We start from the raw sequence: 113847 nt of genomic DNA on the forward strand, positions 1-113847 counted from the left end.
CCCTGGCGACGAAGGCTACATCGACTACTTCGCGCCAATCGTGGCTGACGCTGAAGCCGGTTTCGGCGGCGTACTGAACGCCTACGAGTTGATGAAGAGCATGATCGAAGCAGGCGCCGCCGGCGTTCACTTCGAAGACCAACTGGCTTCCGTGAAGAAATGCGGCCACATGGGCGGCAAGGTTCTGGTTCCAACCCAGGAAGCCGTGCAGAAGCTGACCGCTGCTCGTCTGGCTGCCGACGTTGCCGGTGTACCGACCATCATTCTGGCCCGTACCGACGCCAACGCCGCCGACCTGCTGACTTCCGACTGCGACCCTTACGACCAGCCCTTCGTGACGGGTACCCGTACCCAGGAAGGCTTCTACAAGGTTCGTGCCGGCCTGGACCAGGCAATCGCCCGTGGCCTGGCTTACGCGCCGTACGCCGACCTGATCTGGTGCGAAACCGCCAAGCCGGACCTGGAAGAAGCCCGTCGTTTCGCTGAAGCGATCAAAAAGGAATACCCGGACCAGATCCTGTCGTACAACTGCTCGCCTTCCTTCAACTGGAAGAAAAACCTGGACGACGCGACCATCGCCAAGTTCCAGCGCGAACTGTCCGCCATGGGTTACAAGCACCAGTTCATCACCCTGGCCGGCATTCACAACATGTGGCACAGCATGTTCAACCTGGCGCACGACTACGCCCGCAACGACATGACTGCCTACGTGAAGCTGCAAGAGCAGGAATTCGCTGACGCCGCCAAGGGTTACACCTTCGTGGCTCACCAGCAGGAAGTGGGCACCGGCTACTTCGACGACATGACCACCGTGATCCAGGGCGGCACGTCCTCGGTGACCGCGCTGACCGGTTCGACCGAAGAAGAACAGTTCCACTGATCGACTTCGCCTGAGCGAACGGCCTTTGCGGATCGTATAGAAAGCTAACCGCATTGCCGAAAAACTGACGCCCCGACTGGTTCGGGGCGTTTTTTTTTGCCTGAGCCTTTCCGGACTCCTCAGCAATTGGCAAAGCCTGTCAGGCAAAACATTGATCCAGAGCGGTATCCGCATCGCAAAAATCGGCTAAAACGGGCGCCGCCGCTACTTGCAGTAACGCGCATATAAGACAACTTCCCAACTACCGACCCGTTAAACAGTTACGAAACCGCTGCAAACGATATCAATTATCATTTAGCGATAACTATGTTCGTTACATTTCCCACAAAACATAATTCGTGAAATCCCGGCTAATGCCCGCAACGCATGGGCTGCGGGACCTTCGAGGTGCGCTATGTCCTTATTCCAATAAATAATTTCGCTATAGGAATTTTACTTGCAGGGTGTTTAGCCATAAAATCAGCGCGATTGATTGCTGCGACATATCGTCACTGCCTTATTTCTTTATCAAGCTCAGAGACCTTTGCTCTCTGTTAAGGATTTCCAGCATGCCCGAAGCGACAGGACTCATGGCCCACAACTGGGGCTTTGCCATTTTCCTTCTGGGTGTAGTCGGCCTGTGCGCCTTCATGCTCGGCGTCTCCAGCCTCCTCGGGTCAAAAGCCTGGGGCCGCAGCAAAAACGAACCGTTCGAGTCCGGCATGCTACCTACCGGTGGCGCCCGCTTGCGGCTCTCAGCCAAATTCTATCTGGTCGCGATGCTGTTCGTGATCTTCGATATCGAAGCCCTCTTTCTCTTTGCATGGTCTGTGTCCGTCCGCGAAAGCGGCTGGACCGGATTCGTCGAAGCTCTCGTTTTCATAGCAATTCTGTTGGCAGGTCTTGTCTACCTGTTCCGAGTGGGCGCCCTTGACTGGGCTCCGGAAGCTCGTCGCAAGCGGCAGGCGAAGCTGAAACAATGAGGCTTTGGCAATGCAATACAATCTCACCAGAATCGACCCCGATGCTCCTAACGAGCAGTATCCGATCGGCCAGCGGGAAACCGTTTCCGATCCGTTAGAGGATCAAGTCCACAAAAACATTTTCATGGGCAAGCTGGAAGACGTGCTGAGTGGCGCGGTCAACTGGGGACGTAAGAACTCCCTGTGGCCGTACAACTTCGGCCTGTCGTGCTGCTACGTGGAAATGACCACTGCCTTCACGGCGCCCCACGACATCGCGCGCTTCGGCGCCGAAGTTATCCGGGCATCACCGCGTCAGGCTGACTTCATGGTTATCGCCGGGACCTGCTTCATCAAGATGGCGCCGATCATTCAGCGCCTGTACGAGCAGATGCTCGAGCCCAAGTGGGTAATCTCGATGGGTTCGTGCGCCAACTCCGGCGGCATGTACGACATCTACTCCGTGGTTCAGGGGGTGGACAAGTTCCTGCCCGTTGACGTCTACGTACCTGGCTGCCCGCCCCGTCCGGAAGCATTTCTGCAAGGCTTGATGCTGTTGCAGGAATCCATTGGCCAGGAGCGTCGCCCACTGTCCTGGGTCGTTGGCGATCAAGGCGTTTATCGCGCCGACATGCCTTCGCAGAAGGAACAGCGCCGCGAACAGCGAATCGCAGTCACCAACCTGCGCAGCCCTGACGAAGTCTGATCCAGATCTGTTTCAAAGAAACGAGAAGCTGGCTTCATTCTTTACGTTGACCGAAAGCGAAAAAATAACCATGACTACAGGCAGTGCTCTGTACATCCCGCCTTATAAGGCAGACGACCAGGATGTGGTCGTCGAACTGAACAACCGTTTTGGCGCCGAAGCGTTCACCGCTCAGCCGACCCGCACCGGCATGCCGGTGCTGTGGGTGGCCCGCGCCAAACTCGTCGAAGTCCTGACCTTCCTGCGCAACCTGCCCAAGCCGTACGTCATGCTCTATGACCTGCACGGCGTGGACGAGCGTCTGCGCACCAAGCGTCAAGGACTGCCGGGCGGTGCCGATTTCACCGTGTTCTATCACCTCATGTCGCTGGAACGTAATAGTGACGTGATGATCAAGGTCGCCTTGTCCGAGAGCGACCTCAGCTTGCCGACCGTCACCAGCATCTGGCCAAACGCCAACTGGTACGAGCGTGAAGTCTGGGACATGTACGGCATCGACTTCAAAGGTCACCCGCACCTGTCGCGCATCATGATGCCGCCGACCTGGGAAGGTCACCCGCTGCGCAAGGACTTCCCGGCGCGCGCCACCGAATTCGATCCGTTCAGCCTGAACCTGGCCAAGCAACAGCTCGAAGAAGAAGCCGCGCGCTTCCGCCCTGAAGACTGGGGCATGAAGCGTTCCGGCCCGAACGAGGACTACATGTTCCTCAACCTGGGGCCGAACCACCCTTCGGCGCACGGTGCGTTCCGCATCATCCTGCAACTGGACGGCGAAGAGATCGTCGATTGCGTTCCGGACATCGGTTACCACCACCGTGGCGCCGAGAAGATGGCCGAGCGTCAGTCCTGGCACAGCTTCATTCCGTACACCGACCGTATCGACTACCTCGGCGGCGTGATGAACAACCTGCCGTACGTGCTCTCGGTCGAGAAGCTGGCCGGCATCAAGGTGCCCGAGAAGGTCGACGTCATCCGCATCATGATGGCCGAGTTCTTCCGGATCACCAGTCACCTGCTGTTCCTGGGTACCTACATCCAGGACGTCGGCGCGATGACCCCGGTGTTCTTCACCTTCACCGACCGCCAGAAGGCGTACACGGTGATCGAAGCCATCACCGGTTTCCGTCTGCACCCGGCCTGGTACCGTATCGGCGGCGTCGCTCACGACCTGCCGCGCGGCTGGGAAAAACTGGTGAAAGACTTCGTTGAATGGCTGCCAAAGCGCCTCGACGAATACACCAAGGCCGCCCTGCAGAACAGCATCCTCAAGGGTCGTACCATCGGCGTTGCCCAGTACAACACCAAAGAGGCCCTGGAATGGGGCGTCACCGGTGCCGGCCTGCGTTCCACCGGTTGCGACTTCGACCTGCGTAAAGCGCGCCCATACTCCGGCTACGAGAACTTCGAGTTCGAAGTGCCGCTGGCCGCCAACGGCGATGCCTACGACCGCTGCATGGTTCGCGTCGAAGAGATGCGCCAGAGCGTCAAAATCATCGACCAGTGCCTGCGCAACATGCCGGAAGGCCCGTACAAGGCGGATCACCCGCTGACCACGCCGCCGCCGAAAGAGCGCACGCTGCAGCACATCGAAACCCTGATCACGCACTTCCTGCAGGTTTCGTGGGGCCCGGTCATGCCGGCCAACGAATCCTTCCAGATGATCGAAGCGACCAAGGGCATCAACAGTTATTACCTGACGAGCGACGGCGGCACCATGAGCTACCGTACCCGGATCCGTACTCCGAGCTTCGCCCACCTGCAGCAGATCCCTTCGGTGATCAAAGGCAGCATGGTCGCGGACCTGATTGCGTACCTGGGTAGTATCGATTTCGTTATGGCCGACGTGGACCGCTAAGCATGAACAGCACGCTTATCCAGACAGACCGTTTCACCCTGAGTGAAACCGAGCGCTCGGCCATCGAGCATGAGCTGCATCACTACGAAGACCCGCGCGCGGCGTCGATCGAAGCCCTGAAGATCGTCCAGAAGGAACGTGGCTGGGTGCCGGACGGCGCGCTGTACGCCATCGGCGAAATCCTCGGCATCCCGGCCAGCGATGTTGAAGGCGTGGCCACGTTCTACAGCCAGATCTTCCGTCAGCCGGTCGGCCGTCACATCATTCGCGTCTGCGACAGCATGGTCTGCTACATCGGCGGCCACGAGTCGGTCGTCAGCGAAATCCAGAACAACCTGGGTATCGGCCTGGGTCAGACCACTGCCGACGGTCGCTTCACCCTGCTGCCGGTCTGCTGCCTCGGCAATTGCGACAAGGCACCGGCGCTGATGATCGATGACGACACCTTTGGCGATGTCCAGCCTGCCGGCGTCGCCAAACTGCTCGAGGGCTACGTATGACCCTGACTTCTTTCGGTCCCGCCAACCGCATCCAGCGTTCGGCCGAGACTCACCCACTGACCTGGCGCCTGCGTGACGACGGCGAAGCCGTGTGGCTCGACGAGTACCAGGCCAAGAACGGTTACGCTGCTGCGCGCAAAGCCTTCGCCGACATGGATCAGGACGCCATCGTCCAGACCGTGAAAGACGCCGGCCTCAAGGGTCGCGGCGGTGCAGGCTTCCCCACTGGCGTGAAGTGGGGCCTGATGCCAAAGGACGAATCCATCAACATCCGCTACCTGCTGTGCAACGCGGATGAAATGGAGCCGAACACCTGGAAAGACCGCATGCTGATGGAGCAACTGCCCCATCTGCTGATCGAAGGCATGCTGATCAGCGCCCGCGCGCTGAAAACCTACCGGGGCTACATCTTCCTGCGTGGCGAGTACACCACCGCCGCCAAGCACCTGAACCGTGCCGTGGAAGAAGCCAAGGCAGCGGGCCTGCTGGGCAAGAACATCCTGGGCAGCGGCTTCGATTTCGAGCTGTTCGTCCACACCGGCGCCGGGCGTTACATCTGCGGTGAAGAAACCGCACTGATCAACTCCCTCGAAGGTCGCCGCGCCAACCCGCGCTCCAAGCCACCCTTCCCTGCCGCCGTTGGCGTGTGGGGCAAACCGACCTGCGTGAACAACGTTGAAACCCTGTGCAACGTGCCGGCGATCATTGCCGACGGCGTGGACTGGTACAAATCGTTGGCCCGCGACGGCAGCGAAGACATGGGCACCAAGCTCATGGGCTTCTCCGGCAAGGTCAAGAACCCTGGCCTGTGGGAACTGCCATTCGGCGTGACCGGTCGCGAGCTGTTCGAAGACTACGCCGGCGGCATGCGCGACGGTTACAAGCTCAAGGCCTGGCAGCCAGGTGGCGCCGGTACCGGTTTCCTGTTGCCGGAACACCTCGATGCACAAATGTACGCCGGCGGCATCGCCAAGGTGGGCACCCGTATGGGTACCGGCCTGGCCATGGCGGTGGACGACAGCGTCAACATGGTGTCCCTGCTGCGCAACATGGAGCAGTTCTTCGCCCGCGAATCCTGTGGTTTCTGCACCCCTTGCCGTGATGGCCTGCCATGGAGCGTCAAGCTGCTGATGGCCATCGAACAAGGCCGCGGCCAGCCGGGTGACATCGAGACCCTGCTGGGCCTGGTCAACTTCCTCGGCCCGGGCAAGACCTTCTGTGCTCACGCACCGGGTGCCGTGGAACCGTTGGGCAGTGCCATCAAATACTTCCGTCCAGAGTTCGAAGCCGGTATCGCGCCCGCAAGCGCCGCCGTCCCGCCTCTGGCGAAGCCGATCACAGTCGGCGCGTAAACGCTTAGAAAAGGCGAAGGGTCCGTGCCCTTCGCCTTTCGTCCGATGACGCCTTTCGGGGCTGACTGGATTCGGACGGATAACAAGATTCCATTAGCCACGCCCGCTGACACCGGGCCAACGAAGACCTTTGAACCATGGCCACTATCCACGTAGACGGCAAAGCGCTCGAAGTCGACGGGGCAGACAACCTGTTACAGGCATGTCTGTCGCTGGGCCTCGACATCCCTTATTTCTGCTGGCACCCCGCGCTTGGTAGCGTCGGGGCCTGCCGCCAGTGCGCGGTCAAGCAGTACACCGACGAGAACGACACCCGTGGTCGCATCGTCATGTCCTGCATGACCCCTGCCACCGACAACACCTGGATCTCCATCGACGATGAAGAATCCAAGGCGTTCCGCGCCAGTGTCGTCGAATGGCTGATGACCAACCACCCGCACGACTGCCCTGTGTGCGAGGAAGGCGGTCACTGCCACCTGCAAGACATGACCGTGATGACCGGCCACAACGAGCGCCGTTATCGCTTCACCAAACGCACCCACCAGAACCAGCAACTGGGCCCGTTCATTTCCCACGAGATGAACCGCTGCATCGCCTGCTACCGCTGCGTGCGTTTCTACAAGGATTACGCTGGCGGCACCGACCTCGGTGTATTCGGCGCCCACGACAACGTATACTTCGGTCGCGTTGAAGACGGCACCCTCGAAAGCGAGTTCTCCGGCAACCTCACCGAGGTCTGCCCGACCGGTGTGTTCACCGACAAGACTCACTCTGAGCGCTACAACCGCAAGTGGGACATGCAGTTCTCGCCGAGCATCTGCCATGGCTGCTCGAGCGGTTGCAACATTTCCCCGGGCGAGCGTTACGGCGAACTGCGTCGCATCGAAAACCGTTACAACGGTTCGGTGAACCAGTACTTCCTGTGCGACCGTGGCCGTTTCGGTTATGGCTACGTCAACCGCACCGACCGTCCACGTCAGCCGCTGCTGGCCGACGGCACCAGGCTTGGCCTGGATGCTGCGCTGGACAAAGCCGCCGACCTGCTGCGCGGTCGCAACATCGTCGGTATCGGTTCGCCGCGTGCCAGCCTCGAAAGCAACTACGCGTTGCGTGAACTGGTAGGCGCCGAGCACTTCTACTCCGGTATCGAAGCCTCCGAGCTGGAACGCATCCGTCTGGTCCTGCAAGTGCTGAAAGACAGCCCGTTGCCCGTGCCGAACATGCGTGACATCGAAGACCACGACGCCGTGTTCGTCCTCGGTGAAGACCTGACCCAGACCGCCGCCCGCATGGCCCTGGCCCTGCGTCAGTCGGTCAAAGGCAAGGCCGAAGACATGGCCGAAGCCATGCGCGTCCAGCCTTGGCTCGACGCGGCGGTGAAGAACATCGGTCAGCACGAACTGAACCCGCTGTTCATCGCCAGCCTGGCTGAAACCAAGCTCGACGACATCGCCGAAGAATGCGTACACGCCGCTCCCGACGACCTGGCGCGCATCGGTTTCGCCGTGGCTCACGCCCTGGACGCCAGCGCACCCGCCGTAGAAGGTCTGGACGCCGAAGCCCTGGAACTGGCCAAGCGTATCGCCGACGCCCTGATCAAAGCCAAGCGTCCGCTGATCATCGCCGGTACTTCGCTGGGTTCCAAAGCCTTGATCGAAGCCGCTGCGAACATCGCCAAGGCCCTGAAGCTGCGCGAGAAGAACGGTTCGATCAGCCTGATCGTGCCGGAAGCCAACAGCCTCGGTCTGGCCATGCTCGGTGGCGAATCGGTCGACGCTGCGCTGCAAGCAGTGATTGACGGCAAGGCCGACGCCATCGTCGTGCTGGAAAACGATCTGTACACCCGCACCGCCAAGGCCAAGGTCGATGCGGCACTGAACGCTGCGCAAGTGGTGATCGTTGCCGATCATCAGAAGACCGCCACCAGCGACCGCGCGCATCTGGTGCTGCCAGCCGCCAGCTTCGCTGAAGGCGACGGTACCCTGGTCAGCCAGGAAGGTCGCGCCCAGCGCTTCTTCCAGGTTTTCGACCCGCAATACATGGACGCGAGCATTCTGGTCCACGAAGGCTGGCGCTGGCTGCATGCCCTGCGCGCCACCCTGCTGAACCAGCCGATCGACTGGACGCAACTCGACCACGTGACCGCTGCGGTTGCTTCGAGCACCCCGCAACTGGCCCGTATCGTCGACGCCGCGCCGTCCGCCTCGTTCCGCATCAAGGGTCTGAAACTGGCCCGTGAGCCGCTGCGTTATTCCGGTCGCACCGCAATGCGCGCCGACATCAGCGTTCACGAACCACGCACCCCGCAAGACAAGGACACCGCGTTCGCCTTCTCGATGGAAGGTTACTCGGGCTCTGCCGAACCGCGTCAGCAGGTGCCGTTCGCCTGGTCACCGGGCTGGAACTCGCCGCAAGCCTGGAACAAGTTCCAGGACGAAGTCGGTGGTCACCTGCGCGCTGGCGATCCGGGCACCCGCCTGATCGAAAGCACTGGTGATTCGCTGAACTGGTTCGCCAGTGTTCCGCGCGCGTTCAACCCGGCCCAGGGCACCTGGCAAGCCGTGCCGTTCTACCACCTGTTCGGCAGCGACGAGAACTCGTCGAAAGCCGCACCGGTCCAGGAACGTATCCCGGCCGCCTACGTTGCACTGGCCAAGTCCGAAGCGGATCGCCTGGGCGTCAACGACGGCGCACTGCTGAGCCTCAACGTTGCCGGCCAGACCCTGCGTCTGCCGCTGCGCATCAATGAAGAGCTGGGCGCTGGCCTGGTTGCACTGCCGGCCGGTCTGGCAGGCATTCCGCCGGCGATTTTCGGCCAAACCGTTGATGGTCTGCAGGAGGCAGCGCAATGACCTGGTTCACCCCTGAAGTGATCGATGTGATCCTGACGGTCATCAAGGCCATCGTGATCCTGCTGGCCGTGGTGGTCGCAGGCGCGTTGCTCAGCTTTGTCGAGCGTCGCCTGCTGGGCTGGTGGCAGGACCGTTACGGTCCGAACCGCGTCGGCCCGTTCGGCATGTTCCAGATCGCCGCCGACATGCTGAAGATGTTCTTCAAGGAAGACTGGACTCCGCCGTTTGCCGACAAGGTGATCTTCACCCTGGCACCGGTGGTGGCCATGTCCGCCCTGCTGATCGCGTTCGCGATCATCCCGATCACCCCGACCTGGGGCGTGGCGGATCTGAACATCGGCCTGCTGTTCTTCTTCGCCATGGCCGGTCTGTCGGTCTACGCGGTGCTGTTCGCCGGCTGGTCCAGTAACAACAAGTTCGCCCTGCTCGGCAGCTTGCGTGCCTCGGCGCAGACCGTGTCCTACGAAGTGTTCATGGGCCTGGCCCTGATGGGCATCGTGGTGCAGGTCGGCTCGTTCAACATGCGCGACATCGTCGAGTACCAGGCGCAGAACCTGTGGTTCATCATTCCGCAGTTCTTCGGCTTCTGTACCTTCTTCATCGCTGGCGTGGCCGTGACTCACCGTCACCCGTTCGACCAGCCGGAAGCGGAACAGGAACTGGCCGACGGCTACCACATTGAATACGCCGGTATGAAATGGGGCATGTTCTTCGTCGGTGAATACATCGGCATCATCCTGATCTCGGCGTTGCTGGTCACCCTGTTCTTCGGTGGCTGGCACGGTCCGTTCGGCATCCTGCCGCAACTGTCCTTCGTCTGGTTCGCACTGAAAACCGCGTTCTTCATCATGCTGTTCATCCTGCTGCGCGCTTCCATCCCGCGTCCGCGCTATGACCAGGTGATGGATTTCAGCTGGAAATTCTGCCTGCCACTGACCCTGATCAATTTGCTGGTGACCGCTGCAATCGTGTTGTGGAACACGCCTGCAGTTGCGGTTCAGTGAGGATTTGACCCATGTTCAAATATATTGGCGACATCATTAAGGGTACCGGTACCCAGTTGCGCAGCCTGGTCATGATCTTCGGTCATGGCTTTCGCAAGCGCGACACCCTGCAATACCCGGAAGAGCCGGTCTACCTGCCGCCACGCTACCGTGGCCGTATCGTCCTGACCCGCGACCCCGATGGCGAAGAACGCTGCGTAGCCTGCAACCTGTGCGCCGTGGCGTGCCCGGTGGGTTGCATCTCGCTGCAGAAAGCTGAAACCGAAGACGGTCGCTGGTACCCGGACTTCTTCCGTATCAACTTCTCGCGCTGCATTTTCTGCGGTCTCTGCGAGGAAGCCTGCCCGACCACCGCGATCCAGCTGACGCCGGATTTCGAGATGGCCGAGTTCAAACGTCAGGACCTGGTGTACGAGAAAGAAGATCTTTTGATCTCCGGCCCCGGCAAAAACCCTGATTACAACTTCTATCGTGTTGCAGGTATGGCCGTTGCGGGCAAGCCGAAAGGCGCCGCACAAAACGAAGCCGAGCCGATCAACGTGAAGAGCTTGCTGCCTTAAGGAAGAACGATGGAATTCGCTTTCTATTTCGCATCGGGTATCGCTGTTGTGTCCACACTGCGTGTGGTCACCAACACCAATCCTGTGCACGCCCTGCTCTACCTGATCATTTCGTTGATCGCCGTGGCCATGACCTTCTTCGCACTCGGCGCGCCGTTCGCCGGCGTGCTGGAAGTGATCGCCTACGCTGGCGCCATCATGGTGCTGTTCGTGTTTGTGGTGATGATGCTGAACCTGGGTCCCGCCTCGGTTCAGCAGGAACGCAGCTGGCTCAAGCCCGGCATCTGGGCGGGGCCGGTGATTCTCGCCGCCCTGCTGCTGGCCGAACTGCTGTATGTGCTGTTCGCTCACCAGAGCGGTCAGGCCATCGGCCACACCACCGTCGATGCAAAAGCCGTGGGCATCAGCCTGTTCGGTCCGTATCTGCTGGTGGTCGAACTCGCCTCGATGCTGCTGCTCGCCGCAGCCGTCACGGCGTTCCATTTGGGCCGTAACGAGGCGAAGGAGTAAGACATGCCTGCTATCCCTCTCGAACATGGATTGGCCGTCGCCGGCATCCTGTTCTGCCTTGGTCTGGTCGGCCTGATGGTCCGCCGCAACATTTTGTTCGTGTTGATGAGTCTGGAAGTGATGATGAACGCCTCTGCCCTGGCCTTCATCGTTGCGGGCGCCCGCTGGGCGCAACCGGATGGACAGATCATGTTCATTCTGGTGATCAGCCTTGCAGCCGCCGAAGCCAGTATTGGCCTGGCGATCCTGCTGCAACTGTATCGCCGCTTCCACACGCTCGATATCGACGCTGCCAGTGAGATGCGCGGATGAACCTACTCTTTCTGACTTTCGTATTCCCTCTGATCGGGTTCCTGTTGCTGTCGTTCTCCCGCGGCCGCTTCTCGGAAAACCTGTCGGCGCTGATCGGTGTCGGCTCCATCGGCCTGTCTGCCATCGTCGCGACCTACGTGATCTGGCAGTTCAACGTCGCGCCACCGGAAGGTGGCGTCTACACCCAGGTGCTGTGGCGCTGGATGTCGGTGGAAGGTTTCCAGCCCAACTTCGCGCTGTACCTGGATGGTCTGTCCGTGACCATGCTCGGTGTGGTGGTTGGCGTAGGCTTCCTGATCCACCTGTTTGCCTCCTGGTACATGCGTGGCGAAGCCGGTTACTCGCGCTTCTTCTCGTACACCAACCTGTTTATCGCCAGCATGCTGTTCCTGATCCTGGGCGATAACCTGCTGTTCATCTACTTCGGTTGGGAAGGCGTGGGCCTGTGCTCATACCTGTTGATCGGTTTCTACTACAGCAACCGCAACAACGGTAACGCCGCACTCAAAGCCTTCATCGTCACCCGCATCGGCGACGTGTTCATGGCGATCGGCCTGTTCATCCTGTTCCAGCAACTGGGCACGCTGAACGTCCAGGAACTGCTGGTGAAGGCGCCTGAGCACTTCAAGGTCGGCGATTTCTGGATCGTGCTGGCCACCCTGATGCTGCTGGGTGGTGCGGTCGGTAAATCGGCGCAACTGCCGCTGCAGACCTGGCTGGCGGACGCAATGGCCGGTCCTACCCCGGTTTCGGCACTGATCCACGCCGCAACGATGGTGACTGCTGGTGTTTACCTGATTGCCCGTACCCACGGTCTGTTCGCCCTGGCGCCGGATATCCTGCACCTGGTCGGCATCGTCGGTGGTGTGACCCTGGTGCTGGCCGGTTTCGCCGCGCTGGTGCAAACCGACATCAAACGTATCCTCGCCTACTCGACCATGAGCCAGATCGGCTACATGTTCCTGGCGCTGGGCGTTGGCGCCTGGGAAGGCGCGATCTTCCACCTGATGACCCACGCCTTCTTCAAGGCCCTGCTGTTCCTTGCTTCCGGTGCGGTGATCGTTGCCTGCCACCACGAGCAGAACATTTTCAAGATGGGCGGCCTGTGGAAGAAACTGCCGCTGGCCTACGCCAGCTTCATCGTCGGTGGTGCCGCTCTGGCCGCCCTGCCGCTGGTGACCGCCGGTTTCTACTCCAAGGACGAAATCCTCTGGGAAGCGTTCGCCAGCGGCAACCACGGTCTGCTGTACGCAGGTCTGGTCGGTGCATTCATGACGTCGCTGTACACCTTCCGCCTGATCTTCATCGCGTTCCACGGTGAAGCCAAGACCGAAGCCCATGCCGGTCACGGCATCGCTCACTGGCTGCCGCTGTCGGTGCTGATCGTGCTGTCGACTTTCGTCGGCGCCATGATCGTTCCACCGCTGCACGGCGTACTGCCTGAGAGCGTTGGCCATGCCGGTGGCGAAGCCAAGCACAGTCTGGAAATCGCCTCGGGCGCCATCGCCCTGGCCGGTATCCTGCTGGCGGCCCTGCTGTTCCTCGGCAAGCGTCGCTTCGTGACCGCGATCGCCAACAGCGGCATCGGCCGTCTCCTTTCGGCCTGGTGGTTCGCTGCCTGGGGCTTCGACTGGATCTACGACAAACTGTTCGTCAAGCCGTACCTTGCGATCAGCCACATGCTGCGCAAAGACCCGCTCGACCAGACCATCGGTCTGATCCCGCGCATGGCCAAGGGGGGTCACACCGCCCTGAGCCGTACCGAAACCGGTCAATTGCGTTGGTACGCCGCCTCGATGGCTGCTGGTGCCGTGTTGGTCATCGGCGCTGTCGTGCTGGTAGCGGTCTGATATGAACCTTGCGAATTTGCGAAAGGAAACGAGCCCGTCATGATTCTGCCTTGGCTAATCCTGATCCCCTTCATCGGCGGCCTGCTGTGCTGGATGGGTGAGCGCTTCGGCGCTACCCTCCCCCGCTGGATTGCGCTGTTGACCATGACCCTGGAACTCGCCCTCGGCCTCTGGCTGTGGGCCCACGGTGACTATTCATTTGCACCGGCGCCTGGCGCCGATCCGACCTGGGCGCTTGAGTTCAAGCACGTCTGGATCCAGCGCTTCGGCATCAACGTGCACCTGGCCCTCGACGGCCTGTCGCTGCTGATGATCCTGCTGACCGGTCTGCTGGGTATTCTGTCGGTACTCTGCTCGTGGAAAGAGATTCAACGTCACGTTGGCTTCTTCCACCTGAACCTGATGTGGATCCTGGGCGGCGTTGTCGGCGTGTTCCTCGCCCTCGACCTGTTCATGTTCTTCTTCTTCTGGGAAATGATGCTGGTGCCGATGTACTTCCTCATCGCGCTCTGGGGTCACAGTTCTTCGGACGGCAAGAAAACCCGGATCTACGCCGCGACCAAGTTCTTCATCTTCACTCAGGCTTCCGGCCTGATCATGCTGGTGGCGATCCTCGGTCTGGTCCTGGTCAACTACAACAGCACCGGCGTAATCACCTTCAACTACGCCGATCTGTTGAAGACCAAGATGTCGATGACCACCGAGTACATCCTGATGCTCGGCTTCTTCATCGCCTTCGCGGTCAAGCTGCCAGTGGTTCCGTTCCACTCCTGGCTGCCTGACGCTCACGCCCAGGCGCCGACTGCCGGTTCCGTCGACCTCGCCGGTATCTTGCTGAAAACCGCGGCCTACGGTCTGCTGCGTTTCGCCCTGCCGCTGTTCCCGAACGCCTCGGCCGAGTTCGCGCCGATCGCCATGACCCTCGGTCTGATCGGGATTTTCTACGGAGCATTCCTGGCGTTCGCACAAACCGACATCAAACGTCTGATCGCCTTCTCGTCCGTTTCCCACATGGGCTTCGTACTGATCGGCATCTACTCCGGCAGCCAACTGGCCCTGCAAGGTGCAGTGATCCAGATGCTGGCGCACGGTCTGTCGGCCGCGGCACTGTTTATCCTCAGCGGTCAGCTTTACGAGCGCCTGCATACTCGTGACATGCGTGAGATGGGCGGTCTGTGGTCGCGTATCGCTTACCTGCCGGCGATCAGCCTGTTCTTCGCAGCCGCCTCCCTGGGTCTGCCGGGCACCGGTAACTTCGTCGGCGAGTTCCTGATCCTGATCGGTACGTTCGCCAGTGCACCATGGATCACCGCGATTGCCACCTCCGGTCTGGTGTTCGGTTCGGTCTACTCGCTGATCATGATCCACCGCGCTTACTTCGGTCCGTCGAAATCGGATTCGATCCTGCACGGCATGGACGGTCGCGAACTGATCATGGTGCTGGGCCTTGCGGTACTGCTGATTTACCTCGGCGTCTACCCGCAACCGTTCCTCGACACTTCCGCCGCCACGATGCATGGCGTGCAGCAGTGGCTCGGCACCGCCTTCACTCAACTCGCTTCGGCCCGGTAAGAGCGCTATGGAATTCACGATTCAACACTTTATTGCGCTAGCGCCACTGTTGATCACCAGCCTCACCATTATCGTGGTGATGCTGGCAATCGCCTGGCGCCGCAACCACTCGCAGACCTTCCTGATTTCGGTGGCGGGTCTGAACCTGGCCTTGCTGTCGATCCTGCCAGCCCTGAAAGTCGCGCCTCTGGCCGTGACCCCGTTGCTGCAGATCGACACCTTTGCCTGCCTGTACATGGCGCTGATCCTGGTCGCCACCCTCGCCTGTGTAACCCTCGCCCACGCCTACCTCGGCGACGGCGGTTCGGGTTACCCGGGCAACCGTGAAGAACTGTACCTGCTGATCCTGATGGCCGCCGCCGGCGGCCTGGTTCTGGTCAGCGCGCAGCACCTGGCCGGCTTGTTCATCGGTCTGGAACTGCTGTCGGTGCCGGTCTACGGTCTGGTGGCCTACGCCTTCTTCAACAAGCGTTCGCTGGAAGCCGGCATCAAGTACATGGTGCTGTCGGCCGCCGGTTCCGCGTTCCTGCTGTTCGGTATGGCGCTGCTGTACGCCGACTCGGGCTCGCTGAGCTTCGTCGGCATCGGTCAGGCCCTGGCCGCGACCGGCCTGCCAAGCTCGCTGGCGCAACTGGGCCTGGGCATGATGCTGATCGGTCTGGCGTTCAAGCTGTCGCTGGTACCGTTCCACCTGTGGACGCCGGACGTGTACGAAGGTGCTCCGGCACCGGTGGCCGCGTTCCTCGCCACCGCTTCGAAAGTGGCCGTGTTCGCCGTGATGGTTCGTCTGTTCCAGATCTCCCCTGCCGCCAGCAGTGGCGTACTGAGCAACGTGCTGACCATCATCGCCATCGCCTCGATCCTGTTCGGTAACCTGCTGGCCCTGACCCAGAGCAACCTCAAGCGTCTGCTCGGTTACTCGTCCATCGCGCACTTCGGCTACCTGCTGATCGCACTGGTGGCGAGCAAGGGTCTGGCGGTGGAAGCCATCGGCGTGTACCTGGTCACCTACGTGATCACCAGCCTCGGCGCCTTCGGCGTGATCACCCTGATGTCCTCGCCGTACAACGGCCGTGACGCAGACGCGCTGTACGAGTACCGCGGCCTGTTCTGGCGCCGTCCGTACCTGACCGCCGTCCTGACCGTGATGATGCTGTCCCTGGCCGGTATCCCGCTGACTGCAGGCTTCATCGGCAAGTTCTACATCATCGCCACCGGTGTCGAGTCGCACCAATGGTGGCTGGTCGGTTCGCTGGTTCTGGGCAGCGCCATCGGCGTGTTCTACTACCTGCGCGTGATGGTCACCCTGTACCTGATCGAACCCAACCTGCGCCGCCACGACGCCCAACTGCACTGGGAACAGAAAGCAGGCGGCGTGATGCTGCTGGCGATCGCTGTGGTTGCGTTCTTCCTGGGTGTTTACCCGCAGCCGTTGCTGACCCTGGTTCAGCAATCGGGCCTGGCGGGCTGATCGCTCAGCGATAGTTGGCTACAAACAGAAACGGCACCTTCGGGTGCCGTTTTTGCGTCTAGACCGTCTTTAATTTTTTCACCATCGGCACGCACACCAGTTGCAGACCTGAAGGCGATTGATAGATCGCACTCCCCTCTCCGACGTAACCGCAACGCCGATAAAAGTCAGCGGCATTCAACGTCGCATCCAGACAAACCTCTGCCAGTCCCAGATCCTGTGCCAGCGCTTCCAGAAACTGCAGCACTCGCTTACCCAGCCCGCGCTGCATGAAATCCGGATGAATGAAGATTGCGCCGATCTCGCAGTGCTCCAGATCGAGCATGCCGGTTGCCACGGGCTCACCCTCAACGCAACTCAGATAGAAATGCTTTTGCATGAGCGTGTCATAACCGTCTGCCGCCGAGCCCTTTGTCCAGTCGAGCATTTGCTGCTCGCTGTAGGCACCGATGCATTGATGCCGGATCGCCAGTCGCCGAATCTCGAACGCTATTCCGGCATCGTCCGGGTTGGCTCTTTTCATTTCGAACATTTCTCTCTCCTTGAGCCATGTGCGGACGGGCAATGAAAAAGCCCCGTCCATTTCTGGCGGGGCTTTGGGTTACACGTCATTGACCAGACATGCATGACCTTATGGCCCGCCGGAAGCGGTCATAGAGGAGCACATCATGGTCTTTTGAAGTTGGGCAGTCATGGGCAGATAGTGCTGCGGATTGTTCCGGCGCGTCAATCGCAAGGCTCTTCCCTAAACAGTCGAACGTTCCCACCACAGTGGCCGACTCGTCCTACAGGTGTTTTTACTATTGGTGACTACCGTTGAAAAGGGGGCGAAAAGGATGGCCTGGAGGCCTTGACCAATTCGATCATCGGGACAAAACTATACGCAGGTAACGTACAGAACATGGATGCTCTTTTTATCGAATTACCCGCGTTCCAGAAGCACCGGGACGACTACTTGGATGATGATCTGTTCCGCAGCTTTCAGTTGGAGCTGCTGAAAAATCCTGAAGCGGGCGATCTCATCGAAGGCACGGGCGGGCTGCGTAAAATTCGCTTCTGCGACCAACGACGCGGTAAGGGCAAGCGCAGCGGATTACGAGTGTTTTATTACTGGTGGTCTGGTTTCGACCAGTTCTGGTTGTTCACCGTGTACAGCAAAAACGAGCAAGACGATCTGTTGCCTTCCCAGAAAAGAGTCTTCAAACAGGCGCTGGATACAGAAATCAACACGAGAACCCAAATATGAAACGTGACATTTTTTCCGAACTGATGGAGGGCCTTGAGGCTTTGGCCGACGAGCGCCAAGGCAAGGTCACCCTTCGCACCCACAAAGTCCAGTTACCCAAACTATTGCCGATCACTGCCGAGGAAGTTGTTGCGATCCGCCAGCAACTCAACCTCTCCCGGTCAGTTTTCGCCATGTACCTGCGAACCAACACTCGAACCCTCGAAAACTGGGAACAAGGTCGAGCAACGCCAAATGCCCAAGCGACGACACTCATTCGACTGGTCGAGCGTTTTCCACAAACGATCGACCACCTTGCGGCACTGACCTGACTTCCGGGATCTAACAAAATTGTAATTCCCCCATCACCTCCGCGTTATCCGCAGCCTGCAACGATGTCATCCGGCGACCATGCCGGCGGGCCCTTGCCCGTCGAACAATAAAACCCACGCCGACGCACGTTCCCGTTCTGCCGAACCCAAGGAGTGATTGATGGTTAACAACACAAAAATATCGATGGCCGCTCTGGCAGTGGTTGTCGGTGCCGGGCCGTCCACGGTGTTTGCAGAAGAAAAACCCGAAGGGTTTATCGAAGGCAGCAGCCTGACGGTGCTCAACCGTAACCTTTACTTCAACCGTGACCACCGCGACGGCCAGTCCAGCCCCACCGGCAATGGATATTCCGAAGCCTGGGCCCACGGCATCATCGGCAAGTTCGAATCCGGCTTCACCCAGGGCACCGTCGGGGTCGGGGTGGATGCGTTTGCGATGATCGGCCTGAAGCTCGACACCGGCGACGGCCGCAACGGTGGCCGCAGTTCGTTCGATGTACTGCCGGTCAACAGCGACGGTAAAGCGCGGGACGAATACACCAAGGTCGGTGGCGCCGCCAAAGTGCGCGCTTTCGATACCGTGGTGAAGGTCGGCGATGTGTTCCCGGCCAACCCGGTGGTCGCGGCGGGCGATTCGCGATTGCTGCCGGAAAGCTTTCGCGGTGTGACGGCGTCCAACACCAGCATCGAAGGTCTGTCGATTCAGGGCGGGCGGTTGCATGCGATGAGCCAACCGGTGTACAGCGACCTGCGCGAGAACTTCGCGACCTTCTATGCCGGCCCGGTCAACTCGCCGTGGATCGCTTACGGCGGCGGCGATTACGCGCTGAACAAAAACCTCAGTTTCAGCCTGTACTCCAGCCGCCTCAAAGATGCCTGGAACCAGTATTACGCCGGCACCGCCTGGACGTATCCGCTGTCGGATGACCTGTCGCTGTTCGGCGGCCTGAATTACTACAAGGCGGTCGACGAAGGTAAACGGTTGCTCGGCGAGTTCGACAACAACATCTGGAGCGGCCGCGTTGGCGTGAAGCTCGGCGCCCACTCCGTCGCCCTCTCCCACCAGCGCAACAACGGCAATGACGACTTCGATTATCTGCGCCAGTCCGACTCGATCTTCCTCGACAACTCGATCCAGTACAGCGACTTCAACTCGCCGAAAGAGCGTTCGTGGATGGCGCGCTACGACCTCGACATGACCCCCTATGGCGTGCCAGGCCTGTCGTTCATGACCCGTTACGCACGCGGCACCGACGCCGATTACTCCAACGCCAACGCCGTATACATGCGCCGCGATGCCGACGGCAATCCGCTGACCGACCAAAAGCGCTGGGAGCGTGATATCGAAGTCAAATACGTGGTGCAAAGCGGTTCGATGAAAGACCTGTCGCTGCGTCTGCGCCAGGCCACGACCCGGGCCACCGCATTCGAGTCGGATCTGGATGAAGTGCGGGTAATCGTCGAATACCCGCTGGCGATTCTCTGAGTTTCACGAGCAATGCTCATTCACCTTTAGAAGCTCCTTGCTCCTTTGGTAAGAGGTGAATCTTTGGCGTCCTTCGGGACGCCTTTTTTATGGATGAAAAAAAGCCCGACTCACTGAACATGAACCGGGCGCTTCAGCCGGAATGAGCGTCAGCCACCCTGCTGACGACAATTGCCCATTACGTTGTAAATGACCGTATTGAGCTCGCCCTTCGAGTCTTCATAAGTCATTGCAGCCGGCACGACCGCGCATTCATTTTTCGGCCGGACAACACTCACCACCTTCTTCACATCCAGCTTCATTCCATACTCGTATTCCTTGACCACCGGCGCCGCTTTGCCCTGACTGGCCGCGTACTGCTCCATGGCTTTGGTGCTGGCGCTGAGCGCCCGGTCGAACGTTCTGTCGCCACCGCCTTCGGCCAACACATTCAAGGACATCGCCATGACAGCGGTGAACGCCAACAGCTTTAGAGTTTTCATATTCGTTTCCTTCAAAACACGACTCATAAAAAAACCCATCATCGATGCGCGATGACGGGCTCATTCATTGGCGACACGCTTACAGGTCTTGGGTCTTGTCGTCCTTCTTGTCGTTCACGACGACCGGATCACGGGCCTTTACCTTTGCAGCAAACACCTCCATCGAGCGGTCACTGGCAGCCATCATTCTGTCGAAAGTGCGGTCGCCGCCGCCTTCGGCCAACACCAGGGAAGACATCATCAGAGCCATGGCAAACGCGCCAATCTGTGCAAGTTTCATCGTTGATTCCTCATTCAAGTCACTGACGGGATCAAGATAACAATCCGAACCTTTCGTGACGGTGGCGCTGAAATTACATATCCGTCATGTAGAAAGGCCCGCAATCGCGGGCCTGTTGTCAGGGCCAAAAGTGCCTAGCCAGCAGTGGGCAATTCCTCGTCCCGGCGATGCGCCAGCTGATACAGCGCCGGCAGGATCAGCAACGTGAGAATGGTCGAGGACAGGATCCCGCCAATCACCACCGTCGCCAACGGTCGCTGCACCTCGGCCCCGGTGCCGGTCGCCAGAGCCATTGGAATGAAGCCCAGGGACGCCACCAACGCCGTCATCAGCACCGGGCGCAATCGCGTCAGCGCACCTTCGTGAATCGCTTCGGACAGCGAACGCCCCTGCTCCCGCAGGTTGCGAATGAACGCGATCATCACCAGCCCGTTGAGCACCGCCACACCGGACAACGCGATAAACCCGACACCCGCCGAGATCGACAACGGGATGTCCCTTAACCACAACGCCATAACCCCGCCGGTCAGCGCAAACGGAATCCCGGTGAACACCAGCAAGCCGTCCTTGAGGTTGTTGAACATCATGAACAGCAATCCGAACACCAGCAGCAACGCCACCGGCACCACGATCTGCAAGCGCTTGGCCGCCGATTGCAGTTGCTCGAACTGCCCGCCCCAGGTGGTCCAGTAACCCGCCGGCACCTGCACGTCACGCTCGATCGCTTCGCCCGCCTCGGCGACAAAAGAACCGATGTCGCGCCCACGCACGTTGGCGCTGACGATCACCAGCCGTTTGCCGTTTTCGCGGCTGACCTGATTCGGCCCCAGCACCAGATCGAGGCTGGCAACGTCCTTCAGTGCAATGAAACCGATCTGACTGGCTGCGTCACCGGCAGCCGCCGGCACTGGAATCAGCAGCGCCGACAGCCCTTCAATGTCCTTGCGCATGGCGTCGGACAACCGCACCACCATGTCGAATCGACGGTCACCTTCATACAGCGTCCCGGCCTTTTGCCCACCGACGGCCACGGCGATGGTGTCCTGCACATCGCCAACGTTGAGCCCGTAACGCGCGGCTTTGTCGCGGTCGATGTTGATGGTCAGCACCGGCAGACCGGTGGTTTGCTCGACCTTGACCTCAGACGCACCGTTAACCTTCTGCATCGCGGCGGCAATCTTCGCTGCCGTGGCGTTGAGCACGTCCATGTCATCGCCGAACACCTTGACCGCCACGTCGCTGCGCACGCCGGAAATCAGTTCGTTGAAGCGCAACTGGATCGGCTGCGACAGTTCATGGTTGCTGCCCGGCAGCGTTGCCGCGGCTTGTTGCAGCTCGGCCATCAGGGTATCGCGGGACTTGCCCGGGTCCGGCCATTGCTCTTTCGGTTTGAGCATCACGTAGCTGTCGGAGATGTTGGGCGGCATCGGGTCGGAGGCGATTTCCGCAGTACCGGTGCGGGCGAAGACGCGCTCGACCTCCGGCACTTTATTCAGGATCAACGTTTCCAGCCGCTGCTGCATGTCCACCGATTGCGTCAGGCTGGTACCCGGCACGCGCAATGCCTGCAAGGCGAAATCACCTTCGCTGAGGCTCGGCACAAACTCGCTGCCCATACGACCGGTAACCACGCCACTGAGCACGATCACCCCCAACGCCGCGCCGACCGCCATCGTCCGATGGCACATGACCCAGTGCAGCGCCGGTGCATAAACGCGACGCGCGCCGCGCATCACCACGCCCTCTTCTTCCTTGACCTTGCCGGTCACGAACAGCGCAATCGCCGCCGGCACAAAGGTCACGGACAACAACATGGCGCCGAGCAACGCGATGACCACGGTGAACGCCATCGGGTGGAACATTTTCCCTTCGACACCGCTCAGGGCGAAAATCGGCAGGTACACGACCATGATGATCAGCTGGCCGAAAATCAGCGGTCGCCGCGCTTCTTTTGCCGCCGCAAACACTTCATGGAAACGCTCGGATCGCGTCAGCAGGCGCCCGTGATGCTGCTGCGCATGGGCCAGCCGGCGCAGGGTGTTTTCGACGATCACCACCGCGCCGTCGACAATGATCCCGAAGTCCAGCGCGCCGAGGCTCATCAGGTTGGCGCTGACCTTGTTGCTGAACATGCCGGTGAAGGTGAACAGCATCGACAGCGGAATCACCATCGCCGTGATCAGCGCAGCGCGGATGTTGCCGAGGAACAGAAACAGGATCGCGATCACCAGAATCGCGCCTTCGACGAGGTTCTTCTTCACCGTGGCGATGGCTTTGTCGACCAGATGCGTGCGGTCGTACACCGGCACCGCGATCACGCCCGCGGGCAAGGATTTGTTGATCTGTTCAAGCTTCGTGGCGACGGCCTGGGAAACTGTGCGACTGTTTTCGCCGATCAGCATGAACACCGTGCCGAGCACCACCTCGCGGCCATTTTCCGTGGCGGCGCCGCTGCGCAGTTCGCGGCCGATGTCCACGGTGGCGACGTTCTTGATGCGGATCGGCGTGCCGTCGACATTGGCCATGACGATGTTGGCGATGTCCTCGGTGCTCGCCACTTGCCCTGGCGCGCGGATCAGCCATTGCTCGCCGCTGCGCTCAATGTACCCGGCGCCGACGTTGGCGTTGTTGCGCTCCAGCGCCGTCACCAGATCGGTGAGGGTCAGCTTGTAGGCCGCGAGTTTTTTCGGATCGGGGGCGATCTGATATTCCTTGGCAAAACCGCCGATGGTGTTGATCTCGGCCACGCCGGGGACGTTGCGCAGTTGCGGCTTGATGATCCAGTCCTGAATCACCCGCAAGTCGGTCGGCGTGTAGAGCGTACCGTCGTCCTTCAGAGCGCCTTCCGTGGTCTCGACCGTCCACAAAAAGATCTCGCCGAGCCCGGTGGAAATCGGCCCCATCACCGCTTCCACGCCTTCGGGCAATTGCGCCTTGGCCGACTGCAACCGCTCGTTGACCAGTTGCCGGGCAAAGAACAGGTCGGTGCCGTCCTTGAAGATCACCGTGACCTGGGACAACCCCGAGCGCGACAGCGAGCGGGTCTGCTCCAGCGCCGGCAAACCGGCCATCGCGGTTTCAATCGGAAAGGTGATGCGCTGCTCGGTTTCCAGCGGCGAGAACCCGGCCGCGCCGGTGTTGATCTGCACCTGGACGTTGGTGATATCGGGCACGGCGTCGATCGGCAGTTTCTGATAACTGGCGATGCCGAGGCCGGCCATGAGCAGAACGGCGAGCAGCACGATGATGCGCTGCTCGATGGCAAACTGGATCAGGCGTTCGAACATGGGCGTCTTCCGCGATTAATGACTGTGCTCGGCCGAGGCTTTGCCCAGCTCCGATTTGAGGACGAAGCTGCCGGCGCTGGCCACTTGCACGCCCGGCTCCAGTCCTTGGGTGATTTCCACATGGCCGGCCGCGCGACTGCCCAGCTCCACCGCTTGCGCCTTGAAGCCGTCGTCGGTGCGGATGAACACCGTGGGTTTGTCCTCGACGGTCTGAATCGCGGTTTCCGGTACCGCAACTTGGGCCTGACGGCTGTCGGTCGCGACCCGCGCCGTGACGAACAGGCCTGGCCGCCAGGAACCCTGCGGGTTTTCCAGGGTGACGCGTACGGTCGCGGTGCGGGTCTGTTCGCCGAGCAGGCTGCCGACGTAGGCCACGGTGCCGCTGACTTCGGCGTTCAACTCTGCCGCGCTGACGGTGACGGGTTTGCCCACTTGCACCTTGTTCAGGTCCTTCGGTGAAACACCGAACGTGACCCACACCCGCGACAGATCCGAGAGCGTGAACGCCGCCGTGGTTTCATCGACCACCTCCCCTGGCGTCAGGTGTTTTTCCACCACCACACCGTCAAAAGGCGCCCGCAGTTCATAGCGATTGCCACCGGTGGCGACCACGCTGCCGCTGAGCACGCTGATCTTTTGCCGGGCATTGCTCACGGCGATTTCGGCTTCTTCCAGAGCCTGACGTGCCTGAAGGAAATCCTGCTCGGCGGAGATCTTGTCCTGCCACAGTTTCTGCTCGCGCTCAAACGTCGTACGGGCCAGGGCCAGACGACGTTGCGCGGCTGCCTGCTCGCTGCGCTGATCGGAGATCTGCTGACTGGCGATCACGGCCAGCAACTGGCCCTTCTTCACCGACTGCCCGAGATTGACCGACACCGACTCGACCACGCCCGGCACACGCGGCACCACGTGCGCGGTCCGGTCCTCGTCGAAGCGCACCTCGCCGGGGAACGACAGACCGAGGCTGAAGTTCTGCGCCTGGGCGGCGGCCAGTTGAATCCCCGCCGCCGCGATCTGCTCGGCAGTCAATTCGATGTGCCCTTCTTCGTCGTGCTCGCCGTCAGCAGCGGCGCCTTCTTCGGCGTGATCGGCGTGTTCCGCCGCTTCATCGGCATGGGCGTCGATAGACCCGTTACCGCCCCACATCGAGCCGATACCAATGCCCAACGCCAAGGTCGCCGCAGCGACCACGATCAGTTTTTTATCCATGGAAACTCCTCTGCGCCAAACCATCGCGCAGTCATCAGAACGTTGAAATTCAAGGGTGGGCGCTGAGGTCGCCGAAGATGCGTTCGATACGGACCCGGGCGTCGGTCGCCTCGCTCACCGCCTGGAGGTATTGGCTGCGAGCAGCGATCAATGTGCGCTGGGCATCGAGCACGTCGAGGAAGCCGAACTTGCCCATTTCGAAACCACGAGTGGCACTGTCGACCGCACGTTGCGCGGCGGGCAGGATGGTCTGGTCGAACGCCTGGATTTCGCCGTTGGCGGTCTGCCATTGCGCCAGCGTGGTCTGGATTTCGGTGCGCAAGCGCAGTTCGGTGGCATTGCGCAGGTCCCGCGCCTGATCGGTACGCCGCGCCGCCGCCAGCACGTTGCCCTGATTGCGGTTGAACAGCGGAATCGGCATCGACAGCCCGACCACGTTGACCCGCTCGCGCTCGGTTTCGCTGTACTGGCTGCCGATGCTGACGGTGAGATCGGGAATCCGCTGGGACTTTTCCAGCCCCAGCGAGGCTTCGCGCTGGTTGATCTGCAAACTGGCCAGGCGCAGCTCCGCCGTCTCGTTGAGGCGCTCAAGCAAACCGGTGAGGGGCGGCACGCCGCGCAGGCCCTGAGCCGCGGTCTGCACCGTGGTCGAGGTTGGCAACGGTGTGCCCATGACCTGGGCCAATTGCTGGTAGGCATTGGCCTGATCGCGCTCGGCGCGGCTCAATTCCAGGCGCACTTGCGAAAGCTGCACTTGCGCCCGCGTGCCTTCCACCGGCGACGACTTGCCCGCCTCGATCCGCCCCTGCGCCACACGCAAACCGTGCTCGGCGAGTTGCAGCGACTGCCGGGCCAATTGCAAACGTTGCTGCGCGGTCTGCGCACCGTTGAACGCTTGAAGCACGTCGGCGCGCAGGGCGTTGCGCTTGCGCTCCAGTTCAATGCCGGCGGCATCCTGCGCACGGCTCGCCACCTCGATCCGCGCGCCACGCTTGCCGCCCAGCTCGATCGGCTGGCTGAGCATCACCGTAGTGGTGCGCGATTCGCGCCGGGTGTCTTCAGCCTCCCACGACAGCTCGGGGTTGGGGATCAGGCCAGCCTGTTTGCGGTCACCCTCGGCAATGCCGATTTCCCACTGCGCGGCGGCCAGCTCCGGGTTGCCGGCGAAAGCGGCTTGCAGGGCCTGATCAAGGGTCAAAGTCGATGCGTTGGCCAAGCTGGCACAGGCCAGCAACAAGAGGCCGCTGGCGGTTTTTTTCAGGCGTGATCGCGCCGTCAGTTCTATTAAACCGGACAATGAAAGGCTTCCTTCAATCAAGAATCGTTGATGGCGCCACGGTAGGGTTTTGAACTTATCGACAAGGTGACGTGAACATTACAAATCCGTTATCCACGGTATACCGAAGTTGTTTTGCTCTAGGATTCGAAGTTCGAATGGCTTGGTTGCAATAGATAGAAACAAATGCACGTTAGTTATCCGCCGGACAGCACTTGCCGAAATGGACGTCATGGAAAACTCAACATCCCCCTGCGACAGGCTGTCGCAGATGGCCGTTTTAAAGGGCTCAGCCGTTGACTCTGTAGCCACTACAGCCTTTACCGTGCACCCCACTCAGTTCCAAAGTTTGTCAGGAAGTCCCTACACAACTACAACTTCCGCGACCCGCTTACTTAATTAACCATTCATTAAAAGTGGTGAAACATCATGCGAATCCTTGTCATCGAGGACGAGCTTAAAGCTGCCGAATACTTGCATCAGGGGCTGACCGAAAGTGGTTATATCGTTGATCACGCCGTCAATGGCGCTGACGGCCTGCACCTGGCGCAACAACAGGTTTATGACCTGATCATTCTCGATGTGAACCTGCCGGAACTCGACGGCTGGAGCGTGCTGGAACAACTGCGTCGGACCCACTCCACCCGGGTGATGATGCTCACCGCGCGCGGGCGGCGGGCGGACAAGATCCGGGGGCTGGATCTGGGCGCCGACGATTATCTGGTCAAGCCGTTCGAATTCCCCGAATTGTTGGCCCGGGTGCGCACCTTGATGCGTCGCAGCGAGAACATCCCGGTGCCGCAGGTGCTCAAGGTCGCCGATCTGGAACTCGATCCGGGCCGTCATCGGGCCTTCCGAGGGACACAGCGCATCGACCTCACCACCAAGGAGTTTGCCCTGCTGCACCTGCTGATGCGCCATTGCGGCGAAGTGCTGACCCGCACCCAGATCATCTCGCTGGTGTGGGACATGAATTTCGACTGCGACACCAATGTGGTCGAAGTCTCGATCCGCCGCTTGCGGGCGAAGATCGACGACCCGTTCGACAACAAACTGATCCACACCCTGCGCGGTGTCGGCTATGCGCTGGAGGCGCGGGAATGAAGCCGGCCAGTCTGTCGCTGCGGCTGGGGCTGACGGTCAGCATTCTGGGTGCATTGCTGGTGGTGTTCCTGGCGATTCTTGCCTACTTCGCACTCACACATGAACTCAATGCGTTGTCCCGGGACAGTCTGGAAAAGAAGATGGAACAGGTCGAGCACAGCCTGACGCTGTACTTCGACACCGCGCAGATCAGCGCCAAGCCGCACATTCTGCTCGATCAGGTCATGGGGCATGACAACCTCACGCTGACCCTTTACGACCTGAACAACCTGCGCACTCCACTGCTTAAATCCGGTTCGGGCCTGACCGATCCACGGGTCGAATTGAAGGCGATACGGGCGACGACCGACCAGTTGACCCACACCGACAGCGTCGATGCCGAAGGTGCGAAGTTTCTCACCGTCTCCAGGCTGATTCGCCTCAAGGACGGCAGCAACGTACCGGTGCTGCTGTCGATGGATAACGCCCACGATCAGGCGCTGCTCAGCGCTTATTTACGCTCGACGCTGGTGGCCTTGCCGTTGCTGCTGGTATTCATCGGTCTGACCGCTTGGGGCGCCGTACAGCGAGGGCTGGCCCCGCTGCGCGAGTTTCGCAAAGTGGCGGCGCGAGTGACGACGCAGGATCTCGATCATCGGTTGTCGGTGCTGAACATGCCCCAGGAACTCAGCGAACTGGCGCAGGGCATCAACGTCATGCTTGATCGCCTGGACAGCGGCGTGCAGCAACTGTCGCAATTCTCCGATGACCTGGCCCACGAGCTGCGCACGCCGATCAACAACCTGATGGGCAAGGCCCAGGTGACGCTGTCGCGGGAGCGCTCGGTCGAGGAATACACCAACGTTCTGGTGTCCTGCACCGAAGAGCTGGAGCGGGTCGCGCGGATGGTCTCGGACATGTTGTTCCTGGCCCAGGCCAGCCAGCCTGCGGCGCACGCCTCGTTCGAGCCGATTGCACTGGAAGAAGAGGCGTTAAGAGTGGTCGAACTGTTTTCTCTGACGGCGCAGGACAAACAGATCGATCTGAAAGTCATCGGCAGCGCTCAGGTGTCGGGGGACCGGCTGATGATTCAGCGAGCGATATCGAATCTGCTGTCCAATGCCCTGCGCCACTGCCCGTGCGGCAAGACCGTTTCGCTGTTCATCGAACAGGCGCCGAACGAGGTGTCATTGCGGGTGAGCAATCCCGGTGCGGGCATCGAAGCCCAGCACCTGCCGTATCTGTTCGACCGTTTTTACCGGGTCGACAGCAGCCGCACCCGCTCACAGGGCAGTACCGGTCTGGGACTGGCTATCGTGCATTCGATCATGACGCTGCATCAGGGCTCTGCCCAGGTTCAAAGCCGTCCGGGGGCGATGACGGTATTCAGTCTGGTGTTTCCCGTGATGCGCCGGGAACGGCATTAAACCTTCAAGCCGTTTTGTGCGGTGTTTTCTCAAACCTCATGGGAAAAATCGCCGCACAAGTGCTCCATAGATCCACGCAACCCCTTCAGTACGAATTTGCGTCGCCCCTGCGCCGAAACGTCTGACAGAGGCTGAAGACAGAACGCCTCAAACCGCTGATTTTTTTCCCGTGGCTCGCCCGTTGCCACGCAGTACAGCCCCCTCAGAAACAAGCCCGCCCGATGACTCCGGCACGTCAATTCACGTTTTATCAGTACGTATTTCGACATCGCTGAAACCCGCGACTGGAAACGTCTGGACATTTTTGACCCCACCCTCAAGGCCCTTTTAGATTCGGCTCGTGCTTGCAACAGCACTCCCAAACAACAACCAAGGAGCAACATCATGGGCTACATCGGCAGCTGGAACGCCAACCAGATCGATGAACTGGAAGAGCAGGAAGTGCCCTCGGCAGAGCAGGTCGAAGCACTGCAACTGACCGAGGAAGAACAGGCGGAACTCAACGCCGAGTGACAGAACCCGCGGGGGCCTTGTGCCCCTGCGGGCTTTCCAGGAAGGGAATCATGAACAAGACAACGTTGGCCGAGCGTGAGCTCACGGCCGATCAGGCAGAACGACGTATTCATGCCGAACTTTCTCGCCTGGGCCTCACAACCCACACCCGCACCCTCGGCAGCAAAGTGGTTGCCGTTCAGGCGAGTCTTCATGGCTGCGGCAACCGTCATGCCCGTGGCTCCGGCAAGGGCTATGCGGATCAGGCGCACCTGGGCGCGCTCTATGAAGCGCTCGAGCACTATTGGACGGATGAGCTCTGTACCACCGATGTTCACCACGAAACGGAACACTATTTCAAAGACACTCCGGTGTTTGCCGATGACTCGCTACTGCACAGGCTCACTTGCCAGCAAAACGTGCGCATCACCTGCCGGACCTATGTCTGTCCGCCGTGGCATGACCGGTTTTCCTATCCGCTGGCGCTGACTGCGCCGCACGGCTCACGTTTGCCCTCGTCACCGGGCATGGCGGACTACCGCGCCGTGCAGCGCTACGCCAGCAACAGCGGCACCGCCATTGGCGCCACGTACGACGAAGCGATGCTGCACGCCGCCAACGAATGCATCGAACGCGACGCCGTGTCGTTGTTTCTGCTCGATCATTTTTACTACCAGAACCATCCGCCACTGCGACGGGTGAGGCGTCTCTCTGAAAACGACGAACTCGGTCGCCTATGGAACGATGCCGAACAGGAAATCGACGGCGAAATCGTGCTGGTGGATATCAGCACCGAGTTCAAGACGCGAACCTTTCTGGCGTTCACGACCAAGCCAGGCCCTCATCCTCAGGTGTTCGGCAGCGGCAGCTCCCTCGACCCGCGCCACGCGGCGCGGCGGGCGCTCACTGAACTGGTGCAATTGCAACTCAGTGCCGCCGAACCCGAGTACCACCAGACGCTGACCAATGCACTGCGCAACCTGCAACCCTTCCCGCGTCTGCTGCGCTGTGCGCAGTTCGATACGCAGACGCTGTTGCATCGCTGCGTTCAACACAAGGTGAGACTGCCGGATTCCAGTCACGACCTGTCGGTGGCAAATCAACTTCACTTGCTGACTCAAGATCTGCGCATTCATGGCCGTACGCTGGGTGCAGCCGTCCTGCAGCGAACCGAGCTCGGCACGACCCTGCTCAACGTGGTGATCCCCGGACTGGAACGTTTCTTCGTGGTCTCCAGCGGTAACGTCGTCATCCCGCAAGCCCGGGGCCGTACCCTGGAGAGGCCAGTCGCATGAACCGACTCGATCGCAACCGGGAACTGACATTGGCCCGATCCATGCGCCATCACCTCAACGAGAATGGCGCTGTTGGCCACTTCCTCGAACCGCGTGGCAGCGGACTGCATCACGTTTTTTTCCTGCGGGTGAACGATGAACTCTGGGTTGGCCGCAAGCGCCTGCAACGTGACCGGCATTTCCGATGGCAGGCCAGCAGCGCGCTAAAGCCCGACATGTTGTTTGGCCCGCATTGCCATTCATTGTGGGGTGATGACGGCTTGTCGATCGGCTATCGGGCGGCCTCCCCCGCGGACAAAGCGCAGTTCTTCGAGCACGCCTTGCATCAGGCTGACAGCGAGATCCTGTTTCCCTTTCCACTGCTCGATGAGACAGGCCGGGAAGCGGTCTGCCCGCAAGGCTTCTGGCAATGCAACGAGTCACTGGCCAAACAGCTGAACACGGACGAACTCCACTTGCGCGAATACTGCGCCGGGCTGCTCCAGGCCATCACTGAAAAAGCCGCACTGATTTACGACCCGGCCTGTTCGACCGGCGCGTTCATCGCCCATCTGGCCCGCGCCTTGCCGGACTGTCTGTGCCTGGGCAGTGACCGTTCGGCCTCGATGATCGAACACGCCAGGCGATGGCACAGCGGAACATCCGTCGAGTTCGATGTGCTGGAGGCGAGTGAGGCCTTCGATGCCGGCATCCGCTGCGATGTCTTGATCCTGCGGTTCCTCAACGCCGAAGTCATGACCCGCCGTGAGGCCCAGGCCGCCTTCGAATCGCTGATCCGTTGCGTCAAGCCCGGCGGCACGATCCTCGTCTTCGGTCACACCCCGGTGTTGATCCCGGTGACCTGGCTTGCCTCCATCCACAACCTGAAACTTGAATCCAGCGTCGCGGCGCGGCCGGGTCAAATCGAGCTGTTCCAGTTCTATCGTCTGACGGTTCAGGCGTCATGACCTTCTCCCTGCACAGCCGAGGTTATTACCCGACCGGCGACGGCCATCAACTTTATTGGGAACGCCATGGTGTTCCGGGACACGAACCGGTGTTTTTCCTCCATGGCGGCCCCGGCGGGCGTATCAGCCGTCACCACCTGCAATTCTTTGACCCGGGGCGGTTCGACATCATCCTGTTCGACCAACGGGGTTGCGGGCGCTCGACACCCTATGGCGAACTGCGGGACAACACCACCGGGCTGTGTGTCGAAGACATCGACGCCCTGCGCCAGCATTTCGGTTTCGAAAAGATCAGTGTGCTGGGGGTGTCATGGGGCAGTTGGCTGGCGATTCAGTACCAGCAGCGTTACCCGCAGCACCTGCTGAAAACCACACTGGTTTCGGTGTTCGTACCTTTCGCCGCCAATGTCAGGGCCTACGATCAGGCACTCAATGACGGGTTGGCGCAGTCGCCTCAAATATCGCCCGGCCAACGCGCCAGGGACCTCTACCGGATCCTCGGCGAAGGCCGCCCATCGCAGCAACACCGCGCCGCCATCGAATGGCTGAATGCCGTTTTACGTCGCACAGGGCAGACCATCTGCCCCGACACCCTGGAGCGTTTCGTCGATCAGGAAGCGGTACTCGCGATCCGCCTCGAACTGCATTACCACCTGCAACACTATTTCTTCACGCCCCAGGATGAAGGCCTGACCCTCCACGACAACACCCTGCTGATCCAGGGCATCCACGACACCCATGGCATGGCCAGCGTGCGCTGGCTCAGGCAACGCATGAACATCCACTGCCGTCTGTTGCACGCCGGGCACAACGCCTTTGAAAACGCCCTCCTCAAAGCGGTGCGCCGAGCGGTGAAACGTGAAATCGAGGACTAAAAAAAACGGCACCCGAAGGTGCCGTTCCGTCCCGCAAAAGCGCTTACTTGCGTGCCGCCTCCCACGATTTGAGCAGTTCGTTGTAGCTCACGGTTTCGCCTTTCGGTTTCTCGTTGGCCAGTTTCGGTTTTGGTGCGCCCGGCTGGTCGAACCAGTATTGCGCGTCGCGCTCGGGGTTCATTTTCGGTGCGCACACCGCTTGGGCCTTGGAGCGTTCCAGACGGGTCATGATCGCGTCCTGATCCTTGGCCAGACCGTCGAGGGCCTGTTGCGGGGTCTTCTCGCCGCTGGCGGCTTCGGCGATGTGGCTCCACCACAGTTGCGCCAGGCGTGGGTAGTCCGGCACGTTGGTGCCGGTCGGAGTCCATTGCACGCGGGCCGGGCTGCGGTAGAACTCGACCAGACCACCGAGTTTAGGCGCCAGATCGGTCATCGCTTGCGAGTTGATGTCCGACTCGCGAATCGGCGTCAGGCCGACGATGGTTTTCTTCAGCGACACGGTTTTCGAAGTCACGAACTGCGCGTACAGCCAGGCTGCGAGTTTCTGTTTCTCAGGCGTGGATTTCATGAAGGTCCACGAGCCCACGTCCTGATAACCGAGTTTCATCCCCTCTTCCCAATACGGCCCACGCGGCGACGGCGCCATGCGCCATTTCGGCGTGCCGTCGGCGTTGACCACCGGCAGGCCCGGTTTGGTCATGTCGGCGGTGAACGCGGTGTACCAGAAGATCTGCTGGGCGATGTTGCCCTGGGACGGCACCGGGCCGGATTCGGAGAAGGTCATGCCCGCCGCTTCCGGTGGCGCGTATTTCTTCAGCCAGTCGACGTATTTGGTGGTGGCGAACACTGCCGCCGGACCGTTGGTGTCGCCGCCGCGGGTCACGCTGGAGCCGACCGGGTGGCAATCCTCGACACGAATCCCCCACTCGTCCACCGGCAAACCGTTGGGAATGCCCTTGTCGCCGCCACCGGCCATGGAGAACCAGGCATCGGTGAAGCGCCAGCCCAGGGACGGGTCTTTCTTGCCGTAGTCCATGTGCCCGTAGATGCGCTTGCCGTCGATTTCCTTGACGTCTTCACTGAAGAATTTGGCAATGTCTTCATAGGCCGACCAGTTCACCGGCACGCCCAGTTCATAGCCGTACTTTTCCTTGAACTTGGCTTTCAGATCGGCGCGTTCGAACCAGTCGGCGCGGAACCAGTACAGGTTGGCAAACTGCTGGTCGGGCAATTGATAGATCTTGCCGTCCGGCGCGGTGGTGAAGGAGATGCCGATGAAGTCCTTGATGTCGAGGGTCGGCGAGGTGAAGTTCTTGCCTTCGTTGGCCATCAGGTCGGTGATCGATTCGGTCTTGCCGTAGCGAAAGTGTGTACCGATCAGGTCCGAGTCGTTGACCCAGCCGTCGTAGATGTTTTTGTCCGACTGCATCACCGTCTGCATTTTTTCCACGACGTCGCCTTCCTGCAGCAGGTCGTGGGTCAGCTTGATGCCGGTGATTTCGCTGAAGGCCTTGGCCAGCACCTTGGACTCATATTCGTGGGTGGTCAGGGTTTCCGAGACGACCTTGATGTCCATCCCGCGAAACGGCTCGGCGGCCTTGATGAACCATTTCAGTTCCTCAAGCTGCTGCTCAGGCGTCAGAGTCGACGGCTTGAATTCGCTGCCGATCCACTTTTTCGCGGCATCTTCGTAGGCGTCGGCCCAGGCGGACGCGCTCAAACCGCTGAGTGCCAGCATGGCTGCCAATGAAATGCTATGTCGCAGCTTATTTTTCTTATCGAACATAGAGACCTCCTGTTAGGTTTTCGGAGCACGATTGCCGAGCGATTCGACTAGCCCCAACGCATCACAGCCAACAGCCACACCAGGGACAACGCGGACGCTACCCAGATGCTCCAGTCGGTCACGCCGATTACCAGCAGATGCAGGTAGGCGCTGCCGAGAAGACCGATGAACAAGCGATCGCCACGGGTGGTGGCAATCGGCAGAAACCCTCGCCGCAAGATGCTCGGCGAGCGCAATTCCCAGGTGGTCATGCCCACCAGGATCAAACCAATCACGATGAAAAACGCCGCCGTCGGGACGGTCCAGCTCATCCATTCCATCATCAGTTCCTCAGACCCGGCCCAGGGCAAAGCCCTTGGCCACGTGGTTGCGAACGAACCAGATCACCAGCATGCCGGGGAGAATAGTCAACACCCCCGCCGCCGCCAGTACGCCCCAGTCAATCCCGGATGCCGACACCGTGCGCGTCATCACCGCCGCGATCGGTTTGGCGTTCACCGAGGTCAGCGTGCGTGCCAGCAGTAGCTCGACCCAGGAAAACATGAAGCAGAAAAACGCCGTCACTCCGATGCCGGAGCCGATCAACGGAATGAAGATCTTCACGAAGAACTTGGGAAAACTGTAGCCGTCGATGTAGGCAGTTTCGTCGATCTCCTTCGGCACCCCGGACATGAACCCTTCAAGAATCCAAACCGCCAGCGGCACGTTGAACAGGCAGTGCGCCAGCGCCACGGCGATGTGGGTGTCGAACAGCCCGATCGATGAATACAGCTGGAAGAACGGCAGCAGGAATACTGCCGGCGGCGCCATGCGGTTGGTCAGCAGCCAGAAGAACAGGTGCTTGTCGCCGAGAAAACGGTAGCGCGAAAACGCATAGGCCGCCGGCAGCGCCACGGTCAGAGAGATGATCGTGTTCAGACTGACGTAGTACAGCGAGTTGATATAGCCGGTGTACCAGCTCGGATCAGTGAAGATCACCTTGTAGTTCGCCAGCGTGAAATCCTGTGGGAAAAGGGTCAGTCCACCGAGGATTTCGGTGTTGCTCTTGAACGACATGTTCAGCAGCCAGTAGATCGGCACCAGCAGGAACAGGATGTAGAGCAGCAGTGGAATCAGCTTTCTTTTGCTCATGGCCGGGCCTCAGCGGTTGGCATCGTTGTGGGTCATGGCGGTGTAGAACAGCCAGGACACCAGCAGGATGATCAGGAAGTACACCAGCGAGAATGCCGCCGCCGGCCCCAGGTCGAATTGGCCTACGGCCATCTGGGTCAGGGTCTGACTCAGGAAGGTCGTCGAGTTACCCGGCCCGCCGCCGGTGAGCACGAACGGCTCGGTGTAGATCATGAAGCTGTCCATGAAGCGCAGCATCACCGCGATCAGCAGCACGCTCTTCAACTTCGGTAACTGAATGTGCCGGAAAACTGCCCACGCCGATGCCCGGTCGATCCGTGCGGCCTGGTAATACACGTCGGGAATCGCCCGCAACCCGGAGAAACACAACAGCGCGACCAGCGAAGTCCAGTGCCAGACGTCCATCACCAGCACGGTGACCCAGGCGTCCATGGTGTTGGCCGCGTAGTTGTAGCTGATGCCCATGGCGTTGAGGCTTGAGCCGAGCAGGCCAATGTCGGCGCGGCCGAAAATCTGCCAGATGGTGCCGACCACGTTCCATGGAATCAGCAGCGGGATCGCCAGCACGATCAGCACCAGCGACGACCAGCGACCCTTGGTCGGCATGGTCAGCGCGATGGCGATGCCGAGCGGGATTTCGATCAGCAGCACACACGCCGAGTAGATGAACTGGCGCAGCAACGAGTCATGCAGACGCGGATCGAGCAGCACCTGCTTGTACCAGTCGGCGCCGACGAAGTAGCGGCTGGACTGGTCGAAGATGTCCTGCACCGAGTAATTGACCACGGTCATCATCGGGATGACCGCACTGAACGCCACCAGCAGAAACACCGGCAACACCAGCCACCAGGCCTTGTTGTTCTGCACTTTGTTCATGGCTGTACCTCGCTGTCGGTGGCATCCAGCAGAAATTCGTCGGCATAGACCATCAGCCACTGCGCCGGGAAACTGATGTACGCCGTGCCCTGGGGCACCGGTTTGTCCTCGGCCAGACGCACTTTCAGCGGTACGCCATCGAGATCCAGGGTCATGATCTTGTAGGTGCCGAGGTCTTCGACGTGTACAACCCGCGCCTGCATCGCGTCATCAAAGGGCTCGTCCCACACATGGATGAACTCGGGACGGATACCGACCTTCAGATTTTTCCACTGACCGTGTTCGATATGGCGCTGCAAGGCGTCGGACAGCGGCAGGTGGGTCGAATTGAAACCGACCCCGCCCGGTTGCGGCTGCACTTCGATCAGGTTCATCCCCGGGCTGCCGATGAAGTAGCCGACAAAGGTATGGCTCGGCCGCTCGAACAACTCCCGTGGGGTGCCGAACTGGACGATCTGCCCGCCGTACATCACCGCGATCTTGTCGGCGAAGGTCGAAGCCTCCAGTTGATCGTGGGTGACGTAGACCATGGTGATGTTGAACTGCTCGTGGATCTGCTTGAGCTTGCGCCGCAGTTTCCATTTCAGGTGCGGGTCGATCACCGTCAGCGGTTCGTCGAACAGGATCGCCGACACGTCATCGCGCACCAGGCCCCGGCCCATGGAGACTTTCTGTTTTTCGTCGGCGGTGAGGTTGCGCGCCTTCTTGCTCAGCAGGTTTTGCAGGTCGAGGACTTCGGCGATTTCCTGCACCTTGCTGTGCACTTTCGCCTCGGCCAGGCCCTGATTTCTCAGGGGAAAAGCGAGGTTGTCGAACACGGTCATGGTGTCGTACACCACCGGGAACTGGAACACCTGAGCGATGTTGCGCTTCTCCGGGGTCAGATCGTTGACCGCTTTGCCGTCGAACAGCACATGCCCCTGGGACGGGCTGAGCAGGCCGGAAATGATGTTGAGCAAGGTCGATTTGCCGCAGCCCGAAGGGCCGAGCAAGGCATAGGCACCGCCCTGCTCCCAGATGTGATCCATCTCGCGGATCGCATAATCCTCGGGCCCGCTCGGGGTTTTGCTGTAGCTGTGGGCGAGGTGCTGCAAACGGATTTCGGCCATCAGGCAACCCTCGCGACGCGCCGGCCCGGTGCCTGCACCAGACGGCCCTGCGCATCGAACACAAACAGTTTATGGGTCGGGATATAAATGCGGATCGGCGCATCGACGTCGTATTCGTGAACCCCCGGCAGATGCAGCACCAGCAGGAAATGCTCGTTGCGCACGTGCAGGAAGGTTTCCGAACCGCTGATCTCCGCCACCTCGACGGTCACCGCCAGTTCCAGGTCGTCGTCATTGCTCGGCACCAGCGAGATGTGGCTCGGGCGCACGCCAAAGCGGAACTCGCCCTCGCCCACCGGCCGCAGGTCGACGTTCAACGGGAAGTGCACGAAGTTGGCGAAGCTCACTTCGTTGCCCGCAATACGCCCCGGCATCAGGTTGATCGGTGGCTCGGAGAACAATTCAGCCGCCAGCACGGTTTTGGGCTGGTGATAGACCTCGGTCGAAGGGCCACTCTGGATCACCCGGCCCTCATGAAGAATCGTGGTGGTGCCGCCCAGCGCCAGCGCTTCGTTGGGTTCGGTGGTGGCGTAGATGGCAATGGTGTGGCGCGCCTTGAACAGCTCGCGCATTTCCTGGCGCAGTTCTTCGCGCAGTTTGTAGTCGAGGTTGACCAGCGGCTCGTCGAACAGGATCAGCTCGGCATCCTTGACCAGCGCCCGGGCCATGGCGGTGCGCTGTTGCTGGCCGCCGGAGAGTTCCAGCGGATAGCGCTTCAGGAATTTTTCGATGCGCAGCATCTTCGCGGTTTCCTGCACCTTGCTCTGGATCTGCTCATTGGAGATCCCGGCCTGGCGCAGCGGCGAGGCGATGTTCTCGAACACCGTCATGGTCGGGTAATTGATGAACTGCTGATAAACCATCGATACGTTGCGCAAACGCACCGGACGCTGGGTGACGTCGACGCCGTTCATCAGGATCCGACCGCTGTCGGGCTTGTCCAGACCGGCCATCAAGCGCATCAGACTGGTCTTGCCGGACAGCGTGCGCCCGAGCAAAACGTTGAAGGATCCAGGTTCGAATTTCAGGCTCGCATCGTCGATCCAGGTCTGGCCTTCGACGGTGCGGCTGACGTGCTCCAGGGTGAGTGACATGGCTCGGCCTTTTTATTATTGGAATCAAGCGACCTGTCCTGTAGAGCGACATTCGTGCCAGAAACGGCAAGCTGTTGATTTACTGCCAAATTCGCTGCGAGCCAGGCAAACCGTGGTTCGTAGCTGAACACAAATGAACAGTTGCGACTGAACAATTGAACAGTCGGGCGATTGACAATGAACAATAGTGAACAACACTCTATGGATGCTTTTTGCTCGTCGAACGAGCCATAACAAAAACAACAAAGCACCCTTCAGAGACTGCCAATCATGGCCGCACCTGCCCCGCCGCTTTCCCACGATGCGATCGTCCAGGACTCCTGGTCCCGTTGCCGCGCCTTCGGTCTCAATCATCAAAGCGCCCCGGCCTTCGATCAGTTGCCCGCTGCCGGCATCGCGCAGTTGCTCGAGCGCCATCAATCGCTGGTGCAGACCACCCATCAGGAAGTACTGCCGTATTACGAAAACATCCTGAGCAATTCCAACTGCCTGATCATGCTGGCCGACAATCAGGGCCAGGTGCTGACGTCCTGGGGCACCCAGCGCTTCATCGAGCCGAACCTGGCGCGCGGTTTTCAGGCCGGCGCCAGTTGGATCGAACGCGCCAGCGGCACCAATGCCATCGGGACTGCGCTGGCCTGTGAGCAGGCGGTGCACATCGAACACGATGAGCACTTTCTCAAGGCCAACCGCTTCATGACCGGTTCCGCCGCGCCGATTTTCGATGCCGAGCGCAAGGTCATCGCCGTGCTCGATGTGTCCAGTGACAGCTACCTGCCGCCCTCGCACACCCTCGGTATGGTCAAGATGATGAGCCAGACCGTGGAGAACCGGCTGATCCTCAACCTGTTCCATGGCCAGCATTTTCAACTGACCTTCAACACCGGGTTGAACAACCTCGACAGCCAGTGGGCCGGGCTGCTGATCTTTGATGAAAGCGGTCAGGTGCTGTCGGCCAACCGCCGGGCCGACAATCTGCTGGGTGTGCGGTTGTCGCGGGTCAGTGTTGAAAGTCTGTTCAAGGTGTCGTTGCTGGAGTTGATCAATCAGCCGGACGGTTTGCCGTTTGCCTTGCAGACTTCCGGGCGCAATCGGTTCCAGTGTTTGTTGAAGCGACCTAAACAGGCGCCGGTTCAGGCGCGAGTCTTCACTGAAACCAGAGCCGCCGAAACCAGAACCATCGAACCGAAAGTCGCCGCACCCACGGCCATCAGCCTGAGCACTTTGCACTTCGGCGACAGCCGTGTGGAAAAAGCCGTGCGCCAGGCCGAACGCCTGCTGGAAAAGGACATTCCGTTGCTGATTCACGGCGAAACCGGGGTTGGCAAGGAGGTCTTCGTCAAGGCCCTGCACCAGGCCAGCTCCCGCAGCAAACAGGCGTTCATCGCCGTCAACTGCGCGGCGATCCCCGCCGAACTGGTGGAGTCCGAGCTGTTCGGCTATGAGAAAGGCGCGTTCACCGGCGCCAACCAGAAAGGCAGCATCGGTCTGATCCGCAAGGCCGACAAAGGCACCCTGTTCCTCGACGAGATCGGCGACATGCCGCTGCCAACCCAGGCACGCCTGTTGCGCGTGTTGCAGGAGCGCTGCGTGCAACCGGTGGGCAGCAGCGAGCTGTTCCCGGTAGACCTGCGGATCATCTCCGCCACCAACCGCTCGCTCCGGGAACAGGTGCAACTGGGGCGCTTTCGCGAAGATTTGTACTACCGCATCGGTGGCCTGACGCTCGAATTACCCCCCCTTCGCGAGCGCAGCGACAAGCAGGCGCTGTTCAAACGCCTGTGGGAACAACATCGCGAGCCGTCGCAGTGGGCGGGATTGAGTCGTGAAGTGCTGGAGCTGTTCGAACGGCATCCGTGGCCGGGCAATCTGCGTCAGGTCAGCAGCGTGATGCAGGTAGCGCTGGCGATGGCCGAGGAACAACCGATTCGGCCCGAGCATTTGCCGGACGATTTCTTCGTCGATCTGGAGATGGAGCCGGTGGAAGTGGCCGAGCCGTTGGGCATCGACCTGAACGATGCCGAGGCGTTGAACCGGGAGTTGCAGTTGGCCGGGGGCAATATTTCCCACCTGGCGCGACGGCTGGGGGTAAGCCGCAATACCCTCTACAAGCGGTTGCGGCAACTTGAGAACTGAGCGCCCCCCTAGCGGGTCAGGTCGAAAAAAGAGGCCTGCATATTAGATCGTTCCCACGTCGAGGCGTCGAACCGTCTGCGTGGGAATGATCCAACCAGCAGAAAAACAAAAACCCGCACAGGGCGGGTTTTGTTTGCAACAGGCGCAGCGATCAGTCAGCCAGACGCCAGGTCGTACCGCCCTTGCCGTCTTCCAGCACCACGCCCATGGCGGTGAGCTGGTCGCGGATGCGATCGGATTCGGCCCAGTCCTTGCCGGCACGTGCCGCCAGACGTGCAGCAATCAGCGCCTCGACTTCGGCGGCATCGACACGCCCTTCGGCGCCGGCCTGCAGGAAATCGTCGGCTTCGAGCTGCAACACACCGAGCACGCTGGCCAGTTCTTTCAGGCGCGCCGCCAGACCGGCCGCGGCATCGAGATCGCTCTCGCGCAGACGGTTGATCTCACGGACCATCTCAAACAGCACCGCGCAGGCTTCCGGCGTGCCGAAGTCGTCGTTCATCACCGTGGTGAAACGCTCGACGAACGCTTCGCCGCCCGCCGGTGCCACGTTCGGCAGGCCTTTCAACGCGTGGTAGAAACGCTCCAGTGCGCCCTTGGCGTCCTTGAGGTTGTCTTCCGAATAGTTGATCGCGCTGCGGTAGTGGCTCGACACCAGCAGGTAACGCACGACTTCCGGGTGGTACTTGTCGAGCACGTCGCGAATGGTGAAGAAGTTGTTCAAGGACTTGGACATCTTCTCGCCATTGATACGGATCATGCCGCAATGCATCCACGCGTTGGCGTAGGTCTTGCCGGTGGCCGCTTCGCTCTGGGCGATTTCGTTTTCGTGGTGCGGGAACTCGAGGTCGCTGCCGCCGCCATGAATGTCGAACGTCTCACCCAGGCAGCAGGTGGACATCACCGAGCACTCGATGTGCCAGCCCGGACGCCCGGCGCCCCACGGCGATTCCCAGCTCGGCTCGCCCGGCTTGACGCCTTTCCAGAGCACGAAGTCCAGCGGATCTTCCTTGGCTTCGTCGACCTCGATCCGCGCACCGATGCGCAGGTCTTCGATCTTCTTGCGCGACAGCTTGCCGTAGCCCATGAACTTGCCGACGCGGTAGTACACGTCGCCATTGCCCGGGGCGTAGGCGTAACCCTTGTCGATCAGGGTCTGGATCATCGCGTGCATGCCAGGGATGTGATCCGTGGCGCGCGGCTCCATGTCCGGCTTCTGGATGTTCAGGCGCGCTTCGTCTTCGTGCATCGCGGCGATCATGCGCTCGGTCAACGCTTCGAACGACTCGCCGTTCTCGTTGGCCCGGTTGATGATCTTGTCGTCGATGTCGGTGATGTTGCGCACGTAGGTCAGGTCATAACCGCTGAACCGCAACCAGCGGGTCACCAGGTCGAACGCGACCATGCTGCGGCCATGGCCCAGGTGGCAGTAGTCGTACACGGTCATCCCGCAGACGTACATGCGCACCTTGTTGCCATCCAGCGGCTTGAAGACTTCTTTGCTCTTGGTGAGCGTGTTGTAGATCGTAAGCACGGTGTTTCCTTGAGACTTGATCACTGGCCCCACGAATCGCGCAGGGTCACGGTACGGTTGAATACCGGCTGGCCTGGTTTCGAGTCCTTGATATCCGCGACGAAGTAGCCTTCGCGCTCGAACTGGAAACGGTCTTCCGGCTGTGCGTTGCCCAGCGAGGGTTCAGCACGACAACCGGTCAGCACTTGCAGTGAGTCAGGGTTGATGTTGTCCAGGAAACTCGCGCTGTCTTCGGCCTTCTCCGGGTTCGGAGAACGGAACAGGCGATCGTACAGACGCACTTCGCACTCGACGCTGGCAGCGGCCGGCACCCAGTGGATCACGCCCTTGACCTTGCGGCCTTCAGGGTTCTTGCCCAGGGTGTCCGGATCGTACGAGCAACGCAGCTCGACGATGTTGCCGTCGGCGTCCTTGATCGCTTCGTCGGCGCGGATCACGTAGCTGCCGCGCAGACGCACTTCGCCATTCGGCTCCAGGCGCTTGTAGCCTTTTGGCGGCTCTTCCATGAAGTCATCGCGGTCGATATAGATTTCACGGGCGAATGGCAGCTTGCGCACGCCGAGTTCTTCTTTCTGCGGATGACGCGGCAGTTCGAGGTTGTCGACCTGGTCTTGCGGGTAGTTAGTGATCACGACTTTCAACGGACGCAGCACGCACATGGCGCGCGGAGCGTTGGCGTCGAGGTCCTGACGGATGCTGAACTCGAGCATGCCGAAATCGACCACGCCGTCGGAACGGTTGGTGCCGATCATCTCGCAGAAGTTGCGGATCGATGCCGGGGTGTAGCCACGGCGGCGGAAGCCCGACAGCGTGGACATGCGCGGATCGTCCCAGCCGTTGACGTGTTTCTCGTCAACCAGTTGCTTGAGCTTGCGCTTGCTGGTGATGGTGTAGTTGAGGTTCAGACGGCTGAACTCGTACTGACGCGGGTGCGCCGGCACCGGCAGTGCGTCGAGGAACCACTCGTACAGCGGACGATGGCTTTCGAACTCCAGGGTGCAGATCGAGTGGGTGATGCCTTCGATGGCGTCCGACTGACCGTGGGTGAAATCGTAGTTCGGGTAGATGCACCACTTGTCACCGGTCTGGTGGTGGTGGGCGTGGCGGATGCGGTACATGATCGGGTCGCGCAGGTTCATGTTCGGCGAGGCCATGTCGATCTTGGCGCGCAGTACGCGGGCGCCGTCCGGGAACTCACCGGCGCGCATGCGGGCGAACCAGTCCAGGTTCTCTTCCACCGAACGGTCGCGGAACGGGCTGTTCTTGCCCGGCTCGGTCAGGCTGCCACGGTACTCCCTGGCTTGTTCAGGCGTCAGGTCGTCGACGTAGGCCTTGCCGGCCTTGATCAGTTCGACGGCCCAGTCGTGCAACTGGTCGAAGTACTGCGAGGCGTAGCGCACTTCGCCGGACCATTCGAAGCCCAGCCATTTGACGTCGCTTTCGATCGCGTCGATGTATTCCTGGTCTTCCTTGGCCGGGTTGGTGTCGTCGAAACGCAGGTGAGTGACGCCGCCGAACTCCTGGGCCAGGCCGAAGTTCACACAGATCGACTTGGCGTGGCCGATGTGCAGGTAGCCGTTGGGCTCAGGCGGGAAACGGGTGACGATCTGCGTGTGCTTACCCGAGTCCAGGTCCGCCTGGATGATCGGGCGCAGGAAATTGACCGGCGTGACAGGGCCGGTCTTGGAATTCGAGGTAGGGTCGACAGTGGGCTTGCTCATAGGATCCTTGAACGTACAGTGCGCGGCCGGGACACGGGCCTGACAAAACAAAGCCGCTATCATAGCCGATGCTGTCAAGCCCCTGACAGAGCAGGGCTTAAAAGGAATGCATTTAATCGCCGGGTTTTGAAAAACAGCCTCGAAATTCGCGCCTGTCACGCTAAACTGCGCACCTTGGCCCTCACGGGCTGAACCGGTACGGGGCCGAAATGTCCCAATACCCACGAATTCCTTATAAAGAGCATCGATCATGACTCAAGTTAAATTGACCACCAACTTCGGTGACATCGTCATCGAACTGAACGCTGAAAAGGCGCCTGTCACCACTGCCAACTTCATCGAATACGTCAAGAAAGGTCACTACGAGAACGTCGTGTTCCACCGCGTCATCAAAGGCTTCATGATCCAGGGCGGCGGTTTCGAGCCAGGCATGAAAGAAAAGAAAGACAAGAGCCCAAGCATCCAGAACGAAGCCGACAACGGTCTGAAAAACGACAAGTACACCATCGCCATGGCCCGTACCATGGACCCGCATTCGGCTTCGGCGCAGTTCTTCATCAACGCCTCCGACAACAGCTTCCTGAACCACACCGCCAAGACCGCTCAGGGCTGGGGTTATGCCGTGTTCGGTAAAGTGGTTTCGGGCACCGACGTTGTCGACAAGATCGAAGGCGTTTCCACCACGTCCAAGGCAGGCCACCAGGACGTACCCGCAGACGACGTGATCATCGAGAAAGCCGAGATCATCGAAGCGTGATATTGCTGATTTCAGACTTGCATCTGGAAGAGGAGCGCCCGGACATTACCCGGGCGTTTCTGGATTTGCTCGCCGGACGCGCCCGCTCGGCGAGTGCGTTGTACATTCTGGGCGACTTCTTCGAGGCGTGGATTGGCGACGACGCCATGACTCCCTTCCAGCGTTCCATCTGCCAGGCCCTGCGCGAACTCAGCGACAGCGGCACGGCCATTTTTCTGATGCACGGCAATCGCGACTTCATGCTCGGCAAGGCCTTCTGCAAGCAGGCCGGCTGCACGCTGTTGAAGGACCCGAGTGTCGTGCAGTTTTACAACGAACCGGTATTGCTGATGCACGGCGACAGCCTGTGCACCCGCGACGAATCCTACATGAAGCTGCGCCGCTATCTGCGCAACCCGCTCAGCCTGTTCATCCTGCGCAACCTGCCCTTGCGCACCCGGTACAAGCTTGCGCGCAAGCTGCGCAGCGAAAGCCGGGCGCAGACGCGGATGAAGGCCAATGACATCGTTGATGTCACGCCAGAGGAAATCCCGCGGATCATGCAGGAATACCGGGTGAAAACCCTGGTTCACGGGCACACCCATCGCCCGGCCATCCACAAGTTGCAGATCGGCGATCAGGCAGCGAAGCGGATTGTGCTGGGGGATTGGGATCGTCAGGGTTGGGCGTTGCAGGTGGATGAGAACGGGTTTGCGTTGGCGCCGTTTGACTTTGCCCCGCCGCCGGCACTGCCCGCCCCCGCCACCGCCTGATCGTTCCCTGACTTAGGTGATCGTTCCCGCGCTCTGCGTGGGAACGACCTGGCAAAGTTAGTGACCGCTGGCGGCCGGGCCTGCCTTGGCAGCAAACGGCGGTTTCGCCAGCCACACAATCAGAATCAACCCCATGAACCCCCAGCCCAACAGCGTGAAGTAATCCACGGTGGAGAGCATGTACGCCTGACTGGTGAGGATCTGATCCATCTGCGCATAGGCCGATTGGCTCGCGCCACCCAGCGAATGCAAGGTCTCGCGAGTCGCTGGCTCGAAGGTGCTGATGCTCTCGCTCATATAGGCATGATGCTGATCCGCCCGGCGAATCCAGATCCACGTAGTCAACGACGCCGCAAAACTGCCGCCCAATGTCCGCAAGAAAGTCGCCAGACCGGCGCCATCGGCAATCTGGCTCGGCGGCAAGTCCGACATCAGAATGCTCAGGGTCGGCATGAAGAACAGCGCCACCCCAATCCCCATGAACAGCTGCACCAGGGCGATGTGCTGGAAGTCCACTTCGTTGGTGAACTCGGCGCGCATGAAGCAGCTCAGGCCGATTGCCAGAAACGCCAGCCCGGCCAGCAGGCGCAGGTCGAACTTGTGCGCGTACTTGCCGACAAACGGCGACAGCAACACCGGCAGAATGCCGATCGGCGCCACCGCCAGCCCGGCCCAGGTCGCGGTGTAACCCATCTGGGTCTGCAGCCATTGCGGCAGGATCAGGTTGATGCCGAAGAACCCGGCGTACCCCAACACCAGCACCAGCGTGCCGATGCGGAAGTTGCGATAGGCAAACAGCCGCAGGTTGACCACCGGATGTTGGTCGGTCATTTCCCAGATCACGAACACTGCCAGCGCGATTACCGAAATCGCCGCGCCGATGATGATGAAGTTCGACTCGAACCAGTCCAGGTCATTGCCCTTGTCGAGGATCACCTGCAATGCGCCCACGCCGATGATCAGCGTGATCAGCCCGACGTAATCCATCGGCTGATGACTGGTGACCACCGGGCGCTTGGCCAGTTGCTGGCGCACCACCATCACCGCGAAAATCCCGATCGGCACGTTGATGAAGAAGATCCACGGCCAGCTGTAACTGTCAGTGATCCAGCCGCCGAGGATCGGCCCGGCAATCGGCGCCACCACCGTGACCATCGCCAGCAACGCCAGGGCCATGCCCCGCCTCGCCGGCGGATACACCGCGATCAGCAGCGTCTGGGTCATCGGGTACAACGGCCCGGCCACCAGACCTTGCAGCACGCGGAAACCGATCAGTTCCGGCATCGACGTGGAAATACCGCAGAGAAACGAAGCCAGGACAAACAGGATGGTCGCCCACAGAAACAGCTTTACCTCGCCGAAGCGACGGCTCAGCCAGCCGGTGAGCGGCAGCGCAATAGCATTGCTCACGGCAAACGAGGTGATGACCCAGGTGCCCTGCTCCGAACTCACGCCGAGGTTGCCGGAAATGGTCGGCAACGCCACGTTGGCGATCGTGGTGTCGAGCACCTGCATGAAGGTCGCCAGCGACAGGCCGATGGTGCTGAGCAACAGGCTGGGCGGCGAAAAAGAGGCGTTATTGCTCATCGCGAATCCTTTGGAGCCGATTTTTTTACAGCGGGGACGAGCGCCGCACCCCTTAAGGGGCGCGGCGAAGGGATTGGCGAATCAGCGTTGCGCGGTCTTGCTGACCGCCGCGCTGTTGTCGTGGATCAACTGGGTGATCATCGCGTCGGCTTCGGCCAATTGGGGGTCGTAGACGTTGGTGCTGAACGAGGCCTTCTGCGGCGGTTGCTGGGCCAGTACCGGGCCGCTCTGGTCGTGCAGGTTGACCTCGACATTGGTCGACAGACCGACGCGCAGCGGGTGTTTGGCCAGTTCTTCGGCATTGACGTGAATCCGTACCGGCACACGCTGCACGATCTTGATCCAGTTACCGGTGGCGTTCTGCGCCGGCAACAGGGCGAACGCGCTGCCGGTGCCCGCGCCGAGGCTGTCGACGGTGCCGTTGAACTTGACGTCGCTGCCGTAGATGTCCGACTCGATCTCCACCGGTTGGCCGATGCGCATGTCACGCAGCTGGGTTTCCTTGAAGTTGGCGTCGATCCACAGCTGATCCAGCGGAATCACCGCCATCAGCGCGGTGCCCGGCTGCACACGCTGGCCGAGTTGCACGGTGCGTTTGGCGACGTAACCGGTGACCGGCGCAATCAAGGTGCTGCGCGCGTTGGTCAGGTAGGCCTGACGCAGTTGCGCGGCGGCGGCCATCACGTCCGGGTGCGAGGAGACCACGGTGTCATCGACCAGCGCGCTGGTGGTTTTCAGCTGCTGCCGGGCGCTGGCCAGGGCGTTCTGTGCCGAGGTCAGGTCATCGCGGGCGTGGGACAGTTCTTCCTGGGAAATCGCCCCGCCGGCCGCGAGATTTTTCCGTCGATTGAAGTTTTCCTGGGCTTTCTGCACTTCGGCCTGTTGCGCATTGACCTGGGCCTTCATGCCGTCGACGTTGCTGTACAAACCGCGAACTTGACGCACGGTGCGGGCCAGATTGGCCTTGGCACTTTGCAGGCCGACTTCGGCGTCGTTCGGGTCGAAGTTGATCAGCACCTGGCCTTCATGCACCAGATCGCCATCATCGGCGCCGATGCTGACCACGGTGCCGGTCACCAGCGGGGTGATTTCCACCACGTTGCCGTTGACGTAGGCGTCGTCGGTGCTTTCGCTCCAGCGCCCTATGAATTCGTGATACGCCCAGACACCGGCACCGGCGAGGGCAACCACAACGGCCAGCACCAGCAGCATCATCTTGCGTTTGCGCGGATTGCCAGTGTCCTGGGCGTTGTCTTGAGCTTGTGTGTTTTCGGCAGTGGCCATGACAAGTACCTTGAATTAGTTGTGCGGCGTGGCTGGGGTGGCGTTGGCTGCGGTCAGGGTTTGCCCCTGGAAGCCGCCGCCCAGCGCTTGCATCAGTTGAATCGACAGGTCGATCTGCTCGGCATTCAGGTTGGCCAACTGACGCTGGGCCTGCAGCAATTGCTGCTCGATGCTGAGCACGTCCAGGTAGTTGCCGATGCCGGAACCGTAACGCTGGACGACGGTGTTGTAAGAGTCCTGGGCAATCTCGGTCGCGTGCTGCTGGGCGCCGATCTGCCGGCCGATGTCACGCAACTGGTTGATCGTGTCGCTGACATCGCCCAGGGCTTTCACCAGGCTTTTGTTGTACTGCGCCACGGCGAGGTCGTAATCGGCGTCGCGGGCATCGAGGTTGGCGCGCAGGCGTCCGCCATCGAAGATCGGCACCGAAATCGTCGGGGCAATGCTGAAGAAGCGACTGGCGGAACCGAACATCGCGTCTCCCAACAGGGATTCGGCACCGGCGGAGGCCGACAGGTTCAGGTTGGGATAGAAGCGGGTCTTGGCCGAATCGATGTCCTTGCTCGCCGCCTCGACACGCCAGCGCGCGGCGACCAGATCCGGGCGACGGCCCAACAGTTCGGCCGGCAGCACCGAGGGCAATGCCACGGCGCTGGCTTGCAGGACTTTCGGTCGGGCGATTTCGTTGCCGCGATCCGGGCCCTTGCCGAGCAACACGGCCAAAGCAATTTTTGCGCTGTTCAGGCGTTTTTCGGCGTCGATCAGGCTGGCTTCGGAGCTGGCTTCCAGACTTTGGGTCTGCTGGAACTGGTACTGGCTGTCAATCCCCGAGCTCAAACGACGCTGGCTCAGGTCGAGCATCTGCTGGGTGCGTTTGAGGTCTTCGCTGGCCAGGTCATAGATGATGTGCGCCTGACCCAGATCGCTGTAGGCCCGTGCCACATCGGCGGCGAGGGTCAGTTGCGCGGCCTGACGGTCGACTTCGGCGGCGCGAGCCTGACCGAGTGCGGCTTCCCAGGCGTCACGCTGACCACCCCACAGGTCGAAGTTGTAATTGAAACCGGCGCTGATGTTGCGCACGGTGGCGTAGGCATCGCCCTGCCCTCGCGGGTCCTGATCCTTGGCCAGGCGCGAACGGCTGATGCCGGCGCTGGCGTCGAGGGTCGGATAACGCTCGGCATCGGCGGCATACGCGGCGGCGCTGGCCTGATGGGCGCGGGCGTCGGCGATCTGCATGTCCGGGCTGTCTTTCAGGGCTTCGCGGATCAGGCCGTCGAGCTGCGGATCGCCGAGGCTGGTCCACCAGTCGCTCTTCGGCCACGCGGCCTGGGACAGGGTGACGCCGTTGAGCGATTGCCCGGTCTCGAGGGTTTTCGCATCGAGGCTGGCGCCCTGGGTATCGAGGCCACTGTAGTTGGCGCAACCGGCGAGGATCATCGCCGACAGCAGCAGTGTCAGGCTGCTGCGCAAGGTTTTACCGCTCATTGTGTTCACCTAACCGCTGGAGGGTGATCGGGTCACCGGCTGCCAGCAAAATTTTCTTGAGGATGTATTCCAGGGTTTTCAACTCGTCCGGGGTTACGGCGCCGGCCAGTTCATTCATGGCGTCGGCACCGATGTGCGGCAGGCGATCGGCCAGTTGCTGGCCCTGCTCGGTGAGTTTGAGTTGCACCTGACGGCGATCGCCTTCGCTGCGTTGGCGAACCAGAAAACCTTTCTGCTCCAGACGGTCGAGCATGCGAGTCATCGAACCGCTGTCCAGCGACAGGTGCCGGCACAGCTCGGCCGGGGTGTCGACGCCGAACTGGGCCATGATGATCAACACCTTGAACTGCGCGGCGGTGATGCCGTGGGGTTCCATGTGGGTGTCGATGATCTTGTCCTTGAGTAAGGCGGCGCGGCCGAGCAACAGGCCGAGATGGCAATGCTTGAATTCGTCAGGGGTGAAATGTTTCATTTGCTCACCTAATAACTGCCTAGGCAGTGAATGTATGTCGAGATGTTACTGCCTAGGCAGCGAATGTCAACGTAATAGTTAGGTTGCTTTGTAATTAGCCGATCACCTGACCACGCAAGATCGTTCTCACGTCGAGGCATTGAACCGTCTGCGCGGGAATGCCTGAATGGACGCTCTGCGTCCGCTGTTGAATGGGACGCGGAGCGTCCCGGGCTGCATGCCCACGCGGAGCGTGGGAATGATCAGGATCAGGGAGGGAAGACGCGGGCTAGAAATCCCGCTTGTAGAAGATGTCCAGCGAACTGGCCACGCCGCTGGCGGCTTCGAGGTAGACCTTTTTGCTCAGTTTGTAGCGCAGAGCGATGGTGTTGGCCGGTTCGAACACACCCACGCCGTAACGCAGGCTGAGTTTTTCGGAGATGTTGCCGCTGGCCACCACGCTGGTGGTGTTGCCGCTGCCCTGGGTGTCGAGCTGAAAGTCCTGAATGCCCAGGTCACTGGCCAGACTGCTGGTGACCCCGGAACTGCCCATCAGGCCCAAACCGAGCGCCGCCTGCGCGAGCATGTTGTTGTCCTCGCCGGTGGTGCTCAGCGGACGCCCCAGCACCAGATAGGACAGCGCCTGCTCCTGGCTCATGGCCGGTTCCGAGAAAATCTGCGTGGTCGGCTGCTCGGCGCTGCCGCTCAGGCGAATACCGGCGATCACGTCGTCGGTCTGGCGAATCGCTTCGATGTCGAGATACGGCTGATCGATCGGCCCGGCAAACAGCAGACGCGCGCGACGCACCGTGAGGCGCTGGCCGTAGGCGCGGTAGCGTCCGTCGTTGAGCCACAGCTCGCCACGGGTATCCATGTTGTCGCCGATGTGCACCTGACCTTGCAGGTTGGCGGTCAGGCCGAATCCGGCGAAGCTCAGCTTGTCCTGGCCGACCACCACGTCGATGTCCATTTTCATCGCCAGCGGCGGTTTGCCCTCTTCGGTCTGCGCGCCGACGATGATCGTGTCATCGGAGACTTTCACCGTCGATGGCGGCAGTTCGCGCACGGTGATTTCGCCTTTCGGTACCAACACCTTGCCGGCTATCGCCAGCTCATCGCCGGCCATGGAAATCTTCAGATCCGGTGCCACTTCCAGTTTGGCGTAGGGCTCGACCGTCACCGGCAGTTGCGTACCCTTGAGCGCCAGATCCACCACCAGCGCCTGACCCCAGGCAACGTTGCCGTTCAGACTGCCCTGCCCGCTCTTGCCGCTTTTCCAGCCGCCATCGAGGCGCACCGACTCACCGGCAATCACAGCGGTGAGTTGCAGGTTCTGCAACTCCATCGGCAACTCCGGCCCAGACACTTCGCCGTCGCTAAGCTGCACCGTGCCATTGACCAGCGGCGCGAGCAGCCCGCCGGAAATCGTGCCGTTGCCATTCAGACGCCCGGTGAGTTTCTCGACCATCGGCACAAACGGCCGCGCCACCGACAGGTCAAGCCCGCTGAGGCGGAACGAGCCGCTGAGTGGCTTGTTCTTCGGCAGCGGATTGATCTGCGCCTGCACCATCAACTCACCGAGCTTGCCGCCGACGAAGTTGAGGTCGGTGTCGATGCGCTTGGGCGTGAGTTTGCTGTTGAGCTTGAGGGTCTGATACGGGAAGTCGAGCCACTGATCCTTTTCCTTCATGCGCAAGGTGCCGCCGCTGGCATCCACGCTGATCCGGCCGTTCGGGCCGCTGGCCGGCAGGTCCAGTTGCAGGTCGGCGTTGAGCTTGCCCTGCCAGGCGAAATCCTTGGGCAGCCACTGCGCCAGGCTTTCGATCGGGAATTGCTTGAGGTGATAACGCAGCTTCGGCTCCGGCATCAGGCGCTGATCTTCACCGCACAGACTGGCATTGCCGGACAGCCAGCAATGGGCGCCGAAGGTGATCTTGCCGTCAGCCAGACGCTCGAGCCTGGCCGGGTTCTGCAGCTTCCAGTCCTGGCCGCCGGCCTGAATGTCACCACTGGCCAGACGCCCGCGCCAGTTGCCTTTGTCCAGAGTGCCGTCCAGACCCAACGCCAGTTTCAGCTTCGGCCCGAGCAGATCGAGGTTGAGTTTCTGGTTTTTGATATCGCCCTGAGCGCTGGCGGTCAGGGTGCCCAGCGACGTGTCGCCGGCCTGGATGCCGCTGCCCTTGAGGTCGATCTTCGCCCGTTGCGCGCTGTCGAGGGTGGCATTGAGGTTGAGGCTTTGCAGGCGATTGTCCTGGAACGCCAGTTGCGAACCTTGCAGGCCGAGCTTGCCCTGCGGCGCCTTGAGCGTGCCGGCGACATCGACCCGACCGTTGATCTGTCCACGCAGCTGCGGCCAGAGCTGGGCGAGACGCGGCAGTTTGATGTCGATCTGGCCGGTGAGCTTCTGTTGCAGGCTGCCCTTGCCGTTGATGCTGTTGTCGCCGAGGCGGATTTGCAGGGCATTGAGATTCCACTGCTCGCCGGCGCCGTCAGCCTTGGCTTGCAGGATCGCCGGTTGGCCGCGCAGCTTGCCCTTCAGATCGAGGTCGGCATTCAGGCTCAGGCGCTCGTTCTTCATTTCGCCTTGGCTCTTCAACGGACCGGCCAGCGTGCCCGGCAACTCCGCAACCCAGTACGCCGGGTTAAGCGCCGACAGTTCCAGCGCGGTGTCCCAGGCAATGCCATCGGCGAATTGCACGTTCACATGGCCTTCGGCCTTGCCCTGCCCGGCTTCAAGTTTCAATTGGGGCAGGAAGATCTGCTTGAGGTTGCCGCTGAACGGACTGTTCAGGCTGAACGCCCCCGCCGGCCCGTCTGCGGCGGCGGCAAAGTTACCGATGTACTGACCGTCGGTGTAGGAGACTTCGCCCGTGAAGGTGCGCAATGTGACCTGCGGCTCGTCGATCTCCGGATAGAGCCGATGCCAGGGAAAGTCCAGCCAGTTGATATTGGCTTGGGCGCTGAGGCCTTTGCTCCAGTCGACGTTGCCGGTGAGCTTCAGGCTTTGCTTGTCATTGGCCGTCAGGTCGAGGCCGGCAATCTGCGCACCCTTGGCGTCAACCTTGCCTTTAAGCAACAGCGCCACCGGGGCTTTATCGGCAGGCAACGTGGCATTGCCGATGAGTTGGTAACCGTTTTTCAGGTCGCCTTCGCCGGTCAATACCAGTTGATTGAATTGCAGGGTGTCCGGCAGATCGGCGCTCGGCTTGAACGCCTCCGAGGTGATCCGCACCTTGGCCGGCAGGTTTTCCGCTAACGGTTGCAGTTCGCCGCTCAACTGGCCGTCGAGGTAGCCACGGCTGTCGGCGTGCAGGTTCAGGGTTTTCAGCAGATCGCCTTCGACCTTCAGCGCCAGCGTCCAGGGCTCGGGAGCCGGCGACGGCAAGGTCAGATCACCGGCGATGTTCAGCGGCCAGTTGCCGGTCGGTTGCAACAGGCCGGACAGATTCAGACTCAACTCATCGCGTTGCAGCTTCACGCTGTCGATCTGCAGGCCCTTGGCGGTCCAATGCGCCGCCAGTTGCAGGCCTTTCAATGCTTCGCTGCCGTTGAACAACAGGCTGCCGACCTGCACGTCGCCCAGCTCGATGGCCACGGGCAATTGCAGATCTGGAAGCTTGATTGGGCCGCTTTCCGTGGTGTCCTCGCTCGGCGGGAATTGCAGGCTGACGGTATCGGCCTTGAGCTGTTGGATGCACAGGGTCATGCGCGTCAGACACAGCGGCGACCATTCGAAGATCGGTTTGTCCAGCTCGACGCGGCTGCTGTCCTGCTGCCACAGCAGGTGATCGGCACTCCACTGCCCGCCGAGGCGGCCCTGGAAATTGTCGACGCTCAAGCCCGGCACCCGCCCCAGCACCCAACGGCTGCCAGCCTGCGTTCCAAGCACAGCGGTGATGCTCAATACGATCAGCAGCACCAGCGACAACAGCGCCAGTGCCGATATTTTCAAACCACGCTTCACAGCTCAGGCCCCATGGAAAAGTGCAGCCGGATGCCGCCATCGTCGTCCAGCGCGTGGGCCAGGTCGAGGCGGATCGGCCCCACCGGCGAGACCCAGCGCACACCGATACCGACCCCGGTCTTGAGGTTAGGCAGTTCGAGTTTGTTGAAGGAGTTGCCCTGATCGACGAAGGTCGCGACACGCCACTTTTCGGCAATCGAATATTGATATTCGACGCTGCCGGCCACCATGTAACGCCCGCCGATGCGGTCGCCTTCGGAGTTCTCCGGGGACAGGCTCTGATAGTCGTAGCCGCGCACGCTCTGATCGCCACCGGCGAAGAAGCGCAGCGACGGCGGCACCGATTTGTAACCGTTGGTGGCGCTGCCGCCAACCTGCACCCGGCCGAGCAGGCGGTGCTTGTCGAACACGGTGGTCAAGCCCTTGATCAGCGCCGTGCCATAAAGCAGGTTGTTGTCCGAGCCGAGGCCTTCTTTCGCCACTTTGCTTTCGAAGGTCAGGCGATAGCCATTGCGCGGATCGATGCGGTTGTCGCTCTTGAGGTAGGAATAGCTGACGCCGGGCATCAGCAAGGTGCTCAGACCGGAGTCGTCGCCGAGCTGGTATTCCTCGCGCTGCCATTTCAGTGAGATCACCCGCTGCCAGCCGCTGGGCAATTTGCTGTGCCATTCAGGGCCGAAGGTCAGCAGCTTGCTCAAGGTGTCGGAGCCGTCGATGTCCTCGTATTGATAACCGCCGGCCCAGCGCAGTTTGTCGGTCAGCGGCGGGTCCAGCGGGATGTCGTAGAACAGGCCGACGTTCTGCCGTGGCGCCGACAACTCCGCCTCCCAGCCGTAGCTGTCGCCCTGCGGGTTGACCCAGTGGCGGGTCCAGTTGGCCTTGATTCGTGGGCCGACGTCGGTGGAATAACCGAGACCCAGGCCCATGGTGCGCGGCTTGCGGGTGTCGAGTTTGACGTCCACCGGGATCACGTCATTTATCGCGGCGGTCGGCGCAGCGTCGACCCGCACACCTTCGAAGTAACCGCTTGATTGCAGGTCGCGGTTGAGTTCGGCGATCAGCTCGGAGTCATACGGCGCACCAGCCTTGAACGGCACCATGCGCTGCAGCAAGTCTTCGTCGAACGGGGTGTCGCCTTCAAAACTGACTTTGCCCAGCGCATAACGCGGGCCGCTTTCGTAGATCAATTCGACGTCGGCAACCCCGGCGCGGGGATCGACCAGCAATTTCTGGCTGGTGAAACGGCCACTGAAGAAGCCATAGCGCGAGGCCTGGTTCTGAATCAAGCGTTTGGCGTCTTCGTAACGCCCATGGTTGAGCACCGCGCCGGGTTTGAGCACGTCACTTTTCGGGACTCGAAAGGACTTGAGGGAGGCCGCCGGGCCGTCGACGCGCACGGTCACGTTGCGCAGGCGGATAGGCTCGCCGGGATCGATGTTCAGCACCAGACGCGGTTTTTCACCGCCCTTGACGTCACTTTCGATCTGCGGCTGGTAATAACCCAAGGCCTGAGCGGCCTTGCGCGCCTGCTCTTCGGCGCCACGACTGAAGCGCTGCAAGGCTTCTTCGTCACGATCGCCGAGGCTGCCGATATAGCCTTCTATATTGGCTTTGAGTTCATCGTTGGACGGTTTGATCCGCACATCCAATTCACTTTGCGCCAGCGCCGCGCAGCTGCTTAACAGCATGAGCACGCCACTGGTAAATCTTCCTGGAAACTTCATAGGCGCGGATGCTATCACGGGCTTGGGAGCGTGATAGAACAGGAAATTCCCCCAAAAGTTCGACGGTCATCCCGTTGCTGTTTGTAACACCTGCGGGTTGGCATGGAAAAACACGTGCTCGCGCACCGGGCCCACGGCGACTTCACCGATTTCCTCGTAACCCTGACGCTTGTAGAACTCAAGGTAACGCGGGTTGCCGGTGTCGAGGATGACGCCTTGGGAGCTTTCGTCCACCGCGCACCAGTTGTGTACCGCTTGCAGCAGTTGCTCGCCGAAATGCTTGCCCTGAAATTGTGGATGCACGCCGAGCAGCGGCAGCATGTGCACCGAGTCGGTCGGCACGCAGGCTTCAACGGCGGCGTGGTATTCCAGATAACGCCGGGTGCAGCGGAAACCGGTGCTCAGCACCATGCGCAAACGCCAGGCCCAACTCTCGGTAACGCCCAGACGCCGCTGCGGCGGCGCGATCAGGGCGATGCCGATCAGGCGATCGTTGACCAACAGGCCGATGGCCGGCAGATCCTGCAGGAAATGCTGTTTGACCAACTCCCGCACCGTGGCCCGCACCCGTTGTTCGTAGCCAGGACGCTCGGCTTCGAACAGGTAGGCGAAGGTCGGCTCGTGACGGTAAGCCTGATACAGCAGGGATCGCGCTTCACGGGAATAGCCGCGGTCGAGCATATGAATGTCGGCAATGGCGGTTTGGGTTTCAGGCATGACGGTGATTCTCCCTGGACGGGACTCAAGAGGCCCCGTTCTTGTTATACGAGCCTTGGGCAGAAGGGATCGTTCCCACACCCGAAAGACATTAGCAGCGCATATGGACTACCGCCACGCTGGCCCAGATCCTACATGTCAGCTAGCATCGCCCTTTTGCCAGGACTGCCGACCATGAAGATCGTTTCCTTCAACATCAACGGACTGCGGGCCCGTCCGCATCAGCTGGCGGCGCTGATCGAAAAGCATCAGCCGGACGTCATCGGCCTGCAGGAAACCAAGGTCCACGACGACCAGTTCCCGCTGGAAGAAGTGCGGGCCCTGGGGTATCACGTGTATTTCCACGGCCAGAAAGGCCATTACGGCGTTGCCCTGCTCTCGCGCCAGGAACCGATTGCCGTGCACAAAGGCTTCGCCACCGATGAAGAAGACGCGCAGCGGCGCTTTATCTGGGGCACGTTCGCCGACGCCAATGGCGTACCGGTGACGATCATGAACGGCTATTTCCCACAGGGCGAAAGCCGCGACCATCCGACCAAATTCCCGGCCAAGCAGCGTTTCTACAGCGATTTGCAGGCGTTGCTGGAAAGCCAGTTCCACAACGAGCAACCGCTGGTGGTGATGGGTGACGTCAACATCTCGCCGGAAGACAGCGACATCGGCATCGGCCCGGACAACATGAAGCGCTGGCTGAAAACCGGTAAATGCAGCTTCCTGCCGGAAGAGCGCGAGTGGATGGCCCGCCTGAAAAACTGGGGCCTGACCGACAGTTTCCGTCACCTGAACCCGGACGTGACCGACATGTTCAGCTGGTTCGACTACCGCAGCCGCGGGTTTGAGGACGAGCCGAAACGCGGTCTGCGCATTGATGTGATTCTGGCGTCGCATGGCTTGCTGCCACGGGTGAAAGCCGCCGGTGTCGACTATGAGCTGCGCGGGATGGAAAAGCCTTCGGACCATGCGCCGATCTGGCTGGAATTGAGCTGATACCGCAATCCCCTCAAATCGCTGTGGGAGTTCGCTCCCACAGCTTGAGCGCTGTCATTTTTCAGAAACGTCTTTGACTTAATCTCCCCGGCAATCCCCTTGGCTGCAAGCGGTGCCGGCATGACCCTGCGTGTTCTGTTCGTCTTTCTCCTGAGCGCCTGGCTGCAGGTTGCGGCCGCGGCGTTGCCCATTCCCGAGAACGGCCCGGTATTGCGCATCCAGGGTTCCAACACCATTGGCGCAGCGCTCGGCCCGGCATTGGTTGAAGGCCTGTTGCACGATCAGGGGCTGTTGAAAGTCCACAGCGAAACCCCGGACACCGCCAACGAACAACGGGTCGTCGGCCAGACGGCCCAAGGCCAAAGGGTCGTCGTGGAGATCGCCGCCCACGGTTCGAGCACCGGTTTCACCGCACTCAAGACCGCCAGCGCCGATCTGGTCGCCTCGTCGCGTCCGATCAAGGACAGTGAACTGCTGAGTCTGCAATCACTGGGCGATCTGAAAAGCCCAGGCGCCGAGCAAGTGATCGCCATTGATGGTCTGGCGATCATCCTTCATCCCGACAATCCGCTGAATCAATTGAACACCGAACAACTGGCGCGAATCTTCAGCGGCGAGGCGAAGACGTGGGAAAACGTCGGCGGCAAGGGTGGGACGATTCATTTATATGCGCGGGATGATCAGTCCGGCACCTACGACACGTTTAAGGAACTTGTCCTCAGCCGTCGTGGGAAATCCCTGAGCAATGCCGCGAAACGGTTTGAATCCAGCGAGCAGTTGTCCGATGCCGTCAGTGCCGATCCGCAAGCCATCGGTTTCATCGGCCTGCCCTATGTGCGCCAGGCCAAGGCCGTGGCGATTGTCGACGGGCAATCCCAGGCGATGCTGCCGCTCGCCAGCCTGATCGCCACCGAAGACTATCCGCTGTCGCGGCGGCTGTTCTTCTATCTACCGCCCGACAGCAATAATCCGTGGGCCAGGGCCTTGGTGGAGTTTGCGCAAAGTCCCCGGGGTCAGGCGATTGTCGCGGCCAACGGTTTTATCGCCCAGACCGTGCAGGCCATTGCGGTGACGCCGAATGCGCTGATGCCCGAGGGTTATCAATCCCTCAGCCGCCACGCCCAGCGTCTGACCGTGAACTTCCGCTTCGAAGAAGGCAGCGCCAGCCTCGACAACAAGGCCCGCCAGGATCTGGCCCGGGTGTTCGACTATATAAAGCACCACGACAAGACCGACCGCGCGGTCACACTGGTGGGATTCGGTGACGCCAAGGACGACCCGGCACGGGCGGATTTGCTGTCGAAGCTGCGGGCGATGGCGGTACGCCGGGAGCTGGTGAAAAACGGTGTGGTGCTCCGCGAGGTGCGCGGGTTTGGCGCGCTGATGCCGGTGGCAACCAACAGCGGGGATGAAGGCCGGATCAAGAATCGGCGGGTTGAGGTGTGGGTTTACTGAATCTGGTGTTGATGATCGTTCCCACGCTCTGCGTGGGAACGATCACCGATAACGCGCTTTTGGATCAGCGCTCGCTACGCAGCATTTCCTTCGGTACGTACTTGCCGATTTCGAACTTGCCGATCGCCGCGCGGTGCACTTCGTCCGGGCCGTCGGCCAGACGCAGGGTGCGTTGCATGGCGTACATGTAGGCCAGCGGGAAGTCGTTCGACACCCCAGCCCCGCCGTGAATCTGGATCGCCCGGTCAATCACCCGCAACGCGACGTTCGGCGCGACGACCTTGATCTGCGCGATCTCGCTCTTGGCGACCTTGTTACCCACGGTGTCCATCATGTACGCCGCTTTCAGGGTCAGCAGGCGTGCCATGTCGATTTCCATGCGCGAGTCGGCGATCTTGTCGACGTTACCGCCCAGACGCGCCAGCGGTTTACCGAACGCGGTACGGCTCACCGAGCGTTTGCACATCAGTTCCAGCGCACGCTCGGCCATGCCGATCGAGCGCATGCAGTGGTGAATCCGGCCCGGGCCAAGGCGCCCCTGAGCGATTTCGAAGCCGCGTCCTTCACCGAGCAGGACGTTTTCGTACGGCACTCGCACGTTGTCAAACAGCACTTCGGCGTGACCGTGAGGCGCGTCGTCGTAACCGAACACCGGCAGCGGACGGATAATTTTTACGCCGGGGGTGTCGACCGGCACCAGGATCATCGAGTGCTGGGCGTGGCGTGGCGCATCGGGGTTGCTCAGGCCCATGAAGATCAGGATCTTGCAGCGCGGATCGCAGGCGCCAGAGGTCCACCACTTTTTGCCGTTGATGACCCACTCATCGCCATCACGCACGGCACGGGCGGCCATGTTAGTGGCGTCGGAGGATGCGACGTCGGGCTCGGTCATGGCGAACGCCGAACGGATCTCGCCGCGCAGCAGCGGCTCGAGCCAGCGCTGTTTCTGTTCTTCGTTGGCGTAACGCACCAGCACTTCCATGTTGCCGGTGTCCGGCGCCGAGCAGTTGAACGGCTCGGGGCCCAGCAGCGAACGGCCCATGATTTCCGCCAATGGTGCGTATTCGAGGTTGGTCAGGCCGGCGCCGAGTTCCGACTCAGGCAGAAACAAATTCCACAGCCCTTCAGCTTTTGCCTTGGCCTTGAGTTCTTCCATGATCGCCGTCGGCTGCCAGCGATCGCCTTCGGCAACCTGACGCTCGAACACGGCTTCGGCCGGGTAAACGTAAGTGTCCATGAACGCGGTCACGCGCTCACGCAGTTCTTGCACCTTGGGCGAATAAGCGAAATCCATGAGCAATTACCTTCTTGGGCAGAGGTTGTTTAAGTCATGCAATCGATGCTAGAACAGCGTTGATAATTTACCTAGCCTATTCTCGGCGTGTATAAACATTCATCACCGATATATGATTGGTTGATTTTCCAGGCCGCCCTGACCTGTACCCTCCACCTATAACAAGAGAGCCGCGTAATGAATCTGAGCAAGGTCGACCTCAACCTTTTCATCGTCTTCGACGCGATCTACACCGAAGCCAACCTGACCCGCGCCGGGCAGATTGTCGGCATTACCCAGCCAGCGGTGTCCAACGCCTTGGCGCGGTTGCGCGAGACCTTCAACGACCCGCTCTTCGTACGCACCGCCCAGGGCATGGTGCCCACGCCCATGGCGCAGAACATCATCGGCCCGGTGCGCAATGCGCTGTCGCTGCTGCGGGTATCGGTTCAGGAAAGCCGGATTTTCAACCCCTCGCAAGCGGTCAAGACCTACCGCATCAGCATGACCGACCTGACCGAAGCGGTGATTTTGCCACCGCTGTTCCAGCGCCTGCGTCGTCTGGCGCCGACGGTGATCATCGAAAGCTTCCTGTCCAAGCGCCGGGAAACCACCAAGGAGCTGGCCGCCGGACGCCTGGATTTTGCCGTGGATGCACCGCTCAACACCGATCCGCAGGTGCGCCACGTCAAGCTGATGGAAGACCGCTACGTCTGCGCGATGCGCAAGGGCCATCCGCTGGCGACCAAGGAAAAATTCACCCTCGACGATTACCTGTCGCTGACCCACATTCATATTTCCAGCCGCCGCAGTGGCCTGGGCCATGTCGATCTGGCGTTGGGCAAAATGGGTATCCAGCGCAAGATTGCCCTGCGTTCGCAGCATTACCTGATGGCTTCCCAGGTGTTGCAGCAGACCGACATGGTGATGACCGTGCCGGAGCGTTTCGCCCGCCGCCATGACCTGCATGCGTTCAATCTGCCGGTCAACGATGTGCCGCCGGTGGAAACCCATTTGTACTGGCACGAAAGCACCGATCAGGACCCGGCCAACCGCTGGATGCGCGAGCAGATGATCGAGTTGTGCCAACAAGTGACAGCCCACGAGAAGAAGCTCGATAAGGCGCAGGTGTCCGCGACTTGACGTAAACGTCAACCTGCCATTAGCTTAGCGCCAAGACCTTATTGCGAGCGCTTTCATGAGCAGCCAGACCTACAGCATTTCCGATCTCGCCCGCGAGCTGGACATCACCACCCGGGCGATCCGCTTCTATGAAGAACAAGGCCTGCTCAGCCCCGAGCGCCGAGGCCAGGAACGCATCTATTCGCCGCGCGACAAGGTCAGCCTGAAGCTGATCCTGCGGGGCAAGCGCATCGGTTTTTCCCTGGCCGAGTGCCGCGAGCTGATCGAGCTCTACGACCCCTCCAGCGGTAACACCAAACAACTCAACAGCATGCTGGCGAAAATCAGCGAACGTCGGGCACAGCTTGAACAGCAACTGCTGGACATCGAACAGATGAAGCTGGAACTCGACACTGCCGAAGAGCGCTGCGTGCAGGCGCTGGAGCAGACGCTCAAGAGTCAGCAAGTCGCGCAGTAGCCTCCCGATAATTACAACAGGTCAACGCCATGTCCCTCCCCTCCCAAGTACGCCTGATCGAAGTCGGCCCGCGTGACGGCCTGCAGAACGAAGCCCGGCCCATCAGCGTCGCCGACAAGGTGCAACTGGTCGATGCGCTGAGCGCCGCCGGCCTCGGCTATATAGAAGTCGGCAGTTTCGTTTCGCCCAAGTGGGTACCGCAGATGGCCGGTTCCGCCGAAGTGTTCGCGCAGATCCAGCGCAAACCCGGCGTGACCTACGGCGCGCTGGCGCCGAACCTGCGCGGTTTTGAAGATGCGCTGGCCGCCGGGGTCAAGGAAGTCGCGGTGTTTGCCGCCGCGTCCGAAGCGTTTTCGCAACGCAACATCAATTGCTCGATCAGCGAAAGCCTGGCGCGGTTCGCACCGATCATGGAATCGGCGAAACAGCACGGCGTTACCGTGCGCGGTTACGTCTCCTGCGTGCTCGGCTGTCCTTATGAAGGCGAGGTCGCGCCGGAGCAAGTGGCGATGGTGGCCCGTGAGTTGTACGCGATGGGCTGCTACGAAGTGTCGCTGGGCGACACCATTGGCACCGGCACCGCTGGCGCCACTCGCCGGCTGTTCGAAGTAGTGTCGAAGCAAGTGCCGCGAGAGAAACTCGCCGGCCACTTCCACGACACCTACGGCCAGGCCATGGCCAACATCTACGCCAGCCTGCTGGAAGGCATTGCAGTGTTCGACAGCTCGATCGCCGGCCTTGGCGGCTGCCCGTACGCCAAGGGCGCCAGCGGTAACGTCGCCACCGAAGACGTGGTGTACCTGCTCAACGGCCTGGGCATCGAGACCGGTATCAACCTCGACGCCTTGATTGCCGCCGGCCAGCAGATCAGCGCCGTGCTGGGTCGCCCGACCGGTTCGCGCGTGGCCAAGGCCCGTAGCGCACAGTGAGGGGGACGGTGTTACCGCTGAGTTCGAAACGTGGGCACAAGCGAGTAACACGGAAACAAATTGTCTGGTTTGAGCTGAAGGAAAAATCCCTCAAAAAACTCAAGTCATTGATTTACAAGGATTTTTAAAAGTTGGCACGGCTTCTGCTATCTCTATGGCATAACAAGAATAAAAAGCAGCAAACCAATAAAAATAAGACGTACCGACTCTGACATAACAAAAACAACACGGCAGAGACGCAGCTAACAGATTTTTTTGGAGAAGGTGTGCTTTTCAGGGTATTCCTCGGAATGACCCGCAACCGGGCAGAGAACAATAAAACTACCCTCAGGTAGCTCCCGAATCGGTTGGATCGCTAGACGAGAAAGCAGATCAGCGCTCAAAAAAATACGTTTGCTCTTGACCCCGGATGGGGGTCGCCAAAAACAGCGGTAAAGGGCCACGGTTGCCAAAAACAACAACAGACCGACCCTCAATAATAAAAAGAGCACGCGACGACAAAATTAAAGGGGAGCTTCGGCTCCCCTTTGTGCTGTCTGCCCTTGCGAAATCCTGCTGGACACTGTGGGAGCCAAGCCCCCACAGGCCTAATCGTCAGCCCTCGTTACTGCGCAACTCCTCGATACTGATCTCGCGCATCCGGAATTTCTGGATCTTGCCCGTTACCGTCATCGGAAATTCCTCCACAAACTTGAAGTACCGCGGCGTCTTGAAGTGGGCGATGCGCTCCTTGCACCACGCTTGCAGCGCTTGTTCGGTGGCGCTGTGGCCGGGATGGAATTTGATCCAGGCGACGATTTCCTCGCCGTAACGCGAGCAGGGAATGCCGATCACCTGCACGTCAGCCACCGCTGGGTGGGTGAAAAAGAACTCTTCCAGTTCACGCGGGTAAATGTTCTCGCCGCCACGGATGATCATGTCCTTGTTGCGGCCGGCGATGCACACATAACCCTCGTCATTCATGCTCGCCAGGTCGCCGGTGTGCATCCAGCCCGCCGCGTCGATGGCTTCGGCGGTGGCATTCGGGTTGTTCCAGTAGCCGAGCATCACGCTGTAGCCACGGGTGCACAGCTCGCCGATGGTGCCACGTGGCACCGGATTGCCGGCCTCGTCGATGATCTTGCTTTCGAGTTGCGGCTGAGTGCGGCCGACGGTGGTGACGCGCAGTTCCAGTTCGTCGGATGGTCCGGTCTGCAGCGACACGGGGCTGGTTTCGGTCATGCCGTAGGCGATCTGCACTTCGCTCATGTGCATTTCGTTGATGACCCGGCGCATCACTTCGATCGGGCAAGTGGCGCCGGCCATGATCCCGGTGCGCAAGGTCGACAGATCGAATTCGGCACGTTGTGGCTGATCGAGCATGGCGATGAACATGGTTGGCACGCCGTACAGCGCGGTGGCCTGCTCTTCGGCGACGGTGCTCAGGGTCAGCAACGGATCGAAGGCATCGCTGGGATAAATCATGGTACTGCCGTGGGTCATGCAGCCGAGGTTACCCATGACCATGCCGAAGCAGTGATACAGCGGCACCGGGATCACCAGGCGATCAGCAGCCGTCAGGCCGAGGCTTTCGCCGACCATGTAACCGTTGTTGAGGATGTTGTAGTGACTGAGGGTCGCGCCCTTGGGGAAACCGGTGGTGCCGGAGGTGTACTGGATGTTGACCGGTTGATCGAAGTGCAGGCTGTCGCTGCGTTCACGCAATTGTACTGGCGAGACACTGGCGGCCAGATCGGCCAGTTGCGACCACGGGAGAAAACCCGAGGGCGGCCGTGGATCGAGGCTGATCAACCCGCGCAGTTCCGGCAGGCGCTCGCTGCGCAGTTCGCCGATGGATTGCTCGGCCAGTTCCGGCAGCAAGCCTTGCAACATGCCGTGGTAGTCGGAGCTCTTGAACGCACCCGCGCAGACCAGCCATTGGCAACCGGATTGCTTGAGCACGTATTCGAGTTCGGAGCTGCGGTAGGCCGGGTTGATGTTGACCAGGATCACGCCGATCTTCGCGGTGGCGAACTGCGTGATGCACCACTGCGCGCAGTTCGGCGCCCAGATGCCGAGCCGGTCGCCGGCCTGCAAACCCAACGCCAGCAGCGCTCTGGCATGCACGTCCACCGCCTCGGCCAGTTGCCGCCAGGTGTAACGCAGCTGCTGATGGCGCACCACCAGCGCCTCGCCGTGCGGGTACTGCGCGACGGTCTCGTCGAACTTCTGCCCGATGGTCATCGCCAGCAAGGCTTTGTCCTGGGAACCGCGGGTATAACTGCGTTGCGGGTTTGCACTGGGTTGATCCATGACGACCCCTATTGTCTTTATTAGTGGGTGTTGGACCGGAGCCATGTCAGCTCCGACCACTCAGAACTGGCTCTACTCTCGCTCAAGTTGACGTTAACGTAAAGGGTGATTGACAGCCATTCGTCACAGGCTTACGTTAACGTAAAGGTGAGAGCCGAACCGCCGCCCTCCCCACCCTACAAAAAAGTCAAAAGGTGACCCATGAGCTACCCATCCCTGAACTTTGCCCTCGGTGAAACCATCGACATGCTGCGCGATCAGGTTCAGTCCTTTGTCGCCAAAGAGATCGCCCCGCGTGCCGCGCAGATCGACAGCGACAACCTGTTCCCGGCCGATCTGTGGCGCAAGTTCGGCGACATGGGCCTGCTCGGCATCACCGTGCCGGAAGAGTACGGCGGCGCTGGCCTGGGTTACCTGGCGCACGTCGTGGCGATGGAAGAAATCAGCCGTGGCTCGGCTTCCGTGGCGTTGTCCTACGGCGCCCACTCCAACCTCTGTGTCAACCAGATCAACCGCAACGGCAACCACGAACAGAAAGCCAAATACCTGCCGAAACTGATCAGCGGCGAACACGTCGGCGCTCTGGCGATGAGCGAACCGAACGCCGGTTCCGACGTGGTCTCGATGAAGCTGCGCGCCGATAAACGCGGCGACCGTTTCGTGCTCAACGGCAGCAAGACCTGGATCACCAACGGCCCCGACGCCAACACCTATGTGATCTACGCCAAGACCGACCTGGAAAAAGGCCCGCACGGCATCACCGCCTTCATCGTCGAACGTGACTGGAAAGGCTTCAGCCGCAGCAACAAGTTCGACAAGCTCGGCATGCGCGGCTCCAACACTTGCGAGCTGTTCTTCGATGACGTCGAAGTCCCGGAGGAGAACATCCTCGGCGTGCTCAATGGCGGCGTGAAAGTGCTGATGAGCGGCCTCGATTACGAACGCGTCGTGCTGTCCGGCGGCCCGACCGGGATCATGCAGTCGTGCATGGACCTGATTGTGCCGTACATCCACGACCGCAAGCAGTTCGGCCAGAGCATCGGCGAATTCCAGCTGATTCAGGGCAAAGTCGCCGACATGTACACCCAGCTCAACGCCAGCCGCGCCTACCTCTACGCCGTGGCCCAGGCCTGCGAGCGCAACGAAACCACGCGCAAGGACGCCGCTGGCGTGATCCTCTACACCGCCGAGCGCGCCACGCAAATGGCCCTCGACGCGATCCAGATTCTCGGCGGCAACGGTTACATCAACGAATTCCCCGCCGGCCGTCTGCTGCGTGACGCCAAGCTGTACGAAATCGGCGCCGGCACCAGTGAGATCCGTCGCATGCTGATCGGTCGCGAACTGTTCAACGAAACCCGCTAAACGGAGCTGTCCATGGCTATCCTGCATACCCAGCTCAACCCCCGTTCAGCGGAGTTCGCCGCCAACAGCGCGGCGATGCGCAAACAGGTCGACGCCCTGCACACCCTGCTCGCCCAAGTGGCCCAGGGCGGCGGCGCGAAAGCTCAGGAACGGCACACCTCGCGCGGCAAACTGCTACCGCGTGAGCGGATCAACCGCCTGCTCGATCCGGGCTCGCCGTTTCTGGAAATCAGCCAGTTGGCCGCCCACGCCGTGTATGGCGAAGACGTGCCGGCCGCCGGCGTGATTGCCGGGATCGGTCGTGTGGAAGACGTCGAATGCATGATCGTCGCCAACGACGCGACGGTGAAAGGTGGCTCGTATTACCCGCTGACCGTAAAGAAACACCTGCGCGCCCAGACCATCGCCCAGCAAAACCGACTGCCGTGCATTTATCTGGTGGACTCGGGTGGCGCCAACCTGCCGCGTCAGGACGAAGTGTTCCCGGACCGCGAGCACTTCGGGCGGATTTTCTTCAACCAGGCCAACATGAGCGCCATGGGCATTGCGCAGATTGCGGTGGTCATGGGTTCCTGCACCGCCGGCGGCGCTTACGTGCCGGCGATGGCTGACGAAGCGATCATGGTGCGCAATCAGGCGACCATCTTCCTCGCCGGCCCGCCGCTGGTGAAAGCCGCAACCGGCGAAGTGGTCAGCGCCGAAGACCTCGGCGGGGCCGATGTGCACTGCAAGACGTCCGGGGTCGCCGACCATTACGCCGAAAGCGATGAACACGCTCTCGCCCTCGCCCGCCGCAGCGTCGCGAATCTCAACTGGCGCAAGCTCGGCGAAGTACAGCAGCGCACGCCGATTGCGCCGCTGTACGCCAGCGACGAGTTGTACGGCGTGGTTTCGGCCGACGCCAAACAGCCGTTCGACGTGCGTGAAGTGATTGCGCGGCTGGTCGACGGTTCGGTGTTCGATGAATTCAAAGCGCTGTTCGGGACGACGCTGGTGTGCGGTTTCGCTCACTTGCACGGCTACCCGATCGCGATCCTTGCCAACAACGGCATCCTGTTCGCCGAAGCCGCGCAAAAAGGCGCGCACTTCATCGAACTGGCCTGCCAGCGCGGCATCCCGCTGCTGTTCCTGCAGAACATCACCGGCTTCATGGTCGGCCAGAAGTACGAGGCTGGCGGCATCGCCAAGCACGGCGCAAAACTGGTGACCGCGGTGGCGTGCGCCAAGGTGCCGAAATTCACCGTGATCATCGGCGGCAGCTTCGGCGCCGGTAACTACGGCATGTGCGGGCGGGCCTACGATCCGCGCTTCCTGTGGATGTGGCCAAACGCGCGGATCGGCGTGATGGGCGCCGAACAGGCGGCCGGCGTGCTGGTTCAGGTCAAGCGCGAGCAGGCCGAACGCAGCGGCCAAGCGTTCAGCGCCGAGCAGGAAAGCGAGATCAAGCAACCGATTCTCGACCAGTACGAAGAGCAGGGTCACCCCTACTACTCCAGCGCACGGCTGTGGGACGACGGCGTCATCGACCCGGCGCAAACCCGCGATGTGCTGGCCCTGGCCTTGTCCGCGTCGTTGAACGCGCCTATCGAACCGAGCCGCTTCGGCGTGTTCCGGATGTGATCGGGAGAACCTCATGAGCGACTTCAACACCCTCGAATTGCAGAGCGATCCACGGGGTTTCGCGACCCTGTGGCTGAGCCGCGAAGAAAAGAACAACGCGTTCAACGCCGAGATGATCCGCGAACTGATCCTGGCGCTGGACAAGGTCGCCAGCGACGCCAGCCTGCGCTTTCTGCTGGTACGCGGACGTGGCAAGCATTTCAGCGCCGGCGCGGATCTGGCCTGGATGCAGCAATCGGCCGAACTCGATTACCACACCAACCTCGACGACGCCCGGGAACTGGCGGAGCTGATGTACAACCTCGCCAAACTGAAAATCCCGACCGTGGCCGTGGTGCAAGGCGCGGCGTTCGGCGGCGCGCTGGGCCTGATCAGTTGCTGCGACATGGCGATTGGCGCCGATGACGCGCAGTTCTGCCTGTCGGAGGTGCGCATTGGCTTGGCGCCGGCGGTGATCAGCCCGTTCGTCGTGCAAGCCATCGGCGAGCGCGCGGCGCGGCGTTATGCGCTGACGGCCGAGCGTTTTGGCGGGCAACGGGCGCGGGAAATCGGCTTGTTGGCGGAAAGCTACCCGGCGACCGAACTTGAGCAGAAAGTCGAACAATGGATCGACAATCTGTTGCTCAACAGCCCCGCCGCCATGCGCGCCAGCAAGGACCTGTTGCGTGAAGTCGGCAACGGCGCGCTGACCCCGGCCCTGCGTCGCTACACCGAAAACGCCATCGCCCGTATCCGCGTCAGCCCGGAAGGCCAGGAAGGCTTACGGGCCTTTCTGCAGAAGCGTCCGCCGAACTGGCTAGCCGCAACCACCACCAAGGAGCCGCGTTGATGAGCGCACCTGTTCTCACCACCCTGCTGGTGGCCAACCGTGGCGAAATCGCGTGCCGGGTCATGCGCACCGCCAAGGCCCTGGGCCTCACCACCGTCGCCGTGCACAGCGCCACCGACCGCGAAGCGCGGCACAGCCGTGAAGCGGATATCCGCGTGGATCTGGGCGGCAGCAAAGCGGCCGACAGTTACCTGCAAATCGACAAACTGATCGCAGCGGCCAAGACCAGCGGCGCTCAGGCGATTCATCCGGGGTATGGCTTTCTGTCGGAAAATGCCGGTTTTGCCCGCGCGATCGAAGCGGCCGGCCTGATTTTTCTCGGCCCACCCGCCTCGGCCATCGACGCGATGGGCAGCAAGTCCGCCGCCAAAGCGCTGATGGAAACCGCTGGCGTGCCGCTGGTGCCGGGTTATCACGGCGAAGCTCAGGATCTGGACACCTTCCGCGATGCTTGCGAGCGTATCGGCTATCCGGTGCTGCTCAAGGCCACCGCTGGCGGTGGTGGCAAGGGCATGAAGGTCGTTGAAGACGTCAGCCAGTTGGCTGAAGCGTTGGCCTCGGCCCAGCGTGAAGCGCAGTCGTCGTTCGGCGACTCGCGGATGCTGGTGGAGAAATACCTGCTCAAGCCGCGCCATGTGGAAATCCAGGTGTTTGCCGATCAGCATGGCAATTGCCTGTACCTGAACGAGCGCGACTGCTCGATCCAGCGTCGGCACCAGAAGGTCGTCGAAGAGGCGCCGGCACCGGGTCTGAGCCCGGAGCTGCGTCGCGCGATGGGCGAAGCGGCTGTGCGTTCGGCGCAGGCCATCGGTTACGTCGGTGCCGGCACGGTGGAGTTTCTGCTGGATGCTCGCGGCGAGTTCTTCTTCATGGAAATGAACACGCGGCTGCAGGTCGAACACCCGGTCACCGAAGCCATCACCGGGCTCGATCTGGTGGCCTGGCAGATTCGCGTCGCTCGCGGCGAAGCGCTGCCGATCACCCAGGATCAGGTGCCGCTCAACGGGCATGCGATTGAGGTTCGGTTGTATGCGGAAGATCCGTCGAATGATTTCCTGCCGGCGACCGGGCGCCTGGATCTGTACCGCGAATCCGCCGCAGGCCCGGGGCGCCGAGTGGACAGCGGCGTTGAGGAAGGCGACGAGATTTCGCCGTTCTACGATCCGATGCTCGGCAAGCTGATTGCGTGGGGCGAGGATCGTGAACAGGCGCGTTTGCGGCTGTTGAGCATGCTCGATGAATTTGCGATTGGCGGGCTGAAGACCAACATCAACTTCCTGCGGCGGATCATCGGTCATCCGGCGTTTGCGGCGGCCGAGCTGGATACCGGGTTCATTCCGCGCTATCAGGAGCAACTGTTGCCAGCGCCCGCTGCGCTGAGCGATGAGTTCTGGCAGGCGGCGGCGCAGGCTGTTGCGCAGAGTCTGCCGGGGATGGCTCGGGCGGATGATCCGGCTTCGCCTTGGGCGCTTCACAGCGGTTTGCGCGCGGGTCTGCCAAGTGAAGTCACTCTGCATTTGAGTTGCGAGGGGCAGGATCAGGCCTTGACCCTCGGTGCTGGCGGCAATGCAAAACTGATCGGCGAGCAACTGGTGGTCGAGCACGACGGGCTGCGTCGACAGCGGCGGGCGATTCGTCGTGGAGAGGTTGTGTATCTTCAATGGGACGGCGAACTGCGACGCGTTGAAACGTACGACCCGATCAGCGCAGTCGAAGCCAGTCACAGCCATCAGGGCGGTCTGACAGCGCCGATGAACGGCAGCATCGTGCGGGTGCTGGTGGAGGCCGGGCAATCGGTTGAGGCCGGTGCGCAATTGGTGGTGCTCGAGGCGATGAAGATGGAGCACAGCATCCGCGCGCCCCATGCTGGCGTGATCAAGGCGCTGTATTGCCAGGAAGGCGAAATGGTCAGTGAAGGCAGCGCTCTGGTCGAGCTGGAAGAGGTTTGAAAGGAGGATCGATCCTACGACTGGCGAGGATCGATCTGACTAGTATTTGGCGGTTGCCTGAACCACAACACCGATGATTCGGCACTCGTCGGTGAACAAGGCTTTCGGCCAGGTCGGATTGAGCGGCACCAGGTAACGCTGGCCGCCCTCTTCGATCAGCTTGCGGAAAATCGCCTCGTCGCTGTCCGACCACTGGGCAATCACCAGTTTGCCGGGCTCGGCCTCCAGTGCCGGATCCACCAGGATCATCATCCCCTCGCCGATGCTCTGCCCGGTGGGCGCGGTCATCGCGTTGCCCCTCACCGTGAGCCAGAACGCCGGGCCACGGGCGTGGTAATCCGTCAGTTCGAAACGTCGCTTGTCCTTGGCACTCGAATACGCTGGCTGGCTTTCGCGGGCCTCGATCGGCGCATTCCACTCGCTGACCGGATAGCGAAAGTAAGGGTTGTACTTCTGCGCCAGGGGCATTTCGTCATCCGCATCGACCTGCGGCTCGCGAATCACCACCGCGACTTCGAGATACTCCATGCCCAGCGCTTTGAGCACGCGGTTCATCTGCGTGATGCCGGGCTCGCGGCGCTTGTTCAGCCAATGGCCGATACCGCCCTGAGACATGCCGACGCGCTCGCCGAGTTCGACTTGAGTGACGTTGAGTTCACTCATTTTGGCCTTGACCAACTCAATCCATTTATCCATGTGCGGCACCATACGTGGACGCCTGCGGCCGGCAAAACACATATTGTAGTATTTAAATTCTGGTCACAAATACTGATAGTACTATTCTTGGGTCACGGATTTGAATCGACCAAGGAGTGACCTTTCACCATGAATATCACCAGCAAAGACATGCCCGACCTGCAAATGGACACCACCTTCACGTCCCCGCAAGGGTGCGCCGCTGCACAACGGGCGTTGGACTATTACTTGAAACCAGCTGTGTCAGAACCGGATGTAGAGGAACGCTTCTTCGGCGTGAACAGCAACCTGAGTGGCGAAGAATCCCTGGTCCACGCCTCAGACCTGCTGCGATGTGCAGCAGCCACGGCATTCAAGGCGGCGGACAGCTTGCAGGGCGTCAATCGAGATCTGGCATTTTCGGTCGTGCACATGGTGGACATGGCGCGGGCGATGGTTGATCACTCGCTCGATGGCGCAGTTCGCTGAAGACAGGCGTACGGACGGGATAGAATTTTCCAATCGCGCAGATAAAAACATTTGACTTGCAAATGATAATGATTACTATTGCAAGCAACTGATCGCGAGATCAGTCGATGGACCAGAGACCTTAGGTCGGTCTTCTGGACTATCTCCTCATCAGGCTAATCACGGTTTTTGACCCGGCTTTTTGCCGGGTCTTTTTTTTGCCAGTTTTCTGGCTTGTAGCTTCAGGCTAATGAAGTCTTTGGGTGCTGCAAATTCGATGGCGCGGATAATATCAAAAGAATATTGCTTGGCAAGCGAACCCCGGCCACATTGGGGCGAAGTAATGCCAATTAGCACTTGAGAATCAATCGCACAGCTACTAAGCTGCATCCGCGTCACGGAAGACGCCCCCCGCCACAACCCGCAATTTCCCTCGGTTTCACCCCTGTCTTGCGTGTAAAGTAGCCGCCATAAAAATCATATTCAGGAACCGATTATGACCGTGGCCAAATCTTCGTTCGACATCAGCGCCAACTTCGACAGCGGCAACATCCAAGTCATCGACATCAGCAATCCACTCAACCCGGTGCTGGCAATTCGGCCAGATACCCGCAGCGCCCATTTCCAGTGGTTCCACTTCAAGGCCAGCGGTCTGCACGTCCATCAGGAACACTGGTTTCGCCTGGTCAATGCCAGCCAGTCCTCCTATAACAAAGCCTGGACCGGCTATCAGGCGGTCGCTTCCTACGACCACGTCAACTGGTTCCGCATTCCGACCCAATTCGAAGGCGACAGCCTGCGCTTCTGCCTCGAGGCCGAGCAGACCCACGCCTGGTTCGCCTACTTCGAACCTTACAGCCGCGGCCGTCATGACTGGCTGATCGAGCAAGCGCTGACCAAGGCCGGAACCGAACTGCTGGCCACCGGCAAAAGCGTCGAAGGCCGCGACATCCAGCTCCTGCGCAAAGGCACCGGCGCCGAAGGTCGACGCAAGATCTGGATCATCGCCCAGCAGCATCCGGGCGAACACATGGCCGAATGGTTCATGGAAGGCGTGATCGAACGCCTGGAACATCATGACGATCCAGTGCTGAACAAACTGCTGGCCGGCGCCGATCTGTACCTGGTGCCGAACATGAACCCGGACGGCGCCTTCCACGGTCACCTGCGCACCAATGCCATGGGCCAGGACCTGAACCGCGCCTGGCAGAACGCCAGTCAGGAAGTCAGTCCGGAAGTTCTTTTCGTACAACAGCAAATGGAAAAGTACGGCGTCGATCTGTTCCTCGACGTACACGGCGACGAAGAAATCCCCCACGTATTCACCGCTGGCTGCGAAGGCAACCCCGGTTACACCCCGCGGATCGAAAAACTCGAAGAGCACTTCCGCAGCCATCTGAAGCACACCACCAAGGACTTCCAGACCCAATACGGCTACACCCGTGACGAACCGGGCCAGGCCAACATGACCCTGGCCTGCAACAGCGTCGGACAGAAATTCGACTGCCTGTCACTGACCCTGGAAATGCCGTTCAAGGATCACGACGACGCGCCGAACCCGCTCACCGGCTGGTCGGGCAAACGCTCGAAGCAACTGGGCAAGGACGTGCTGACCACCATCGCGGACATGGTCGACACCCTGCGCTGATCGCCCCTGATATGCGCTTCACGAAAGATCGCAGCCTGTCTGCGATCTTTTTTTTGCGCCGACGTTTATTCAATCAGGTTGCAAATCAAAACCGGATTATCTACCGTCATTCAAGTTTCAACTTGAAACCTGAAAGGAACCGGGACATGAAAAATGCAACGCTCGATAAAGGTGTCGTGCTGCTTTCCGCCATCGCCTGCGGCCTCGCGGTGGGCAACGTGTATTACGCCCAGCCGCTGCTGGATGCGATGGCCGAAGCCTTCGAGATGTCGCCGGGCAGTATCGGCATCGTCATGACCTTGACCCAGGTCGGCTACGGCATCGGTCTGTTATTGCTGGTGCCCCTTGGCGACCTGCTCAACCGCCGACGGCTGATCGTCATGCAAACGCTGTTGTCCGCCGCTGTCGCTTTCCCACAGTGAGATCGGATTGTTCGGACTCGCCGGCGCGGCAGGCGCACTGGCCGCTGCCAGAGCCGGACACCTCGCGGATCGAGGATTGGGGCAATGGGTCAGCGGTCTGTCGCTGCTGCTGATGCTGATGCTCGTTTCGTGGCTGCCGATCGCACTGACCCAGTCTTCGTTGTGGGCGTTGCTGCTTGGCGTCATCACCCTGGATCTGGGCTTGCAGGCCGTGCACGTCACCAGTCAGAGCATGATCTACAGCGTTCGCCCGCAGGCGCAAAGCCGACTGACTGCCGGCTACATGCTGTTTTATTCAATCGGCAGCGCGCTGGGTGCGATCGCCTCGACGGTCATGTACGCCTGGGCAGGATGGCCGGGTGTCTGCTGGCTGGGTGCCGGAATCAACATCGTCGCGTTGCTGTACTGGTGGCGAACGCTGGCACCGCAACAGCGTGGCGAGCAGACCTGCGCGCTCGCCACGTCGGATTAACGTCCACGGTCAGTTGCGATTGCGTCCCCGCAACATGCTGTCGAGCACCTCGTCACGACGCACCCAGCCATGGAACAACGCCGCCGCCAGGTGCAGCAGCACGGTCAGGAACAACAAATACGCCAGATACCCGTGAGCCTTGCGCAGCAACGCAAACACCTGCGCATCCGCCGGCACGATCGACGGCAATTGCAGGGATGTGCCGAGCATCACCGGATCCCCTGCCGCGCTGATCATCGCCCAGCCCAGCAGCGGCAACACCAGCATCAGCGCATACAGCAACAGATGAGAGGCCTTGGCCGCCATCACCTGCCAGCCCGGCAGATCCGCCGGCAGCGGTGGTTGACGGGTGCCCAGTCGCACCACAATGCGCACGATCACCAGCAGCAGAATCGCGATACCCAACGGTTTGTGCAGATTGATCAACCATTCATGCCGCGCCGACACGGAGGTCACCATGCCGGCACCGATGAACAACATCGCGATGATCATCAGCGCCATCAACCAGTGCAGCAAGCGCGCCAGCGGGTTGAAATGAGTCGGTTGCGTGCTCATGGGCGAGCCTCCTTTTTGCCGGTGGGCAGTTGGCTGACTTCGCTGGTGCGACGCAGGTAGGAATCGGCGTAACCGGCCGAGCGCGCGGCCAGCAGCGGGTCGTCGGAACCCTGGATGCCGGCGGGCAGCACCAGCGGGTCGTAGTTGATATCACGGCATTCGCCGCTGAGCTGCGGCTGGGTCTTTTCCAGCACCAGAGTGCCCGCGTTCAACACCTTGCGGTCGGCGGGCCAGGCCTTGCTCGCATCGTTCACCGGATCGTCCGCGTTGGCCAAGGTGATGTTCAACTGAAAGCGCAGCGGCCCTTCAGCCAGACGTTGCACCAGGTCTTTCTCAAGAAAATCGCTGCCTTCAGGCGCAGTCGCACCGGCAGCGTCCTGGGCCAGAGGTGTCATGCCCCAACGCACCGCTTGCTTCTTGCCGCTGGCATCCACCAGATAGAACGCATTGACGCTGTTGTAGGTTTCGGTCGCGTAACTGGCCGAGGGCTTGGCCGTTTTTATCCAGGTCAGAAACGGCACGGCTTCCGGGTGTGCGGCAAAAAATGCCGGCACCTTGGTCGGATCCGGCTTGCCTGTCGCCGGATCCGGCGATTGCGCCTGCTGCAACTGATAGAACGCCTCGGGCGTGCCGACCGGGAACACCGGCATGCTGTTCATCCCGGTGCGCCACTGCTGACCGTTGGCCTGAGTGAAACGCAGCGCCAGACTGCGGATCGGTACGGCGCTGTCTGGCGCATACGGGCTGCCGGCCGGCAGCGCAAAGCGCCCGACCACCGGCGTGCGCGGCTCGTTGAACACTTGCGCGACGGAATACGGGCGAGCCTCGCCGCTGCTCTCGAAATACCCAATCACGCAAACGCCTTTGGCGTGATTGCGGCGAAAGCCGGGATGCACGCCGTTGTTCTTTTCCAGCACGTCGACCAACGCTTTCGGCGTCAGGCGTTGTGGGTCAAATGAACCATGTACGTAGGCAAAAGCCCCGGCCAGGGCGGCGACCACTACGGCGATTCCGCCAAGTCGCAATACCAGGCTCGGGGCACTCAGTGACGGGTGTTGAGGCCCGCCGGGCGGTGAGCTGCGATCAACCATGAAAGACTCCAGGGCCATCGGCCATAGGGAAAGGTGCTATGAGACGCACGTCTCGTAGGATTATTCCCTCTGAACTGTAGTTTCTTTCATGCAGTGGCGTCGGAGTCCAATCGCGGCGGGCTAAATCTGATCGAAACGCGGCTCGCGCTTCTCCAGAAACGCCTGCATGCCCTCTTTCTGCCCGGGTGTCGCGAACAGGCCGTGAAACGAGCGTCGTTCAAACAGAATGCCTTCACGCAATCCCGACTCGGACGCTCGGTCAACAGCCTCCCGGGCGGCCCGTGTCGCCGTGCGGGGAAAACCGCCGATGCGCTGCGCAATGTCCATGGCCTGCGTCAGCACTTGATCGGCTTCTGTCACCCTCGACACCAACCCCGCCTGCTCCGCTTCCCGGGCGGACATCGTGCGACCGGTCAGTATCATGTCCATGGCTTTGGCACGGCCAATCAATCGGGTCAGGCGTTGCGTACCACCCATGCCCGGCATCACCCCCAACGTGATTTCCGGCAGTGCGAATTTCGCAGATTCGGCCGCCACGATCACGTCGCACATCATTGCCAATTCGCATCCTCCACCGAGCGCGAATCCCGCCACTGCGGCGACTTTTGGCGTGCGCAGAGCGGCAAACGCATCCCATCCGGCGAAATGATCTTCCTCGATCATTTCCCGACAGGATTTTTCGTACATCTCCTTGATATCGGCTCCGGCAGCAAAATAATCCTGGGTACCGGTGATGAGGAAACATCCGATACCCGGTTCACTGTCCAGCGGTTGCAAGGTCCCCAGCAGTTCGCGCATCAGTGATGAGTCGAGCGCATTCCGTGCCTGCGGGCGGTTGAGGCGGATCAGTACCACGGGGCCGTGCCGTTCAATCAATAGGTTCATTCGCAATCTCTTTGAAAAATGAAGTGAGTGGAAAAACACCGACGCGCTGTCAGGAATCCCAGATCGCGCCGTAGGCCGGAATACCTCGGGATTCCATTTCCTCGACCACGCGTTCGGTCAACTTCTGGTTGGAAATACAGATCACCGCCTCCGCACCGTGGGCACGAACGGCGGCATACGCCAGCGCCACCAGATCCGGTTTGCCCAACCGGTCGGTGTCCCAGATATGGGCATCGGGTTGTGCCTGCAGGATTTCCTCCACCAGCGCATCACCATAGGTCGCGCGCGGGCTGCGGGTAGACCAGATCAGGTGGATCGGCACTTGCCGCGCCAACAGATGCGGCAGCACAGGGCCAATGCCACTGCCGGTGGCGACATACACCACTGACTTGAACAGGGTTTCGATATGGGCGACGCCTGCCGTGGTGATGCCCTTGACCCAGACATGGGTCGGCGGCTGCTCGATCAACTGCCCGGTCCAGTCGCCGGCCCGGGAAATGATCAGGCGAAAACCCTGTTCGTCAGGTGCAGGAATGTTGGCAAACGAGTGCCATTCCCACAGCGGATGGCGACTGATGGCGGTGGAAGATCCGGCGAACGGCGTGAGGTGATTGAACCGGGCAATCACTGCATGCGATGACGGTTTGACCAGCGTCACTGGCACCTTGCGCAGACGCAACCAAGGCAAGGCAATGCTGAGTGTCAGGATCGGCAGCATCCAGAACGAAACGGATGTCAACAGGACCTGCGCCAGGTCTGCCGAAGGATTACTGTCCCGCGCAAACACCAGCGTCATGACCCAGAACAGCAGCAGCGCCGCCCAACCGGCGAACCGGTGGGTGCGCTCGAAAGCGTTGTGAAACCGTGAACGAATTCCCGGCAACGCCATGATCGCCATCAGCAGCAACAATCCCAGCAGCCCGGCGCTGATGGTCAGCAACGTCAGCGAAACCCCATCCACCCCTTGGGTCCTTTGCCAGATCATCGAGCCGAGCAGTGCCACGAACCAGGCAATCGCAGCCATCGCCCCGCCACTGTGCAGCCCACCGAAATGGTAGACCTTGGCCAGCGAACGACGAATCGCCAACGGCCAGCTCGTCGGGGCCCGGGTCGCCAGCCAGAACAACAGATTGATCACATATTGCTGACGAATCAGGATCGCCATCGACAGGTTCGCCAACACCAGCTGCGACAATGCCTCCAACGCAATCCCCGAGGCCGGCCACCACTGACCGACGGTCACTCCGTACACCAGCGCCCCGACGTTAGCCAGCAGCACCAGCGCTACCAGGCGGTTGTAGTGCGAAAACAAGGGCATCGTTCCCAGACGCCGCCAAAGCGGCCTTCGAGGTGGCAGGGCAAAAGCGTCATCGACCTGAGTCATTGCCCTGCCTCCTCAGTGGTGGCAACGAGCTGTGCCTGATACGCCTGAGCCCGCTCAAGCAGCAAGCGTTTATCGACCTTGCCCCTTGAGGTCAGCGGGATGTCGTCCACCGGCAGAATCATCGAAGGCACGCAGTAATAGGCCAGACGCTCCTCGCAACGGCGTCGCGCCTCGTCGGTATCCGTTGAAGCGGGATAGACGAACGCCACCAGATGACGGTTATCGAACTTCAAGGTCACCGCGCGCTCGCAGCCCGGTGCAGACTCCAGCGCCGCCGATACCGAGTCCAGTTCAACGCGAAAGCCCCGAACCTTCACCTGATCGTCCACTCGGCCCAAGTGTTCCAGTTCGCCGTCAGTGGTCCAGCGTCCCAGATCACGGGTACGAAACATCATGCGTCCCTGCCCCAGAAACGGATCGAGCCGATAACGTTCGGCAGTCAGCGCTGGATTGCCCAGATACCCGGCCGTCACACAATCGCCGCCGGCCCACATTTCGCCCTGTTCACCCGGCGCGCACAGTTGGCCCGATTCATCCAGCACGTACACGGTGTTGTTGGGCGTTGGCTTGCCGATCGTCAACGGGCCCACGCCTCGGTAGTGCTGCATGGTATTGACGATGGTGGTTTCTGTAGGGCCGCAAGCACTGTAGAAATCGCAAAAGGACGCCCAGCGATCGGCCAGGGGCTGCGGGCACGGTTCGCCGGCCAGCGCCACCACTTTCACTTGGCTGCAGCGCGCCGGATCCAGCGTGGCGAGAATCGATGGCGTCGCGATCAGCACGTCACACTGCTCGGCGGTTTCGGCAATGTCCTTGCCCCGGATCAGCAGCGTCGCGCCATGGGCCAGACAGCCGAGGATTTCCCAGGCAGCCATGTCAAAGGCGATATTGAGGATCTGCCCGACGTTCATGCCCGGCCCCATGCCGAGATTGCCGGGGCCGGTCAGCAGAATGTTGCAGACATTGCGTTGGGTCACCCTGACACCATTGGGCTGACCGGTCGTACCGGACGTAAACAACACAAAACACAAGGCATCCGGTGACGAAATATCCTTTCCCACATTGACGTCATCGACAGCCGAGCCCGGCGAGTCGATGAACGTATCCAGATGAATGCAATGCTGCCCGGCCGTCAGGGGAATCGCATGGGCCAGCGTTGAAAGCGTCAACACCACCTGCGTCGAAGCAACCGACATGATGTGGCTCAACTGCGGGGTCGGGGTAATGCCGACATGCTGTGGAATATAAGCGGCCCCCACCTTCAAGGTCGCAAGCATGCCCACCAGCATCGGGATCGAGCGTTCGACGAAAAGTGCCACGTGATCGCCCGGTGCTACGCCATGGCTCGACAACAATCTGGCCAACCGGTTGGCCTGGCGATTCAACTCGCCGTACGTCAGGCTCCGTCCCTGAAAGCGTGCGGCCACCTGCTGCGGGTGTGTCGCTGCCCGCGCCTCGATCGCACGGTGGATCAACGAGAACTCAGGCTCGGCCACCGGGCCGCAGCCGAATGTCCGCCAGGCCTCAGGGCCGGCACTCGGTGCGGGGGGATTCATTACGATTGCGTGCATTTAAAACATCCCTTTTTTGCTCAAGTCATCGTTTCAGCCGCTTCGGCCACCGATTGCCTGCTGGCGACATCGGTGGCTGCCTGCGCTTGTCGGACAGGTTGAGCCGGGGGATTTGAATCCATTACACGCACTACAGAACGCGGCGAACTTTCCTACGTCGCTAGTAATGAAATCTTTCAGCTTCTGGAATGGAATAAGCTGTGTCGAGAGGCGTCTTTCCTACCACTACCGCGCTTGTGGCCCAGAGCATGTCCCTGTCATGAATACACTCGACGAGCAATTACGCGATCTGATCCCCAGATTGCGCCGCTTCGCACTGTCGTTGACACGCAACAGCAGCAGCGCCGACGACCTGGTACAGGCCAGCCTCGAGCGGGCGCTGTCGGGGTGGGGCGATAAACGCGCCGATGGCGATCTGCGCGCCTGGCTGTTTTCGATCCTGTACCGGCAGTTTCTCGATGCGCATCGGCGTTCGCGGCGCTATGCGCGGATGCTCGAATTCTTCACCGGCCGCGATGACGCCGAGCCTTCGGTGGAACGCACCGTCATTGCCCAATCGACCTTGAAGGCCTTCGACCGACTGCCCACCGAACAGCGCGCGCTGCTGCTGATGGTGTCGGTGGAAGGCCTGACCTATAAGGAGGTCGCCGAGATTCTTGGCGTCCCCTCCGGCACCGTGATGTCGCGCCTGTCCCGTGCTCGCCAGGCCCTGCGCCAGCTCAGCGACGGGGAAATCAGCAGCCCTTCCTTGCGGATACTCAAATGATCAGTCTGCCCCCCAACGAACGTGACCTGCACGCCTACGTCGACCATCAGCTCAGCGAGGCCGACCGGCATGTGCTGGAAACCTGGCTCGCCAGTCACCCGGACGAAGCGGCGCAGGTTCGCGCCTGGCAACAGGACGCCCAGCACCTGCGCGCCGCCCTCGGCGGTGCCTTGCAGCAACCGGCCAATCCGGACCTCGATCCGGCGCTGATTCGCCAGCGACTCAAGCGCCAGTCGCGTCGCCAGTGGGCCAGCGCGGCAGTGCTGTTGATTGCCGTCAGCCTCGGCGGTGTCGGTGGCTGGAAAGCCCGGGACATGACCGTGTTTCATCCTCCGGCACCGATGACGGATGCTTTGCAAGCGTACCGTTTGATTGCTCAGCAAGGGCTTCTGCCGGCGGACTACAAGGTCGAGGGCGACGGCAATATCCAGCGCTGGCTCGATCGTTATTTCACTCAGGCCAATCGCCTGCCGGATCTGACGGCGGCCGGGTTTGCACCGGTCAGCGGCCGTCTGCTGAGCACCGATGAAGGCCCGGCGGCGATGGTGATGTATGAAGACCAGAGCGGGCACAAGGTCAGTTTCTACGTGCGTCCGCCGGGACCGAAAAATACCTTTCTGCCCCGGGGCAGCCGCCAGGACGGGGATCTGCAGGCCGAGTACTGGTCCGGCAAGGGTTACAACTACGCGATGGTCAGCCCGACCGATACCCCGGCGGCGAAAATGCTCAAGCAATCTCTGAGCTTCTAGCCGGTTCAGAACCCTACATCCAGCACCACATTGTCCAGGTAGGTTCCGGCGGGCGGTGTGGTCTGGTCAGTGTAGATTTTCGCGTTGTAATTGAAGATCTGGCTGCCGGTGCCCAGACCGTTGCCGGGGTTGACCTCGGCATCGCTGCTGGCCCGGCGGGCCGCGCCGACACTGCCCCAACGGGTGGTCCCGGCACTCTTGAAAATGTCGTAGGCCAGATAGTTGCTACCGGAAATCATCCGCCGCCGTCCGCCGACACTCAGCGCATTCTGCCCGTCGTTCAGACCCACGGTGTAGGCACTGCCCTTGGTGCAGGCGAGGTTGATGGTCTGCCCGGTCACCGGGGTGAACGCACTGACCACCGGCGCGCTGCCGAAAGCGATGTTCGGCGCGGTAATGGTGCAGTCGTTGGCCACTGTCAGGTTGACCGTCAGCGTCGTGGTGCCGCTGTTGATGTCGCGACCCAGGCAAAGCCCGCCGACACCTATGCCCGAGCAGTAATTCCAGCTCCAGAAGATGCTCAGGGTCTCGCTGTACACCCCCGCCGCCACATTGCTGCCGACGGTGGTGCCGAAATAGAGCGGAACGGTTTTCGGCACGGTGCCGGCCAGCAATCCCAAGGCATCGATGATGCCGTTGCGGGCGAAGTCATAGGCGGTGCCGCGCGTCAGCGGATAACTGGTGCTGTTGTTGGCGTAGATCGTGTAACCGATCACATCGCCCGAGGGCCCGAGCAAACCACCCTGGGTCGAAGTGACGGTGGCCCAGAAATGGTCATTGTTGGTCAACAGCGACAGCAGCGAACCGGTGCAACTCAGCCCCCCGTTCAAGGTGGAACTGGGTTGCGAGGTGGTGCGCACGGCGATCGAACTGATCGTCCCGAACCCGGCCGGCGTAGTGGGGACCACCGAACACAGCGCCTGCGCCAGCCCCGGCAGTAGCAACAGCAGCCACAGAACACGCCGCGCCCGGATCATTGGCACACCAGCGGGCCGATCAGCGGCACTTCGTTCTGCTGCAGATCGACGCTGAATTGCGCCTGGCAGAGCTTGCCGTCCGCAAGTGTCACTCGCAGCGAGTTTTGTGCCTGGAGATTTTCCAGATAGACCAGCCCGTCCCAGCCGACCACTGTCCGAGTGCCGCTCTGCTCGTGTAACACGCCACTGCCCAGCGGTAATTGCTTTTGCTGCGCATCCACCAGCACGATGCTCGCGGCAATCACCCGGCTCAGCGGAAACTCCAGCAGATAGCCGCTGCCCCGGCGCACGGCAACACGTTGCTCGACATTCGGACTGCGCACGTTGGCCGGCAGGTTCAGCGGATCGATTTCGTACTTGCCGCGGTAATAGGCACTGCTCCACGGCACCAGCAAGTGGCCATTGCGGTCGGTCTGGCCGACCTGCTGGTTCTCGTAACGCACCGGAATGTCCGCGTAGCCGTCGGTGCTGACCACCACGAACGCATCGTCGATACGGTTGGCGGCGAACACTTGATCATCCATCCACACCAGCGAACCGCTGGCATCGGCCCAACGGGTTTCGGCGTCGGACGTCCCGTAGACGCCGGCCTGCAACTGCACCGATTGCAGGCGCCAGGTCACGTCTGCCTGGCGGTAATCGGCGCCGTCGCCCTTGGCATAGCCGAGATTGAAGCCCACCCCGCCCTCGGACGGCACGGCGCGGCTGTAGTTGACCCGTTGCTGCGTCTGCCCGGTCTTGCTGCGTTCGCTGCTGATGGCCAGGCTGCCGCGCAGGTCGAACGGAATCACCCATTGCGCCTGCACCGCCCAGTGGCTGTCACCGATTTCGCGGTTGGCCGACAGGTAGAAACTGCTGTTGCGCCACAGCGGTTTGCTCCAGCTCAGGTTGAGCAGCCGCGTACGGGTTGCGTCCGCCGCGCGGATGTCGAAATAACCGACGCCGAGACTGCCCCAGCGTTCGAGGTTGAGGCTCAGGGTCGCCTGCTCACTGCGCCGACTGAGCGTGGTGTAGGAACTGTCCACAACCGTCAGGTCGGCATACCGGTCGCGACGTTGCAGACGCTGGTAGGAAAAGCTGTAACGCTGACCGCTGTATTGATAACCGAGGCTCAGTTGCTGACCAGCGTCGCCGTCGAAGCGACTCTGGCTGATCGCACCGTTGAGCACCCCGAAATTACCCAGTCGCAAGTTACCGCCCAACCCTCCGAGAGTCAGGGTATCCGCCGCTTCGGCATGACTCTCCAGAGTCAAGATGTCGCTGACGCCATAGCGCAGACTGCCCGAGGTCACGCCCGGCCCGTAGCTGAAATCCTTCAGGCCGTAATCGCGGCGCAGCGTGCCGGCGGCCACCGAAAAATCGCTCAGGCCTTTTTGCAACAGGCTGCTGGTGACGTAGAACGGCACCGTGGTCGACACCTGCCGGCCCAACGCATCGGTGGTCACCACCACCGCTTCGCCCGCGCCGTTGATGAACGGAATATTGGTCAGGGTGTACGGCCCCGGTTGCAGATCGGTGCTGCTCGATTTGTAGCCGTTGATGAACAGATCCACCGAGGACGGCACGGCCGCTTCCCCGGCAAACTGCGGCAGCGGGTAGGTCACCAGATCCGGGCGCACTGCAAAATCCCGTGAGAACTGCACGCCGCCCAGCCGTACCGAACTGCTCCAGGGCAAGGCGCCGCTGACCACGTCCCCGGCCTCGTAGGTCAGCATCCGCTCGTCATCGGAGTAGCGCCAAGTGGTGTCGTAACGCAGATAGCCGTTGTCCAGTGTGCTGACAGCATCCCCTGACAACGTGCGGCGATATTGCCCGGTGTTCGACAACGTGCCCCAACTGTCGAACAGCCGCACCTCGTTCCATGCCGCCAGATAAGTGCCGGCATCGTCGGTGTCATTGAGGTACAGGTCATAGTTGAACAAGGCGCCGAAACTGCTCAGCGCCGGGGTGCGCGGATAGACTTCGCGATTGCCGATGAACTGCTCCGGCAGCCAGTCCGGCGGCACGTCGAGCAGCAAGCGCTGGCTGACACTGTCGTAATCGCTGTGCAGGCCCGGCAGGCCGTCGAGATCGACTTCGGCACCGGCCTCTTCCGGCAACTTCATGCCGGTGTCGCGCAATACGCTGGCCGGCAGGAACAACCGCCCGCCGCGCTGCTCCACCGCCACCACCCGACCGGTATTCATCTGGTTGACCACCAGTTCCAGAAACAACTGTGCATCACTCACGGCCTCCATGCCGCTGGGAGGCGGCGGCAGTTCGCCGGCCCCGGATGGATGAATGAACATCAGGCACCACGCGCCGGTCATGAGCCACAACGGACGCTGAATACGTCGAGCCCATCCTGGACTCATTAGCGTGTTACGTCCGTCAATGGACTGCTTCCTCCTGATACCGCTGGCGCCGAAGCCTGATCACTTCGACATGACTCGCTACGGCTATCGCGCCGGCGGAATGCTCTGCGCCTTGGCCGCGCCATTGACCCGTCCCGCCAGCTCTGCAGCCCCCGGCCCCGGTGCCGGCCAGCGCATCACTGCACCGGGCAACACGTAACCGAGCAGGCCTTCGGCCAAAGGTTTGCTTTGGCCACCCTGCATGATGGCGACATCGGTCAGCCGCGCATGCACCGCGCCCTGATTGCGCACTTCCACATAAGGACGGCCCTCCACCACCACCGTGCGCCAGCTCAATTGCGGCAGGCCGATACCCTTGGGGTCACGCTGACGGGCGCTGTCCTCCTTGCTCCACAGGCCCGCGCCATAGGCGAACAGCGGCACCGAATAGCGCATCTGGAAGCGGATCGCCGCAGCGGTCTTGCCGTCTTCGGCGACGGGCGGCTGGGCCGAGGGGATTTCATCGATGATGATCCGGTATGCCAGTTCCTGGCCTGGCGGCACGTCCCTGGTGCGGGTCAGGCGCACCAGTTGCTTCTGTCCCGGCTCGATCTTCGCCACCGGCGGACTGCCGATCACCTCGCGCTGATTACGGTACTGCTCTTCGAAACCGCTCTGGCTCCAGCCGAACACGCGGATCTGCAGGTTGGCGGTTTCAGTACCGCGATTTTCCAGCCACAGCGCACTGGCCTGCTGATCGGCCTCCAGCACCGGATCGATCGGCCAGATCAGCACCGAACTGGCAGCCTGGGCCTTGAGCATCCCGAACATGAGCAGCACCAGCACGGCCCGACACACGGACGAATGGCGTGACGTGAAAAACCCCATAAACCTGCTCCTTGTCATGTCACATCACCACGACAGCTGCACCTGCAACACATCGCTGTATGTCCCCCCGGGCAGATTGCCCGGCAATAGCACCTGCCCGTAGATCGGCAGACTGATGTTGTTCGCATCGCTGTAGGCCACCGCCACGCTCTGGCCGATGCCCAGGCTCTGGCTGTACGCCGCGTCGCGAAACAGCGCATACGCGACCTTCGCACTGCCCCCGTTGATCTGCATGCGTCGCCCGCCGCTGTTGTATTGACCGCCATCGACCGTCATGTTCAGCGCCACCCCCGGCGTGCATTGCAGCGAGACGCCGCCGGTCAGCGCGACCTGCACCGTATCGGTGGCCAGCGCCGATCGCGAACCGAAATTCAGCCCGCCATAGTTCGATACGCCCCCCACCACCAGACAGCCCGGCGTCACCGTGGCACTGACCTGGAAGCTCTGACTGGTCACCGCCGCCAACGGCAGCGGCAAGCTGCACGCACACAGCAGAAGCAGCGCCGCACAGCCATGCCGGCCCATGGCACTAGAACGTCAGTTCAACGGAAATCGTGTCGGTGTACGTACCCGCCGGCAGCCCGGCCTTGCCCACCGCCTGACCGTAGATGTTCACGGTCTGCGCCACGCCGGTGCTGGCCGCGAGGTTGATCACCCCGTCGATGGCCAGCAATTGCGAGTGTCCGGCGTCGGTGTACAGGTCATACGGCACATAGTTGGCAACCCCGTCGTACAGCGCGCGCGTGCCGCCCGGCGAGAGACCGTCATGGGCACCGGCCCGGACCTTGACCGTTGGCGTGGTGCCGGCCGAGCACAGGATCGACAGCGCCCCGCCCCCGCCACCCAGCACCTGCCCGGTGGCCGTGGTGAACAGGCTGTTGGCGGTGCCGAAGTTCAACGCACCGAAGTTCAGCCCGGTAGAACCGCCGGAACCGTTGACCTGGCAACTGCTGATCAGGATCAGGCTGGAGGTGATCTGGCCGGTGACCGTGGTGGCGGCATTGACGCTCGAAGCGAGCGTCAGGCCAAGCAACGACAAACCTATCCTTGATGCAATCGTATGCATGATGTCCGTCCTCTGCGGGGTTACCAGTCGAGCGTCACCGTCAGGGTGTCGGTGTAGACACCGGCCGGTACCGCACGGGTGTTCGCCACCACCGAGCCAAATACCGGGATGGGTATCTGTGCGCCGCTGGTGACAGCGAAATTGTGTTGTTGACCGATGCGGTAGCTCTGGCTGCCGGAGGCATCGAGAAACAGCTGATAGGGAAGTGTCTGGCGCCCGTTGCTCAGCCGGCGAGTCGTGCCGTCGCCATGGGTGCCGCCGTCGATAGTCACGGTGAACCCGGTGACCGAAGGGTTGCAGGCGACATTGAGCTGGCCGCTACCTGCTTCGCTGAGGCTGGCCTTGATCGGCGCGTTCCAGGTCGGGCCCTGCAGGCCGAAATCGAGAGCGCCCAGCCCATCCACCGGACTGGCGGGGCTGGTCGCGTTGGTCACCTCGCAACCGGCAATCAGCGTCAGCCGCGCAAGGATCTGCCCACTGACCGCCGCTGATGCGAACTCGGTGAACATCAGCAGCGTGGCTGCGGCGATGACCCGCCCGTGTCTGCCCATCATTGAGCCCCTACTCCCTCAGGATCACTCGACCACTGCGCTCATCATTGAACGCCCGTCCCTGCGCCACCCGGTTCCACCGAATGGCTGAAAAACTCCGCGATCACCAGGTGACCGTTACTTTCACCAGATCCGAATACCGGCTGACCCGTGGCACCTCGGCCATCCGCTCGATCCGCCCGTATAACGGCAAGTCCACCGTGCCGCTGTCCGGCACCCGGCCACTGACCGGCACATCCACCACCAACGGCACCCGCCGCGCGGCGTCCTGATACAGGCGATAAGGAATAGGCTTGCCGCCGGCCTCCCCCGCCATATAGCGCACCTCGCCAACGCCACCGTGCAGGCCGCCATCGACGCGCAGCTGATACGGGGTGTCCGGGTTGCATTCCAGACGTGGCAGACGCGGATTGATCAGCGCCGCACCGAGAGGCCCGTCCCGGTCGCCGAGCCGTGACGTAGTGCCGAAATCGAGCACGCCCGGCTGCTCAATGCCGGCTTCGCGTTGCTGGCCGATCAACTGGCAACCGCGCTGCACCTCGACCCGCACCTCGACCTGAAGGTCGGCAGCGTGGACCGGTGCCGCGAGCCCGCCCAGCAATGCCCAGACCATCCCTGCATTCACCGCCTGTTCCTTGATCGCGACGGCGTCGGTGCCGTTACAGTGTTTCAGGTTAGCAACGGACGCCAATTGCGCCAGTCGATTGGATCCAGTCACCGGCCGGACTTGTTTCAAAAGGTTGGCAACAGGTCGATTCATAATGTTGAAAAAACCTGTACACGCCGCAGATTACTGTGCGGAAAAACGATAAAGCGCAGTGGAAGCAAAACTACCCGTCTGGTTACACTACGCCGCCGCGCTCGGGGTGAGCCGGCCCGATGATGACGGAGTGACTGCAGTGCCCGCCCGACCGCCCGAACGTCCGCGTCTGACCCATCGCTGGTCAGCCCTGCGCCGCCTCTTCGGCAAACGCTCCACTTCTGCTGCCGGCCAGTGCGCTGCCAGCGCGCAATCGGTCCGCGACTACTTCCAGCAAAAGGCCCGGGGCCAGGGCTACACCCTCAGCCACAGCCAGCAGCGGGTCATCGACTGCATGGCGCAGCAGGCCGGTCTGTTGTTCGGCACCCCTGCGCGAACTCCGCCCAGCCTGTATCTGCACGGGGCGGTCGGGCGCGGCAAGAGCTGGCTGCTGGACGGATTCTTCCAGGCGTTGCCAATCCAGCAAAAGCGCCGCCTGCATTTCCATGGATTCTTCGCCCAACTGCACCAAGGCATGTTCGAGCATCGTGCTTGCGACGACGCCCTTGCCGTCACCCTCGACGCACTGCTGCAGGACTGTCGGGTGCTGTGTTTCGACGAGTTTCATGTGCATGACATCGGCGATGCGATGCTCATCAGCCGCTTGTTCAAGGCCCTGTTCAAGCGCGGGATCCTGCTGCTGGTGACCTCCAACTACCCACCGGAAGGCTTGTTGCCCAACCCGCTGTACCACGCGCGGTTCAAACCGGTGATCGACCTGATCAATGCGCGCATGCAGGTCATGGAGGTCGGCGGCCCCCACGACTACCGCAGCCAGGCGCGCCGTCACGCGCATCAGCTGTTTACCCAGGGCCATTACGTCTGGCCGGCCACCCCGGCGCAACGCCAGACCTTGAACCTGCCGCCACTCGACGCCACGCCGTTGCCTCTGACGGTCGGCAGCCGGCATTTGCAGGCGCGCCTGTGCGAAGACCGGCGCGTGGGGTTCACCTTCAACGACCTCTGCGAACAGCCCACGGCGGTGATGGATTATCTGGAACTGTGCCGGCGTTTCGACCACTGGATCATTGATGATCTGCCGGAGCTGGGCGAATGTTCGATCGCCGCCCAGCAGCGTTTCATCAACCTGATCGACGTGCTCTACGACCAGGACAAACACCTGACCCTGCTCGGCCAGCTCCCGCTGCGCGAAAGCCTCGGCGGCCAGGCGATCGATCTGGCCCGCACCCGCAGCCGGCTCGGGCAATTGCGCGAAGTGCACGAACCGGGCTGATTTGCCGTTATCATGCGGCCCATTTCCGGCGCCCGTGCGCCTTCTCGATAGCGATCCTTTTCATGCACACCCTTGCACAACTGCGCGCCGGCGAACTGTCAGGCATCACCCGGCTCGATCTGGCGGAAGGCCTGACTGAATTTCCGTCAGAGATTTTCAACCTGGCCGACTCGCTGGAAGTGCTCAATCTCAGCGGCAATGCCCTGAGCAGCCTGCCGGATGACCTGCACCGTCTGACACGCCTGCGCGTGCTGTTCTGCTCGGACAATCAGTTCACGCAATTGCCGGCGTGCCTGGGCCAGTGCCAGGCGCTGACGATGATCGGCTTCAAGGCCAACCGCATCACTCAGGTGCCGGGCGCGGCGCTGCCGCCGCATTTGCGCTGGCTGATCCTGACCGACAACGCCATCGAAACCCTGCCCACGGAGCTGGGCGAACGACCGATGCTGCAGAAACTCATGCTCGCCGGCAATCGCCTGCGCTGCCTGCCGCCGTCACTGAGCCAGTGCCATCGGCTGGAGCTGATCCGCATCGCCGCCAACCAGTTGACCGAGTTACCGCGATGGCTGCTGACCCTGCCGAGCCTGACCTGGCTGGCCTACGCCGGCAATCCGCTGGAAACCGAAGCCGATGCCGCCGCACTCGGCGCCGCGCCCCTGATCGACTGGTCGGCGCTGCAGCTGGAACAACGGCTGGGCGAAGGCGCTTCCGGGGTCATCTACCGGGCGCAGTGGCAGCCTGCGGATCAGCCGGCCACGCCCGTGGCAGTCAAGTTGTACAAGGGCGAAATGACCAGCGACGGCTCGCCGCTGCATGAAATGAACGCGTGCATCACTGCCGGGCTGCACCCCAACCTGATCCGCGTCGAAGGCCGCATCGGTCAACATCCCGATGGTCAGCAAGGCCTGGTGATGCAGTTGATCGATCCGAGTTACCGCAACCTGGCCGGGTTGCCGAGCCTGGCGTCCTGTTCACGGGATGTGTATGCCGAAGATTGCCGTTTCAGTGCCGAGGTCGCCCTGCGCATCGCCCGGGGCATCGCCTCGGTCGCCGGGCATCTGCACGGTCACGGCATCACCCACGGCGATCTTTACGGACACAACATTCTGTTGAACGATCAGGGCGATTGTCTGCTGGGGGATTTTGGTGCGGCGTCATTCCATGCCACGGCGGACACGCCTGAAACCCGCGCCTTGCAACGCCTCGAAGTGCGGGCGTTCGGGATTTTGCTGGGGGAACTGCTGGCGCGCATCGACTCGGGGTTGAGCGATGAACAGCGTCAGGCGCTGGAAGCCCTGGAACAGCGCTGCTGTCAGTCGGATGTGCTGGCGCGGCCGGGGTTCGGCGAGATCAGCCAGGCGTTGCAACACGGCTGAAAAAAATCGCAGCCCGAAGGCTGCGATGTTCTAGTTTGTCAGCCGGCCAGACCGACGAACATGTCCTGCACGTCGTCATGGTTGTCCAGGCCTTCGAGGAAGGCCTCGACTTCAGCCATCTGCTCGTCGCTCAGGCCACTGACCGGGTTCTTCGGCTGGTAGCCCAGCTTGGCCGACAGCACGGTGAAGCCTTGTCCCGGCAGAGCTTTCTGCACGGCATCAAGGTCGGTCGGGTCGGTCAGGAACAGGGTCGCGCCGTCTTCGCCCGGCTCGAAATCCTGAGCACCGGCTTCGATCGCGGCCATTTCCGGGTCGGCGTCCGGGGTGTCCGGCGATGCTTCGATCATGCCGACATGGTTGAAGTCCCAGGCAACGGAACCGGAAGCCCCCAGTTGCCCCTTGCGGAATGCCACGCGGATTTCCGCCACGGTGCGGTTGATATTGTCGGTTACGCACTCGACGATCAGCGGCACCTGATGCGGTGCAAAACCTTCGTAGGTCACGCGATGGTATTGAACGGTTTCGCCCAGCAGGCCTGCGCCCTTCTTGATGGCGCGATCCAGGGTTTCCTTGGGCATCGAAGCTTTCTTGGCCTGTTCGACCACCAGACGCAGGTGTGCGTTGGTGGCGGTATCGGCACCGTTACGTGCAGCAATGGTGATTTCCTTCACCAGTTTGCCGAAGATCTTGCCCTTGGCGTTGGCTGCCGCTTCTTTGTGTTTAACCTTCCACTGTGCGCCCATTACTCACTCTCTTGATCTGTGGCGCCGAGACATCTATTGGCCGACGCATGGCGCCAAGTTTATACGGCCTAAAGTCGGCAATCGACCAAAAATTCCGATGCGCATCGACATCTTCTACGCGCCTTGTAGGGCGATTCTGAAAAACCGGTTTGCCACGTCCATTCAGCGCCGCGTTTTCGTACCCTCATTCGCCCGTATTGCCTGACAGAGCCCGCCCCCCATGCTCAATGACAAGGAAAGTCCGTTTTCGCTGACCCTGGCCGATGGCGGGATCCGCCTGCCGGTTCTGCGCTTCAGCGGTCATGAGGCGCTGAATCAGCCTTATCGGTTCGACGTCGAGGTCATGGGCCTGGCGCCCGCCTGGTCACCCGGCACACTGCTGCATCAGGCGGCGTTTCTGCATCTGGGCGACGACCACGGGATTCACGGCATCATTCAAAGTGCCAGCTGCGAACACCGGGCAACGCACCGGATCGCCTACCAACTGGTGCTGATGCCGCATCTGCAAGCGCTGGAGCAACATCCCGTACGCCGGGTCTTCACGCAATTGAGCGTGCCGGCCATCCTTGAGCAATTGCTCAGTGAACATCACCTGCCTGCTCACAGTTACCGGATCGAGATGACCGTCGGCCACTACCCGCCGCGCCCGTTCTGCATTCAGTACGAAGAAACCGATCTGGCGTTTTTGCAACGGCTGTGTGAGGAGGAAGGCATCCACTATCACTTCGAACATCAGCCGGACGGCCATGTGGTGGTGTTCGCCGATGACAGCCTGAGCCTGCCGCAACAACCGACGGCGATTCCTTTCAACACGCAGATCGATGCGCCAGCAACCGGCCTCAGCAGCCTTTTCCAGCGCCATGAGGCAGTGCTACCTCAGATGCCCGCCGGCGTGCATGAGCGAGGGCAAGCGATTGCGGGCCAGGAGGCCGCCAATCACACGCTGGGCAGTGCCATCGCCCCAGCGGGATTTCTACCGACTGCGCAACGTCACGCGGCCCAGCGCAGTCGTCGCCTGCTGGAGCGCCAACGCTGTCGATCGCGCTCGATTCAGGGCCGCAGCGATTGTCCGCGATTGCTCAGCGGACGCCTGTTGCAAGTGATGGATCACCCGGTAAGCGCGTTCAACGAGCAGTGGCTGATTACCGACTTGCGTCATCAGGGCCAGCAACCTTCGATTCTCGATCCGGTGCCGACGGTTCGCCGCTATCACAACGATTTCACGGCGCTGCCGTGGTCGACCCCGTTTCGCCCGCCGCCGAAACAACCGCGTCCGGGCATTCCGGGGTATCACCCGGCGCAATTGCTCGGTGCGCCGGGGCAACCGGCGCAAGTGGACGATCAGGGACGCATTGCCGTCCGGTTGTGGCCGGAACACTCACTTGACGGCGCAAGCGAAGGGCTGTGGCTGCCGGTGGTCATGCCCCATGCCGGCGCCGGCCTGCCTCGGGAACATCTGCCCTGTGCCGGCAGTGAGGTCTGGGTGAGTTTTCTCGACAGCGATCCCGACCGGCCGGTCCTCTGCCTCGACGCCTGCCGGCCTCAACCGGCACAACCGAAAGAAACCGAGCCCGACGATGACCTCCTGCTCGACTGGCTGCTCAACCGCTCCGCCCCGCCGCGCTGACGATCAAGCCTTGTCGGCCTTGCCCGCCGCCGCCGCGAGTTTCGCCAGACGCACGTCAAGGTGCCGGGGCCGTCGTCCGTGATCCTCGGCGCGCTCCTTGCGGCGAATGGCGTTGCGCACTATCAGCGAGCCGAGGTAGCGGATCGGCTCCGGCGGAAAGTAACCCAGCGGCCCGTTGACCAGCGGCGAACGCGTCCACGGGTTGTCGAGGCCCTGCACCAGCGAAGCGAGGATCTGCCCGCCCATGTGGCACGGCCCGACACCGCTGCCGGAATAACCGAAACCGTAGAACACATTACCGCTGGCACTCATCTGGCCGAAGAACGGCAGGCCGGTGACCGAGCGATCCGAAGGACCGTTCCAGGTGGCGTCAACCTTCACATTGGCGAACGCCGGGAAGAAGTCGTCGAGGCTGCGCTTGAGCAAACCGGTATAAGGCGATGGCTGGTCGAACACCGGCAGCATCCGCCCGCCGAAAGCGAAGGTGTTGCCGCCCTTGCCGAGCATGATTCGGCCGTCCGGGGTGTTGTGGTAGTAGTGCACGAAAATCCGCGAATCAAGCACGGTCACGCCGCTGGTCAAACCGATTTCCTGCAACAGGTCCGGACGCGGTTCGGTGATCAACATGTCACTGGAGACGATCGCCACGCTGCGCTCGAACTGCGGAAAGGCGCGGGCCATCCACGCGTTCATCGCCAGTACCACGCGATCGGCGGCCACCCGCCCGTTCGCCGTGTGAAGGCGCGCCGGGCGGCCCTCCTCCAGCCCGGTCATCGCCGTGCTTTCGTGAATCCGCACGCCCAGTTGCAACGCCACCCGGCGCAAGCCACGCACCAGTTTGCCCGGCTGCACACTGGCGGCGGCCGGCGAGAACCAACCCTCCAGGTGTTTTGCCGAACCGGCCATGCGCTGTACATCGGCGACCGGCCGTTGGGTAAACGAGTTGATGCCATTGCGTTCCAGCGCCGCGATCACCGCATCGGTGGCGCCGCATTGCGCGCGGTTGGTGGCGGTGTAAAGCGTGCCGTCGAGCCGGTAATCGGCATCCACGCCGTACTGTTCGCAGAATTCGCCGATGGCATGGATGCTGCGCTCGGACTCCTTGACCAGCCGCACCGCTTCTTCAACGCCGAACAGCCGCTCGAGGGTGAAGTACTTCGCCGACCACGACAGCGCACAACCGCCGTTGCGCCCACTGGCGCCGGCACCGCAGATGTCGGCTTCGATCAGCAACACATCGAGTTCGGGGTTCTGCTGTTTGAGCATGATCGCCGTCCACAACCCGGTATAACCGCCGCCAACGATGCACACGTCAGTGCGCACGTCGCCTTGCAGCGGCGGGCAAGGTTGGGACGTGTCGAGCTGCAAAGCCTGCTCCAGCCAAAACGGTCTCATGGGATTCTCCAGTCAGTCAGCCACGGCACTGCCTGCCGCGAGCGCCGCAGCAGGCCGCGAGGCAAGGGTTTTCAGTTACGCAGGGGTTTGATGCTCAGGGCGCGATTGGGCACGCAGGCACGCGGTTCCATGACGCCGACCGGACGGCTGTTCCAGTGCGGAATCAGCACCAGCGCCGAGAACAGCGCGCAACCGGCGAACACGATGAACACCGTCACCGAGTCGAAGTAGCCCGGCAGCAAACCACCGAGCACCGCACCGACCGAGCCGCAGCCGTTGACGAATCCTGCCGCCGTGGCGCCGGCCTTGGCCTTGCCGAAATCGATCGCAGCCGCGCCGCTGATCATCGAATCCGGGCCGTACAGGGTCAGGCCCATCACAAACAGCAGTGCCACCACCAGCATCACGCTGCCGGTTTGCAAGGCGCCCATGAACAGCGCGAGGGTCACGGTCAATGCCAGCAGGCTCAGCACGCAGGCCGGCATGCGGCGGGCACCGAACAGTCTGTCCGAGGCCAGGCCGATCATGATCGGCCCCAACAGCCCGGCCAGCTCGAACGCCGTGGGAATGATCGCCGCACCGACCTTGCCGACCGAAGGCATCTGCTCGAACACAATCACCGGGCCCCACAGCAGAATCGCGTATCGCGCCGGTTTCAACAGGAAATACGCCAGACCCAGCACCAGCACCGTGCGGTTGCGCAGGATTTCCTTGAGCGGTTCCCACACGCTGAGTTTGCTGTTGGCTTCGGCTTCCTCGGCGCTGATGACCGGCTCCGGCTCCACAGCGGGCAGGCCTACATCTTCCGGTTTATTGCGCTGAAAGATGAAGAACAACACCGCCACCACCGCCACCACCGCCGCACTGGAAATGAACGCCGCGTGCCACGAACCGATTAGCGTGTACGCCCACCAACCGGCGAACGGCGAGGCCACCAGACCGCCGAATGCATAACAGGAACTCCACAAACCGAGCACGCGCCCGCGCTGTTCGGAAGGGAAGAAACTGCCGAGGTTCTTGCACAACCCCGACCAGCCAGTGGACTGCGCCAGCCCCTGAATCAGCATGCAGGTGGCGAAGATCGGCAAGGTTGCGAAGCTGCCCATCACCAGCGCTGCAGCGGCGGAAATCAGCAAACCACCGAGCACCACGACCCGCGGGCCGAAGCGATCGGCGAGCATGCCCCAGGTGAACTGGCCGATGGCGTAGGCCGCCAGGTAAATCGCGTCGAGGTTGGCCATGGCCATTTTGTCGAGGGTGAAGCTTGGGTCTTCGGCGATGCCCAGTTTGGCCACCGAAAAGGCTTTGCGGGTGAAATAGAACGCGGCGTAAGCGAGCCAGGTAATAGCGAAGATCTGCATGCGCCAACGCGCAAGGGTGCCGATGTGCTTGTTCATTGTGGTTCTGACCTCAGGGTGTGAGTGTGCCGGCAGAATCGTTAAGTAAACGCCTGTGTTTTTTATTGTTGAGCACTGCGATATCACCCCGTCCCTTCGGCGATACCGGTCAGATGAGTCCTGGTGTTGCACGCACAGGCTCATGGCCAGCGTCGCTGCCCGACCGGACAGTCAGCGTTGGCGTGAGCCGATCAAAGCAATTACTGTTTAATAAATAAAATCGATTTATCGTATTTCACACATAAGCTCAGCTTGTTAATGGAGTCAGCCATGTCGGTTTCACACGCCCAGCTCAAAGCCTTTCACGCCGTGGCCGTGCACGGAAGCTTCACCAAGGCCGCCGAGCGGCTTTATCTGACGCAACCGGCGATTTCCGACCAGGTGCGCAAACTCGAAGAACGCTTCGGTGTGTTGCTGTTTCATCGCAACAAACGCTCGGTGCGCCTGACGGATCTGGGCGAACGCTTGCTGGCTATCACCCAGCGTCTGTTCGTGGTTGAGGCCGAAGCCCAGGAGTTGTTGCAAGAGTCTCAGGCCTTGCAGACCGGCAGCCTGATTCTGGCGGTGGATGCGCCGGTGCATGTGTTGCCGCAGATCGCTCGGTTCTGCGAATGCTATCCGGGGATCAGCGTGAAGATCGAGACCGGTAACACCGATGAATCGCTGTTTCGCCTGTTCAACTATCAGGCCGATCTGGCGTTGCTGGGGCGCGATGTCAGCGATGAACGCCTGCTGTGCGTACCGCTGCGCAACGACCCGATGGTGGCGTTTGTCTCCCGCCATCATCCGTGGGCCGAGCGTGAATCGATCTGCCTGGAAGATCTGGACGACACGCCGCTGGTGCTGCGCGAACACGGCTCGGTGACCCGCCAGACCCTGGAAGAGGAAATGGCCCGCGCCGGTTTCCGCATCCGCCCGGCGATTCAGGTCGAAGGCCGGGAAGCCGCGCGCGAGGCGGTGGTGGTGGGGATTGGCGTGGGGGTGGTGTCGGCGGCGGAGTTTGGTGCGGACTCGCGGGTCTGCGCGCTGCCGATCACCGATTGCACCCGGCGCCTGACCGAAACATTGGTGTGCCTGCGCGAGCAGAGTTCGCGGCGAGTGGTGGCGACGTTTCTCGAGATGGTGCGCGAAAGCTTGATATAGATCGTTCCCACGCTCTGGTGGGTATCAGGTGGGGGCCAATCCGAAAAACGCCTGAATCAAACGCAACTCCCGCCGTCGCTCCACGCAGCCGATCATGTGCCGGTTCACCAGCCCTTCTCCCGCAATGGGAATCGCGACAACGCGCGGATCGTGGCTGACCTCCACCGATGACACCACCCCAACCCCCAGCTCAACCGCCACCGCCTCCGTTACGGCCTCGCGGCTGTCCAGTTCCAGCAACACCCGTGGGCTGACCGACGCCTGGGCGCAGGCCTGATCAAACGTGCGCCGGGTAATCGAACTCGGCTCGCGCAACACCATGATCACCTGATCCAGCGCCTCGAGCCTGACCTCGCCGCTGCGTGTCGCCCACGGATGCCCTGCCGGCACCAGCGCGCAAATGCGCGATTCGCTCAGTGCTTGCAGATGCAGCCCTTTGCGCGGCTCGACCTCGGTCAGCACCGCCACATCAGCATGTTCGGACAACAACGCAGCCAAGGTTTCCTGAGCATTGCCCAACCGCAGATTCACGGTGATTCCCGGATAGCGCGCCCGCAGGCTGGCGAGCATCGGCATGACCAGGTGCGGGCCGTCCGCCGCCACCTCAAGACGTCCGGTCAGCAACTGCCGGTTGGCCTCCAGCAGCGCCTGGGCCTCTTCGGCCATGCCGAACATCGCCCGGGTGATCGCTGCCAGTTTGGTGCCGTCCTCCGTCAGCTCGACCCGGCGTGCCGTGCGTCGCAACAGGGTGATCTGGTAATGCTCCTCCAGCGCCTTGATGTGCCCGGTGACCGCCGGCTGGCTGATGAACAGGCGTGCGGCGGCCCGGGTGAAGCTGCCTTCCCGGGCCACGGCATCGAAGGCGCGAAGCTGGAACAGGTTCATGAATAACCCTCACTGATGGCTGGCATAACAATAAACAATTTGATTGATGATCCGCCGAATTGCAACGTAGGCCCCGTAGCTTCATCCCACAGCGCAATCGCGAGGACACACGAATGAGTACTGCCGCACCCATCCTGCTCACTCCCGGCCCGTTGACCACCTCGGCCCGCACCCGCCAGGCGATGATGGTCGACTGGGGTTCATGGGATGACCGCTTCAACCAACTGACCGCCAGCCTGTGCGAACAACTGCTGGCCATCCTCAACGGCGCCGCCACCCACCACTGCGTGCCTTTGCAGGGCAGCGGCACCTTCGCCGTCGAAGCCGCGATCGGCACCCTCGTCCCTCGCGACGGCAAGGTGCTGGTACTGATCAACGGTGCCTACGGCAAGCGTCTGGCGAAAATCTGCGAAGTGCTGGGCCGCTCGTTCAGTACCTTTGAAACCGCTGAAGACGAACCAACCACCGCCGCCGACGTCGACCGCCTGCTGCGCGCCGACGGCGACATTACTCACGTTGCGCTGATCCACTGCGAAACCAGCACCGGCATCCTCAATCCGCTGCCGGAAATCGCTCAGGTCGTCGAGCAACACGGCAAACGTCTGATCATCGACGCGATGAGCGCCTTCGGCGCACTGCCGGTGGATGCACAGCAAATCCCGTTCGACGCATTGATTGCTGCCTCCGGCAAATGCCTGGAAGGCGTGCCGGGCATGGGCTTCGTGTTTGCCCGCAAGGAATCGTTGGCCGCAGCCGCCGGCAACTCGCATTCGCTGGCGATGGACCTGTTCGACCAGCACAGCTACATGAAAAAGACCGGCCAATGGCGCTTCACCCCGCCGACTCATGTGGTCGCGGCACTGCACGAAGCGCTGCTGCAATACCACGAAGAAGGGGGGCTGCCGGCGCGGCATGCGCGTTACGCCGCCAACTGCCAGGCGCTGATGGAAGAGATGGGCAAACTCGGCTTGCGCAGTTTCCTGCCGGCTGCGATCCAGGCGCCGATCATCGCGACCTTCCACGCACCGAAAGATCCGCGCTACCAGTTCAAGGACTTCTACGAACGGGTCAAGGCCAAGGGTTACATCCTCTACCCCGGCAAGCTGACCCAGGTCGAAACCTTCCGCGTCGGCTGCATCGGCCACGTCACCCCGGCGCAGATGCGCGAAGCCGTCGCGGCGGTGGGTGAAGTACTGCGCGAGATGGAAGTGCTCGACATCTGATTCGAACAGCTCGCGCCCTCATTTGAATTGCATTGCCCACACAGGATTCTGACCAACATGAACTACAACAACCCAACCCAACTGCAAGCCGCCATTCTCGACTGGGCCGGCACCGTGGTCGACTTCGGTTCTTTCGCACCGACCCAGATCTTCGTCGAAGCCTTCGCCGAATTCGACGTTCAGGTCTCCATCGAAGAGGCCCGTGGCCCGATGGGCATGGGCAAGTGGGATCACATCCGCACCCTGTGCGACCAGCCGTCAGTTGCCGAGCGCTATCGCAAGGTGTTCGGCCGCACCCCGACCGACGATGATGTCACCGCGATCTACAACCGCTTCATGCCGCTGCAGATCGAGAAAATCGCCGAGCACTCCGCGTTGATCCCCGGCGCGCTGGAGACCATTGCCAACCTGCGCCAGCAAGGGATCAAGATCGGCTCCTGCTCCGGTTATCCGAAGCAGGTGATGGACAAGGTCGTGGCACTGGCCGCCACCAACGGCTATATCGCCGACCACGTCGTCGCCACCGACGAAGTGCCGAACGGCCGCCCTTGGCCGGCCCAGGCCCTGGCCAACGTGATTGCGCTGGGCATCGACGATGTCGCCGCCTGCGTGAAGATCGACGACACCGTACCGGGGATTCTCGAAGGGCGTCGGGCCGGGATGTGGACCGTTGCGCTGATCTGCTCCGGCAACGCGCTGGGCCTGGATTACGAAGGCTACCGCGCACTGGGCAGCGACGCGCTGGCCAGCGAGCGCAAGCGCATTCACGCGCTGTTCGAGGGCTCGCGCCCGCACTACATGATCGACACCATCAGCGATCTGCCGCAAGTGATCGCCGACATCAACAAGCGCCTGGCCAAAGGGGAAATGCCGCAAAACAATTAAACCCCATAGAAAAAGCCGCCAGCTGAAACTAGCTGGCGGCTTTTTTATTAATGCACTACCTATTCTGAACAGATAACTAGTGATCCATCATCTTCTTCCAAGAAAAACAGAATCATTCGGAAACCAGATTACCCTGCGCATCGTAAATCAGCCCGTCTGGATACTTCACCGAACCATCTGCCAGTTGTTCGGTTCCATCAGCCCAAACAATGCGCCCATCGAGATATTCGACTGTACCGTCTGGCCAGACGATGCGTCCGTCGGGGTATTCGACCCTGCCGTCCGTATGCTGAATGATGCCGTCCGGACGCGTCACCGCCGTCTGCTGCGCATTCACCAGACTGCCATCGGCCAACACGGTGGATCCATCCGGATTACGGCGGCTTCCAATCGCACTCAGCAGGTTGATCAGCGCCACAGGGTCTACGTTGACATTGAGCGTAGGCCACGGCATTGGGGGCCTGGCGACATTGACTGGCGTGCTCGGCGTCACAGGTGGCGTGTTTGGCTTGACCGGCGGAGCAGGTTTTACTGGTGGCCTGGCCGGGGGCACGGATGGTTTCACAGGCGCTGCCGGAGGCTTTACCGGCGGCTTGACGGGTGGCTTGACGGGCGGAACGGACGGCTTGGTTCCCGGCTTGGAGGGCTGCGTGATCACAGGCTTCGGTTTTGGCTTCGGCACCGTTGGTTTGGCCATTGCCTTTTTGACAATAAATCCATGTTTGTTATTAAGAAGAATATTGAAAGCCATGATTAAATCCTTTTTCCATTACAGCATCCTTGATCGACGCCATTGATTTATTTATCGAGCCGAATTTCAACTTTCGACTGCCACAGACAATAACCACCTCACTTGGCGTTCTCAAACTTTCGCAAATACAAAATATAAACAAAGCCTTGTTACAGCCATCCGGCCGGCACGTTGATAACGCACTGCACGGCCAATGACATGCGTCAATAAAAAACGGATTGCGCAGGAAGAATGATTTCAACACGGTTACAGTTAAGGCATGCCGTCGCAGAACGGCACGCTTGAGCCCTGAACCGTGAGGAGCGCCGTATGCCGTGGACAAATTCCGAATCCCGTTACAGCACCGTGTCGATCCTGTTGCACTGGCTGATGCTGGTGCTGTTGGTGCTGGTGTACGCCAGCATGGAACTGCGCGGCCTGTTTCCCAAGGGCAGCGGCGGTCGCACGCTGATCCGCGAAGTGCATTACATGCTTGGGCTGACCGTGTTCGTGCTGGTCTGGTTTCGCCTGTTCGCCCGCAGCCTGGGCCCGGCGCCGAAAATCTTCCCGGCCTCGCCACCGTGGCAAACCATCCTCGCACGCTTGATGCACTGGGCCTTGTACCTGTTCATGATCAGCATGCCGATCCTTGGCTGGCTGATCACCAGCGCCGAGGGCCATCAGGTGATGTTCTATGGGTTCGACCTGCCGTTGCTGGTGAGTGAGGACAAGGCCTTTGCCAAACAGGTTGAGTACTGGCACGTACTGATCAGCACGATTGGCTACTGGATGATCGGTCTGCACGCACTGGCGGGGATCTACCACCATTACGTGGTGCGCGATAACACGCTGCTGCGGATGATGCCCAAGCGAAGCCAGGGTTAACCGTCGAATCCACGCCGGCCCTGCAAGCCGCCGGTGTGGACGAAGATCAAGCGTGAACCCCGGGCAAAGCGGCCCGCCTCGATCTGTTGTTCAAGCGCCAGCAAGGCCTTGCCGGTGTACACCGGTTCGAGAGGAACGCCGCTGGCCTGTTCGGTTTGCGCGATGAACTCAAGCAACGCCGGATCGACCTTGGCGAAGCCGCCACGGCTGGCGTCGATCAGATCAAAGCCTCCAGCCTTGCCCACAATCGCCTCGACATTGGCCGCGACGCCGTGATCGTCGGGAACGGCCATGGCGCCGTATACAGCATGCTGACCGGCCTGCGCCAACACCAATCCCGCGAGCGTGGTGCCCGTGCCACAGGCCAGCCACCAACCGTCATAGTCGTCCCAGCCGAGCTTGCCGAGTTGTCGACTGACCTGATCCTTCAATGACGCGCAACCCTGCGCACCCGGCAAACCACCGCCCCCTTCGGGCACCGGATGCAGCGTCGGATATTGCGCCAGCCACGGCTGCCAGAACCCCGGCCGATGCCGCGCCCGATAACCGCCAAACCCGAGCCAGTGCAACTGCATGCCGAATTCCTGCAGATCCCTGACCGTCGGCGTGTCCTGCGGATGCCCGCGCAACAGGCCGACTGTTGTGAATCCCAGGCGCTTGCCCGCAGCCGCCAGTGCATGCAGATGATTGGAGTGCGCACCGCCCAGGCTGATGATGCCTTCGGCACCCGCACGGTCGGCGGCTTTGAGATGCTCGACGAGTTTGAACCACTTGTTGCCGCTGATCAGCGGATCGATCCGGTCAAGGCGCAGGATCGCGACTTCAACACCGGAGGCGGTAAGCCAGTCCAGATGAAGTGGTTCGAGGGGGGCTGGGGTCAGCCAGTCGGTGGGAGGGAGAAACATGAAGGCCGGCTCTGTACAAAGAGCCGGCATTCTAGGGTGGATCAGAGCTCGGCGGCCAGACGCGAACCCTGATTGATCGCACGCTTGGCATCCAGCTCGGCCGCCACGTCAGCGCCGCCGATCAGGTGCACGTTCTGCCCGGCCTCAACCAGACCGTCGTGCAGTTCGCGCAGCGGATCCTGACCGGCGCAGATGACGATGTTGTCCACCGGCAGCACTTGCGGTTCGCCGGTTTCGCCGATGCGGATGTGCAGGCCTTCGTCGTCGATCTTCAGGTACTCGACGCTGTTGAGCATCTGCACCTGCTTGTTCTTCAGACCGGTGCGGTGAATCCAGCCGGTGGTCTTGCCCAGGCCGTCGCCGACCTTGGTTTTCTTGCGTTGCAACAGGAACACCTCACGGGCCGGTGCGTGCGGCGCAGCCTTGATCCCGGCCACACCACCCCGGGCTTGCAGATTCGTGTCGATGCCCCACTCTTTCCAGAACGCAGCGCGATCCTGACTGGTGGCCACGCCTTCATGGACGAGGAATTCCGAGACGTCGAAACCGATACCGCCGGCGCCAATCACTGCCACGCGCTTGCCGACCGGTTTGCGCTCGAGCAGCACATCGAGGTAGCTCAGCACCTTGGCGTTCTCGACACCCGGAATCGCCGGCAGACGCGGCGCAATGCCGGTCGCCAGAATGACTTCGTCGTAACCGCCCTCGACCAGTTTTGCTACGTCAACGCGGGTGTTCAGACACACTTCGACGTTGGTGGTCTGCAACTTGCGTTTGAAGTAGCGCAGGGTTTCGTAGAACTCTTCCTTGCCCGGTACACGCTTGGCGACGTTGAACTGGCCACCAATCTCGCTGGCCGAATCGAACAGCGTCACCTGATGCCCGCGTTCGGCGGCCACGGTGGCGGCGGACAGACCGGCAGGACCGGCACCGACCACGGCTATTTTCTTGATCTGCTTGACCGGTAAGTAATTGAGTTCGGTCTCGTGGCAGGCACGCGGGTTGACCAGGCAACTGGTGAGCTTGCCGCCGAAGGTGTGATCAAGGCAGGCCTGGTTGCAGCCGATGCAGGTGTTGATTTCATCGGCGCGGCCTTCGGCGGCCTTGTTGACGAAGTCCGGGTCAGCGAGGAATGGCCGCGCCATCGAGACCATGTCGGCATCGCCTTCGGCGAGGATCTGCTCGGCGACTTCCGGGGTGTTGATGCGGTTGGTGGTGATCAGCGGAATATTCACCGAACCGCGCAGCTTGGCCGTGACCTTGCTGAACGCCGCACGCGGCACTTTGGTGGCGATGGTCGGGATCCGCGCTTCGTGCCAGCCGATGCCCGTGTTGATGAGGGTCGCGCCGGCCTGCTCGATGGCCTTGGCCAGGGTGACGATTTCTTCCCAGGTACTGCCGCCCTCGACCAGATCGAGCATCGACAGGCGGAAAATGATGATGAAGTTCGGGCCCACCGCTTCACGTACGCGGCGGACGATTTCCACCGGCAGGCGCATGCGGTTTTCGTAGCTGCCGCCCCAACGGTCGGTGCGGTGGTTGGTATGGGCCGCAAGGAACTGATTAATGAAATAGCCTTCCGAGCCCATGATTTCCACGCCGTCGTACTCGGCGGTCTGGGCCAGTACCGAGCAGGTGACGAAATCGCGGATCTGCTTCTCGATGCCATCCTCGTCCAGCTCTTTGGGCTTGAACGGGTTGATCGGCGCCTGAATGGCGCTCGGTGCAACCTGTTTCGGGCTGTAGGCATAACGGCCGGCGTGGAGGATCTGCATGCAGATCTTGCCGCCTGCATCGTGCACGGCACGGGTGACGATGCGATGCTTGAGCGCTTCTTCCTCGGTGGTCAGCTTGGCCGCACCGGAATACACGCCGCCCTCATCATTCGGGCCGATACCGCCGGTGACCATCAGGCCGACGCCGCCACGGGCACGCTCGGCAAAATACGCCGCCATGCGCTCGAAACCGCCCGGCTTCTCTTCAAGGCCGGTGTGCATCGAGCCCATCAGGGTGCGGTTGCGCAAGGTGGTGAATCCCAGGTCCAGCGGGGCCAACAGGTGCGGGTATTGAGTGGCGGTCATCGTTAACTCCACAGCAGGCAATCACGGAAAATGCGGGAGCTCTGCGTCCCCCGTCAGTCATGCTCGACAGATTAGGAGTCGCCTCGCTGCCACTCAATGACCGAAACTGACAAGTTATTGATCCAAATGCGCAGCGCCCCTTGGCAAGCCAGGGCTGGCGCCCTACCCTGTCCGCACACCCTGTACCCGGCTGTTGTTGAATTTCATGCGTAAACTTCTGTACCTGACCTTTTCCATGGCGCTCATCGCCGCACTCACCTTCTATGCCATGTGGGCGGCTGACCGGCCGGTGGGCCACTACCTGTCGGACCTGCGAATCAAACTCGCGGTCGATCAGGGTACGCCCGCCGACCGTGGCAACCTGCTGGGTATCCAGCCCGAGCTGTTCCCCACCGACTACCAAAGCCCCGAACGCCTGCACCGCAAGCTCGCGGCCTATTTGCAGCAGGCGCAGGATCAAGGGCTGTTGAATGAAAAAACCGTGGTCATCCTGCCTGAACACGTCGGCACCTGGCTGATGATCAGCGGCGAGAAAGACGAGCTGTACCAGGCCGCCACCCTCGCCGAAGCGATGAACTGGCTGGCGGCGAGCAACCCGGTGCAATTCGCTCGTGCCTGGCTCACCGCCAAGGGCAGCAGCCGTCTGGATGACGCGCACCTGCGCATGAAAGCCCGGGACATGGCCAAGGACTATCAGGCGCTGTTCGGCGGCCTGGCCAAGGAATTTCACATCACGTTGGTAGCCGGTTCGATCGTATTGCCCGAGCCGAATATCACCGACGGCCGGCTCAAGGCCGGCAGTGGCGCGCTGTACAACAGCACGGTGGTGTTCGGTCGCGACGGCGCCCCGCTCGGCCAGCCACAGCGACAGATGCGCCCGATCTTCGATCAGGATGACTCCAGCCGCCGCGAGGCTTCCCGGATCAATGTCGTTGACACCCCGGCCGGACGCCTGGGCGTGTTGATCGGCAACGACAGTTGGTATCCGGACAACTACCGCAAACTCGACGAGCAAGGCGCGCAGTTGATCGCGGTGCCTGCGTTTGTCGTCGGTCATGGCGTGTGGGATCAACCGTGGAAGGGTTACAAAGGCTTGAGCGTGCCGGACTCGGTCAACCTGAAACCGGGGACTGTCAGTGAAGGCCAGGCCTGGCACCAGTTGACCCTGACCGCGCAACCGCCAGCCAGCAAGGCGGTGGCCGGCATGAGTGTGTTTCTGCGCGGGCAGTTCTGGGACAAACCGAGTTCCGGACAAAGTTTCCTCAGCAGCAACGGCCAGCAGTTCGCCGACAGCGAAGCCCGTGGCGCGCGCCTGCTGAACCTCTGGCTGTAACCGATGAAGCCCTTGCCGATGCGTCTCGGGGATCTGTCGGTGGGCTTTGTCCACAGCCTGGCGGATGCCGTGCGCAACCATGACGTCGATCCACTGCCATTGCTTGAACAGTATGGCCTGGATGCTGCACGACTGGCCGAAGCCGGGGCGCGTCTGTCGATCCCGCGCTACATGCGTCTGGGGCACGGCGCGATCCAGCTGACCGGCGATCCGGCACTGGGTTTGCGCATGGGCCGGCTCAGTCGCTTGAGTCAGGCCGGGTTGGCCGGTGTGACCGCCGCGCAGGCTCCGACCGTGCGCGAAGCCGCCCGCTGCCTGACTCGCTTCGAACCCTTGTACGGCTCCAATTATCGCGGCCAGTCGAGTTTCCACGAAGACGCCAGCGGTGCGTGGCTGCGCTTCTATTCGATCAGCCCGTACAACGCCTACAACCGCTTTGTGGTGGATTCGATCATCGCCGGCTGGCTGCATCAGTTGTCCAGCGTCAGCCGCGAACCGTTACGCGCCGAACGGATCGAGATTGAGTTCGACACGCCGGACTATCGCGACGCTTATGCGGTGCTCGGCGAATGCCCGATCCAGTTCGGCGCCGAACACAATCAACTGCGCCTGAGCCTCACCAGTCTGGCCCAACGCAACCCGGAGCATTGCCCCAGCACCTGGAAACATTTGCTCGGTTTGTGTGAACGGGAACTGGAGCAATTGACCCGCACTCGCAGCCTGCGTGAACGCATCACGCAATTGCTCGGGCCGTTGCTCAATGGCGGCCGGGAACCGGACCTGGAAGAAGTGGCGTCACGCCTGAAGCTGCCGACCTGGACGTTACGGCGAAAGCTGGCCGAGGAAGGCACGCAGTTTCGCGCGATCCTCAATGACACCCGCCGTGATCTGGCAATGACCTACATCCGCGACACCGAACTGGCATTCGGTGAAATCGCCTACCTGCTGGGCTTTGCCTCGGCCGAAGCTTTCCAGCGCGCCTTCAAGCGCTGGAGCGGTCAGACACCGGGCGAATTTCGCCGCAGTCACCGCAAGACAGGCTGACGCCTCACAGCTCGGTGGCGTCTTCTGCTGGCTCCGGTGAGTCCAGTTCGTAAGCGTGGAACTCGAGCAGCTCTTCTTGATAGTCATCCATTACGTAATCCCCCTGACGCTTGCTTGAAATGGCCTGGAACAAATGACCAGTGCCTCGAGCATAAAGTGCCCGTGTGAAGGAAAAATGAAACACGGCCTTCATGAAATAAACGTAGCAGGCAATCAGGAATTTATCGCGGGAAATTTTTCGACGGGGCAGGCAGGAAGAAGCTCAAAGGGCACAACAAAACGCCACGCGTCCGACAGAGGTCGGGCGCGTGGCATAAAGCTTACTGCCCGGAGGCAGGCATGGCCGGAATCGGCTCTGAGGGCGGCGGCATGTCTGTCGGGTTGGCCGCAGGTGTGATGGTCTCCGTCGCGGGCGCAGGCTCGACAACCGGTGCCGGGGTGATTGGCGCAGCTTCGGCCGGTGGTGCTACCGGCTCGGAACTGGCCGGGGCCGCTTCTGCAGGCGCTTCTACAGGCACAGGCGCTGGCGCAGGTGCTGCAGCGGGCTCGGCGGTCGGCACTGGAGCCGGGGCCGGTTCAGCCGCAGGGGCGGGAACCAGCGGAGCCGGCGCCGCTTTGGCCTCCGGGACACCCAGGTCAGTCTTGGGTTTTTCGCTAATGTGCGCGGCTTTCTTCGCTTCCGCTGGCAAGAACAACTCGACCAGCGTGAAGAAGCGCTCATAGAACTTCTGCGACGACACGGTTTCGCTGGCCACCTTGACCATCGAATCGTCAGACGAGCCGATCGGCATCGACACCGAGCCCAACACGCCGACACCGAGGCTGGCCGAGTTGTTGGTCTTCTTCAGCGCGTAACGGTCCTGCAGGGCATTGGCGAACACGGTGGCGTGATGGCCGGCGCTGCCATCATCGGCGCACACCACGTTGAAGCTGATCTCCAGGTGGGTTTCGCCGGTCTGCTGGAAGCTCTTGTGCCCGCTGACCAGTTTCGGGTCATTGCTGGTAATGATGTAGCCCTGGCTGAGCAACGCTCGGCGGGCCGCTTCGCAACTGGCGGTGTCGGTCACCGGATAATTGCGCGAAAAGGTGCCGGAGTCGTCGAAATTCTCATGCTCGTAGATAGGCTTGTCCTTGGAGCAGCCGGCAGCGGCGGTCAGCAACAACGCCAACCCGATGAAACGCACGGGAATAGAATTCAACATTAAACATCCTGAGGGAAAACGGTCCGGGGCGTATTGTGCAACAGATCGCTGCCCCGCAGCGTATGGATTAGTGTCTTAAAACAGTTACAACTCTACCGGTCATGGGCGACAGGAAAAAGTCGTGCCGATAAATGATCGATGAACACCCGCCACTTGGCGACAGCTCTGTTGCTGCTCACCTTGTATGCGACCGTCAGTGCCCGATCCCACGGCTTCCCGAACGCCATATAGCGCGCATAAAAAAACCCCGGATTTTCATCCGGGGCTCGGGTCTTGCGGCTCAGCCAGGCATCAGAAACGCTTGATGTCGGCTTCGCTTTCCAGCTGCTTGCGGTACGCCGCGAAGTCCTGCTGGCCTACACGCGATGCGAGGAAGCGACGGTATTGCGCTTTCTCTTCATCGGTCGGAGCCGCCCCTTCGTTCACACCGTTCAGGCGCACGATAGTCAGACTACCGTCCGCCAGCGTCACGCTGCTGAAGGTCGGCTTGTCCTTGGCGGTCGGTTTCGGCATGCGGAACAACGCTTGCAGCACCGCCGGATCAACCCCTTCCTGAGCACGGTTCGCCGCTTCAGTGACTTTCCAGCTCTGACCGTCCACAGCCTTGTCCAGCGGGGTCTTGCCATCACGCAGACTGGCAATCAGTTGCTCCGCCTTGGTCTTGGCAGCCGCACTGGCGTGCTCTTTGGTCAACTGGGCGCGAATGGCGGTGGCCACGCTCTCCAGCGGCAATTGAGTCGGCTTGAGGTGCTCTTTGGCGCGCAGCACGATCACGGTTTCCGGATCCAGCTCGATCGCGGTGCTGTTGGCACCCTCCTCCAGCACTTCAGTGCTGAACGCGGCAGTCACTACAGCACGGTTGGCTGCAACGCCCTCGCCACCTTCACGGCCAAACGGCTTGGAGGTGTGCACGGTCAGTTTCAGGTCCTGCGCCGGCTGGGCCAGGTCGGATGCTTCGAACGAAGAGTCTTCCAGTTGCTTGGTCGCCTCGACGAAACGCTGCTCGACCTGCTGGGTTTTCAGCTCGCGGGTCAGCTTGTCTTTAAGGCTGGCCAGTGTCGGCACTTCAGGCGCCTCGACACCCAGCAGCTTGATCAGGTGGAAGCCGAAGTCGGTGCGAACCGGCTCGGAAACCTGATCCTTGCTCAGCGAATACAGGGCTTTCTCGAAAGCTGGATCGTAAACGCCAGGACCGGCATAACCAAGGTCACCGCCGTTGTTGGCCGAACCCGGATCCTGCGAGAACTCCTTGGCCAGCGCTTCGAATTTCTCGCCCTTGGCCAGACGCGCCTGGACTTCTTCGATCTTCGCCTTGGCCTGGGCTTCGGTGGTCTTGTCGTTCACTTCGATCAGAATGTGCGCCGCACGACGTTGTTCCGACAGGTTGGCGATCTCTTTCTGATACGCCGCCTGCAGGTCTTCGTCCTTGACGGTGACCTGATCGAAGAACGAAGCCTTCTTCAGCTCCAGGTAATCGATGACCACTTGATCCGGGGTCATGAATTCCTTGGCGTGCTCGTCGTAGTAAGCCTTGACCTCGTCATCGGTGAGCTTCACCGCCGAAGGGTCAGCCTTGATGTTCAGGGTGGCGAAGTCGCGGGTCTGTTTTTCCAGACGGGCGAAAGCCAGCACTTGAGCGTCGGTCACAAAACCGCTGCCCGCCACACCGGCGCGCAGTTGGCCGATCAGCATTTCCTGAGCCAGCATCTGGCGGAACTGCATGCGGCTGTAACCCAGTTGACGAATCACCTGATCGAAACGGTCGGAGCTGAACTTGCCGTCGACCTGGAATTCAGGCGTCTGCAGGATCACTTGGTCCAGGGCCGCTTCGGAGAAAGCGAATTTCGATTGTTCTGCGCCTTGCAGCAGCAGCTTGCGATCGATCAGCCCTTTGAGGGCCGATTCGCGCAGCATTTTTTCGTCCAGCAAGGACGCGTCGAAGTCCTTGCCCAGTTGTTGCATCAGCTGACGGCGTTGCATATCCACCGCCTGGCTCAGCTCGTTCTGGCTGATTTCTTCACCGTTGACCTTGGCCGCCTCATTCTTGTGAGTCGTGGCCTGAAAAATGGCGTCGAAACCGGTCAGAGCCATCAGTGCAACGATGACCCCGATAATGGTCTTGGCAATCCAGCCTTGTGAATTGTCCCTGATATTCTGCAGCATGCGTCCCCCAGAAACGGTTGAACTTCAAAATTAGGCAACCGTGGAGCGTGGGTAGAATCCGGATAGAAGAAAGGCGCATCCGAGGATGCGCCTTCTCGTAACTGGCGGAGCGGACAGGGCTCGAACCCTCGATCCCGGTGTGACAGGCAGCTATTCCAAACGCCTGCTCTACCGCTCCGCTGCCAAGTCAGGCATGACCCCGACCCGGATGGGTAAAAACCTGAATCAAACTTAGTTGACGGCTTCTTTCAGGGCTTTACCGGCTTTGAAACCTGGCTTTTTGGCTGCCGCGATTTCCAGAGTCTTGCCGGTCTGTGGGTTACGACCAATGCGAGCTGGACGATCAGTCACGGAGAACGTGCCGAAACCAACCAGAACAACGGAGTCGCCAGCCTTGAGAGCGCCAGTGACGGATTCGATTACAGCGTCCAGCGCACGGCCAGCAGCAGCTTTCGGGATATCAGCGGATGCAGCGATAGCATCAATCAGTTCCGACTTGTTCACTCTAAGTCCCCTTATATCTATTTTGAGTATGATTCTAAGTTTTTTGGTGAAAGCAAAAACGAGTGCTGAATGGCCTACAGACACTTAAGAGCCGCTTTATAACAAGGGCTCTAAAAAGCTGTCAAGGAAGCCCCCCAGGCAAAAGCGTATTAATGCGTGCTAATTCTTTCCTTAGAGTCAGACTCACGTTTTTCATCCTTGGCAACTATCTCCGGAGCCACATCCGGCAAGGGCTCCGGCGCGTATTGCAGCGCAATTTGCAGGACCTCGTCAATCCATTTAACCGGTTTGATCTGCAGATCCTGCTTGATATTGTCAGGAATCTCCTTCAGATCGCGCACGTTCTCTTCCGGAATAATCACTGTCTTGATTCCGCCACGGTGAGCGGCCAGCAGTTTTTCCTTCAGACCGCCAATGGCGAGAACTTGACCACGCAGGGTGATCTCGCCGGTCATGGCGACATCGGCACGCACAGGAATTCCCGTCAAAGCCGACACCAGCGCAGTACACATGCCTACACCAGCGCTCGGGCCGTCTTTCGGCGTAGCGCCTTCGGGCATGTGGATGTGGGTGTCGCGCTTCTCGTGGAAGTCCAGGGGAATGCCCAGGCTCTTGGCGCGACTGCGCACCACCGTCAGGGCCGCAGTGATCGATTCGACCATTACGTCACCCAGCGAACCGGTCTTGATCAACTGACCTTTACCCGGTACCACCGCGGCTTCGATCGTCAGCAATTCACCGCCCACCTGAGTCCAGGCCAGGCCGGTCACTTGGCCGATCTGATCCTGCTGCTCCGCCAGACCATAGCGGAATTTGCGAACACCAAGGAAATGCTCAAGCACGTCAGCTGTCACTTTTACCGAGAAGCGCTTTTCCAGTGCGTGCTCTTTGACCGCCTTGCGGCAGACCTTGGCAATCTGCCGTTCGAGGCCACGCACACCGGCTTCGCGGGTGTAGTAACGGATAATGTCGCGGATCGCTTCTTCGTCGAATTCCAGCTCGCCCTTCTTCAGGCCGTTGGCTGCAATCTGCTTCGGCGACAGGTACTTGACCGCGATGTTGATCTTCTCGTCTTCGGTGTAGCCCGGCAGACGGATCACTTCCATCCGGTCCAGCAGCGCCGGCGGAATGTTCATCGAGTTGGAGGTGCACAGAAACATCACATCCGAGAGGTCGTAATCGACTTCCAGATAGTGGTCGTTGAAGTTGTGGTTCTGCTCCGGATCAAGCACTTCCAGCAACGCCGACGCCGGGTCGCCACGCATGTCGCTGCCCATTTTGTCGATTTCATCGAGCAGGAACAGCGGGTTGCGCACCCCCACTTTTGTCATCTTTTGAATCAATCTTCCTGGCATCGAACCGATGTAGGTTCGACGGTGACCACGGATTTCCGCTTCGTCACGCACGCCACCGAGGGCCATGCGCACGAATTTGCGGTTGGTGGCATGGGCGATCGATTCGGCCAGCGAGGTTTTACCCACGCCCGGAGGACCGACCAGGCACAACACCGGGCCACGGATTTTCTTCACGCGCTTCTGAACGGCGAGGTATTCAAGGATGCGTTCCTTGACCTCCTCGAGGCCGTAGTGATCGGCGTCGAGAATGTCTTCGGCACGGGCCAGGTCCAGACGCACCTTGCTCTGAGCCTTCCACGGCACCTGAACCAGCCAGTCGATGTACGAGCGCACCACGGTGGCTTCGGCGGACATCGGCGACATTTGCTTGAGCTTGTTCAGCTCGGCAGTGGCCTTGGCCAGGGCATCCTTCGGCAGACCGGCAGCGTCGATGCGCTTTTTCAGGTCTTCGATTTCGTTGTGACCCTCGTCGCTGTCGCCGAGCTCCTTCTGAATGGCCTTCATCTGCTCATTCAGGTAGTACTCGCGCTGGCTGCGCTCCATTTGCTTTTTGACGCGGCCACGAATGCGTTTTTCGACTTGCAGCAGGTCGATCTCGGCGTCCAGCAAGGCCAGAACGTGCTCGACCCGTGCCGACAAATCGATGATTTCGAGGATTTCCTGCTTCTGCTCGATCTTCAGCGCCATGTGCGCGGCCATGGTGTCCACCAGGCGGCCAGGCTCGTCGATGCTGTTGAGCGACGACAGGACTTCAGCCGGGACTTTCTTGCCCAGCTGCACATATTGTTCGAACTGCGACAGCAGGCTACGCACGAACACTTCGGATTCGCGCTCGGCGGCATCGACTTCGTCGATCAGCGACACTTCGGCACGGCAGTGGCCATCGACTTCACTGAAGCGTTCCACAGCGCCACGCTGCTCGCCTTCGACCAGAACCTTGACGGTGCCGTCCGGCAGCTTCAGCAGTTGCAGAACAGTGGCGATGGTACCTACGCGATAGAGAGCTTCCTCACCGGGATCGTCGTCAGCCGGGTTTCTCTGGGCCAGCAGCAGGATCTGCTTGTCGCCCGTCATCGCGGCCTCGAGGGCTTCAATGGATTTCTCGCGCCCCACGAACAGCGGGATAACCATGTGCGGATACACAACGACATCACGCAATGGCAGGAGAGGCAATTCGATGGTGGTCTTCATGATTTCGCCTCTACGGCGGCCATATGGCCGTAATCAGATGGAATTAAGCTTGAAACCAAGATGGGGGCTGCCTTGAAAAAAAACAAGCGCAAAGCGGATGTAAAAAACGACATAAAAAAAAGAGGCCCGAAGGCCTCTTCTTTGTTCCGGCAGTCAGGGCGCTTACGCGTCCGGCGCTGCCTTGGCAGCCGGCTCACTGTTTTCATAGATATACAGTGGCTTGGACTTGCCTTCGATCACGCTTTCATCGATCACGACTTTGCTCACCTCGGACTGCGAGGGGATTTCATACATCGTGTCGAGCAGCACACCCTCGAGAATCGAACGCAGGCCACGGGCACCGGTTTTACGTTCCAGGGCACGCTTGGCGACCGATTTGAGCGCGTCGGAACGGAATTCCAGATCCACGCCTTCCATCTCGAACAGCTTGGCATACTGTTTGGTCAGAGCATTTTTCGGCTCGGTGAGAATCTGCATCAAAGCAGCCTCATCCAGCTCGTCCAGCGTTGCAAGAACCGGCAGACGACCGACGAATTCCGGGATCAGACCGAACTTGACCAGATCGTCAGGCTCGACTTCACGCAGGGATTCACCGACTTTCTTGCCTTCTTCCTTGCTGCGCACTTCTGCATTGAAACCGATACCACCCTTGGTGGAACGGTTCTGGATAACCTTCTCCAGACCGGAGAATGCGCCACCGCAGATGAACAGGATGTTACGGGTATCAACCTGAAGGAATTCCTGCTGCGGATGCTTGCGGCCACCTTGCGGCGGAACC

98 protein-coding genes and 1 pseudogene (2 of these 99 cut by a window edge) are annotated in these 113847 nt (G+C 61.1%); 49 read left to right on the plus strand and 50 right to left on the minus strand.

Annotated features, from left to right (window positions below; translation table 11 throughout):
* The 14 genes from aceA to nuoN form a co-directional block, all read left to right on the plus strand.
* Positions 1 to 880, plus strand: the 3' portion of a protein-coding gene (aceA, locus tag ACKJSM_RS10715) for an isocitrate lyase (protein ID WP_039767419.1). 446 nt of this gene lie to the left of the window's left edge; only the last 880 of its 1326 coding nucleotides appear in the window; its start codon lies off the left edge, out of view; the stop codon is at positions 878 to 880.
* 548 nt (positions 881 to 1428) lie between these two features.
* Positions 1429 to 1842, plus strand: a complete 414-nt coding sequence (locus tag ACKJSM_RS10720; protein WP_003223812.1) for an NADH-quinone oxidoreductase subunit A — start codon at positions 1429 to 1431, stop codon at positions 1840 to 1842.
* Between the two features lie 10 nt (positions 1843 to 1852).
* Entirely contained in the window at positions 1853 to 2527 is a 675-nt protein-coding gene (locus tag ACKJSM_RS10725; RefSeq protein ID WP_007951456.1) for a NuoB/complex I 20 kDa subunit family protein, read from the plus strand.
* 70 nt (positions 2528 to 2597) lie between these two features.
* On the plus strand, positions 2598 to 4382 hold the full coding sequence (gene nuoC, locus ACKJSM_RS10730; protein ID WP_236177551.1) for an NADH-quinone oxidoreductase subunit C/D: 1785 nt from the start codon (positions 2598 to 2600) through the stop codon (positions 4380 to 4382).
* Positions 4383 to 4384: 2 nt separating this feature from the next.
* Positions 4385 to 4882, plus strand: a complete 498-nt coding sequence (gene nuoE, locus ACKJSM_RS10735; RefSeq protein WP_003223804.1) for an NADH-quinone oxidoreductase subunit NuoE — start codon at positions 4385 to 4387, stop codon at positions 4880 to 4882.
* On the plus strand, positions 4879 to 6234 hold the full coding sequence (gene nuoF, locus ACKJSM_RS10740) for an NADH-quinone oxidoreductase subunit NuoF (protein ID WP_064597744.1): 1356 nt from the start codon (positions 4879 to 4881) through the stop codon (positions 6232 to 6234). Before nuoE ends, nuoF begins: the two co-directional genes overlap by 4 nt.
* Before the next feature lie 137 nt (positions 6235 to 6371).
* Entirely contained in the window at positions 6372 to 9086 is a 2715-nt protein-coding gene (gene nuoG, locus ACKJSM_RS10745) for an NADH-quinone oxidoreductase subunit NuoG (protein WP_410237403.1), read from the plus strand.
* Entirely contained in the window at positions 9083 to 10090 is a 1008-nt protein-coding gene (gene nuoH / locus ACKJSM_RS10750; protein ID WP_007951460.1) for an NADH-quinone oxidoreductase subunit NuoH, read from the plus strand. The genes nuoG and nuoH overlap by 4 nt, the downstream gene beginning before the upstream one ends.
* A gap of 11 nt (positions 10091 to 10101) precedes the next feature.
* A complete protein-coding gene (nuoI, locus tag ACKJSM_RS10755) occupies positions 10102 to 10650 on the plus strand; it encodes an NADH-quinone oxidoreductase subunit NuoI (RefSeq protein ID WP_085712394.1) in 549 nt (182 codons plus the stop codon).
* 9 nt (positions 10651 to 10659) lie between these two features.
* Positions 10660 to 11160, plus strand: coding sequence for an NADH-quinone oxidoreductase subunit J (gene nuoJ / locus ACKJSM_RS10760; RefSeq protein WP_025108991.1), 501 nt, complete (start codon positions 10660 to 10662; stop codon positions 11158 to 11160).
* 3 nt (positions 11161 to 11163) lie between these two features.
* Positions 11164 to 11472, plus strand: coding sequence for an NADH-quinone oxidoreductase subunit NuoK (gene nuoK / locus ACKJSM_RS10765; RefSeq protein ID WP_003180046.1), 309 nt, complete (start codon positions 11164 to 11166; stop codon positions 11470 to 11472).
* Positions 11469 to 13322, plus strand: coding sequence for an NADH-quinone oxidoreductase subunit L (gene nuoL / locus ACKJSM_RS10770; protein WP_236177549.1), 1854 nt, complete (start codon positions 11469 to 11471; stop codon positions 13320 to 13322). The genes nuoK and nuoL overlap by 4 nt, the downstream gene beginning before the upstream one ends.
* Positions 13323 to 13361: 39 nt before the next feature.
* The gene (nuoM, locus tag ACKJSM_RS10775) at positions 13362 to 14894 is read left to right on the plus strand and encodes an NADH-quinone oxidoreductase subunit M (RefSeq protein ID WP_007951464.1); all 1533 of its coding nucleotides are present in this window, start codon (positions 13362 to 13364) and stop codon (positions 14892 to 14894) included.
* Positions 14895 to 14901: 7 nt separating this feature from the next.
* Positions 14902 to 16365 (plus strand): NADH-quinone oxidoreductase subunit NuoN, encoded by a 1464-nt coding sequence (gene nuoN, locus ACKJSM_RS10780; protein WP_011334964.1) that lies wholly within the window; start codon positions 14902 to 14904, stop codon positions 16363 to 16365.
* Between the two features lie 58 nt (positions 16366 to 16423).
* Here nuoN and ACKJSM_RS10785 read toward each other — a convergent pair whose 3' ends face one another.
* Positions 16424 to 16897 carry a GNAT family N-acetyltransferase gene (locus ACKJSM_RS10785; RefSeq protein ID WP_410237404.1) on the minus strand — a complete coding sequence of 158 codons (474 nt, stop codon included), beginning with the start codon at positions 16895 to 16897 and terminating at the stop codon, positions 16424 to 16426.
* A 369-nt stretch (positions 16898 to 17266) separates the two neighbouring features.
* Here ACKJSM_RS10785 and ACKJSM_RS10790 point away from each other — a divergent pair, with 369 nt between their 5' ends.
* The 3 genes from ACKJSM_RS10790 to ACKJSM_RS10800 all read left to right on the plus strand — a co-directional run bounded on the left by ACKJSM_RS10790 (position 17267) and on the right by ACKJSM_RS10800 (position 19408).
* On the plus strand, positions 17267 to 17611 hold the full coding sequence (locus ACKJSM_RS10790; RefSeq protein WP_410237540.1) for a toxin: 345 nt from the start codon (positions 17267 to 17269) through the stop codon (positions 17609 to 17611).
* Positions 17608 to 17922, plus strand: coding sequence for a helix-turn-helix domain-containing protein (locus tag ACKJSM_RS10795; RefSeq protein WP_007951468.1), 315 nt, complete (start codon positions 17608 to 17610; stop codon positions 17920 to 17922). The genes ACKJSM_RS10790 and ACKJSM_RS10795 overlap by 4 nt, the downstream gene beginning before the upstream one ends.
* Before the next feature lie 160 nt (positions 17923 to 18082).
* Complete coding sequence (locus ACKJSM_RS10800) at positions 18083 to 19408, plus strand: OprD family porin (RefSeq protein WP_410237405.1); 1326 nt, start codon at positions 18083 to 18085, stop codon at positions 19406 to 19408.
* Between the two features lie 149 nt (positions 19409 to 19557).
* On the opposite strand, the gene ACKJSM_RS10805 is transcribed toward ACKJSM_RS10800, so the two are convergent.
* From ACKJSM_RS10805 to ACKJSM_RS10825, 5 genes are all read right to left on the minus strand, one after another.
* Positions 19558 to 19890 carry a DUF2790 domain-containing protein gene (locus ACKJSM_RS10805; RefSeq protein ID WP_236177546.1) on the minus strand — a complete coding sequence of 111 codons (333 nt, stop codon included), beginning with the start codon at positions 19888 to 19890 and terminating at the stop codon, positions 19558 to 19560.
* 79 nt (positions 19891 to 19969) lie between these two features.
* The gene (locus ACKJSM_RS10810; RefSeq protein WP_410237406.1) at positions 19970 to 20170 is read right to left on the minus strand and encodes a co-regulatory protein PtrA N-terminal domain-containing protein; all 201 of its coding nucleotides are present in this window, start codon (positions 20168 to 20170) and stop codon (positions 19970 to 19972) included.
* Positions 20171 to 20304: 134 nt separating this feature from the next.
* The gene (locus tag ACKJSM_RS10815; RefSeq protein ID WP_410237407.1) at positions 20305 to 23457 is read right to left on the minus strand and encodes an efflux RND transporter permease subunit; all 3153 of its coding nucleotides are present in this window, start codon (positions 23455 to 23457) and stop codon (positions 20305 to 20307) included.
* A 15-nt stretch (positions 23458 to 23472) separates the two neighbouring features.
* Positions 23473 to 24666: an efflux RND transporter periplasmic adaptor subunit gene (locus ACKJSM_RS10820; protein ID WP_410237408.1), complete on the minus strand. Its 1194-nt coding sequence runs from the start codon at positions 24664 to 24666 to the stop codon at positions 23473 to 23475.
* A gap of 49 nt (positions 24667 to 24715) precedes the next feature.
* Positions 24716 to 25963, minus strand: a complete 1248-nt coding sequence (locus ACKJSM_RS10825; RefSeq protein WP_410237409.1) for a TolC family protein — start codon at positions 25961 to 25963, stop codon at positions 24716 to 24718.
* 408 nt (positions 25964 to 26371) lie between these two features.
* Between ACKJSM_RS10825 and ACKJSM_RS10830 the strand changes: the two genes are divergently transcribed.
* The 6 genes from ACKJSM_RS10830 to ACKJSM_RS10855 all read left to right on the plus strand — a co-directional run bounded on the left by ACKJSM_RS10830 (position 26372) and on the right by ACKJSM_RS10855 (position 32061).
* Positions 26372 to 27046: a heavy metal response regulator transcription factor gene (locus ACKJSM_RS10830; protein ID WP_410237410.1), complete on the plus strand. Its 675-nt coding sequence runs from the start codon at positions 26372 to 26374 to the stop codon at positions 27044 to 27046.
* Entirely contained in the window at positions 27043 to 28452 is a 1410-nt protein-coding gene (locus ACKJSM_RS10835; RefSeq protein ID WP_410237411.1) for a heavy metal sensor histidine kinase, read from the plus strand. Before ACKJSM_RS10830 ends, ACKJSM_RS10835 begins: the two co-directional genes overlap by 4 nt.
* A gap of 384 nt (positions 28453 to 28836) precedes the next feature.
* On the plus strand, positions 28837 to 28965 hold the full coding sequence (locus ACKJSM_RS10840; protein WP_410237412.1) for a hypothetical protein: 129 nt from the start codon (positions 28837 to 28839) through the stop codon (positions 28963 to 28965).
* A 50-nt stretch (positions 28966 to 29015) separates the two neighbouring features.
* Complete coding sequence (locus ACKJSM_RS10845; protein ID WP_410237413.1) at positions 29016 to 30239, plus strand: YcaO-like family protein; 1224 nt, start codon at positions 29016 to 29018, stop codon at positions 30237 to 30239.
* Positions 30236 to 31186 (plus strand): class I SAM-dependent methyltransferase, encoded by a 951-nt coding sequence (locus ACKJSM_RS10850; RefSeq protein ID WP_410237414.1) that lies wholly within the window; start codon positions 30236 to 30238, stop codon positions 31184 to 31186. The genes ACKJSM_RS10845 and ACKJSM_RS10850 overlap by 4 nt, the downstream gene beginning before the upstream one ends.
* Entirely contained in the window at positions 31183 to 32061 is an 879-nt protein-coding gene (locus tag ACKJSM_RS10855; RefSeq protein WP_410237415.1) for an alpha/beta fold hydrolase, read from the plus strand. The genes ACKJSM_RS10850 and ACKJSM_RS10855 overlap by 4 nt, the downstream gene beginning before the upstream one ends.
* Before the next feature lie 43 nt (positions 32062 to 32104).
* Here the strand turns inward: ACKJSM_RS10855 and ACKJSM_RS10860 are convergent, their stop codons facing one another.
* The 6 genes from ACKJSM_RS10860 to ACKJSM_RS10885 are packed head-to-tail and all read right to left on the minus strand — an operon-like array spanning position 32105 to position 38057.
* Positions 32105 to 33847 carry an ABC transporter substrate-binding protein gene (locus tag ACKJSM_RS10860; protein ID WP_236177536.1) on the minus strand — a complete coding sequence of 581 codons (1743 nt, stop codon included), beginning with the start codon at positions 33845 to 33847 and terminating at the stop codon, positions 32105 to 32107.
* A gap of 47 nt (positions 33848 to 33894) precedes the next feature.
* Positions 33895 to 34167 carry a DUF2160 domain-containing protein gene (locus tag ACKJSM_RS10865; protein ID WP_039767461.1) on the minus strand — a complete coding sequence of 91 codons (273 nt, stop codon included), beginning with the start codon at positions 34165 to 34167 and terminating at the stop codon, positions 33895 to 33897.
* A gap of 10 nt (positions 34168 to 34177) precedes the next feature.
* Positions 34178 to 34978: a carbohydrate ABC transporter permease gene (locus ACKJSM_RS10870; RefSeq protein ID WP_007951486.1), complete on the minus strand. Its 801-nt coding sequence runs from the start codon at positions 34976 to 34978 to the stop codon at positions 34178 to 34180.
* A gap of 9 nt (positions 34979 to 34987) precedes the next feature.
* Positions 34988 to 35854, minus strand: coding sequence for a carbohydrate ABC transporter permease (locus tag ACKJSM_RS10875; RefSeq protein ID WP_236177535.1), 867 nt, complete (start codon positions 35852 to 35854; stop codon positions 34988 to 34990).
* Entirely contained in the window at positions 35851 to 36963 is a 1113-nt protein-coding gene (locus ACKJSM_RS10880; RefSeq protein ID WP_236177534.1) for an ABC transporter ATP-binding protein, read from the minus strand. The genes ACKJSM_RS10875 and ACKJSM_RS10880 overlap by 4 nt, the downstream gene beginning before the upstream one ends.
* The gene (locus tag ACKJSM_RS10885) at positions 36963 to 38057 is read right to left on the minus strand and encodes an ABC transporter ATP-binding protein (protein WP_085690014.1); all 1095 of its coding nucleotides are present in this window, start codon (positions 38055 to 38057) and stop codon (positions 36963 to 36965) included. The genes ACKJSM_RS10880 and ACKJSM_RS10885 overlap by 1 nt, the downstream gene beginning before the upstream one ends.
* A gap of 270 nt (positions 38058 to 38327) precedes the next feature.
* On the opposite strand from ACKJSM_RS10885, the gene ACKJSM_RS10890 reads away from it, so the two are divergent.
* Complete coding sequence (locus ACKJSM_RS10890) at positions 38328 to 40193, plus strand: sigma-54-dependent Fis family transcriptional regulator (RefSeq protein ID WP_410237416.1); 1866 nt, start codon at positions 38328 to 38330, stop codon at positions 40191 to 40193.
* Positions 40194 to 40344: 151 nt separating this feature from the next.
* Here ACKJSM_RS10890 and cysS read toward each other — a convergent pair whose 3' ends face one another.
* On the minus strand, positions 40345 to 41727 hold the full coding sequence (cysS, locus tag ACKJSM_RS10895) for a cysteine--tRNA ligase (RefSeq protein WP_039767472.1): 1383 nt from the start codon (positions 41725 to 41727) through the stop codon (positions 40345 to 40347).
* A gap of 20 nt (positions 41728 to 41747) precedes the next feature.
* Positions 41748 to 43448 carry a glutamine--tRNA ligase/YqeY domain fusion protein gene (locus tag ACKJSM_RS10900; protein ID WP_236177532.1) on the minus strand — a complete coding sequence of 567 codons (1701 nt, stop codon included), beginning with the start codon at positions 43446 to 43448 and terminating at the stop codon, positions 41748 to 41750.
* 250 nt (positions 43449 to 43698) lie between these two features.
* Here ACKJSM_RS10900 and ACKJSM_RS10905 point away from each other — a divergent pair, with 250 nt between their 5' ends.
* Together ACKJSM_RS10905 and lpxH are read left to right on the plus strand one after the other, a co-directional pair.
* The gene (locus ACKJSM_RS10905) at positions 43699 to 44205 is read left to right on the plus strand and encodes a peptidylprolyl isomerase (RefSeq protein WP_410237417.1); all 507 of its coding nucleotides are present in this window, start codon (positions 43699 to 43701) and stop codon (positions 44203 to 44205) included.
* Positions 44202 to 44957, plus strand: coding sequence for a UDP-2,3-diacylglucosamine diphosphatase (gene lpxH / locus ACKJSM_RS10910; protein ID WP_410237418.1), 756 nt, complete (start codon positions 44202 to 44204; stop codon positions 44955 to 44957). The genes ACKJSM_RS10905 and lpxH overlap by 4 nt, the downstream gene beginning before the upstream one ends.
* Before the next feature lie 57 nt (positions 44958 to 45014).
* On the opposite strand, the gene ACKJSM_RS10915 is transcribed toward lpxH, so the two are convergent.
* The 7 genes from ACKJSM_RS10915 to ACKJSM_RS10945 form a co-directional block, all read right to left on the minus strand.
* The gene (locus ACKJSM_RS10915; protein WP_169430969.1) at positions 45015 to 46544 is read right to left on the minus strand and encodes a DHA2 family efflux MFS transporter permease subunit; all 1530 of its coding nucleotides are present in this window, start codon (positions 46542 to 46544) and stop codon (positions 45015 to 45017) included.
* Positions 46545 to 46625: 81 nt separating this feature from the next.
* Positions 46626 to 47828, minus strand: coding sequence for an efflux RND transporter periplasmic adaptor subunit (locus ACKJSM_RS10920; RefSeq protein ID WP_410237419.1), 1203 nt, complete (start codon positions 47826 to 47828; stop codon positions 46626 to 46628).
* Positions 47829 to 47843: 15 nt separating this feature from the next.
* Positions 47844 to 49313, minus strand: a complete 1470-nt coding sequence (locus ACKJSM_RS10925; RefSeq protein WP_410237420.1) for an efflux transporter outer membrane subunit — start codon at positions 49311 to 49313, stop codon at positions 47844 to 47846.
* A complete protein-coding gene (locus ACKJSM_RS10930) occupies positions 49303 to 49785 on the minus strand; it encodes a MarR family winged helix-turn-helix transcriptional regulator (RefSeq protein ID WP_236177528.1) in 483 nt (160 codons plus the stop codon). Before ACKJSM_RS10930 ends, ACKJSM_RS10925 begins: the two co-directional genes overlap by 11 nt.
* Positions 49786 to 50053: 268 nt before the next feature.
* Complete coding sequence (locus ACKJSM_RS10935) at positions 50054 to 53728, minus strand: translocation/assembly module TamB domain-containing protein (RefSeq protein ID WP_410237421.1); 3675 nt, start codon at positions 53726 to 53728, stop codon at positions 50054 to 50056.
* Complete coding sequence (locus ACKJSM_RS10940) at positions 53725 to 55452, minus strand: autotransporter assembly complex protein TamA (protein WP_236177526.1); 1728 nt, start codon at positions 55450 to 55452, stop codon at positions 53725 to 53727. The genes ACKJSM_RS10935 and ACKJSM_RS10940 overlap by 4 nt, the downstream gene beginning before the upstream one ends.
* 66 nt (positions 55453 to 55518) lie before the next feature.
* A complete protein-coding gene (locus ACKJSM_RS10945; protein ID WP_007951503.1) occupies positions 55519 to 56169 on the minus strand; it encodes a GNAT family N-acetyltransferase in 651 nt (216 codons plus the stop codon).
* Positions 56170 to 56343: 174 nt separating this feature from the next.
* Between ACKJSM_RS10945 and xthA the strand changes: the two genes are divergently transcribed.
* Positions 56344 to 57156: an exodeoxyribonuclease III gene (xthA, locus tag ACKJSM_RS10950; protein WP_236177525.1), complete on the plus strand. Its 813-nt coding sequence runs from the start codon at positions 56344 to 56346 to the stop codon at positions 57154 to 57156.
* A gap of 120 nt (positions 57157 to 57276) precedes the next feature.
* Complete coding sequence (locus tag ACKJSM_RS10955) at positions 57277 to 58611, plus strand: substrate-binding domain-containing protein (RefSeq protein ID WP_410237422.1); 1335 nt, start codon at positions 57277 to 57279, stop codon at positions 58609 to 58611.
* A gap of 64 nt (positions 58612 to 58675) precedes the next feature.
* On the opposite strand, the gene ACKJSM_RS10960 is transcribed toward ACKJSM_RS10955, so the two are convergent.
* Complete coding sequence (locus tag ACKJSM_RS10960) at positions 58676 to 59905, minus strand: acyl-CoA dehydrogenase (protein WP_011334996.1); 1230 nt, start codon at positions 59903 to 59905, stop codon at positions 58676 to 58678.
* Between the two features lie 177 nt (positions 59906 to 60082).
* On the opposite strand from ACKJSM_RS10960, the gene ACKJSM_RS10965 reads away from it, so the two are divergent.
* The 3 genes from ACKJSM_RS10965 to ACKJSM_RS10975 are packed head-to-tail and all read left to right on the plus strand — an operon-like array spanning position 60083 to position 62413.
* Complete coding sequence (locus ACKJSM_RS10965) at positions 60083 to 61027, plus strand: LysR family transcriptional regulator (protein WP_410237423.1); 945 nt, start codon at positions 60083 to 60085, stop codon at positions 61025 to 61027.
* 55 nt (positions 61028 to 61082) lie between these two features.
* Entirely contained in the window at positions 61083 to 61484 is a 402-nt protein-coding gene (locus tag ACKJSM_RS10970) for a MerR family transcriptional regulator (RefSeq protein ID WP_039767497.1), read from the plus strand.
* Between the two features lie 29 nt (positions 61485 to 61513).
* A complete protein-coding gene (locus ACKJSM_RS10975; protein WP_236177522.1) occupies positions 61514 to 62413 on the plus strand; it encodes a hydroxymethylglutaryl-CoA lyase in 900 nt (299 codons plus the stop codon).
* A gap of 594 nt (positions 62414 to 63007) precedes the next feature.
* On the opposite strand, the gene ACKJSM_RS10980 is transcribed toward ACKJSM_RS10975, so the two are convergent.
* Complete coding sequence (locus ACKJSM_RS10980; RefSeq protein WP_410237424.1) at positions 63008 to 64705, minus strand: AMP-binding protein; 1698 nt, start codon at positions 64703 to 64705, stop codon at positions 63008 to 63010.
* Between the two features lie 201 nt (positions 64706 to 64906).
* Between ACKJSM_RS10980 and ACKJSM_RS10985 the strand changes: the two genes are divergently transcribed.
* The 4 genes from ACKJSM_RS10985 to ACKJSM_RS11000 are packed head-to-tail and all read left to right on the plus strand — an operon-like array spanning position 64907 to position 70468.
* A complete protein-coding gene (locus tag ACKJSM_RS10985) occupies positions 64907 to 66070 on the plus strand; it encodes an isovaleryl-CoA dehydrogenase (RefSeq protein ID WP_039767508.1) in 1164 nt (387 codons plus the stop codon).
* 12 nt (positions 66071 to 66082) lie between these two features.
* Complete coding sequence (locus ACKJSM_RS10990) at positions 66083 to 67690, plus strand: carboxyl transferase domain-containing protein (protein ID WP_410237425.1); 1608 nt, start codon at positions 66083 to 66085, stop codon at positions 67688 to 67690.
* Between the two features lie 13 nt (positions 67691 to 67703).
* Complete coding sequence (locus ACKJSM_RS10995; RefSeq protein ID WP_410237426.1) at positions 67704 to 68519, plus strand: gamma-carboxygeranoyl-CoA hydratase; 816 nt, start codon at positions 67704 to 67706, stop codon at positions 68517 to 68519.
* Positions 68519 to 70468 carry an acetyl/propionyl/methylcrotonyl-CoA carboxylase subunit alpha gene (locus ACKJSM_RS11000; RefSeq protein ID WP_410237427.1) on the plus strand — a complete coding sequence of 650 codons (1950 nt, stop codon included), beginning with the start codon at positions 68519 to 68521 and terminating at the stop codon, positions 70466 to 70468. The genes ACKJSM_RS10995 and ACKJSM_RS11000 overlap by 1 nt, the downstream gene beginning before the upstream one ends.
* A gap of 39 nt (positions 70469 to 70507) precedes the next feature.
* On the opposite strand, the gene ACKJSM_RS11005 is transcribed toward ACKJSM_RS11000, so the two are convergent.
* Positions 70508 to 71164, minus strand: coding sequence for a LexA family protein (locus ACKJSM_RS11005; protein ID WP_410237428.1), 657 nt, complete (start codon positions 71162 to 71164; stop codon positions 70508 to 70510).
* Positions 71165 to 71293: 129 nt separating this feature from the next.
* Here ACKJSM_RS11005 and ACKJSM_RS11010 point away from each other — a divergent pair, with 129 nt between their 5' ends.
* A complete protein-coding gene (locus ACKJSM_RS11010; protein ID WP_236177515.1) occupies positions 71294 to 71632 on the plus strand; it encodes a DUF6124 family protein in 339 nt (112 codons plus the stop codon).
* A 159-nt stretch (positions 71633 to 71791) separates the two neighbouring features.
* On the opposite strand, the gene ACKJSM_RS11015 is transcribed toward ACKJSM_RS11010, so the two are convergent.
* On the minus strand, positions 71792 to 72010 hold the full coding sequence (locus ACKJSM_RS11015; protein WP_236177514.1) for a hypothetical protein: 219 nt from the start codon (positions 72008 to 72010) through the stop codon (positions 71792 to 71794).
* Positions 72011 to 72107: 97 nt separating this feature from the next.
* Here ACKJSM_RS11015 and ACKJSM_RS11020 point away from each other — a divergent pair, with 97 nt between their 5' ends.
* Together ACKJSM_RS11020 and ACKJSM_RS11025 are read left to right on the plus strand one after the other, a co-directional pair.
* On the plus strand, positions 72108 to 73259 hold the full coding sequence (locus tag ACKJSM_RS11020; RefSeq protein ID WP_410237429.1) for a M14-type cytosolic carboxypeptidase: 1152 nt from the start codon (positions 72108 to 72110) through the stop codon (positions 73257 to 73259).
* Between the two features lie 146 nt (positions 73260 to 73405).
* Positions 73406 to 74153 (plus strand): annotated as a pseudogene (locus ACKJSM_RS11025) (MFS transporter).
* A gap of 9 nt (positions 74154 to 74162) precedes the next feature.
* Here the strand turns inward: ACKJSM_RS11025 and ACKJSM_RS11030 are convergent.
* The 5 genes from ACKJSM_RS11030 to ACKJSM_RS11050 all read right to left on the minus strand — a co-directional run bounded on the left by ACKJSM_RS11030 (position 74163) and on the right by ACKJSM_RS11050 (position 79639).
* The gene (locus tag ACKJSM_RS11030; RefSeq protein WP_236177511.1) at positions 74163 to 74708 is read right to left on the minus strand and encodes a cytochrome b; all 546 of its coding nucleotides are present in this window, start codon (positions 74706 to 74708) and stop codon (positions 74163 to 74165) included.
* On the minus strand, positions 74705 to 75799 hold the full coding sequence (locus tag ACKJSM_RS11035) for a catalase family peroxidase (RefSeq protein ID WP_410237430.1): 1095 nt from the start codon (positions 75797 to 75799) through the stop codon (positions 74705 to 74707). Before ACKJSM_RS11035 ends, ACKJSM_RS11030 begins: the two co-directional genes overlap by 4 nt.
* Before the next feature lie 120 nt (positions 75800 to 75919).
* The gene (locus ACKJSM_RS11040; RefSeq protein WP_410237431.1) at positions 75920 to 76684 is read right to left on the minus strand and encodes an enoyl-CoA hydratase-related protein; all 765 of its coding nucleotides are present in this window, start codon (positions 76682 to 76684) and stop codon (positions 75920 to 75922) included.
* Between the two features lie 49 nt (positions 76685 to 76733).
* Positions 76734 to 78068, minus strand: coding sequence for a hypothetical protein (locus ACKJSM_RS11045; protein ID WP_410237432.1), 1335 nt, complete (start codon positions 78066 to 78068; stop codon positions 76734 to 76736).
* Positions 78065 to 79639, minus strand: coding sequence for an amino acid adenylation domain-containing protein (locus ACKJSM_RS11050; protein WP_410237433.1), 1575 nt, complete (start codon positions 79637 to 79639; stop codon positions 78065 to 78067). Before ACKJSM_RS11050 ends, ACKJSM_RS11045 begins: the two co-directional genes overlap by 4 nt.
* Positions 79640 to 79898: 259 nt before the next feature.
* Between ACKJSM_RS11050 and ACKJSM_RS11055 the strand changes: the two genes are divergently transcribed.
* Positions 79899 to 80405, plus strand: a complete 507-nt coding sequence (locus tag ACKJSM_RS11055) for a sigma-70 family RNA polymerase sigma factor (protein ID WP_410237434.1) — start codon at positions 79899 to 79901, stop codon at positions 80403 to 80405.
* On the plus strand, positions 80402 to 81154 hold the full coding sequence (locus ACKJSM_RS11060; protein WP_410237435.1) for an anti-sigma factor family protein: 753 nt from the start codon (positions 80402 to 80404) through the stop codon (positions 81152 to 81154). Before ACKJSM_RS11055 ends, ACKJSM_RS11060 begins: the two co-directional genes overlap by 4 nt.
* A gap of 5 nt (positions 81155 to 81159) precedes the next feature.
* On the opposite strand, the gene ACKJSM_RS11065 is transcribed toward ACKJSM_RS11060, so the two are convergent.
* The 7 genes from ACKJSM_RS11065 to ACKJSM_RS11095 form a co-directional block, all read right to left on the minus strand.
* Entirely contained in the window at positions 81160 to 82131 is a 972-nt protein-coding gene (locus ACKJSM_RS11065) for a spore coat protein U domain-containing protein (protein WP_410237436.1), read from the minus strand.
* Positions 82128 to 84485 carry a fimbria/pilus outer membrane usher protein gene (locus tag ACKJSM_RS11070; protein ID WP_410237437.1) on the minus strand — a complete coding sequence of 786 codons (2358 nt, stop codon included), beginning with the start codon at positions 84483 to 84485 and terminating at the stop codon, positions 82128 to 82130. Before ACKJSM_RS11070 ends, ACKJSM_RS11065 begins: the two co-directional genes overlap by 4 nt.
* Positions 84486 to 84569: 84 nt before the next feature.
* Entirely contained in the window at positions 84570 to 85352 is a 783-nt protein-coding gene (locus tag ACKJSM_RS11075) for a molecular chaperone (protein ID WP_410237438.1), read from the minus strand.
* Between the two features lie 24 nt (positions 85353 to 85376).
* Positions 85377 to 85877, minus strand: coding sequence for a spore coat U domain-containing protein (locus tag ACKJSM_RS11080; protein ID WP_236177491.1), 501 nt, complete (start codon positions 85875 to 85877; stop codon positions 85377 to 85379).
* Between the two features lie 4 nt (positions 85878 to 85881).
* Positions 85882 to 86418 carry a spore coat U domain-containing protein gene (locus tag ACKJSM_RS11085; RefSeq protein WP_236177489.1) on the minus strand — a complete coding sequence of 179 codons (537 nt, stop codon included), beginning with the start codon at positions 86416 to 86418 and terminating at the stop codon, positions 85882 to 85884.
* A gap of 20 nt (positions 86419 to 86438) precedes the next feature.
* Complete coding sequence (locus ACKJSM_RS11090; RefSeq protein ID WP_410237439.1) at positions 86439 to 86972, minus strand: spore coat U domain-containing protein; 534 nt, start codon at positions 86970 to 86972, stop codon at positions 86439 to 86441.
* Positions 86973 to 87072: 100 nt separating this feature from the next.
* Positions 87073 to 87582, minus strand: coding sequence for a spore coat U domain-containing protein (locus ACKJSM_RS11095; RefSeq protein ID WP_236177781.1), 510 nt, complete (start codon positions 87580 to 87582; stop codon positions 87073 to 87075).
* Positions 87583 to 87868: 286 nt separating this feature from the next.
* On the opposite strand from ACKJSM_RS11095, the gene zapE reads away from it, so the two are divergent.
* Positions 87869 to 89002, plus strand: a complete 1134-nt coding sequence (zapE, locus tag ACKJSM_RS11100) for a cell division protein ZapE (RefSeq protein ID WP_410237440.1) — start codon at positions 87869 to 87871, stop codon at positions 89000 to 89002.
* Between the two features lie 62 nt (positions 89003 to 89064).
* Positions 89065 to 90378 (plus strand): leucine-rich repeat-containing protein kinase family protein, encoded by a 1314-nt coding sequence (locus ACKJSM_RS11105; RefSeq protein ID WP_410237441.1) that lies wholly within the window; start codon positions 89065 to 89067, stop codon positions 90376 to 90378.
* Positions 90379 to 90416: 38 nt separating this feature from the next.
* On the opposite strand, the gene ACKJSM_RS11110 is transcribed toward ACKJSM_RS11105, so the two are convergent.
* Entirely contained in the window at positions 90417 to 91121 is a 705-nt protein-coding gene (locus ACKJSM_RS11110) for a YebC/PmpR family DNA-binding transcriptional regulator (protein ID WP_236177481.1), read from the minus strand.
* Between the two features lie 220 nt (positions 91122 to 91341).
* Here ACKJSM_RS11110 and ACKJSM_RS11115 point away from each other — a divergent pair, with 220 nt between their 5' ends.
* A complete protein-coding gene (locus ACKJSM_RS11115; protein ID WP_410237442.1) occupies positions 91342 to 92748 on the plus strand; it encodes a type VI secretion system Vgr family protein in 1407 nt (468 codons plus the stop codon).
* Positions 92749 to 92751: 3 nt separating this feature from the next.
* Here ACKJSM_RS11115 and ACKJSM_RS11120 read toward each other — a convergent pair whose 3' ends face one another.
* Complete coding sequence (locus ACKJSM_RS11120; protein WP_410237443.1) at positions 92752 to 94143, minus strand: FAD-dependent oxidoreductase; 1392 nt, start codon at positions 94141 to 94143, stop codon at positions 92752 to 92754.
* A 71-nt stretch (positions 94144 to 94214) separates the two neighbouring features.
* Positions 94215 to 95540: an MFS transporter gene (locus ACKJSM_RS11125; protein WP_410237444.1), complete on the minus strand. Its 1326-nt coding sequence runs from the start codon at positions 95538 to 95540 to the stop codon at positions 94215 to 94217.
* A 270-nt stretch (positions 95541 to 95810) separates the two neighbouring features.
* Between ACKJSM_RS11125 and ACKJSM_RS11130 the strand changes: the two genes are divergently transcribed.
* Complete coding sequence (locus ACKJSM_RS11130) at positions 95811 to 96683, plus strand: LysR family transcriptional regulator (protein ID WP_410237445.1); 873 nt, start codon at positions 95811 to 95813, stop codon at positions 96681 to 96683.
* A 24-nt stretch (positions 96684 to 96707) separates the two neighbouring features.
* On the opposite strand, the gene ACKJSM_RS11135 is transcribed toward ACKJSM_RS11130, so the two are convergent.
* Complete coding sequence (locus tag ACKJSM_RS11135; protein ID WP_410237446.1) at positions 96708 to 97568, minus strand: LysR substrate-binding domain-containing protein; 861 nt, start codon at positions 97566 to 97568, stop codon at positions 96708 to 96710.
* A gap of 113 nt (positions 97569 to 97681) precedes the next feature.
* On the opposite strand from ACKJSM_RS11135, the gene ACKJSM_RS11140 reads away from it, so the two are divergent.
* Positions 97682 to 98791: a 2-aminoethylphosphonate--pyruvate transaminase gene (locus ACKJSM_RS11140; RefSeq protein ID WP_410237447.1), complete on the plus strand. Its 1110-nt coding sequence runs from the start codon at positions 97682 to 97684 to the stop codon at positions 98789 to 98791.
* 57 nt (positions 98792 to 98848) lie between these two features.
* On the plus strand, positions 98849 to 99676 hold the full coding sequence (phnX, locus tag ACKJSM_RS11145) for a phosphonoacetaldehyde hydrolase (RefSeq protein ID WP_410237448.1): 828 nt from the start codon (positions 98849 to 98851) through the stop codon (positions 99674 to 99676).
* Between the two features lie 112 nt (positions 99677 to 99788).
* Here the strand turns inward: phnX and ACKJSM_RS11150 are convergent, their stop codons facing one another.
* Complete coding sequence (locus tag ACKJSM_RS11150) at positions 99789 to 100427, minus strand: hypothetical protein (protein ID WP_410237449.1); 639 nt, start codon at positions 100425 to 100427, stop codon at positions 99789 to 99791.
* 309 nt (positions 100428 to 100736) lie between these two features.
* Between ACKJSM_RS11150 and ACKJSM_RS11155 the strand changes: the two genes are divergently transcribed.
* Entirely contained in the window at positions 100737 to 101291 is a 555-nt protein-coding gene (locus tag ACKJSM_RS11155) for a cytochrome b (RefSeq protein WP_410237450.1), read from the plus strand.
* Here the strand turns inward: ACKJSM_RS11155 and ACKJSM_RS11160 are convergent.
* The gene (locus tag ACKJSM_RS11160) at positions 101288 to 102196 is read right to left on the minus strand and encodes a 1-aminocyclopropane-1-carboxylate deaminase/D-cysteine desulfhydrase (protein ID WP_410237451.1); all 909 of its coding nucleotides are present in this window, start codon (positions 102194 to 102196) and stop codon (positions 101288 to 101290) included. The genes ACKJSM_RS11155 and ACKJSM_RS11160 overlap by 4 nt on opposite strands.
* A gap of 41 nt (positions 102197 to 102237) precedes the next feature.
* A complete protein-coding gene (locus tag ACKJSM_RS11165) occupies positions 102238 to 104277 on the minus strand; it encodes an NADPH-dependent 2,4-dienoyl-CoA reductase (protein ID WP_236177460.1) in 2040 nt (679 codons plus the stop codon).
* 205 nt (positions 104278 to 104482) lie between these two features.
* On the opposite strand from ACKJSM_RS11165, the gene ACKJSM_RS11170 reads away from it, so the two are divergent.
* Positions 104483 to 105610, plus strand: a complete 1128-nt coding sequence (locus ACKJSM_RS11170) for a nitrilase-related carbon-nitrogen hydrolase (protein WP_410237452.1) — start codon at positions 104483 to 104485, stop codon at positions 105608 to 105610.
* A 3-nt stretch (positions 105611 to 105613) separates the two neighbouring features.
* Positions 105614 to 106654, plus strand: coding sequence for an AraC family transcriptional regulator (locus ACKJSM_RS11175; RefSeq protein ID WP_410237453.1), 1041 nt, complete (start codon positions 105614 to 105616; stop codon positions 106652 to 106654).
* Positions 106655 to 106658: 4 nt separating this feature from the next.
* On the opposite strand, the gene ACKJSM_RS11180 is transcribed toward ACKJSM_RS11175, so the two are convergent.
* From ACKJSM_RS11180 to clpX, 6 genes are all read right to left on the minus strand, one after another.
* Positions 106659 to 106847, minus strand: a complete 189-nt coding sequence (locus tag ACKJSM_RS11180) for a hypothetical protein (protein ID WP_236177454.1) — start codon at positions 106845 to 106847, stop codon at positions 106659 to 106661.
* A gap of 127 nt (positions 106848 to 106974) precedes the next feature.
* Positions 106975 to 107856: a DUF2242 domain-containing protein gene (locus ACKJSM_RS11185; protein WP_410237454.1), complete on the minus strand. Its 882-nt coding sequence runs from the start codon at positions 107854 to 107856 to the stop codon at positions 106975 to 106977.
* Between the two features lie 291 nt (positions 107857 to 108147).
* Positions 108148 to 110019 (minus strand): SurA N-terminal domain-containing protein, encoded by a 1872-nt coding sequence (locus ACKJSM_RS11190; RefSeq protein ID WP_410237455.1) that lies wholly within the window; start codon positions 110017 to 110019, stop codon positions 108148 to 108150.
* Positions 110020 to 110250: 231 nt separating this feature from the next.
* Positions 110251 to 110523, minus strand: a complete 273-nt coding sequence (locus tag ACKJSM_RS11195; RefSeq protein WP_002552737.1) for an HU family DNA-binding protein — start codon at positions 110521 to 110523, stop codon at positions 110251 to 110253.
* 149 nt (positions 110524 to 110672) lie between these two features.
* Positions 110673 to 113069, minus strand: a complete 2397-nt coding sequence (lon, locus tag ACKJSM_RS11200; protein ID WP_236177449.1) for an endopeptidase La — start codon at positions 113067 to 113069, stop codon at positions 110673 to 110675.
* 162 nt (positions 113070 to 113231) lie between these two features.
* Positions 113232 to 113847, minus strand: the final stretch of a protein-coding gene (clpX, locus tag ACKJSM_RS11205; protein WP_007951558.1) for an ATP-dependent Clp protease ATP-binding subunit ClpX. Its footprint extends 668 nt past the window's final position; only the last 616 of its 1284 coding nucleotides appear in the window; its start codon lies beyond the right edge, outside the window — the gene reads right to left on this strand; the stop codon is at positions 113232 to 113234.

The organism is Pseudomonas sp. PHC1 (assembly GCF_046487845.1).
Classification (GTDB): domain Bacteria; phylum Pseudomonadota; class Gammaproteobacteria; order Pseudomonadales; family Pseudomonadaceae; genus Aquipseudomonas; species Aquipseudomonas sputi.

What these genes read in the sequence shown, in the direction of transcription:
- ACKJSM_RS10720 (WP_003223812.1), top strand. Translation starts at nt 1,429, where the DNA reads ATGCCCGAAGCGACAGGACTCATGGCCCACAACTGGGGCTTTGCCATT.
- ACKJSM_RS10725 (WP_007951456.1), top strand. Translation starts at nt 1,853, where the DNA reads ATGCAATACAATCTCACCAGAATCGACCCCGATGCTCCTAACGAGCAG.
- nuoC (WP_236177551.1), top strand. Translation starts at nt 2,598, where the DNA reads ATGACTACAGGCAGTGCTCTGTACATCCCGCCTTATAAGGCAGACGAC.
- nuoE (WP_003223804.1), top strand. Translation starts at nt 4,385, where the DNA reads ATGAACAGCACGCTTATCCAGACAGACCGTTTCACCCTGAGTGAAACC.
- nuoF (WP_064597744.1), top strand. Translation starts at nt 4,879, where the DNA reads ATGACCCTGACTTCTTTCGGTCCCGCCAACCGCATCCAGCGTTCGGCC.
- nuoG (WP_410237403.1), top strand. Translation starts at nt 6,372, where the DNA reads ATGGCCACTATCCACGTAGACGGCAAAGCGCTCGAAGTCGACGGGGCA.
- nuoH (WP_007951460.1), top strand. Translation starts at nt 9,083, where the DNA reads ATGACCTGGTTCACCCCTGAAGTGATCGATGTGATCCTGACGGTCATC.
- nuoI (WP_085712394.1), top strand. Translation starts at nt 10,102, where the DNA reads ATGTTCAAATATATTGGCGACATCATTAAGGGTACCGGTACCCAGTTG.
- nuoJ (WP_025108991.1), top strand. Translation starts at nt 10,660, where the DNA reads ATGGAATTCGCTTTCTATTTCGCATCGGGTATCGCTGTTGTGTCCACA.
- nuoK (WP_003180046.1), top strand. Translation starts at nt 11,164, where the DNA reads ATGCCTGCTATCCCTCTCGAACATGGATTGGCCGTCGCCGGCATCCTG.
- nuoL (WP_236177549.1), top strand. Translation starts at nt 11,469, where the DNA reads ATGAACCTACTCTTTCTGACTTTCGTATTCCCTCTGATCGGGTTCCTG.
- nuoM (WP_007951464.1), top strand. Translation starts at nt 13,362, where the DNA reads ATGATTCTGCCTTGGCTAATCCTGATCCCCTTCATCGGCGGCCTGCTG.
- nuoN (WP_011334964.1), top strand. Translation starts at nt 14,902, where the DNA reads ATGGAATTCACGATTCAACACTTTATTGCGCTAGCGCCACTGTTGATC.
- ACKJSM_RS10785 (WP_410237404.1), bottom strand. Translation starts at nt 16,897, where the DNA reads ATGTTCGAAATGAAAAGAGCCAACCCGGACGATGCCGGAATAGCGTTC.
- ACKJSM_RS10790 (WP_410237540.1), top strand. Translation starts at nt 17,267, where the DNA reads ATGGATGCTCTTTTTATCGAATTACCCGCGTTCCAGAAGCACCGGGAC.
- ACKJSM_RS10795 (WP_007951468.1), top strand. Translation starts at nt 17,608, where the DNA reads ATGAAACGTGACATTTTTTCCGAACTGATGGAGGGCCTTGAGGCTTTG.
- ACKJSM_RS10800 (WP_410237405.1), top strand. Translation starts at nt 18,083, where the DNA reads ATGGTTAACAACACAAAAATATCGATGGCCGCTCTGGCAGTGGTTGTC.
- ACKJSM_RS10805 (WP_236177546.1), bottom strand. Translation starts at nt 19,890, where the DNA reads ATGAAAACTCTAAAGCTGTTGGCGTTCACCGCTGTCATGGCGATGTCC.
- ACKJSM_RS10810 (WP_410237406.1), bottom strand. Translation starts at nt 20,170, where the DNA reads ATGAAACTTGCACAGATTGGCGCGTTTGCCATGGCTCTGATGATGTCT.
- ACKJSM_RS10815 (WP_410237407.1), bottom strand. Translation starts at nt 23,457, where the DNA reads ATGTTCGAACGCCTGATCCAGTTTGCCATCGAGCAGCGCATCATCGTG.
- ACKJSM_RS10820 (WP_410237408.1), bottom strand. Translation starts at nt 24,666, where the DNA reads ATGGATAAAAAACTGATCGTGGTCGCTGCGGCGACCTTGGCGTTGGGC.
- ACKJSM_RS10830 (WP_410237410.1), top strand. Translation starts at nt 26,372, where the DNA reads ATGCGAATCCTTGTCATCGAGGACGAGCTTAAAGCTGCCGAATACTTG.
- ACKJSM_RS10835 (WP_410237411.1), top strand. Translation starts at nt 27,043, where the DNA reads ATGAAGCCGGCCAGTCTGTCGCTGCGGCTGGGGCTGACGGTCAGCATT.
- ACKJSM_RS10840 (WP_410237412.1), top strand. Translation starts at nt 28,837, where the DNA reads ATGGGCTACATCGGCAGCTGGAACGCCAACCAGATCGATGAACTGGAA.
- ACKJSM_RS10845 (WP_410237413.1), top strand. Translation starts at nt 29,016, where the DNA reads ATGAACAAGACAACGTTGGCCGAGCGTGAGCTCACGGCCGATCAGGCA.
- ACKJSM_RS10850 (WP_410237414.1), top strand. Translation starts at nt 30,236, where the DNA reads ATGAACCGACTCGATCGCAACCGGGAACTGACATTGGCCCGATCCATG.
- ACKJSM_RS10855 (WP_410237415.1), top strand. Translation starts at nt 31,183, where the DNA reads ATGACCTTCTCCCTGCACAGCCGAGGTTATTACCCGACCGGCGACGGC.
- ACKJSM_RS10860 (WP_236177536.1), bottom strand. Translation starts at nt 33,847, where the DNA reads ATGTTCGATAAGAAAAATAAGCTGCGACATAGCATTTCATTGGCAGCC.
- ACKJSM_RS10865 (WP_039767461.1), bottom strand. Translation starts at nt 34,167, where the DNA reads ATGGAATGGATGAGCTGGACCGTCCCGACGGCGGCGTTTTTCATCGTG.
- ACKJSM_RS10870 (WP_007951486.1), bottom strand. Translation starts at nt 34,978, where the DNA reads ATGAGCAAAAGAAAGCTGATTCCACTGCTGCTCTACATCCTGTTCCTG.
- ACKJSM_RS10875 (WP_236177535.1), bottom strand. Translation starts at nt 35,854, where the DNA reads ATGAACAAAGTGCAGAACAACAAGGCCTGGTGGCTGGTGTTGCCGGTG.
- ACKJSM_RS10880 (WP_236177534.1), bottom strand. Translation starts at nt 36,963, where the DNA reads ATGGCCGAAATCCGTTTGCAGCACCTCGCCCACAGCTACAGCAAAACC.
- ACKJSM_RS10885 (WP_085690014.1), bottom strand. Translation starts at nt 38,057, where the DNA reads ATGTCACTCACCCTGGAGCACGTCAGCCGCACCGTCGAAGGCCAGACC.
- ACKJSM_RS10890 (WP_410237416.1), top strand. Translation starts at nt 38,328, where the DNA reads ATGGCCGCACCTGCCCCGCCGCTTTCCCACGATGCGATCGTCCAGGAC.
- ACKJSM_RS10900 (WP_236177532.1), bottom strand. Translation starts at nt 43,448, where the DNA reads ATGAGCAAGCCCACTGTCGACCCTACCTCGAATTCCAAGACCGGCCCT.
- ACKJSM_RS10905 (WP_410237417.1), top strand. Translation starts at nt 43,699, where the DNA reads ATGACTCAAGTTAAATTGACCACCAACTTCGGTGACATCGTCATCGAA.
- ACKJSM_RS10915 (WP_169430969.1), bottom strand. Translation starts at nt 46,544, where the DNA reads ATGAGCAATAACGCCTCTTTTTCGCCGCCCAGCCTGTTGCTCAGCACC.
- ACKJSM_RS10920 (WP_410237419.1), bottom strand. Translation starts at nt 47,828, where the DNA reads ATGGCCACTGCCGAAAACACACAAGCTCAAGACAACGCCCAGGACACT.
- ACKJSM_RS10925 (WP_410237420.1), bottom strand. Translation starts at nt 49,313, where the DNA reads ATGAGCGGTAAAACCTTGCGCAGCAGCCTGACACTGCTGCTGTCGGCG.
- ACKJSM_RS10930 (WP_236177528.1), bottom strand. Translation starts at nt 49,785, where the DNA reads ATGAAACATTTCACCCCTGACGAATTCAAGCATTGCCATCTCGGCCTG.
- ACKJSM_RS10940 (WP_236177526.1), bottom strand. Translation starts at nt 55,452, where the DNA reads ATGAAGTTTCCAGGAAGATTTACCAGTGGCGTGCTCATGCTGTTAAGC.
- ACKJSM_RS10945 (WP_007951503.1), bottom strand. Translation starts at nt 56,169, where the DNA reads ATGCCTGAAACCCAAACCGCCATTGCCGACATTCATATGCTCGACCGC.
- xthA (WP_236177525.1), top strand. Translation starts at nt 56,344, where the DNA reads ATGAAGATCGTTTCCTTCAACATCAACGGACTGCGGGCCCGTCCGCAT.
- ACKJSM_RS10955 (WP_410237422.1), top strand. Translation starts at nt 57,277, where the DNA reads ATGACCCTGCGTGTTCTGTTCGTCTTTCTCCTGAGCGCCTGGCTGCAG.
- ACKJSM_RS10960 (WP_011334996.1), bottom strand. Translation starts at nt 59,905, where the DNA reads ATGGATTTCGCTTATTCGCCCAAGGTGCAAGAACTGCGTGAGCGCGTG.
- ACKJSM_RS10965 (WP_410237423.1), top strand. Translation starts at nt 60,083, where the DNA reads ATGAATCTGAGCAAGGTCGACCTCAACCTTTTCATCGTCTTCGACGCG.
- ACKJSM_RS10970 (WP_039767497.1), top strand. Translation starts at nt 61,083, where the DNA reads ATGAGCAGCCAGACCTACAGCATTTCCGATCTCGCCCGCGAGCTGGAC.
- ACKJSM_RS10975 (WP_236177522.1), top strand. Translation starts at nt 61,514, where the DNA reads ATGTCCCTCCCCTCCCAAGTACGCCTGATCGAAGTCGGCCCGCGTGAC.
- ACKJSM_RS10980 (WP_410237424.1), bottom strand. Translation starts at nt 64,705, where the DNA reads ATGGATCAACCCAGTGCAAACCCGCAACGCAGTTATACCCGCGGTTCC.
- ACKJSM_RS10985 (WP_039767508.1), top strand. Translation starts at nt 64,907, where the DNA reads ATGAGCTACCCATCCCTGAACTTTGCCCTCGGTGAAACCATCGACATG.
- ACKJSM_RS10990 (WP_410237425.1), top strand. Translation starts at nt 66,083, where the DNA reads ATGGCTATCCTGCATACCCAGCTCAACCCCCGTTCAGCGGAGTTCGCC.
- ACKJSM_RS10995 (WP_410237426.1), top strand. Translation starts at nt 67,704, where the DNA reads ATGAGCGACTTCAACACCCTCGAATTGCAGAGCGATCCACGGGGTTTC.
- ACKJSM_RS11000 (WP_410237427.1), top strand. Translation starts at nt 68,519, where the DNA reads ATGAGCGCACCTGTTCTCACCACCCTGCTGGTGGCCAACCGTGGCGAA.
- ACKJSM_RS11005 (WP_410237428.1), bottom strand. Translation starts at nt 71,164, where the DNA reads ATGGATAAATGGATTGAGTTGGTCAAGGCCAAAATGAGTGAACTCAAC.
- ACKJSM_RS11010 (WP_236177515.1), top strand. Translation starts at nt 71,294, where the DNA reads ATGAATATCACCAGCAAAGACATGCCCGACCTGCAAATGGACACCACC.
- ACKJSM_RS11020 (WP_410237429.1), top strand. Translation starts at nt 72,108, where the DNA reads ATGACCGTGGCCAAATCTTCGTTCGACATCAGCGCCAACTTCGACAGC.
- ACKJSM_RS11030 (WP_236177511.1), bottom strand. Translation starts at nt 74,708, where the DNA reads ATGAGCACGCAACCGACTCATTTCAACCCGCTGGCGCGCTTGCTGCAC.
- ACKJSM_RS11035 (WP_410237430.1), bottom strand. Translation starts at nt 75,799, where the DNA reads ATGGTTGATCGCAGCTCACCGCCCGGCGGGCCTCAACACCCGTCACTG.
- ACKJSM_RS11040 (WP_410237431.1), bottom strand. Translation starts at nt 76,684, where the DNA reads ATGAACCTATTGATTGAACGGCACGGCCCCGTGGTACTGATCCGCCTC.
- ACKJSM_RS11045 (WP_410237432.1), bottom strand. Translation starts at nt 78,068, where the DNA reads ATGACTCAGGTCGATGACGCTTTTGCCCTGCCACCTCGAAGGCCGCTT.
- ACKJSM_RS11050 (WP_410237433.1), bottom strand. Translation starts at nt 79,639, where the DNA reads ATGCACGCAATCGTAATGAATCCCCCCGCACCGAGTGCCGGCCCTGAG.
- ACKJSM_RS11055 (WP_410237434.1), top strand. Translation starts at nt 79,899, where the DNA reads ATGAATACACTCGACGAGCAATTACGCGATCTGATCCCCAGATTGCGC.
- ACKJSM_RS11060 (WP_410237435.1), top strand. Translation starts at nt 80,402, where the DNA reads ATGATCAGTCTGCCCCCCAACGAACGTGACCTGCACGCCTACGTCGAC.
- ACKJSM_RS11065 (WP_410237436.1), bottom strand. Translation starts at nt 82,131, where the DNA reads ATGATCCGGGCGCGGCGTGTTCTGTGGCTGCTGTTGCTACTGCCGGGG.
- ACKJSM_RS11070 (WP_410237437.1), bottom strand. Translation starts at nt 84,485, where the DNA reads ATGAGTCCAGGATGGGCTCGACGTATTCAGCGTCCGTTGTGGCTCATG.
- ACKJSM_RS11075 (WP_410237438.1), bottom strand. Translation starts at nt 85,352, where the DNA reads ATGGGGTTTTTCACGTCACGCCATTCGTCCGTGTGTCGGGCCGTGCTG.
- ACKJSM_RS11080 (WP_236177491.1), bottom strand. Translation starts at nt 85,877, where the DNA reads ATGGGCCGGCATGGCTGTGCGGCGCTGCTTCTGCTGTGTGCGTGCAGC.
- ACKJSM_RS11085 (WP_236177489.1), bottom strand. Translation starts at nt 86,418, where the DNA reads ATGCATACGATTGCATCAAGGATAGGTTTGTCGTTGCTTGGCCTGACG.
- ACKJSM_RS11090 (WP_410237439.1), bottom strand. Translation starts at nt 86,972, where the DNA reads ATGATGGGCAGACACGGGCGGGTCATCGCCGCAGCCACGCTGCTGATG.
- ACKJSM_RS11095 (WP_236177781.1), bottom strand. Translation starts at nt 87,582, where the DNA reads ATGGTCTGGGCATTGCTGGGCGGGCTCGCGGCACCGGTCCACGCTGCC.
- ACKJSM_RS11105 (WP_410237441.1), top strand. Translation starts at nt 89,065, where the DNA reads ATGCACACCCTTGCACAACTGCGCGCCGGCGAACTGTCAGGCATCACC.
- ACKJSM_RS11110 (WP_236177481.1), bottom strand. Translation starts at nt 91,121, where the DNA reads ATGGGCGCACAGTGGAAGGTTAAACACAAAGAAGCGGCAGCCAACGCC.
- ACKJSM_RS11115 (WP_410237442.1), top strand. Translation starts at nt 91,342, where the DNA reads ATGCTCAATGACAAGGAAAGTCCGTTTTCGCTGACCCTGGCCGATGGC.
- ACKJSM_RS11120 (WP_410237443.1), bottom strand. Translation starts at nt 94,143, where the DNA reads ATGAGACCGTTTTGGCTGGAGCAGGCTTTGCAGCTCGACACGTCCCAA.
- ACKJSM_RS11125 (WP_410237444.1), bottom strand. Translation starts at nt 95,540, where the DNA reads ATGAACAAGCACATCGGCACCCTTGCGCGTTGGCGCATGCAGATCTTC.
- ACKJSM_RS11130 (WP_410237445.1), top strand. Translation starts at nt 95,811, where the DNA reads ATGTCGGTTTCACACGCCCAGCTCAAAGCCTTTCACGCCGTGGCCGTG.
- ACKJSM_RS11135 (WP_410237446.1), bottom strand. Translation starts at nt 97,568, where the DNA reads ATGAACCTGTTCCAGCTTCGCGCCTTCGATGCCGTGGCCCGGGAAGGC.
- ACKJSM_RS11140 (WP_410237447.1), top strand. Translation starts at nt 97,682, where the DNA reads ATGAGTACTGCCGCACCCATCCTGCTCACTCCCGGCCCGTTGACCACC.
- phnX (WP_410237448.1), top strand. Translation starts at nt 98,849, where the DNA reads ATGAACTACAACAACCCAACCCAACTGCAAGCCGCCATTCTCGACTGG.
- ACKJSM_RS11150 (WP_410237449.1), bottom strand. Translation starts at nt 100,427, where the DNA reads ATGGCTTTCAATATTCTTCTTAATAACAAACATGGATTTATTGTCAAA.
- ACKJSM_RS11155 (WP_410237450.1), top strand. Translation starts at nt 100,737, where the DNA reads ATGCCGTGGACAAATTCCGAATCCCGTTACAGCACCGTGTCGATCCTG.
- ACKJSM_RS11160 (WP_410237451.1), bottom strand. Translation starts at nt 102,196, where the DNA reads ATGTTTCTCCCTCCCACCGACTGGCTGACCCCAGCCCCCCTCGAACCA.
- ACKJSM_RS11165 (WP_236177460.1), bottom strand. Translation starts at nt 104,277, where the DNA reads ATGACCGCCACTCAATACCCGCACCTGTTGGCCCCGCTGGACCTGGGA.
- ACKJSM_RS11170 (WP_410237452.1), top strand. Translation starts at nt 104,483, where the DNA reads ATGCGTAAACTTCTGTACCTGACCTTTTCCATGGCGCTCATCGCCGCA.
- ACKJSM_RS11175 (WP_410237453.1), top strand. Translation starts at nt 105,614, where the DNA reads ATGAAGCCCTTGCCGATGCGTCTCGGGGATCTGTCGGTGGGCTTTGTC.
- ACKJSM_RS11180 (WP_236177454.1), bottom strand. Translation starts at nt 106,847, where the DNA reads ATGAAGGCCGTGTTTCATTTTTCCTTCACACGGGCACTTTATGCTCGA.
- ACKJSM_RS11185 (WP_410237454.1), bottom strand. Translation starts at nt 107,856, where the DNA reads ATGTTGAATTCTATTCCCGTGCGTTTCATCGGGTTGGCGTTGTTGCTG.
- ACKJSM_RS11190 (WP_410237455.1), bottom strand. Translation starts at nt 110,019, where the DNA reads ATGCTGCAGAATATCAGGGACAATTCACAAGGCTGGATTGCCAAGACC.
- lon (WP_236177449.1), bottom strand. Translation starts at nt 113,069, where the DNA reads ATGAAGACCACCATCGAATTGCCTCTCCTGCCATTGCGTGATGTCGTT.